This window comes from Methylobacillus sp. MM3, assembly GCF_001645185.1.
In the GTDB taxonomy this organism is placed as follows: domain Bacteria; phylum Pseudomonadota; class Gammaproteobacteria; order Burkholderiales; family Methylophilaceae; genus MM2.
In genome coordinates, this window is record NZ_LXTQ01000020.1 from 170,080 (window position 1) to 281,317 (window position 111,238).

Annotated in this window: 123 protein-coding genes and 1 tRNA gene (2 of these 124 running past the window's edge); 71 read left to right on the top strand and 53 right to left on the bottom strand. The window is 57.3% G+C overall.

The window, feature by feature from the left end; translation table 11 throughout:
- On the bottom strand, positions 1-491 hold the 5' portion of the coding sequence (pyrE, locus tag A7976_RS07635) for an orotate phosphoribosyltransferase (RefSeq protein ID WP_067109643.1). 151 nt of this gene lie to the left of the window's left edge; only the first 491 of its 642 coding nucleotides appear in the window; it begins with the start codon at positions 489-491; its stop codon lies off the left edge, out of view.
- 27 nt (positions 492-518) lie between these two features.
- Here pyrE and A7976_RS07640 point away from each other — a divergent pair, with 27 nt between their 5' ends.
- Together A7976_RS07640 and A7976_RS07645 are read left to right on the top strand one after the other, a co-directional pair.
- Positions 519-1,292, top strand: coding sequence for an exodeoxyribonuclease III (locus tag A7976_RS07640; RefSeq protein WP_067110228.1), 774 nt, complete (start codon positions 519-521; stop codon positions 1,290-1,292).
- Between the two features lie 78 nt (positions 1,293-1,370).
- Positions 1,371-1,643: a hypothetical protein gene (locus A7976_RS07645; protein ID WP_067109646.1), complete on the top strand. Its 273-nt coding sequence runs from the start codon at positions 1,371-1,373 to the stop codon at positions 1,641-1,643.
- Here A7976_RS07645 and A7976_RS07650 read toward each other — a convergent pair.
- Entirely contained in the window at positions 1,636-2,385 is a 750-nt protein-coding gene (locus A7976_RS07650; protein ID WP_165601729.1) for a thioredoxin family protein, read from the bottom strand. The two genes, A7976_RS07645 and A7976_RS07650, sit on opposite strands and share 8 nt — an antisense overlap.
- Positions 2,386-2,505: 120 nt before the next feature.
- Here A7976_RS07650 and A7976_RS07655 point away from each other — a divergent pair, with 120 nt between their 5' ends.
- Positions 2,506-3,768 carry an MFS transporter gene (locus A7976_RS07655; RefSeq protein WP_067109652.1) on the top strand — a complete coding sequence of 421 codons (1,263 nt, stop codon included), beginning with the start codon at positions 2,506-2,508 and terminating at the stop codon, positions 3,766-3,768.
- Positions 3,761-4,426 carry a sulfite exporter TauE/SafE family protein gene (locus A7976_RS07660; protein ID WP_067109655.1) on the top strand — a complete coding sequence of 222 codons (666 nt, stop codon included), beginning with the start codon at positions 3,761-3,763 and terminating at the stop codon, positions 4,424-4,426. Before A7976_RS07655 ends, A7976_RS07660 begins: the two co-directional genes overlap by 8 nt.
- 115 nt (positions 4,427-4,541) lie before the next feature.
- On the opposite strand, the gene metW is transcribed toward A7976_RS07660, so the two are convergent.
- Together metW and A7976_RS07670 are read right to left on the bottom strand one after the other, a co-directional pair.
- Entirely contained in the window at positions 4,542-5,177 is a 636-nt protein-coding gene (metW, locus tag A7976_RS07665) for a methionine biosynthesis protein MetW (RefSeq protein ID WP_067109658.1), read from the bottom strand.
- Positions 5,177-6,316 carry a homoserine O-acetyltransferase gene (locus A7976_RS07670; RefSeq protein WP_067109661.1) on the bottom strand — a complete coding sequence of 380 codons (1,140 nt, stop codon included), beginning with the start codon at positions 6,314-6,316 and terminating at the stop codon, positions 5,177-5,179. Before A7976_RS07670 ends, metW begins: the two co-directional genes overlap by 1 nt.
- Here A7976_RS07670 and A7976_RS07675 point away from each other — a divergent pair.
- Together A7976_RS07675 and A7976_RS07680 are read left to right on the top strand one after the other, a co-directional pair.
- The gene (locus A7976_RS07675) at positions 6,315-6,887 is read left to right on the top strand and encodes a gamma carbonic anhydrase family protein (protein WP_240483827.1); all 573 of its coding nucleotides are present in this window, start codon (positions 6,315-6,317) and stop codon (positions 6,885-6,887) included. The genes A7976_RS07670 and A7976_RS07675 overlap by 2 nt on opposite strands.
- Positions 6,888-6,955: 68 nt before the next feature.
- Positions 6,956-7,522 (top strand): DUF6806 family protein, encoded by a 567-nt coding sequence (locus A7976_RS07680; RefSeq protein WP_067109667.1) that lies wholly within the window; start codon positions 6,956-6,958, stop codon positions 7,520-7,522.
- A gap of 82 nt (positions 7,523-7,604) precedes the next feature.
- Here A7976_RS07680 and prmC read toward each other — a convergent pair whose 3' ends face one another.
- From prmC to hemA, 3 genes are read right to left on the bottom strand one after another with little or no spacing between them, the layout of a single operon-like run.
- Entirely contained in the window at positions 7,605-8,474 is an 870-nt protein-coding gene (gene prmC / locus A7976_RS07685) for a peptide chain release factor N(5)-glutamine methyltransferase (protein ID WP_067110231.1), read from the bottom strand.
- Positions 8,474-9,559, bottom strand: coding sequence for a peptide chain release factor 1 (gene prfA, locus A7976_RS07690; RefSeq protein WP_067109670.1), 1,086 nt, complete (start codon positions 9,557-9,559; stop codon positions 8,474-8,476). The genes prmC and prfA overlap by 1 nt, the downstream gene beginning before the upstream one ends.
- The gene (gene hemA, locus A7976_RS07695; protein WP_067109673.1) at positions 9,556-10,800 is read right to left on the bottom strand and encodes a glutamyl-tRNA reductase; all 1,245 of its coding nucleotides are present in this window, start codon (positions 10,798-10,800) and stop codon (positions 9,556-9,558) included. Before hemA ends, prfA begins: the two co-directional genes overlap by 4 nt.
- A 220-nt stretch (positions 10,801-11,020) precedes the next feature.
- On the opposite strand from hemA, the gene rpe reads away from it, so the two are divergent.
- The 10 genes from rpe to hemB all read left to right on the top strand — a co-directional run bounded on the left by rpe (position 11,021) and on the right by hemB (position 19,665).
- On the top strand, positions 11,021-11,719 hold the full coding sequence (gene rpe / locus A7976_RS07700) for a ribulose-phosphate 3-epimerase (protein WP_067109676.1): 699 nt from the start codon (positions 11,021-11,023) through the stop codon (positions 11,717-11,719).
- 2 nt (positions 11,720-11,721) lie between these two features.
- A complete protein-coding gene (locus A7976_RS07705; RefSeq protein WP_067109678.1) occupies positions 11,722-12,111 on the top strand; it encodes a hypothetical protein in 390 nt (129 codons plus the stop codon).
- Position 12,112: 1 nt separating this feature from the next.
- Entirely contained in the window at positions 12,113-12,808 is a 696-nt protein-coding gene (locus tag A7976_RS07710) for a phosphoglycolate phosphatase (RefSeq protein ID WP_067109681.1), read from the top strand.
- A gap of 112 nt (positions 12,809-12,920) precedes the next feature.
- Positions 12,921-14,408 carry an anthranilate synthase component I gene (gene trpE / locus A7976_RS07715; protein WP_067109684.1) on the top strand — a complete coding sequence of 496 codons (1,488 nt, stop codon included), beginning with the start codon at positions 12,921-12,923 and terminating at the stop codon, positions 14,406-14,408.
- An 88-nt stretch (positions 14,409-14,496) separates the two neighbouring features.
- Complete coding sequence (gene fabA / locus A7976_RS07720) at positions 14,497-15,012, top strand: 3-hydroxyacyl-[acyl-carrier-protein] dehydratase FabA (protein WP_067109688.1); 516 nt, start codon at positions 14,497-14,499, stop codon at positions 15,010-15,012.
- Between the two features lie 11 nt (positions 15,013-15,023).
- Positions 15,024-16,241, top strand: a complete 1,218-nt coding sequence (fabB, locus tag A7976_RS07725; RefSeq protein ID WP_067109690.1) for a beta-ketoacyl-ACP synthase I — start codon at positions 15,024-15,026, stop codon at positions 16,239-16,241.
- A gap of 9 nt (positions 16,242-16,250) precedes the next feature.
- On the top strand, positions 16,251-16,823 hold the full coding sequence (locus tag A7976_RS07730) for an aminodeoxychorismate/anthranilate synthase component II (protein ID WP_067109693.1): 573 nt from the start codon (positions 16,251-16,253) through the stop codon (positions 16,821-16,823).
- Complete coding sequence (gene trpD / locus A7976_RS07735) at positions 16,823-17,866, top strand: anthranilate phosphoribosyltransferase (RefSeq protein WP_067109696.1); 1,044 nt, start codon at positions 16,823-16,825, stop codon at positions 17,864-17,866. The genes A7976_RS07730 and trpD overlap by 1 nt, the downstream gene beginning before the upstream one ends.
- Positions 17,863-18,651, top strand: coding sequence for an indole-3-glycerol phosphate synthase TrpC (trpC, locus tag A7976_RS07740; protein ID WP_067109699.1), 789 nt, complete (start codon positions 17,863-17,865; stop codon positions 18,649-18,651). The genes trpD and trpC overlap by 4 nt, the downstream gene beginning before the upstream one ends.
- 9 nt (positions 18,652-18,660) lie before the next feature.
- A complete protein-coding gene (gene hemB / locus A7976_RS07745) occupies positions 18,661-19,665 on the top strand; it encodes a porphobilinogen synthase (protein WP_067109702.1) in 1,005 nt (334 codons plus the stop codon).
- On the opposite strand, the gene A7976_RS07750 is transcribed toward hemB, so the two are convergent.
- The 3 genes from A7976_RS07750 to A7976_RS07760 are packed head-to-tail and all read right to left on the bottom strand — an operon-like array spanning position 19,662 to position 23,379.
- Positions 19,662-20,429, bottom strand: coding sequence for a flagellar brake protein (locus tag A7976_RS07750; RefSeq protein WP_067109705.1), 768 nt, complete (start codon positions 20,427-20,429; stop codon positions 19,662-19,664). The two genes, hemB and A7976_RS07750, sit on opposite strands and share 4 nt — an antisense overlap.
- A 4-nt stretch (positions 20,430-20,433) precedes the next feature.
- The gene (locus A7976_RS07755; RefSeq protein WP_067109712.1) at positions 20,434-21,036 is read right to left on the bottom strand and encodes a hypothetical protein; all 603 of its coding nucleotides are present in this window, start codon (positions 21,034-21,036) and stop codon (positions 20,434-20,436) included.
- A gap of 3 nt (positions 21,037-21,039) precedes the next feature.
- Positions 21,040-23,379, bottom strand: a complete 2,340-nt coding sequence (locus A7976_RS07760) for a penicillin-binding protein 1A (RefSeq protein WP_067109715.1) — start codon at positions 23,377-23,379, stop codon at positions 21,040-21,042.
- Positions 23,380-23,541: 162 nt separating this feature from the next.
- On the opposite strand from A7976_RS07760, the gene A7976_RS07765 reads away from it, so the two are divergent.
- The 8 genes from A7976_RS07765 (at position 23,542) to A7976_RS07800 (ending at position 31,267) form a co-directional block, all read left to right on the top strand.
- Entirely contained in the window at positions 23,542-24,612 is a 1,071-nt protein-coding gene (locus A7976_RS07765; protein WP_067109718.1) for a pilus assembly protein PilM, read from the top strand.
- A complete protein-coding gene (locus tag A7976_RS07770; protein WP_067109721.1) occupies positions 24,612-25,181 on the top strand; it encodes a PilN domain-containing protein in 570 nt (189 codons plus the stop codon). Before A7976_RS07765 ends, A7976_RS07770 begins: the two co-directional genes overlap by 1 nt.
- 11 nt (positions 25,182-25,192) lie before the next feature.
- Complete coding sequence (locus A7976_RS07775; protein WP_067109723.1) at positions 25,193-25,801, top strand: type 4a pilus biogenesis protein PilO; 609 nt, start codon at positions 25,193-25,195, stop codon at positions 25,799-25,801.
- Positions 25,802-25,886: 85 nt separating this feature from the next.
- Positions 25,887-26,378 (top strand): pilus assembly protein PilP, encoded by a 492-nt coding sequence (locus A7976_RS07780; RefSeq protein WP_067109726.1) that lies wholly within the window; start codon positions 25,887-25,889, stop codon positions 26,376-26,378.
- 56 nt (positions 26,379-26,434) lie between these two features.
- Entirely contained in the window at positions 26,435-28,516 is a 2,082-nt protein-coding gene (gene pilQ / locus A7976_RS07785) for a type IV pilus secretin PilQ (protein WP_240483828.1), read from the top strand.
- A 36-nt stretch (positions 28,517-28,552) separates the two neighbouring features.
- Positions 28,553-29,086, top strand: coding sequence for a shikimate kinase AroK (gene aroK, locus A7976_RS07790; RefSeq protein ID WP_067110237.1), 534 nt, complete (start codon positions 28,553-28,555; stop codon positions 29,084-29,086).
- Entirely contained in the window at positions 29,067-30,143 is a 1,077-nt protein-coding gene (aroB, locus tag A7976_RS07795) for a 3-dehydroquinate synthase (protein WP_067109729.1), read from the top strand. The genes aroK and aroB overlap by 20 nt, the downstream gene beginning before the upstream one ends.
- Complete coding sequence (locus A7976_RS07800; protein ID WP_067109732.1) at positions 30,140-31,267, top strand: deoxyguanosinetriphosphate triphosphohydrolase; 1,128 nt, start codon at positions 30,140-30,142, stop codon at positions 31,265-31,267. Before aroB ends, A7976_RS07800 begins: the two co-directional genes overlap by 4 nt.
- Before the next feature lie 39 nt (positions 31,268-31,306).
- On the opposite strand, the gene A7976_RS07805 is transcribed toward A7976_RS07800, so the two are convergent.
- The 16 genes from A7976_RS07805 to A7976_RS07880 all read right to left on the bottom strand — a co-directional run bounded on the left by A7976_RS07805 (position 31,307) and on the right by A7976_RS07880 (position 41,943).
- Positions 31,307-31,382: transfer RNA gene (locus A7976_RS07805), tRNA-Thr, on the bottom strand.
- Positions 31,383-31,431: 49 nt separating this feature from the next.
- The gene (gene clsB / locus A7976_RS07810) at positions 31,432-32,583 is read right to left on the bottom strand and encodes a cardiolipin synthase ClsB (RefSeq protein WP_067109735.1); all 1,152 of its coding nucleotides are present in this window, start codon (positions 32,581-32,583) and stop codon (positions 31,432-31,434) included.
- Complete coding sequence (locus tag A7976_RS07815; protein WP_067109739.1) at positions 32,580-33,332, bottom strand: endonuclease/exonuclease/phosphatase family protein; 753 nt, start codon at positions 33,330-33,332, stop codon at positions 32,580-32,582. Before A7976_RS07815 ends, clsB begins: the two co-directional genes overlap by 4 nt.
- A gap of 9 nt (positions 33,333-33,341) precedes the next feature.
- Entirely contained in the window at positions 33,342-34,439 is a 1,098-nt protein-coding gene (gene nadA, locus A7976_RS07820; RefSeq protein WP_067109742.1) for a quinolinate synthase NadA, read from the bottom strand.
- A 29-nt stretch (positions 34,440-34,468) separates the two neighbouring features.
- The gene (nudB, locus tag A7976_RS07825) at positions 34,469-34,918 is read right to left on the bottom strand and encodes a dihydroneopterin triphosphate diphosphatase (protein WP_240483829.1); all 450 of its coding nucleotides are present in this window, start codon (positions 34,916-34,918) and stop codon (positions 34,469-34,471) included.
- Entirely contained in the window at positions 34,918-35,445 is a 528-nt protein-coding gene (locus A7976_RS07830) for an adenine phosphoribosyltransferase (protein ID WP_067110240.1), read from the bottom strand. Before A7976_RS07830 ends, nudB begins: the two co-directional genes overlap by 1 nt.
- Positions 35,446-35,455: 10 nt before the next feature.
- Positions 35,456-37,240 carry an aspartate--tRNA ligase gene (aspS, locus tag A7976_RS07835; protein ID WP_067109745.1) on the bottom strand — a complete coding sequence of 595 codons (1,785 nt, stop codon included), beginning with the start codon at positions 37,238-37,240 and terminating at the stop codon, positions 35,456-35,458.
- Between the two features lie 37 nt (positions 37,241-37,277).
- On the bottom strand, positions 37,278-37,901 hold the full coding sequence (locus A7976_RS07840; RefSeq protein WP_067109748.1) for a DUF502 domain-containing protein: 624 nt from the start codon (positions 37,899-37,901) through the stop codon (positions 37,278-37,280).
- A gap of 14 nt (positions 37,902-37,915) precedes the next feature.
- Positions 37,916-38,173, bottom strand: coding sequence for an FmdB family zinc ribbon protein (locus A7976_RS07845; protein ID WP_067109751.1), 258 nt, complete (start codon positions 38,171-38,173; stop codon positions 37,916-37,918).
- Positions 38,174-38,374: 201 nt separating this feature from the next.
- Positions 38,375-38,953: a hypothetical protein gene (locus A7976_RS07850; protein ID WP_082878043.1), complete on the bottom strand. Its 579-nt coding sequence runs from the start codon at positions 38,951-38,953 to the stop codon at positions 38,375-38,377.
- Positions 38,954-38,977: 24 nt separating this feature from the next.
- On the bottom strand, positions 38,978-39,193 hold the full coding sequence (locus A7976_RS07855) for a CsbD family protein (protein WP_067109754.1): 216 nt from the start codon (positions 39,191-39,193) through the stop codon (positions 38,978-38,980).
- A gap of 167 nt (positions 39,194-39,360) precedes the next feature.
- Positions 39,361-39,789 carry a response regulator gene (locus A7976_RS07860; protein WP_240483830.1) on the bottom strand — a complete coding sequence of 143 codons (429 nt, stop codon included), beginning with the start codon at positions 39,787-39,789 and terminating at the stop codon, positions 39,361-39,363.
- 139 nt (positions 39,790-39,928) lie between these two features.
- Positions 39,929-40,561, bottom strand: a complete 633-nt coding sequence (locus A7976_RS14960) for a response regulator transcription factor (protein WP_067109757.1) — start codon at positions 40,559-40,561, stop codon at positions 39,929-39,931.
- Positions 40,562-40,612: 51 nt separating this feature from the next.
- A complete protein-coding gene (locus A7976_RS14965) occupies positions 40,613-41,188 on the bottom strand; it encodes a bacterioferritin (RefSeq protein ID WP_067109760.1) in 576 nt (191 codons plus the stop codon).
- Positions 41,189-41,264: 76 nt separating this feature from the next.
- The gene (locus A7976_RS07875) at positions 41,265-41,717 is read right to left on the bottom strand and encodes a hypothetical protein (protein WP_067109763.1); all 453 of its coding nucleotides are present in this window, start codon (positions 41,715-41,717) and stop codon (positions 41,265-41,267) included.
- Between the two features lie 67 nt (positions 41,718-41,784).
- Positions 41,785-41,943, bottom strand: coding sequence for a DUF1328 domain-containing protein (locus A7976_RS07880; protein ID WP_067109765.1), 159 nt, complete (start codon positions 41,941-41,943; stop codon positions 41,785-41,787).
- A gap of 149 nt (positions 41,944-42,092) precedes the next feature.
- On the opposite strand from A7976_RS07880, the gene A7976_RS07885 reads away from it, so the two are divergent.
- On the top strand, positions 42,093-43,523 hold the full coding sequence (locus tag A7976_RS07885) for a histidine kinase (protein WP_067109768.1): 1,431 nt from the start codon (positions 42,093-42,095) through the stop codon (positions 43,521-43,523).
- A gap of 15 nt (positions 43,524-43,538) precedes the next feature.
- Here the strand turns inward: A7976_RS07885 and A7976_RS14820 are convergent, their stop codons facing one another.
- From A7976_RS14820 to A7976_RS07900, 4 genes are all read right to left on the bottom strand, one after another.
- Complete coding sequence (locus A7976_RS14820) at positions 43,539-43,682, bottom strand: entericidin A/B family lipoprotein (protein WP_240483831.1); 144 nt, start codon at positions 43,680-43,682, stop codon at positions 43,539-43,541.
- Positions 43,683-43,815: 133 nt separating this feature from the next.
- The gene (locus A7976_RS07890) at positions 43,816-44,463 is read right to left on the bottom strand and encodes an adenylate/guanylate cyclase domain-containing protein (RefSeq protein WP_067109771.1); all 648 of its coding nucleotides are present in this window, start codon (positions 44,461-44,463) and stop codon (positions 43,816-43,818) included.
- Between the two features lie 174 nt (positions 44,464-44,637).
- Positions 44,638-45,126 (bottom strand): single-stranded DNA-binding protein, encoded by a 489-nt coding sequence (locus A7976_RS07895; RefSeq protein WP_067109774.1) that lies wholly within the window; start codon positions 45,124-45,126, stop codon positions 44,638-44,640.
- Position 45,127: 1 nt separating this feature from the next.
- A complete protein-coding gene (locus A7976_RS07900) occupies positions 45,128-46,489 on the bottom strand; it encodes an MFS transporter (protein WP_240483832.1) in 1,362 nt (453 codons plus the stop codon).
- Positions 46,490-46,575: 86 nt separating this feature from the next.
- On the opposite strand from A7976_RS07900, the gene uvrA reads away from it, so the two are divergent.
- Positions 46,576-49,401 carry an excinuclease ABC subunit UvrA gene (gene uvrA / locus A7976_RS07905; protein WP_067109780.1) on the top strand — a complete coding sequence of 942 codons (2,826 nt, stop codon included), beginning with the start codon at positions 46,576-46,578 and terminating at the stop codon, positions 49,399-49,401.
- On the opposite strand, the gene mtgA is transcribed toward uvrA, so the two are convergent.
- The 3 genes from mtgA to A7976_RS07920 are packed head-to-tail and all read right to left on the bottom strand — an operon-like array spanning position 49,402 to position 51,375.
- Positions 49,402-50,094 (bottom strand): monofunctional biosynthetic peptidoglycan transglycosylase, encoded by a 693-nt coding sequence (mtgA, locus tag A7976_RS07910; RefSeq protein WP_067109783.1) that lies wholly within the window; start codon positions 50,092-50,094, stop codon positions 49,402-49,404.
- A gap of 7 nt (positions 50,095-50,101) precedes the next feature.
- On the bottom strand, positions 50,102-50,917 hold the full coding sequence (gene aroE / locus A7976_RS07915) for a shikimate dehydrogenase (protein ID WP_067109785.1): 816 nt from the start codon (positions 50,915-50,917) through the stop codon (positions 50,102-50,104).
- A 5-nt stretch (positions 50,918-50,922) separates the two neighbouring features.
- A complete protein-coding gene (locus tag A7976_RS07920; RefSeq protein ID WP_067109788.1) occupies positions 50,923-51,375 on the bottom strand; it encodes a rhodanese-like domain-containing protein in 453 nt (150 codons plus the stop codon).
- Between the two features lie 238 nt (positions 51,376-51,613).
- On the opposite strand from A7976_RS07920, the gene glnA reads away from it, so the two are divergent.
- The 4 genes from glnA to ntrC all read left to right on the top strand — a co-directional run bounded on the left by glnA (position 51,614) and on the right by ntrC (position 56,176).
- The gene (glnA, locus tag A7976_RS07925) at positions 51,614-53,023 is read left to right on the top strand and encodes a type I glutamate--ammonia ligase (protein ID WP_067109791.1); all 1,410 of its coding nucleotides are present in this window, start codon (positions 51,614-51,616) and stop codon (positions 53,021-53,023) included.
- 121 nt (positions 53,024-53,144) lie between these two features.
- A complete protein-coding gene (locus A7976_RS07930; protein WP_067109794.1) occupies positions 53,145-53,633 on the top strand; it encodes a DUF4124 domain-containing protein in 489 nt (162 codons plus the stop codon).
- A gap of 47 nt (positions 53,634-53,680) precedes the next feature.
- A complete protein-coding gene (gene glnL, locus A7976_RS07935; protein ID WP_067109797.1) occupies positions 53,681-54,760 on the top strand; it encodes a nitrogen regulation protein NR(II) in 1,080 nt (359 codons plus the stop codon).
- A 27-nt stretch (positions 54,761-54,787) separates the two neighbouring features.
- A complete protein-coding gene (gene ntrC, locus A7976_RS07940; protein WP_067109800.1) occupies positions 54,788-56,176 on the top strand; it encodes a nitrogen regulation protein NR(I) in 1,389 nt (462 codons plus the stop codon).
- A gap of 46 nt (positions 56,177-56,222) precedes the next feature.
- On the opposite strand, the gene A7976_RS07945 is transcribed toward ntrC, so the two are convergent.
- Together A7976_RS07945 and moaC are read right to left on the bottom strand one after the other, a co-directional pair.
- Positions 56,223-57,617: a 3'-5' exonuclease family protein gene (locus A7976_RS07945; protein WP_067109803.1), complete on the bottom strand. Its 1,395-nt coding sequence runs from the start codon at positions 57,615-57,617 to the stop codon at positions 56,223-56,225.
- Between the two features lie 35 nt (positions 57,618-57,652).
- Positions 57,653-58,129 (bottom strand): cyclic pyranopterin monophosphate synthase MoaC, encoded by a 477-nt coding sequence (gene moaC, locus A7976_RS07950; protein WP_067109807.1) that lies wholly within the window; start codon positions 58,127-58,129, stop codon positions 57,653-57,655.
- Positions 58,130-58,170: 41 nt separating this feature from the next.
- Between moaC and A7976_RS07955 the strand changes: the two genes are divergently transcribed.
- The 3 genes from A7976_RS07955 to soxZ are packed head-to-tail and all read left to right on the top strand — an operon-like array spanning position 58,171 to position 60,358.
- On the top strand, positions 58,171-59,589 hold the full coding sequence (locus A7976_RS07955; RefSeq protein ID WP_067109810.1) for a M48 family metalloprotease: 1,419 nt from the start codon (positions 58,171-58,173) through the stop codon (positions 59,587-59,589).
- A gap of 8 nt (positions 59,590-59,597) precedes the next feature.
- On the top strand, positions 59,598-60,041 hold the full coding sequence (soxY, locus tag A7976_RS07960) for a thiosulfate oxidation carrier protein SoxY (protein ID WP_067110251.1): 444 nt from the start codon (positions 59,598-59,600) through the stop codon (positions 60,039-60,041).
- Entirely contained in the window at positions 60,041-60,358 is a 318-nt protein-coding gene (gene soxZ, locus A7976_RS07965) for a thiosulfate oxidation carrier complex protein SoxZ (protein ID WP_067109813.1), read from the top strand. Before soxY ends, soxZ begins: the two co-directional genes overlap by 1 nt.
- A 12-nt stretch (positions 60,359-60,370) precedes the next feature.
- On the opposite strand, the gene A7976_RS07970 is transcribed toward soxZ, so the two are convergent.
- From A7976_RS07970 to A7976_RS07980, 3 genes are read right to left on the bottom strand one after another with little or no spacing between them, the layout of a single operon-like run.
- Positions 60,371-60,634, bottom strand: coding sequence for a hypothetical protein (locus tag A7976_RS07970; RefSeq protein ID WP_067109816.1), 264 nt, complete (start codon positions 60,632-60,634; stop codon positions 60,371-60,373).
- 43 nt (positions 60,635-60,677) lie between these two features.
- Entirely contained in the window at positions 60,678-61,304 is a 627-nt protein-coding gene (locus A7976_RS07975) for a DnaA ATPase domain-containing protein (protein ID WP_067109819.1), read from the bottom strand.
- Positions 61,301-62,392, bottom strand: a complete 1,092-nt coding sequence (locus A7976_RS07980) for an AI-2E family transporter (protein WP_240483833.1) — start codon at positions 62,390-62,392, stop codon at positions 61,301-61,303. Before A7976_RS07980 ends, A7976_RS07975 begins: the two co-directional genes overlap by 4 nt.
- Before the next feature lie 46 nt (positions 62,393-62,438).
- Between A7976_RS07980 and purM the strand changes: the two genes are divergently transcribed.
- The 7 genes from purM to A7976_RS08015 all read left to right on the top strand — a co-directional run bounded on the left by purM (position 62,439) and on the right by A7976_RS08015 (position 69,193).
- Positions 62,439-63,488: a phosphoribosylformylglycinamidine cyclo-ligase gene (gene purM / locus A7976_RS07985; protein ID WP_067109823.1), complete on the top strand. Its 1,050-nt coding sequence runs from the start codon at positions 62,439-62,441 to the stop codon at positions 63,486-63,488.
- Positions 63,489-63,543: 55 nt separating this feature from the next.
- Complete coding sequence (locus A7976_RS07990) at positions 63,544-64,227, top strand: DUF3108 domain-containing protein (RefSeq protein ID WP_067109826.1); 684 nt, start codon at positions 63,544-63,546, stop codon at positions 64,225-64,227.
- Complete coding sequence (locus A7976_RS07995) at positions 64,217-65,299, top strand: DUF3108 domain-containing protein (protein ID WP_067109829.1); 1,083 nt, start codon at positions 64,217-64,219, stop codon at positions 65,297-65,299. The genes A7976_RS07990 and A7976_RS07995 overlap by 11 nt, the downstream gene beginning before the upstream one ends.
- 2 nt (positions 65,300-65,301) lie before the next feature.
- Positions 65,302-66,567 (top strand): RsmB/NOP family class I SAM-dependent RNA methyltransferase, encoded by a 1,266-nt coding sequence (locus tag A7976_RS08000; protein ID WP_067109832.1) that lies wholly within the window; start codon positions 65,302-65,304, stop codon positions 66,565-66,567.
- Between the two features lie 168 nt (positions 66,568-66,735).
- The gene (locus A7976_RS08005) at positions 66,736-67,413 is read left to right on the top strand and encodes a hypothetical protein (RefSeq protein ID WP_067109835.1); all 678 of its coding nucleotides are present in this window, start codon (positions 66,736-66,738) and stop codon (positions 67,411-67,413) included.
- A 6-nt stretch (positions 67,414-67,419) separates the two neighbouring features.
- Complete coding sequence (locus A7976_RS08010) at positions 67,420-67,935, top strand: MarR family winged helix-turn-helix transcriptional regulator (RefSeq protein ID WP_205633479.1); 516 nt, start codon at positions 67,420-67,422, stop codon at positions 67,933-67,935.
- Positions 67,936-67,951: 16 nt separating this feature from the next.
- Entirely contained in the window at positions 67,952-69,193 is a 1,242-nt protein-coding gene (locus tag A7976_RS08015) for a dicarboxylate/amino acid:cation symporter (protein ID WP_067109838.1), read from the top strand.
- Here the strand turns inward: A7976_RS08015 and A7976_RS08020 are convergent.
- Genes A7976_RS08020 through A7976_RS08030 form a run of 3 tightly spaced genes read right to left on the bottom strand, consistent with a single transcriptional unit; the run spans position 69,190 to position 71,544 of the window.
- Positions 69,190-69,621 (bottom strand): hypothetical protein, encoded by a 432-nt coding sequence (locus A7976_RS08020; protein ID WP_067109841.1) that lies wholly within the window; start codon positions 69,619-69,621, stop codon positions 69,190-69,192. The two genes, A7976_RS08015 and A7976_RS08020, sit on opposite strands and share 4 nt — an antisense overlap.
- Positions 69,621-70,043, bottom strand: a complete 423-nt coding sequence (locus tag A7976_RS08025; protein ID WP_067109843.1) for a DNA polymerase III subunit chi — start codon at positions 70,041-70,043, stop codon at positions 69,621-69,623. Before A7976_RS08025 ends, A7976_RS08020 begins: the two co-directional genes overlap by 1 nt.
- A gap of 7 nt (positions 70,044-70,050) precedes the next feature.
- Positions 70,051-71,544 carry a leucyl aminopeptidase gene (locus A7976_RS08030; RefSeq protein ID WP_067109846.1) on the bottom strand — a complete coding sequence of 498 codons (1,494 nt, stop codon included), beginning with the start codon at positions 71,542-71,544 and terminating at the stop codon, positions 70,051-70,053.
- 65 nt (positions 71,545-71,609) lie between these two features.
- Between A7976_RS08030 and lptF the strand changes: the two genes are divergently transcribed.
- Together lptF and lptG are read left to right on the top strand one after the other, a co-directional pair.
- Positions 71,610-72,695, top strand: a complete 1,086-nt coding sequence (gene lptF, locus A7976_RS08035; protein ID WP_067109849.1) for an LPS export ABC transporter permease LptF — start codon at positions 71,610-71,612, stop codon at positions 72,693-72,695.
- Entirely contained in the window at positions 72,692-73,762 is a 1,071-nt protein-coding gene (gene lptG, locus A7976_RS08040) for an LPS export ABC transporter permease LptG (RefSeq protein ID WP_067109852.1), read from the top strand. Before lptF ends, lptG begins: the two co-directional genes overlap by 4 nt.
- A 4-nt stretch (positions 73,763-73,766) precedes the next feature.
- On the opposite strand, the gene A7976_RS08045 is transcribed toward lptG, so the two are convergent.
- The 4 genes from A7976_RS08045 to A7976_RS08060 are packed head-to-tail and all read right to left on the bottom strand — an operon-like array spanning position 73,767 to position 75,534.
- Positions 73,767-74,174, bottom strand: coding sequence for an RDD family protein (locus A7976_RS08045; protein ID WP_067109854.1), 408 nt, complete (start codon positions 74,172-74,174; stop codon positions 73,767-73,769).
- 3 nt (positions 74,175-74,177) lie between these two features.
- A complete protein-coding gene (locus A7976_RS08050) occupies positions 74,178-74,618 on the bottom strand; it encodes a DUF3106 domain-containing protein (RefSeq protein WP_082878044.1) in 441 nt (146 codons plus the stop codon).
- Positions 74,591-74,974: a DUF3619 family protein gene (locus tag A7976_RS08055; protein ID WP_067109856.1), complete on the bottom strand. Its 384-nt coding sequence runs from the start codon at positions 74,972-74,974 to the stop codon at positions 74,591-74,593. The genes A7976_RS08050 and A7976_RS08055 overlap by 28 nt, the downstream gene beginning before the upstream one ends.
- Positions 74,971-75,534 (bottom strand): RNA polymerase sigma factor, encoded by a 564-nt coding sequence (locus A7976_RS08060; RefSeq protein WP_067109859.1) that lies wholly within the window; start codon positions 75,532-75,534, stop codon positions 74,971-74,973. Before A7976_RS08060 ends, A7976_RS08055 begins: the two co-directional genes overlap by 4 nt.
- 117 nt (positions 75,535-75,651) lie before the next feature.
- Between A7976_RS08060 and A7976_RS08065 the strand changes: the two genes are divergently transcribed.
- The 3 genes from A7976_RS08065 to A7976_RS08075 are packed head-to-tail and all read left to right on the top strand — an operon-like array spanning position 75,652 to position 78,822.
- Complete coding sequence (locus A7976_RS08065) at positions 75,652-75,879, top strand: PP0621 family protein (protein ID WP_082878045.1); 228 nt, start codon at positions 75,652-75,654, stop codon at positions 75,877-75,879.
- Complete coding sequence (locus A7976_RS08070) at positions 75,876-77,477, top strand: PAS domain-containing sensor histidine kinase (protein WP_067109862.1); 1,602 nt, start codon at positions 75,876-75,878, stop codon at positions 77,475-77,477. Before A7976_RS08065 ends, A7976_RS08070 begins: the two co-directional genes overlap by 4 nt.
- Positions 77,470-78,822, top strand: coding sequence for a sigma-54 dependent transcriptional regulator (locus A7976_RS08075; RefSeq protein ID WP_067109865.1), 1,353 nt, complete (start codon positions 77,470-77,472; stop codon positions 78,820-78,822). The genes A7976_RS08070 and A7976_RS08075 overlap by 8 nt, the downstream gene beginning before the upstream one ends.
- A 2-nt stretch (positions 78,823-78,824) precedes the next feature.
- Here A7976_RS08075 and A7976_RS08080 read toward each other — a convergent pair whose 3' ends face one another.
- A complete protein-coding gene (locus tag A7976_RS08080; protein ID WP_067109867.1) occupies positions 78,825-79,826 on the bottom strand; it encodes a sodium:calcium antiporter in 1,002 nt (333 codons plus the stop codon).
- Between the two features lie 57 nt (positions 79,827-79,883).
- On the opposite strand from A7976_RS08080, the gene ampD reads away from it, so the two are divergent.
- On the top strand, positions 79,884-80,420 hold the full coding sequence (ampD, locus tag A7976_RS08085; RefSeq protein ID WP_067109869.1) for a 1,6-anhydro-N-acetylmuramyl-L-alanine amidase AmpD: 537 nt from the start codon (positions 79,884-79,886) through the stop codon (positions 80,418-80,420).
- On the opposite strand, the gene A7976_RS08090 is transcribed toward ampD, so the two are convergent.
- Positions 80,410-81,639: a cation:proton antiporter gene (locus A7976_RS08090; RefSeq protein ID WP_067110262.1), complete on the bottom strand. Its 1,230-nt coding sequence runs from the start codon at positions 81,637-81,639 to the stop codon at positions 80,410-80,412. The genes ampD and A7976_RS08090 overlap by 11 nt on opposite strands.
- Before the next feature lie 89 nt (positions 81,640-81,728).
- Between A7976_RS08090 and A7976_RS08095 the strand changes: the two genes are divergently transcribed.
- Positions 81,729-82,052, top strand: a complete 324-nt coding sequence (locus tag A7976_RS08095) for an MGMT family protein (RefSeq protein WP_067109872.1) — start codon at positions 81,729-81,731, stop codon at positions 82,050-82,052.
- A 6-nt stretch (positions 82,053-82,058) separates the two neighbouring features.
- A complete protein-coding gene (locus A7976_RS08100; protein WP_082878046.1) occupies positions 82,059-82,292 on the top strand; it encodes a hypothetical protein in 234 nt (77 codons plus the stop codon).
- A gap of 12 nt (positions 82,293-82,304) precedes the next feature.
- Here A7976_RS08100 and A7976_RS15165 read toward each other — a convergent pair whose 3' ends face one another.
- Complete coding sequence (locus A7976_RS15165; RefSeq protein WP_165601730.1) at positions 82,305-82,481, bottom strand: hypothetical protein; 177 nt, start codon at positions 82,479-82,481, stop codon at positions 82,305-82,307.
- Between the two features lie 134 nt (positions 82,482-82,615).
- On the opposite strand from A7976_RS15165, the gene A7976_RS08105 reads away from it, so the two are divergent.
- Together A7976_RS08105 and A7976_RS08110 are read left to right on the top strand one after the other, a co-directional pair.
- Complete coding sequence (locus A7976_RS08105) at positions 82,616-83,722, top strand: efflux RND transporter periplasmic adaptor subunit (RefSeq protein ID WP_240483834.1); 1,107 nt, start codon at positions 82,616-82,618, stop codon at positions 83,720-83,722.
- Positions 83,719-86,775, top strand: coding sequence for an efflux RND transporter permease subunit (locus A7976_RS08110; protein WP_067109877.1), 3,057 nt, complete (start codon positions 83,719-83,721; stop codon positions 86,773-86,775). The genes A7976_RS08105 and A7976_RS08110 overlap by 4 nt, the downstream gene beginning before the upstream one ends.
- Before the next feature lie 35 nt (positions 86,776-86,810).
- Here the strand turns inward: A7976_RS08110 and tpx are convergent, their stop codons facing one another.
- Positions 86,811-87,326, bottom strand: coding sequence for a thiol peroxidase (tpx, locus tag A7976_RS08115; RefSeq protein ID WP_205633483.1), 516 nt, complete (start codon positions 87,324-87,326; stop codon positions 86,811-86,813).
- A 337-nt stretch (positions 87,327-87,663) separates the two neighbouring features.
- On the opposite strand from tpx, the gene pbpG reads away from it, so the two are divergent.
- Positions 87,664-88,686, top strand: a complete 1,023-nt coding sequence (gene pbpG / locus A7976_RS08120; RefSeq protein ID WP_240483835.1) for a D-alanyl-D-alanine endopeptidase — start codon at positions 87,664-87,666, stop codon at positions 88,684-88,686.
- A gap of 48 nt (positions 88,687-88,734) precedes the next feature.
- On the opposite strand, the gene topA is transcribed toward pbpG, so the two are convergent.
- Positions 88,735-91,278 (bottom strand): type I DNA topoisomerase, encoded by a 2,544-nt coding sequence (gene topA / locus A7976_RS08125; protein ID WP_067109885.1) that lies wholly within the window; start codon positions 91,276-91,278, stop codon positions 88,735-88,737.
- A gap of 201 nt (positions 91,279-91,479) precedes the next feature.
- On the opposite strand from topA, the gene A7976_RS08130 reads away from it, so the two are divergent.
- From A7976_RS08130 to A7976_RS08140, 3 genes are read left to right on the top strand one after another with little or no spacing between them, the layout of a single operon-like run.
- Entirely contained in the window at positions 91,480-93,276 is a 1,797-nt protein-coding gene (locus A7976_RS08130; RefSeq protein ID WP_240483836.1) for a CHASE2 domain-containing protein, read from the top strand.
- Positions 93,273-93,797, top strand: coding sequence for an SH3 domain-containing protein (locus A7976_RS08135; RefSeq protein WP_067109890.1), 525 nt, complete (start codon positions 93,273-93,275; stop codon positions 93,795-93,797). The genes A7976_RS08130 and A7976_RS08135 overlap by 4 nt, the downstream gene beginning before the upstream one ends.
- Positions 93,794-94,648, top strand: a complete 855-nt coding sequence (locus tag A7976_RS08140; RefSeq protein WP_067109893.1) for a M48 family metalloprotease — start codon at positions 93,794-93,796, stop codon at positions 94,646-94,648. The genes A7976_RS08135 and A7976_RS08140 overlap by 4 nt, the downstream gene beginning before the upstream one ends.
- A gap of 75 nt (positions 94,649-94,723) precedes the next feature.
- On the opposite strand, the gene ttcA is transcribed toward A7976_RS08140, so the two are convergent.
- Both ttcA and A7976_RS08150 read right to left on the bottom strand, forming a co-directional pair.
- A complete protein-coding gene (gene ttcA / locus A7976_RS08145) occupies positions 94,724-95,620 on the bottom strand; it encodes a tRNA 2-thiocytidine(32) synthetase TtcA (protein WP_067109896.1) in 897 nt (298 codons plus the stop codon).
- Positions 95,621-95,631: 11 nt separating this feature from the next.
- The gene (locus A7976_RS08150; RefSeq protein ID WP_371440610.1) at positions 95,632-96,381 is read right to left on the bottom strand and encodes a pteridine reductase; all 750 of its coding nucleotides are present in this window, start codon (positions 96,379-96,381) and stop codon (positions 95,632-95,634) included.
- Between the two features lie 55 nt (positions 96,382-96,436).
- Between A7976_RS08150 and A7976_RS08155 the strand changes: the two genes are divergently transcribed.
- The gene (locus tag A7976_RS08155; protein ID WP_067109901.1) at positions 96,437-97,588 is read left to right on the top strand and encodes a class I SAM-dependent methyltransferase; all 1,152 of its coding nucleotides are present in this window, start codon (positions 96,437-96,439) and stop codon (positions 97,586-97,588) included.
- 55 nt (positions 97,589-97,643) lie between these two features.
- Positions 97,644-98,315 (top strand): tRNA (guanosine(46)-N7)-methyltransferase TrmB, encoded by a 672-nt coding sequence (trmB, locus tag A7976_RS08160; RefSeq protein WP_067109903.1) that lies wholly within the window; start codon positions 97,644-97,646, stop codon positions 98,313-98,315.
- Positions 98,316-98,367: 52 nt separating this feature from the next.
- Here trmB and yihA read toward each other — a convergent pair whose 3' ends face one another.
- Complete coding sequence (gene yihA / locus A7976_RS08165) at positions 98,368-98,985, bottom strand: ribosome biogenesis GTP-binding protein YihA/YsxC (RefSeq protein ID WP_067110268.1); 618 nt, start codon at positions 98,983-98,985, stop codon at positions 98,368-98,370.
- Positions 98,986-99,097: 112 nt separating this feature from the next.
- On the opposite strand from yihA, the gene A7976_RS08170 reads away from it, so the two are divergent.
- From A7976_RS08170 to hisD, 15 genes are all read left to right on the top strand, one after another.
- Positions 99,098-99,706: a cytochrome c gene (locus tag A7976_RS08170; protein ID WP_067109906.1), complete on the top strand. Its 609-nt coding sequence runs from the start codon at positions 99,098-99,100 to the stop codon at positions 99,704-99,706.
- 118 nt (positions 99,707-99,824) lie between these two features.
- Positions 99,825-101,744 carry a cytochrome c biogenesis protein ResB gene (locus A7976_RS08175; RefSeq protein ID WP_067109909.1) on the top strand — a complete coding sequence of 640 codons (1,920 nt, stop codon included), beginning with the start codon at positions 99,825-99,827 and terminating at the stop codon, positions 101,742-101,744.
- Between the two features lie 2 nt (positions 101,745-101,746).
- Complete coding sequence (gene ccsB, locus A7976_RS08180) at positions 101,747-102,892, top strand: c-type cytochrome biogenesis protein CcsB (protein WP_067109912.1); 1,146 nt, start codon at positions 101,747-101,749, stop codon at positions 102,890-102,892.
- A gap of 81 nt (positions 102,893-102,973) precedes the next feature.
- Complete coding sequence (locus A7976_RS08185; RefSeq protein ID WP_067109915.1) at positions 102,974-103,780, top strand: ABC transporter ATP-binding protein; 807 nt, start codon at positions 102,974-102,976, stop codon at positions 103,778-103,780.
- On the top strand, positions 103,773-104,564 hold the full coding sequence (mlaE, locus tag A7976_RS08190; protein ID WP_067109918.1) for a lipid asymmetry maintenance ABC transporter permease subunit MlaE: 792 nt from the start codon (positions 103,773-103,775) through the stop codon (positions 104,562-104,564). The genes A7976_RS08185 and mlaE overlap by 8 nt, the downstream gene beginning before the upstream one ends.
- 13 nt (positions 104,565-104,577) lie before the next feature.
- The gene (gene mlaD, locus A7976_RS08195) at positions 104,578-105,066 is read left to right on the top strand and encodes an outer membrane lipid asymmetry maintenance protein MlaD (protein WP_067109921.1); all 489 of its coding nucleotides are present in this window, start codon (positions 104,578-104,580) and stop codon (positions 105,064-105,066) included.
- Positions 105,063-105,701 carry a phospholipid-binding protein MlaC gene (locus tag A7976_RS08200; protein ID WP_067109924.1) on the top strand — a complete coding sequence of 213 codons (639 nt, stop codon included), beginning with the start codon at positions 105,063-105,065 and terminating at the stop codon, positions 105,699-105,701. The genes mlaD and A7976_RS08200 overlap by 4 nt, the downstream gene beginning before the upstream one ends.
- Before the next feature lies 1 nt (position 105,702).
- Positions 105,703-105,996 carry a lipid asymmetry maintenance protein MlaB gene (locus A7976_RS08205; protein WP_240483837.1) on the top strand — a complete coding sequence of 98 codons (294 nt, stop codon included), beginning with the start codon at positions 105,703-105,705 and terminating at the stop codon, positions 105,994-105,996.
- Positions 105,997-106,028: 32 nt separating this feature from the next.
- Positions 106,029-106,928 (top strand): ABC transporter ATP-binding protein, encoded by a 900-nt coding sequence (locus tag A7976_RS08210; RefSeq protein ID WP_082878048.1) that lies wholly within the window; start codon positions 106,029-106,031, stop codon positions 106,926-106,928.
- Complete coding sequence (locus A7976_RS08215; protein ID WP_067109930.1) at positions 106,925-107,680, top strand: ABC transporter permease; 756 nt, start codon at positions 106,925-106,927, stop codon at positions 107,678-107,680. Before A7976_RS08210 ends, A7976_RS08215 begins: the two co-directional genes overlap by 4 nt.
- Before the next feature lie 2 nt (positions 107,681-107,682).
- Positions 107,683-107,928, top strand: a complete 246-nt coding sequence (locus A7976_RS08220) for a BolA family protein (RefSeq protein WP_067110273.1) — start codon at positions 107,683-107,685, stop codon at positions 107,926-107,928.
- 11 nt (positions 107,929-107,939) lie between these two features.
- Positions 107,940-108,254, top strand: a complete 315-nt coding sequence (gene grxD, locus A7976_RS08225) for a Grx4 family monothiol glutaredoxin (RefSeq protein WP_067109933.1) — start codon at positions 107,940-107,942, stop codon at positions 108,252-108,254.
- Positions 108,255-108,311: 57 nt separating this feature from the next.
- Complete coding sequence (gene murA, locus A7976_RS08230; RefSeq protein ID WP_067109936.1) at positions 108,312-109,577, top strand: UDP-N-acetylglucosamine 1-carboxyvinyltransferase; 1,266 nt, start codon at positions 108,312-108,314, stop codon at positions 109,575-109,577.
- Between the two features lie 265 nt (positions 109,578-109,842).
- The gene (gene hisG / locus A7976_RS08235; RefSeq protein WP_067109939.1) at positions 109,843-110,493 is read left to right on the top strand and encodes an ATP phosphoribosyltransferase; all 651 of its coding nucleotides are present in this window, start codon (positions 109,843-109,845) and stop codon (positions 110,491-110,493) included.
- Between the two features lie 4 nt (positions 110,494-110,497).
- A protein-coding gene (gene hisD, locus A7976_RS08240; protein WP_067110277.1) for a histidinol dehydrogenase crosses the window boundary here: on the top strand, positions 110,498-111,238 show its 5' portion. The gene runs 555 nt beyond the window's last position; only the first 741 of its 1,296 coding nucleotides appear in the window; it begins with the start codon at positions 110,498-110,500; its stop codon lies beyond the right edge, outside the window.

A 111,238-nucleotide genomic window follows, 5' to 3' on the forward strand; every position in this document is an offset into this window, starting at 1 on the left:
GAAAGCTCGCCCAGGCCGCGCTCCTGCCGGTCAATGGCGATGGCGACGCCGCATGGCGTGGCGCCTTGGCTGCGGATGATGTCCACGGATTCGCGCACGGATGTGCCGGCGGAAATCACGTCGTCCACAATCAATACATTGCCGGCCAATGGCGCGCCGACGATGGTGCCACCTTCGCCGTGATCCTTGGCTTCCTTGCGGTTGTAGGCGTAAGGAACGTTATGGCCTTGGCGCGCCAGCGCAATCGCAATACTTGCGGCGAGCGTGATGCCCTTGTAGGCGGGGCCGAACAGCATGTCGAAGCGGATGCCGGATTTCAGGATCGCGGCTGCGTAGAATTCGCCCAGCTTCATCAGGCTCTCGCCGTCGTTGAACAGGCCGGCGTTGAAAAAATACGGGCTCAGGCGGCCGGCCTTGGTCTTGAATTCGCCGAAACGCAAGACCTGCTTTTGGATCGCGAATTGGATAAACTGCTGGGTGAAATCTGACATTGGATTGATACCGAGAAAAACAAATTGCTGCGAATTATATCGTTAAACCTCAATGGCATCCGATCCGCCACTACCAAGGGTCTCTTTCCCTGGCTGGAAAAGCAGGATGCCGACATCATCTGCATGCAGGAACTGAAAGCGCAGGCGCCGGACATGACGCGCGAAATGCTGCAGCCGGACGGCCTCTATGGCTATTTCCACTATGCCGAGAAAAAAGGCTACAGCGGCGTGGGCATTTATTCGAAACGCCAACCAGATGCCATTATCGAGGGCCTCGGCATGCCGGACATCGACGCCGAGGGACGCTACATTGAAGCGCAGTACGGCAATCTGTCCGTGGTATCGCTGTATCTGCCTTCCGGTTCCAGCGGCGAAGAGCGGCAGACGGTGAAGTTCAGTGTGATGGAGCGCTTCCTGCCGCGCCTCATGGAACTCAAGGCGAGTGGGCGCGAGGTGGTCATCTGCGGTGACTGGAACATCGCACACTGCGAAATTGACCTCAAGAACTGGCGCGGCAACCGCAAAAACTCCGGTTTTCTGCCCGAAGAGCGGGCCTGGATGACGAGAATTTTCAGCGAACTGGGTTGGATCGACGTCTATCGCCGTCTCCACCCCGACACCACCGACGAGTGCTATACCTGGTGGAGCAACCGCGGGCAGGCGTGGGCGAAAAACGTAGGCTGGCGCATCGATTACCAGGTCGCCACGCCGACTATCGCGGGCAAGGCGGTTTCAACCAGCATCTACAAAACCGAGCGTTTCAGCGATCACGCGCCGCTTATCGTCGATTACGACCTGTAATCGGAGATAACTGCCCGGAAACATTCACTATTTGATATGCTGTGAGCAGGCAATCATGGCGACGTTAAGGAGGCAGTGATGGAAACCGACAAGACGCGGGTAATCATTTTGACCGGCCATTACCGTATCGTTGGGCATATCTCGGTTCTACCCGAGTCGCGGGTGACCGATTATATCTGCGAATCCAAGGAATTCATCGCCGTTACCGATGCCGAAATCTGGGATCACGACCAACGCAAGGTTGCGGTGACCAGTTTCATGAATATCAACCGTGAGCATATCGAAATCATCATGCCGGAAGATTGCCTGACGCAAGGCATCGGTTTGCCGTTGCCGCACATGATCAGGTAGTGCAAAGCGGGCGCGATACCGCTTGCAATACCTCTCCCGTTGCGGTGTTTTGCACAAAGGCAGCAAGCCCCAGCGATTCCGGATTCCATTCCTTATCCAGCTTGATTTCATGCCGCCATGAGGTGGGGGATTTTCCGTTCAACGCAAACGGTCCTAGCCATTTGCGTACGACAAAGTCGTGATGCAGTATGGAACCGGCATTTTCGCCTCGCTTGACGACGCTGGTCAGGTTGTTTTCATACAGCGCAAAAAAGAGTGCATGATTCCCTTCCTGCGTATTCTGCGCGGCGATGGAAACATCGAGAGTGCCGAGCCTCGGCTGTTTGAGCGTCAGACGAATGGTGGCTTGAGCGGCAGAGTTGTTGGTTGCAGCCAATTCGCGTTCGAAGTGCCCAGAATTTCTCCAATTGCGGAAATCGCGCCCGTTAAGCATGACTTGCGGCGTATAAACCACAGTGGAATTGCCCAGCCGTGCCATTTGACGTTGGCGCTCTGAAAACTCCGGCTGGGCAAAGCGGTCGCGCCAGCCGATGTAATCCCAGTAGTCCACATGCAAGGCCAGCGGGACGACGCGTTCGCTGTTGACACCTTTTGCTGCAAGACCGCTCAACCAGCGATCGGCAGGCGGGCAACTGCTGCATCCTTCGGAAGTATAAAGTTCCAGCAGCGCAACAGGGCTCGTTCCGCTGCTGACGCTGCATTCTGCAGGTGCTCCTGCGGCCGCGATTGGCAACAGTGACATCAGGCAAGCGCAAAGGATATGGCGTATAGGCATGGCACGCTCCAGTCTTTGTCTTTAGTCGTGCCGGGACGTCCGTCCTTACATTTACGCCGATACCGGCTGCGGCCGGCATTCGGTATCATGCGGGATCAACATACAAGCACCTCACCGATGAAGCCCTATCTCGATATTTTCCGCAATCGCCGCATCGCCGTGATCTTTCTGCTGGGCTTTTCTTCCGGCCTGCCACTGGCGCTGACCAGTGGCACCTTGCAGGCCTGGATGACGGTGTCGGGCGTCGATCTCGCCACCATCGGCATTTTCACGCTGGTGGGCCTGCCCTACACCTGGAAGTTCCTGTGGGCGCCGCTGATGGATCGCTTCGTGCCGCCCTGGCTGGGACGCCGCCGCGGCTGGATCGCGAGCATGCAGTTGGCGCTGATGGTGTCGATTGCCTTCATGGGCTCGCTGAATCCCGCCAACGCTCCGTGGGCGCTGGCGGCGCTGGCGTTGATCGTCGCTTTCACTTCCGCATCGCAGGATGTGGTGTTCGACGCCTATCGCACCGATGTGCTGCAGCCCGCAGAGCGCGGTGCCGGCGCTGCGGTTTCGGTGCTCGGCTACCGACTGGCGATGCTGGTGTCGGGCGCGCTGGCATTGATCATCGCTGACCAGATCGGCTGGCAGCATACCTACTGGCTGATGGCGGGATTGATGGGGCTGGCGGTGCTTGCGACATTGTGGGGGCCGGAGCCGGATGGCCATATCCAGCCGCCGCGAACCCTGACGGAAGCCGTGGTCGAACCATTACGCGAGTTCTTTTCCCGCAACGGCGCCTGGGGCCTGTTGCTGCTGATCGTGCTATACAAACTGGGCGACGCCTTCGCCGGTTCGCTGACCACGGCCTTTCTGATTCGTGGCGTCGAATTTACTCCGACCGAAGTCGGCGCCATCAACAAAGGCATGGGGTTGATCGCTACGCTCTTCGGGGTCGTCGCCGGCGGCGCGTTGATGGCAAAGTTGGGCCTGTTCCGCTCGTTGCTGCTATTCGGCGTGCTGCAGGCTATTTCCAATCTTACCTTCATGTGGCTGGCCGCTGCCGGCAAGGATTACGGTTTGATGGTGCTCGCGGTCGGTTTCGAAAATCTCGCCGGCGGAATGGGTACCGCCGCCTTCGTGGCGCTCTTGATGAGCATGTGCGATCACCGTTTCACCGCCAGTCAATATGCCCTGCTTTCCGCACTCGCGGCGGTCGGGCGCGTCTATGTCGGGCCTTCTTCCGGCTACCTGGTCGAGGCCGTCGGCTGGACGACATTCTTCGGTTTTACTTTTATCGCCGCGCTGCCGGGCTTGGGTTTGCTCTGGCTGATGCGCGGCCGCCTAGAGGCCTTGGGCCGTGCCTGAGCTTAGCCTGATTTCCGCGGTGCTGGTCGGCCTGCTCGGCGGCGGCCATTGTGCCGGCATGTGCGGCGGGATCGTCAGTGCGGTTAGCCTTTCTTTGCCGGGCCAGAAACCCAAGGTCGGATATCACTTCAGTTACAACGCCGGGCGGATCGCGAGCTATGCCCTGGCTGGCGTTCTGGCCGGGTTGCTGGGCTCTTCCAGTTTGTTCCTCAATCATCTGATGCCGGTTGAAAAGCCGCTGTACCTGCTATCGAACCTGATGCTGATCGCACTGGGCCTCTATCTGGCGGGTTGGTGGCGGGGCGTGCTGGTGCTGGAGCGAGCCGGCGGTGCATTCTGGAAGAGGATTCAGCCGTTATCGAAGCATTTCCTGCCGGTGCTGACCTGGCGTCAGGCGTTTGTGCTTGGGTTGCTCTGGGGCTGGCTGCCGTGCGGTCTTGTCTATAGCGTGCTCGTCGCGGCGTTGGCGACGGGCAGTGCCTTGGAGGGTGGAGCCTTGATGCTGGCATTCGGGTTGGGAACCTTGCCTGCGTTGCTGGCAATGGGGATGGCCGCGGTCAGGCTGAAGGGGTTTCTGCAACATCTCTGGGTACGGCGAGGTAGCGGTCTTCTGGTGCTGACCTTCGGTGTGGTCGGATTGGTGCGGCTGTTCGTATGAAGTCGACTTGCAAGCAGGTCAATCCGGAACAACGCAGCGTTTATCCGGGAGTCAGCAGTCAATCAACTGCCGCCGGATTCCGGATTTTTCCTGCGGCAGCCCCGGAAATGACGACTCAGGTGTTATTACCTAAACGATACATCGCCAGGCTACCCAGGATATTGGGCAGCAGGCTGACCGGCTTGCCATCTGTCAGCACCAGTCGCTCGGTGACCCGGATATTGTGGTCGCGGCAGAAATTATCGAAATCGCTGATGGTGCACAGATGCACATTGGGCGTGTCATACCACTGGTAAGGCAGATTGCGCGACACCGGCATGTTGCCGGTTATCAGCTGGATGCGATGTCTCCAGTAGCCGAAGTTGGGGAAAGTCACGACGACTTCCTTGCCGACGCGCAGCATGTCCATCACGATACCTTCGGTGTTGTGCATCGCCTGCAAGGTCTGCGACAGGATCACCACATCGAACGATTGCGCCTCGAATCCCGACAGGCCGGCTTCCAGATCCATCTGGATGACATTGACGCCATTTTTCACGCAAGCCAGAACATTCGCGTCGGCGCGTTCGACGCCATAACCGCGCACATTCAGCGTATCGCGCAAATAGCCCAGCAACGCGCCGTCGCCGCAACCGAGGTCGAGCACCTTGGCGCCGGGGGCTACCCAGCGGGCAATAGCGGCGAAATCGCGGCGTTCGGAAGCGGCCTCGGCGAAATGAGTATGCGCTTGTGCGGGTGTGTGCGTGCTCATCACTTGGCACCTCCGAACTCGATGTTTTCCAGATAGGCGCGCACTACCGCGTGATAGTGCGGATCGGGCATCAGAAAGGCGTCGTGGCCATGGGCGGCGGTGAGTTCCGCGTAGCTCACGGTCAGCTCGTTATCCAGCAGTGCCTTGACGATCTCGCGTGAGCGGCCGGTAGAGAAGCGCCAGTCGCTGGTGAACGAAACCACCAGGAAATCTGCCTTGGCCTTGGCCAGCGCCGCACTCAGGTCGCCGTTGAACTCGACAGCCGGATCGAAATAATCCAGTGCGCGCGTCATGCGCAGATAGGTGTTGGCGTCGAAGGTTTCGGCGAATTTGTCGCCCTGGTAGCGCAAATACGATTCCATTTCGAATTCGACGTCGAAGCTGTACTTGATCTCGTCATGCTTCATCTTGCGGCCGAATTTGGCACCCATCGCATCGTCCGACAGATAGGTGATATGGCCTAGCATGCGTGCGATACGCAGGCCGCGGCGCGGTACGACGCCGTGCTCGTAGTAATCGCCGCCGTAAAACTCGGGGTCGGTGATGATGGCCTGGCGTGCGACCTCATTGAATGCCATGTTCTGCGCCGTGAGGTTGGGCGCCGCGGCGATGACCAGCGCGTTCTTTACGCGGTCGGGGTAAGTCAGCGCCCACTGCAAGGCCTGCATGCCGCCCAGGCTACCGCCGACGATGGCCGCAAAGCTTTCGATGCCGAGGTAGTCGGCCAGTCGGGCCTGCGAAGCTACCCAGTCGTCGACGGTGACAACTGGAAACGCCGAGCCCCACGGTTTTCCGGTCGCCGGGTTGATCGTCTTCGGCCCGGTGGAGCCGCTGCATCCGCCAAGATTGTTGACGCCGATCACGAAAAAGCGATTCGTATCCAGCGGCTTGCCGGGGCCTATCATGTTGTCCCACCAGCCGGGATATTTGTCGTCTTCTCTGTATTTGCCGGCCACGTGGTGCGTGCCGGAAAGCGCGTGGCAGATCAGGACGGCGTTGGATTTGTCGGCGTTGAGCGTGCCGTAAGTTTCAAAGACGAGGTCATAGGCAGGCAGCACCGCGCCACTCTTGAGCGTGAGCGGTTCGGAGAAATGCGCGGTTTGCGGAGCGACGATCCCGACAGATGATAATTCAGACATGGCGCGATTATACTATGGCCTTATGCACGCCGCGCTCCCTCCCAATATTGCTTCCTATCAAGGCATCGCGCCGCAAATCGGCGCGGGCGTTTACATTCATCCCGGCGCCTGCGTCATCGGCGACGTGGTGCTGGGCGAGGATGTGTCCGTCTGGCCGGGCGCGGTGATACGCGGCGACGTCAACCATATCCGCATCGGCGCCGGCTCCAACATTCAGGACGCCAGCGTGCTCCACGTCAGCCACAAATCTAGCTGGGATCCGAACGGTTCGCCACTTATCATCGGCAACAACGTTACCATCGGGCACAAGGTGATCCTGCACGGATGCACCATTGCCGATGAATGTCTTATAGGCATGGGCGCCATCGTGATGGACAAGGTGATCATCGAGCCGCGCGTGTTGCTCGGCGCGGGCAGTCTGGTGCCGGAAGGACGCGTGCTGGAAAGCGGTCATCTTTATCTTGGCAGTCCGGCACGCAAGGTGCGGCCGCTGTCGGAGCGCGAACTGGCGCATTTCATGTATTCCGCCCAGCATTACATTCGCTTGAAAAACAACTACATGGCGGTATGAATCGGGCGCGTGGCGCGTCTAATTCGGAGTATAATCCCCGATTGATTTCAAACTCCAAGGAATTCCCCATGCGCATGGAAGTTCACGTGCACGGCTACATCGAACTCGTCGAAGGCGTTAGCAAGCGCCAGGTAGAAGGCGCGCTGCGCCCGCTGCTGCAATACCTCGATGCGGAACATCTGAACGAGGTGCAGAGCCTGGAGCCGGATCAGCCCGGTTTTGCGTTCAATGACCGCAATTACGGCCTGGAAATGTGCTGCACGCTGGAAGTCGGCCGCAATTTCTTCTCGTCGCTGGAATCCTCGATGCATGCGCTCGGCCGCCTGGTGGAAACCGCGACAGCCATCGAAGTCATCCTCTATCACGAGGACGGCCGAGACGAAACGCAGCTCATGTTCGTCGGCCCGACGCCTGCCGCGATTCTCGATGCGCAGCGCCGCCGCATGGTGGAGGATGTCTCCAATCTGCTGTCGCGCCATTTCAAGCAGGATGATGTTGACGAAGTCGCCAAGCTGATCGGCGATCTGTTCCGCCGCGAACAAGGCAAGGCGACCCCGGCGGCGCCGGCGCAGGAGCCGGAAGACCCTACCACAGTGCAGATTCCCGGCGAACCGGGACGACATCGCCTGCATTGATTTTGCTGCGGCGGATGCGTGCAGTTATCCGCTGAATGTCAGGCAAATACAGCGGATACACCGGCCTTCGGATTTATCCGTCTTACAAAAACCTGCCCAGCGTTACCCGTTGTATTCCAGCTAGATCGGTCGCGTGACCGATCTCGGTAAATCCCGCTTCCTTCAGCAAGCCCGCCACCCGCTCCGCCTGATCGTAACCATGTTCCAGCAGCAGGTAGCCGCCTCGTTCCAGATGGGCCGGAGCCGTTGCGGCTATTTGCCGGATGTCGTTCAGGCCATCCGGGCCGGAAGCAAGGGCCGACGCAGGCTCGAAGCGCAAATCGCCTTGTGACAAATGTGGGTCTGCGTCGGCAATGTAGGGCGGATTGCTGACGATGATATTGAAGTGTTCATTTCCCAAGGCTGAAAACCAGTCGCTTTGCAGCAGGCGCAGATTCGTCGTACCCAGTTTTTCGGCATTTTGCCGTGCAATCGTCACGGCGACCTCGGATTGGTCCACCGCAGTCACCGCCGCTTCCGGCCGATTGACGGCGATGGCTATCGCGATGGCGCCGCTGCCGGTGCCAAGGTCGAGTATTCGCAATGGATCTTTTTGCTCGCCGGTGGAAGTTTCGGGAATAAGCCGTAACGCCGCCTCGACCAGTGTTTCGGTGTCAGGGCGGGGAATCAGCACGCCGGGTGCGACAGAGAAATCCAATCCATAGAATTCACGATTTCCAAGAATGTAGGCCACGGGCTCGCCTTGCAAATGGCGTTGCAGCAGGTGATTGAAGTGCGTAAGCAGCTCGCTGCCGAGCGGTTCATCGGCATGCGCGATCAGCCAGGCGCGCGAGACGCCAAGCACATGCCGCAGCAATGTCTGTGCATCGACGCGCGCCTCGTCGGCCGGCAGTCCCAGGATTTGAACAAGCTGCTGCCGTGCTGCGGTGAGCAAGGCTTGCGGCGTCACGATCAGAGCGACTCTTCCGACAACGCAGCCAACTGTTCGGCCTGATGTTCTGCAAGCAAGGCATTGATCAACTCGTCCATGTCGCCCTGCATGATGGCGTCGATCTTGTAGAGCGTCAGGTTGATGCGGTGGTCGGTAATGCGTCCTTGCGGGAAGTTGTAGGTGCGAATGCGCTCGGAGCGGTCGCCGCTGCCGACCAGGCTCTTGCGCGTTGCGGCTTCCTTGGCTTGCTGTTCGCGCACCTGGATATCCTTGATGCGCGCCGCCAGCACGCGCATTGCCGAGGCCTTGTTGGAATGCTGCGAGCGTCCGTCCTGGCATTCGGCGACGATGCCGGTGGGCAGGTGCGTGATGCGCACGGCCGAGTCGGTTTTGTTGATGTGCTGACCGCCTGCGCCGCTTGCACGGTAGGTGTCGATGCGCAGGTCGGCGGGATTGAGTTCCACGTCCGCGACTTCATCGGCTTCCGGCATGATGGCGACGGTACAGGCCGAGGTGTGGATGCGTCCCTGCGTTTCGGTCTCGGGGACGCGCTGCACGCGGTGACCGCCGGATTCGAATTTCAGTTTCGAATAAGCGCCATAGCCTTCGATGCGGGCGATGATTTCCTTGTAGCCGCCCAGCTCGGATTCGTTGGCGGAGACCACTTCCACCTTCCAGCGCTGACGTTCGGCATAACGCGAGTACATGCGGAACAGGTCACCAGCGAACAGCGCCGATTCATCGCCGCCGGTGCCGGCGCGAATTTCGAGGAAGATGTTGCGTTCATCATTGGGGTCCTTGGGCAGCAACAGCTTTTGGAGTTCCACCGCGTTGGCTTCCAGCTTCTCCTTGCCCGCCTCGATTTCTTCCTGCGCAAATTCGCGCATGTCGGGATCGGCGGTCATTTCCTGCGCAGCGGCGATGTCGGCTTCGATCTGCTTGTAGGCATGATATTGCTCGACGATGGGGCCGAGTTCGGCATGCTCGCGCGACAGCTTGCGGTAGTTTTCCATGTCTGCCGTCGCGCGCTCGCTCGATAGCAGCAGGTTGAGTTCTTCCAGGCGCTCGCTTAAGAGAGCGAGCTTTTTTTGTATGGTGGGTTTCATAAGGTCTGGTAAAGCTGGCGGATCAGCGCTTCGAGCGCTTCGCGATCCGTGCCGGTAGCGGTGTTGAGTGCATGGCTGGGAGCATGCAGGAATTTGTTGGTGAGCGTGTTGCTGAGCACTTCCAGCACGCGTTGCGGATCTTCGCCGCGCGCGATTTGCTTGAGTGCCTTTTCGACTTCATGCCGGCGTACCCGGTCGGCGTGGTCACGCAGGGCGCGGATGGTAGGCACGGCTTCGCGGGTTTCCAGCCAGTGCATGAAGTTGTCGACGCGAACGTCGATGATGGTTTCGGCTTCCGCCGCGGCTAGCTGTCGATTGCCCAGCCCCTCCTGCACGATTTGCGCGAGATCGTCCACGCTGTACAGGAATACATCGTCCAGATCGCCGACTTCGGGCTCCACGTCGCGCGGCACGGCGAGATCGACGATGAATATCGGGCGATGCTTGCGCAACTTGACGGCGCGCTCGACCATGCCGAGACCGACGATAGGCAGCTGGCTGGCAGTGCTGGTAATGACGATATCGTAATCCGCCAGGTGCTCCGGCAGATCGGCGAGCAGGATGGCCTGGCCGTCGAAGCGTTGGGCCAGTTGCAGGCCGCGATCCAGCGTGCGGTTGGCGACGGCAATCGCGGCCGGTTGCTGTGCGGCGAAGTGTTCGGCGCATAGCTCGATCATTTCGCCGGCACCGATGAACAGCACCTTGAGCGGCTTCAGGTCGCCGAAAATGCGTTGTGCCAGTTTGACCGACGCGGCCGCCATGGAAACCGAACTGGCGCCGATATCGGTGGTGGTGCGCACTTCCTTGGCAACGGCGAAGGTCTTCTGGAAAAGTTTGTGTAGCAGCGTACCCAGCGTGCCGGCGTTTTCGGCGATTTTTACCGCCTGCTTCATCTGGCCGAGGATCTGCGGCTCGCCCAGCACCATGGAGTCCAGCCCGGCCGCGACGCGGAAGGCGTGCTTCACGGCGTCGTGACTATTGAGCGTATAGGTATACGGCTGGATCGAAGATGGCTGCAGGCGATGGTATTCCGCCAGCCATTCCAGCGCGGCTTGCGGATCGTCCGTGTTGCAGTAAAGCTCGGTACGGTTGCAGGTCGAAAGAATGGCGGCCTCTTTCACCGGCCGGTGCGCGGTGAGATCGCGCAGCGCGAGGCTCAAGCTTTCGCTGTGGAAAGCGACGTGCTCGCGGATGGAAACGGGGGCGGTGGTGTGATTGACGCCTAGGGCAAACAGATGCATGGCGCAATTTTCCGTTATCGGATGGGCTTAAGCAACAATTTCAGACGTTAATCTCTTTATAAATCAAAAACTGACTGTGTTTTCGCTTTTTCGGCATGGGTTGAATGCGTCGTCAGGCGCTCAAATCGTGCCATTTCACCTTTTCCTTTGGAATTAGGGGGTTTCTTGCCTCCCGATTGCGGTTAAAATGGCGCTTTTGCCTGTATATCATGGAGGGATCATGAGCAAACAATTCCGTATCGCCCCCAGCATTCTGTCCGCGGACTTCGCGAAGCTTGGCCAGGAAATCACCGACGTTATCGCCTCCGGTGCCGACATCATTCACTTTGACGTGATGGACAACCATTACGTGCCCAACCTGACCATCGGTCCGCTGGTGTGCCAGGCGATCCGTCCGCTGACCGACGCCATCATCGACGTGCACCTGATGGTGAAGCCGGTCGACCGCATCATCCCCGATTTCGCCAAGGCCGGCGCCAACATCATCACTTTCCATCCAGAAGGTTCCGAGCATATCGACCGCTCGCTGGCGCTGATCAAGGACAACGGCTGCAAGGCCGGCCTGGTGTTCAATCCGGCCACGCCGCTGGATTACCTGGATCATGTGATGGACAAGATCGATATGGTGCTGCTGATGTCGGTCAACCCCGGTTTCGGCGGCCAGAAGTTCATCCCGCAGGCACTGGAAAAGCTGAAGCTGGCCCGCGCCAAGATCGACGCCTACACCGCCAAGACCGGTCGTGAAATCTGGTTGGAAATCGACGGGGGCGTAAACACCCAGAATATCGCCGAAATTGCCCGTGCCGGTGCCGACACCTTCGTGGCCGGTTCCGCGCTGTTCGGCGCACCCAAGGACACCGACCCGCACCGCTACGACACCATCGTCGCCGCGCTGCGCGCCGAGCTGGCCAAGGCGTAATCGTGAAACGCGCTTCGGTGCTGTTCCTGCTGTTGGCGCTGGCCGGTTGCGACAAGCTGACCGGCGCGGCGGATCAGAAAATCGCCGATGCTGAAGCTATCGGCTTCGCTTGCCGCGTGTCGCAGAAAACGCCGGAAGCCTGCATGAAGGAAAACGAAGCGCAAAGCCCCTCCTCCATTCTCGACGGCTGGAAATCGGCCGACGAGGATATCAAGGCGGGCAAGCTGGACCCGACGATGAGCGGCATGTCATCCAAATCTTCTGCCGAGGACGAAGCTGCTCCGGCTGAAGGGGCGGATGCCGCCGCTGCCACGCCTCCTGCTGAAGAAAAGAAAGAAGACGCAGCCAAGCCTGAGGCAGCCCCCAAGGAAGAAGACAAAGGTAAACACTAGCGTGAGCAAACCAGAACTTGTTTTTCCCTTGCCGATCAAGGCGGTCGTGATCGACCTCGACGGCACTCTGCTGCATACGGCCCCCGATCTGGCTGAAGCCTCCAACCGGATGCTGGCCGAACTCGACCGGCCGCCGGTCGCGGAGGAAACCGTCAAGAGCTACATTGGCAACGGCGTTGCCCAACTGATCAAACGCGTATTGACCGGTACCATGCATGGCGAGCCCGAACCCGAACTGTTTGAGCGTGCCCGCAAGATTTATGACCGGCATTACAGCGAGGTCTTCAGCCTGTACAGCCACCCGTTCCCGGATGTGGTCGAAGGCCTGGAAGCCTTCAAGAAGGCCGGATACCGCATGGGCTGCATTACCAACAAGATTGCCAAATACACCGAGCCGCTGCTGAAAGATACCGGCCTGTACGATTATTTCGAGCTGATCCTGAGCGGCGATACGCTGCCCAGGATGAAGCCGGACCCGATGCAGTTGCTGCATGCATGCGAAGAATGGGGTATTACGCCGGATCAAATGCTGCTGATCGGCGACTCGGGCAACGATACCCAGGCCGCCCGCGCGGCCGGTTGTCATGTGTTCTGCGTGCCCTACGGCTATAATCACGGCCAGCACGTGCATGAGATGGATCTGGATGCGGTGGTGAGCGGACTGCTCGAAGCCAGCACGCTGATACGCAAGGCCTAACGATGGACTCCCGAATTTTGAGCACAAGCTGGCGATGGTGGCGCTGAAGTCCCCTTCGCCAGGCGGTGCCGTCAACCGCCGCTGACTACAAGCTCAAGATTTGGAGAACCGCATGCTGCACACATTATCCGAACAGGAATTCAACGAACTCGCCCGTCAGGGATACAACCGGATTCCGCTGGTCGCAGAAACCTACGCCGACCTCGATACCCCGCTGTCGCTTTACCTCAAGCTCGCCAACCGACAGTACTCTTACTTGCTGGAATCGGTGCAGGGCGGTGAGCGGTTCGGCCGTTATTCTTTCATCGGGTTGCCCGCAAAAACGCGCATTGTTGCCCACGAGCGCAATGTGCGCGTCGAATGCGACGAAGAAATCATCGAAACTGCCGAGGACGTGAATCCGCTGGACTTCGTCAAGGAGTTCCAGGCACGCTTCAACCCGGCACCGCTCGGCGGGCTGCCGCGTTTTACGGGCGGTCTGGCGGGTTATTTTGGCTACGACACGGTGCGCTACATCGAGCGCCGGCTGGCGGCTACCAAAAAGAAGGATGTGCTTGGTACGCCTGACGTTCTGCTACTGCTGACCGAAGAACTGGTGGTGATCGATAACCTCAGCGCCAAGCTGAGTTTTATTGTCTATGCCGATCCGGCGCAGCCGCACGCTTACGTCAAGGCGCGTGAACGCCTGAACGAGCTGGTGCGCAGCCTGCGCCAGCCCGCGCAAATTCCCAAGGCGCCTGCAATGCCGGCGGCGGTCGCGTCATCCGAGTTCGGCGAAGCCGGGTTCAAGGCGGCCGTGGAAAAAGCCAAGCGCTATATTTTTGACGGCGACATCATGCAGGTCGTGCTGTCGCAACGCATGTCGCAGGATTTCCCCGCACCGCCGCTGTCGCTCTATCGCGCGCTGCGCAGCCTGAATCCCTCGCCCTACATGTTCTATTACGACATGGGCGATCACCATGTAGTGGGTTCCTCGCCGGAAATCCTGGTGCGACTGGAAGACGGCACCGTGACTGCGCGACCCATTGCCGGCACGCGACCACGAGGCAAAACGCGCGAAGAGGATCTCGCGCTGGCGGAAGAACTGCTGGCCGATCCGAAGGAGCGCGCTGAGCATGTTCAATTGATGGACCTCGGCCGTAATGACGTCGGCCGTGTTGCCGCGACCGGCTCGGTGCGCGTGACGGACAACATGATGATCGAACGTTATTCACACGTGATGCATATCGTGTCGAATGTCGAAGGGGAACTCAAGCCGGGCATGGATGCCATAGACGTCCTCAAGGCCACATTCCCTGCCGGCACCGTCTCCGGCGCGCCCAAGGTGCGCGCGATGGAGATCATCGACGAGCTGGAGCCTTCGAAGCGCGGCATCTACGCGGGTGCGGTCGGCTACCTGGGATTCAATGGCGACATGGATCTGGCGATTGCAATTCGTACCGGCGTCATCAAGAACAATACGCTGCACGTGCAGGCTGGAGCCGGCATCGTCGCCGACTCCGTGCCGCAAAGCGAATGGATGGAAACCCAGAACAAGGCCCGCGCGGTATTGCGTGCGGCAGAACTGGTGCTGGCCGGTCTGGACAACGGCAGCGACTGAATAGTCTACCCATTTGGCATGCAGGGCTTTCGCCGGTTACCATTTCCGGCGAAAATAGCGTTTAAATTTCAATCATTAAAGTCATACGATGCAAAACAAAAATAGCTATACCTTCGAGGAGCTGCTGGCCTGCGGGCGAGGCGAGATGTTCGGGCCGGGCAATGCGCAATTGCCGCTGCCGCCGATGCTGATGTTTGATCGTATCGCCTCCATCACCGAGGATGGCGGCACTTATGGCAACGGCCAGATTGTCGCCGAACTCGACGTGAAGCCCGACCTCTGGTTTTTCGGCTGCCATTTCGAGGGCGACCCGGTGATGCCGGGATGCCTGGGTCTGGATGCGATGTGGCAACTGGTCGGGTTTTACCTCGGCTGGAAGGGCGGCCTCGGTCGCGGCCGTGCGCTCGGCTCCGGCGAAGTCAAATTCAGCGGCCAGGTGCTGCCGACCGGCAAGCTGGTAACCTATCGCATCGATATCAAGCGCGTCATCATGCGCAAACTGGTGATGGGCATTGCCGATGCCCGCATGGAAGTCGACGGCCGTGAAATCTACGTTGCCAACGACTTGCGGGTCGGCCTGTTCACCCGTACGGACAATTTTTAGGAGGCACGATCATGCGTCGCGTCGTCGTGACCGGGATGGGTATCGTTTCCAGCCTGGGCAACAACAAATCAGAAGTGCTGGACAGCCTGCGCGAAGGTCGCTCGGGCATTACTTACCAGCCGGAATATGCCGAGCAGGGCCTGCGTTCGCAGGTGGCAGGGTCGGTCAAACTCAATGTGCAGGAGCTCATCGACCGCAAGCTGATGCGCTTCATGGCGAACGGCCACGCCTATGCCTGGATCGCGATGCAGGAAGCCATCGCCGATGCCGGTCTGCCGGAAGAGCTCGTGTCCAACCTGCGCACCGGCCTTATTGTCGGCCAGGGCGGCGCCTCGCACGAGAGCATTGTGGAAGGCGTGGACACGCTGCGCGAGAAAGGCGTGCGCCGCGTCGGCCCGTATATGGTGACCAAGTCCATGGCCAGCGGCATTTCCGCCTGCCTCGCCACCGGCGCCAAGATCAAGGGCATCAACTACGCCATCAGCTCCGCTTGCGCCACCAGCGCGCATTGCATCGGTGCCGGCGTGGAGCAGATTCAGCTGGGCAAGCAGGACATCGTGTTCGCCGGTGGCGGCGAGGAAGAGCACTGGTCGCTGTCCTTTATGTTCGACGCGATGGGCGCGCTATCCAGCAAATACAACGACACACCGGACAAGGCCTCGCGCACCTACGACGCCAATCGTGACGGCTTCGTCATCTCGGGCGGCGGCGGTATCGTCGTGCTGGAAGAGTACGAGCATGCCAAGGCGCGCGGTGCCAAAATCTACGCGGAAGTGATCGGCTACGGCGCGACCTCTGACGGCTATGACATGGTTGCGCCTTCCGGCGAAGGTGCCGTGCGCTGCATGCGGCTGGCGCTGGAAGGCGTTGAAGGCCCGGTGGACTACATCAACACCCACGGTACCAGCACGCCGGTCGGTGATGTGAAAGAACTGGAGGCGATCCGCGAGGTGTTTGGCGAGGCAGGCCCCGCCATTGCTTCTACCAAATCACTCTCCGGTCATGCGCTGGGCGCGGCTGGGGTCAATGAAGCGATTTATACGCTGCTGATGATGGAGAACAGTTTCATCGCGGCTTCGGCCAACATCGAAACGCTGGATCCCGCTGCTGATGGCCTGAATATCGTGCGCAACCGCATCGATAACGCCAGCATTCAGACCGCCGTATCGAACAGTTTCGGCTTCGGCGGCACGAATGCGACGCTGACGTTCTCGCGCCGGGGATTGTAAGGAGCACTTATGCTGCTGATGCTGGACAATTACGACTCCTTCACCTACAACCTGGTGCAATATCTGGGGGAGCTGGGGCAGGATGTGCGCGTCTTCCGCAACGATGAAATCAGCGTGGAAGAGGTAGCGAAGCTGAAACCCCGTCACATCGTGATTTCACCCGGCCCTTGCACGCCGAACGAGGCAGGAATCTCGGTGCCATTGATTCATGAATTCGCCGGCAAGATTCCGATTCTGGGCGTATGCCTCGGGCATCAAAGCATCGGCCAGGCTTTCGGCGGCAAGATCGTCCACGCCAAGCAGCTGATGCACGGCAAGACTTCTCCGGTGACGCATAGTGATACGGGCTTGTTCAAGGGTTTGCCGAACCCGTTCACGGCGACACGTTACCATTCGCTGGTGATCGAACGCGAGACCTGCCCGGATTGCCTGGAAATCACCGCTTGGACCGACGACGGGGAAATCATGGGCGTGCGCCACAAGACACTGCCGGTCGAAGGCGTGCAGTTTCATCCGGAATCCATCCTGACCGAGCACGGCCACGAACTGCTGAATAATTTCCTCAAGGAATTCAGCGCCTGATGACTGCTATTGCCCATTTTTCGCCGCAGGCGGCGTTGCAGCGCGTCATTGAGCATCGCGAAATTTTCCACGATGAAATGGTGTCGCTGATGCAGCAAATCATGAGCGGCGAAGTAACGCCAGTCATGATCGCGGCCATCATCACCGGCTTGCGCGTCAAAAAGGAAACCATCGGTGAAATTGCCGCGGCTGCGACCGTGATGCGGTCATTGTCGACTAAAGTGCAAGTCGCGGATCTGAACCGGTTGGTGGATACCTGCGGTACCGGCGGTGACGGCGCGCACACGTTCAATATTTCCACCGCGGCCATGTTCGTGGCTGCTGCTGCCGGCGCACGCATTGCCAAGCACGGCGGGCGTTCCGTGTCCTCGTCTTCCGGCAGTGCCGATGTGCTGGAGGCGCTGGGGGTGAATCTGATGCTGACGCCGGAGCAGGTGGCGGAATGCATTCAAGCCACCGGCATCGGTTTCATGTTCGCGCCCAGCCACCATAGCGCGATGAAATATGCAGCGCCGGTGCGGCGCGAACTGGGTGTGCGCACCATTTTCAATATTCTGGGCCCGCTCACCAACCCGGCTGGCGCCCCGAATCAGGTGATGGGGGTATTCCACCCCGATCTGGTGGGAATCCAGGTGCGCGTGTTGCAACGCCTGGGCAGTGAGCGCGCGCTGACAGTGTTCGGCCGCGAAGGGCTGGACGAGATTTCCATTGCGGGCACAACGCTCGTGGGCGAACTCAACAACGGTAAAGTCACCGAATACGAAATTCATCCGGATAACTTCAATCTGAGTGTGCAGGATTCCAAGGTCTTGCAGGTACAAACTGTCGAAGAGTCCAAACAAATGCTGCTTGCTGCGCTCGACAACCAGCCGGGCGCCCCCCGCGATATCGTGGCACTCAATGCCGGCGCCAGTATTTACGTGGCCGGTCTTGCCGACACCCTGGAAGCGGGCGTCGGCCGTGCCTTTGATGTCATCGCCAGCGGCGCGGCGCGCGCCAAGGTGGCCGAGTTCGCAGCCTGCACTCAAAGACTTGCATCATGAGCGATATTCTTCAGCGCATTCTCAATACCAAGCAAGGCGAGGTCGCAGCGGCCACGGCTGCAAAACCGTTGACCCTGATGCGTGCGGAGGCGCAGGCTGCACTGCCACCGCGCGATTTCGTCGGCGCCATCCGTGCCAAAATCGCGGCCGATCAGCCGGCGGTGATTGCCGAGATCAAAAAAGCCAGCCCGTCCAAGGGCGTGATTCGCGAGGATTTTCGCCCGGCCGAGATCGCTGCAACTTATGCCGCACATGGTGCGGCCTGTCTTTCGGTGCTGACGGACGAGCTTTATTTCCAGGGAAGCCCAGAATATCTGAAGCAGGCACGCGCGGCGTGCAGCATTCCGGTGCTGCGCAAGGACTTCATGATCGAGCCTTATCAGGTGTTCGAGGCACGCGCGATGGGTGCCGACTGCATTCTGCTGATCGTCGCTGCGCTCGAGCTGCCGCAGATGCAAGAGCTGGAAGCGATTGCGCATGACCTTGGTATGGCGGTGCTGGTGGAAGTGCACGACGGCGCGGAGCTCGATCTGGCGCTGCAACTGAAAACGCCGCTGGTCGGGATCAATAACCGCAACCTGCGTACGTTCGACGTGACGCTCGATACGACGCTGGGGCTGTTGTTGCGCATTCCGGAAGATCGGATCGTCGTCACCGAAAGCGGCATTTTTACTTCCGAGGACGTTGCGCTGATGCGTCGCCATCATGTCGATACTTTTCTCGTAGGCGAGGCGTTCATGCGCCAGCCGGACCCCGGTGTCGAACTGGCAAGAGTTTTCGGATAAAGGAAGAGCATGACTTACGCGTTCGGCAAGTTCCCCTCCACTCGCCCCCGCCGCATGCGGCGAGATGATTTTTCGCGGCGTTTGATGCGCGAAAATGTCCTGACCGCGAATGACTTCATTTATCCCGTGTTCGTGCTGGACGGGGAAAACCGTACCGAAGCGGTCGGCTCCATGCCGGGCGTGCAGCGTCAGAGCATCGACCTGCTGCTGAAAACGGCGGAAGAATGCGTTAAATACGGGATTCCGGCACTGGCCTTGTTCCCGGTGGTGGACCAGTCTTTGAAGACGCTGGATGCAAAAGAAGCCTACAACCCGGAAGGTCTCGTTCCACGCACGATCAAGGCGCTCAAGCAGGCATTTCCCGAACTTGGCGTCATTACCGACATTGCGCTCGATCCTTATACCAGCCATGGACAGGACGGTCTGATCGACGACGCAGGCTACGTAATGAACGATGAAACAGTCTCGGTGCTGGTGCGGCAAGCGCTCTGCCATGCAGAAGCAGGGGCCGACGTCGTGGCGCCGTCCGACATGATGGATGGGCGCATCGGCGCGATCCGCCAGGCGCTGGAATTTGACGGGCACATCCATACGCGGATTCTTGCGTACTCGGCCAAATATGCCTCCAGTTTCTATGGACCGTTCCGTGATGCGGTCGGTTCTGCGGCGAATCTGGGCAAGGGCAACAAATACACCTATCAGATGGACCCTGCCAACTCGGATGAGGCACTGAAGGAAGTTGCGCTCGATCTGGAAGAAGGCGCCGATATGGTGATGGTGAAGCCGGGCATGCCGTATCTGGATATCGTTCGTCGCGTGAAGCAAGAGTTCGGCGTGCCGACTTTTGCCTATCATGTCAGCGGCGAATACGCGATGTTCAAGGCCGCCGCGCAAAACGGCTGGCTAGATGAACGCGCTTGCGTTCTGGAGGCGTTGCTGTGTTTCAAGCGCGCCGGCGCGGATGGGGTGCTGACTTATTACGCGCTCGAAGCCGCGAAATGGCTCAAGGATTAACGCGGCAGATTATTGATGCGATCACGCTCCAGCTTGAGGATGTAGCGCTGGATCAAGGACTCCATCGATGGGTGGAGATTGATGAACTGGCAGCCCGAGCGGAATGACTTGCTGCCGTTCTTGAGCGTAACTTCGAACAGGCTCTGGATGCTCAACGTTAGTTCGAGTACGCCGACGCCAGGCAACTCAATGCGGCAACCGGGATAGGCCGCGCCGACTTTTAGCAGCATGTCCGGTGAGTTTCCGATGATCATTCCTATGCCGCCGGCACTGATATCCACGATGGGAAATTCTTCAATCCTGTTTTGCCCCAGCGGAGCGGTGCATATTAAAGGATTGATGATAGGGGTCGTCAATCGATAGTATTCGCGTCGCTGCAATTGCAGAACTTGGCTGGGAAACGGCATCACAAATGCAGGCCGGTTTTCGAAGCTTGCCTCTTTTATGCCGTGGCTCGTGAATTGAACCTTGACACGATCGAGAGAAGTTACAAAGACGATCTTGTCGGCGCGCAGGATACGCTCGTTGATTGCGGTGTTCGATCCGCAGTCCAGCATGACGGTGTCGCTGTCGGGATTCACATGCAGTACGGAAGTCAGAAGCAATCCTTTTCCGCCATCGAAAAAAGCGCTGACCATTTCGTTGCGTTGCGCGAGCCCGCGCAGGATGCGCGTGATTTCCAGGCGGTTGGTCACCAGGTATCGCGTATCGTCCGTGCTGGCAGTCAACTCCACGCTGAGTGTCGTTTCGGTCATTTCGGCCATGGGTTTAGACACCTTGCTGTAGTAATGCCGCGACGGACGCGGTTCCCGCACGCATCGAACCATTGCCGTGCGAAGCGCTTTTCGGCAGCGTGCGTAAATCATCCGTAGCAAAAATGATAAGGCGAATCGAGCCGTGCCTGCCTTCAAGCGCGAATACCGGCAGGCGCTGTTTTTCGCCTGCAATATGATAGGGTTTCTCGTCCATCTGATATGGAATGCCTTTATTGAGCAGGAAAAGCTCGACATCCTTGAGGCTATCCACAAACAGATGGATTTCGGTGTCGGCATAGCGTCCAGCGGTTCCATCCAGCACTGCGCCCGAGAGATGCGGATTGAATTGGTCCAGCATGCGCATCACTTCCAGTGCTTCGCTGCGAAGTTGATGAAGCAGTTGAGGCTGCGCCGTGCCATGGAAGAGCTCGTGGTGCAGCCGCAGCTCCTGTTCTATCTCCGAGTTACTGGGGAGGCCGTGGTCTTCATCACAACCCAATTGCCGCGCGGCTTTTCGTTTCGCCTTGGCGTAATCGGCCAAGCCCTCTTCTGCCATCAGGCGTGCGGCCTGCTGGGCGATCAGTCTGCGCAGATTTTTTGAGCTGGATTCCTTCATTCGTCAATAGAGCTGATCAATCTGCAATTGTTTTTGAATCTGATCCCAGAAGCCATCCGTGGACTCGGTAACTTGTGCGATCGGGGGCGGGAATTCGCGGTAAAAGTATTCATATACACCGCTTTCATCTTCTCCTGCCTGTTCGCCGGTAGCCGGGGTGATCTTGATTGAAACGACGCCGTCCGGAATCTTGTATGGCAAGTCGGGCGAGCCGCGCAAGACTTTCGCCATGTAGCTGATCCACATCGGCAGGGCTGCCCGTCCGCCGGTTTCCTGCCCTCCTAAGGATCGAGGCTGATCGAACCCTATCCAGGCAATCGTGACTTGCTTCGGATTGTAGCCCGCGAACCAGCCATCGACATGATTGTTGGTAGTGCCAGTCTTGCCTGCCAAATCGAAGCGTCCGAGTTCCCTCGCCTTGGCCGCGGTGCCGATGCGCGCCACGTCCTGCATCATCGAGGTCATGATGAACGCATTGCGGGGGTCAATGACGCGCGGAGCATTGGCGCCGGCAACGACCGGCTTTGCCTGTTCGATCACATTGCCGTTGGCATCGACAATTTTACTGATCAGATGCGGCGCTACACGATAACCGCCATTTGCAAATACCGAATAGGCATTCGCCATTTGCCAGGGTGTGACTGCACCGGCACCCAAAGCCATTGCGAGGTAAGGGGGATGGTCCTTGGCGGCAAAACCGAAGCGTGTAATGTAGTCGCGGGCGTAGCCGACACTTATCGTTTGCAAAATGCGGATGGAGACCATGTTTTTCGACTTGGTCAGCGCTGTGCGCATGCGCATGGGGCCTTCGTATTCATTATCGAAGTTATGCGGCTCCCAAGCCTGCCCACTGCCGGTTTCCGCAGCACTCAGCATGACCGGTTCGTCTTCGATCATACTGGCGGGGGTAAAGCCTTTTTCAAGCGCAGCGGAGTATATGAAGGGCTTGAAGCTGGAGCCAGGTTGGCGCCAGGCTTGTGTTACATGATTGAATTTGTTGCGGTTGAAGTCGAAACCGCCGACCAGTGCGTGCACCGCACCTGTTCCCGGATCCATGCCGATCAGGGCGGCTTCGACTTGCGGGAGCTGGGCGATTTGCCATTTATCCTTGATCTGCCGCACACGAATGATGGAGCCGCGACGCAGCTTCAGTTTGGGTGCGGCTTTTTCGCTGAGCGATTTTTGAACAAACAGCAGATCCTTGCCCGTGATTTCGATGATGCCACCGTTCTTGCGATATGCCTTGAGTACTTTCGGCGTGGCTTCCAGCACCACGGCCGGTACCAGCGTATGGAATTCGTCGATGTCGCTCATCGCATCATCCAGGAACATTTCCATCGACTGCGACCCTGCGCTGTCCAGTTCTATCAAACCTTCCGGGCCGCGATAAGTATGGCGCCTGTCGTAATCAAGTATACCTTCCAGAACGGCATCGTTCGCGGCTTCCTGCGAAGTCTTGCGGATGGTGGTGTAAACCTTGAGGCCGCTGTTGTAGATGTCATCCTTGTAACGTGCATACATCATCTGCCGCACGATCTCCGCGACATAGTCGGCTGACAAATCATGCATTTTCCTCGATTGGCGCAACCGCAGTGGTTGCGCCAGCGCAGCCTGGTATTGCGCGTCATTGATGAAGTGAATTTCATGCATGCGACGCAGCACATAATGCTGGCGCTGCGTGGCGCGCTTGGGGTTGACGTGCGGGTTGTAGCGGGAAGGCGCCTTGGGCAATCCGGCCAGCATTGCAAATTCGGCGGTATTGAGTTTGTTCAGGGGTTTGCCATAGTAAACCTGGGCTGCAGCGGCAAAACCATAAGCGCGCTGACCAAGGTAAATCTGGTTGATATAGAGTTCGAGAATCTGGTCTTTGCTGAGACTGTGTTCGATCTTGATCGCCAGCAGTGCTTCGCTCAGTTTTCGTTTGAGGGTTTTTTCGCTGGACAGAAAAAAGTTGCGGGCAACCTGCATTGTGATGGTGCTGGCCCCCTCTTTCGCGCCGCGGGCGGTTGCGTTGGCGATGGCTGCGCGCAGAACACCCAAGGTATCGATACCGCCATGCTGGTAAAAGCGCTCATCCTCTGCGGCCAGAATGGCCTGCTTGAGTTCGGTAGGGACGTCCTGGATCTTGACGAAAGCCCTGCGCTCTTCACCAAATTCTGCGATCAGCTGGCCTTCCTGCGAATAAACTCGCAAAGGAATTTTAGGACGGTAATCGGTAAGCGCTTCCAAGGATGGAAGCTCGGGATAGATCAATACGCCTGCAAGGGCTACTAAGGCGGTCAATGCAAACCCTATTGCAAACAGGGAAAGCATTGCCAGCTGCCACCATTTCTTCGGGAACATTCAGCGAGTAAATTCTGTGGAAGATTGACCCGTTATTATATGTCGATGAATCAAATATGTGGAATCAAAAAAAAGCTTTACATACCCTATGCTTGTTGCTAGCATCTAACGTAAATTATTAGCATTGCGTCTAACTATAAAGCACAGAAAGGGAATTTCAGTTTGAAATTCGACTTTTTCAAGGAGCACACGCCTCCATTAATCGGGGTTGATATCAGTTCGGCATCGGTCAAGATGGTTGAACTGAGCGGCGACGGCGCCGGCGTATATCGTCTGGAAAATTACGCTATCGTTCCTCTCGCGAAAGACTCTGTGGTAGACGGCAATATTGCCGGTCTGGAGCAGGTCGGCAGCGCTGTCGAACGTGCCTGGAAGTTGCTCGGTACACGCGAAAAGCGTGCCGCGCTCGCCCTGCCTGCCGCAGCTGTCATCAGCAAGAAAGTGTTCATGCAATCCGGGCTGCGCGAAGAGGATATGGAATTGCAGGTTGAGGCGGAAGCCAACCAGTACATTCCTTTTGCTCTCGACGAAGTCAACATCGATTTCCAGATTCTTGGCCCTTCTCTCAACAACGCTGAAGATGTCGAGGTGCTGATTGCAGCTTCGCGCAAGGACAAAATCGAAGACCGCGTAGTCGTTGCCGAAGAGGCTGGTCTGAAGGTGGTTGTGATGGACGTGGAAACCTATGCCACGGAAGCGGCGTACGGTTTGGCCTGTAATCAGTTGCCCAATAGCGGCCACGAGCAGACTGTCATGATCATCGACATCGGTGCGGTCATGATGCATATCAATGTGCTGCACGATAACCAGTCCGTTTACATTCGCGAGCAAAGCTTTGGCGGCGACCAGCTGACGCAGGAAATCCAAAGGCGTTTTGGCCTTTCTGCGGAAGATGCCGAGATTGCGAAGCGTAAAGGTGGGCTTCCGGATAGCTATGCCGCCGAGGTGTTGCAGCCGTTCACGCAATCCCTTGCACTGGAAGTCGCGCGTGCGCTCCAGTTCTTTACCAGCTCCACCCAATACAATCGGGTCGATCACATCATGTTGGCCGGCGGATGCGCGGCCATCGCCGGAGTCGATCAAGCCGTGTCCGAGCGGACGCAGGTCAATACGGTCATCGCCAACCCTTTCACTAATATGTCCATGTCGAGCAGAGTCAAGCAGCAGAACCTTGCTGTGGATGCGCCATCGCTCATGATTGCCTGCGGACTCGCATTGCGGAGGTTTGACTGATGGCTGTCCGTATCAATCTTCTCCCTTATCGTAAAATTCGCCGGGCGGAGCGTCAGCGTCAATTCAATATGATGCTGGTAGGCACGCTGATTGCTGGCGTGGCGGTTGTATTCCTGGGAAATAATTACATCAGCGGCCAAATCGAAACGCAGATGGAACGCAACACGCGCCTGGAAAACGCGATTGTGCAGCTCGATAAGGAAATTGCGGAAATCAAGGACCTGAAGACAAAAATCAGCGCAGTTCTTGAGCGGAAGCGTGTGGTTGAAAACCTTCAGAGCGGCAGAAGCCAAGCCGTTATCCTTCTCGATGAAATCGCACGGTTATTGCCGGAAGGGATTTATTTAAAAGGGATCCGGCAACAGGGTAATGTCGTTACGCTTGACGGCGTAGCCGATACCAACGCGCGCGTTGCTACTCTGGTTCGCAACTTCGGGGGATCCAGCCATCTTGAGTCGCCAGAATTGATCGAAATCCATACGATTTCAGTCAACAACCTGAAGCAGAGTGCCTTCACCGTCAGCGTCAAACAAAAGCTGCAGCAAGCTGACGAAGGCAATAAACAATAAGGCGAGCGACGATGAAACTCGAAGATTTCAATAATATAGACCCGAAAAACATGGGGAGTTTGCCGCTGCCGGTCAAGGCGGTGCTGCTCGGCGGGATTTTCATATTCCTGGTTGCAGCGGGTTATTGGTTCATGTGGAAGCCCTCCATGGAGGAGCTGGATCAGGTTGTCAACAAGGAAACCGAGCTGCGCGGCGTATTCATGACAAAGAAAAAAGAAGCCGTCAATCTTCCTGCCTATAAGCAGCAAATGGTTGATATTGAAAGAACTTTCGGTGCATTGCTGCGACAACTGCCTGATAAATCCCAGATGGATGGGTTGCTTACGGATATTAACCAGGCAGGGTTGGAAGTAGGGCTGGAGTTCGATTTGTTCAGACCTGGCGCGGAAAGTCCTGCCGACTTCTATGCTGCAAGGCCGATTTCCATTCGTGTTGTGGGTGGATATCATCAGCTTGGAGCCTTCGCGCAAAACATAGCCAAGCTGTCGCGAATCGTGACATTGGAAGAATTGACAATTGCCCCGATCGGTACAGGCGATCAATTAGGCGTCAATGCCATTGCTAAAACTTTCCGTTATCTTGACTCGGGAGAAACGCCGAGTGGGCCGGCGCGACATTGATGCGATAAGACTGAACGAAAGGGCGGCACATGACTGGGGATAATGTGAGGGAAGAAGAGTGAAGGCTTTTGCCACAGCAATCGTAATGGCAGCATTGCTGTCGGGATGCGGCGCTGATGAGGGGGATGACCTCGATCGGTTTATTCGAGACTCCGGAAATGGTTTGAAGGGAAATGTCGAACCACTGCCTGAGGTAAAGCCGTATGTGCCCATGGCCTACAATGCGGATTCCAGCCTTCATGATCCATTCAAACCGCGTAAGGCGCTGGTCAAATCCAATGGCTTCCAGCCGAACCTGAGCCGCCCGAGAGAAGCGCTTGAAGCTTTCCCTCTGGAAAGTTTGCAACTGGTCGGTATCATTACCAAGGGCAAATTGAAAATCGCGCTGCTTAAAACTCCGGACAATACCGTTCAGCAGGCCAAGATCGGGAATTATCTTGGCCAGAACATGGGCATCATCGTCGATATCGTCAATGAGGCGCCGGCTGAGGTCAAAGTTAAAGAAATCGTACAGGATGAGCTTACCGGCGAATGGACCGAGCGTCCGGCAAGTATTGTTCAGCAGGAACAAGGATAGGGGTGGAAGTTATGAAAACAGGGAATTTCGTACGGCAAGGAATGTACGTATTGAGCATGGCATTTTTGAGTCTCCCACTGTGGGCAGCCTCAATAAATGCTGCAGAGAACAGTACCTCGCAAAACGCTATCGAAAAGGTGGATTTTGCAACTTTGCCGGGCGATAAGGTGAATATCAAAATCACCTTGAGCCAACCTCTTAAAAATCCGCCTGCTGGCTTCAGCCTGACTGACCCAGCTCGTATAGCCTTGGATTTTCCTGATACTGTCAATGCGCTGCAAAAAAATTCCTTGAGCGTGGGGCAAGGCGTTCTTCGCAGCGTTAGTTTTGCGCAGGCGAAGGGGCGCACACGGATGGTACTCAACCTGACTAAACCATCCTCGTATACCTCAAATGTTAGCGGCAACGAAGTTAATGTTGAGTTGCAGACTTCTGGCGTAGCCGCTGCCGGTGGTAATGCCTCGAGCACGGTAACTCGTTTTGCCGAAGCAAAAATTGGCGAACAACGTCACTCGATAAGCAATGTCGATTTCATGCGTGGAAAGAATGGCGAAGGCAGGGTCGTCGTCGACTTGTCCGATAACGCGACGGGCATTGATATCAGACAACAGGGCCAGAAAATTCTGATCGATTTTATCAATGCCGATATAACAGAAAACCTGCAGCGTCGCCTCAATGTAACAGACTTTGCTACGCCGGTTCTGAATGTGGATACGGTGCAGTATGGCAAAAATGTCCGAATGACCATTGAGCCCAAGGGTTTGTGGGAGCACTCGGCCTATCAGGCGGATCGCAAATTTATCGTGGATGTCAGGCCATTGGTTGAAGATCCCAATAAGCTTATCCAAGGCAGTAAGCAAGGATATAAGGGAGAGAAACTCTCGCTTAATTTCCAGAATATTGAAGTGAGATCGGTATTGCAGGTCATTGCTGACTTTACCGGCTTCAATATCATTACCGGTGACAACGTAAGCGGAAACATTACCTTACGCCTTAAGGATGTGCCTTGGGACCAAGCCCTCGACATCATTATGCAAACCCGTGGATTGGGTATGCGGAAAAACGGCAACGTAATCTGGATTGCCCCCAATGAAGAATTGGCAGCTAAGGAGAAGTCGCGTCTGGATGCAGAGTTGGAAATTGCCGACAGAGAGCCCCTTGTCACGCAATCCTTTGCTGCCAAATATCAAAAAGCTGCCGACTTGAAGACGTTGATCAGTGATTCCAAGCAATCAATGCTCTCCAAACGAGGAAGTGCAGTTGTAGATGTACGCAGCAATACCTTGTTCGTGCAAGATACAGAGAAAAATCTCGCAAAGATCGAGAAAATCATTAATCAAATTGATATTCCTGTCAGGCAAGTGCTGATTGAAGGTCGTATCGTTTTGGCTGACGATGGTTTTTCTAAAGAGCTCGGAGCTAAGTTTGGTTTTGTAGGTAATAGAGATTTGGGTGTTGGAACAAGCCCTTCTAATTCTGGGATTTCTACCGGTAATACGGTATCAAATATATACAATAATCATATTAATCAAGTTTCTGTGCCTACCGATTTGAATGTAAATCTTCCAGCTACTTCTGGCAATGCGAGCTCGATCGGTTTTCAAATTTATAATATTGCGCGAGGTTTTATTCTCAATTTGGAATTGTCAGCCGCTGAAGCAGATAACAAAACAAAGACAATTTCATCGCCTAAGGTGATTACAGGTAACCAGCAGAAAGCTGTGATTGAATCTGGTGTTGAGATTCCATATCAGGAGGCATCAAGCAGTGGTGCTACAAGTGTTTCCTTTAAAAAGGCGACGCTTGGGTTAGAGGTAACGCCTCAAATTACGCCAGATAACAAGGTCAATATGGATCTGCTGGTTAAAAAGGACTCAAGAGGCGATGTTACTAATGGCGTGCCAGCCATCAACACCAACCGCGTGGAAACCAAGGTCCTTGTTGACAATGGGGAAACTGCAGTTCTAGGTGGTATCTTTGAAGAAACTACAACTAAGTCTGTCGATAAAGTTCCTTTCTTTGGCGATTTGCCGGTTTTGGGGTATTTATTCAAGCGAACATTGAACGCAACTGACAAGAATGAGCTGCTGATTTTCATTACACCCAGGTTGCTGGACGATACCCTCAAAGCAGACTGATATACCGTTCTTCGGCCATCGGTTAAAATGCCCGTCATGCAAATGGCGGGCAATATTTTTTTTGTGGGTTTGATGGGTGCGGGCAAAACCACGGTTGGCAAGTTGCTGGCCAAGCGGTTGGGCAAGACATTCTACGATTCCGATCATGAAATCGAAAACCGTACAGGCGTCAACATCCCGGTGATTTTCGAACTGGAAGGTGAAGCCGGGTTTCGCAAGCGTGAAGTCATGGCGATTGAAGAACTTACTGCCATGCACGACATTGTCCTTGCCACGGGCGGAGGTGCAGTGCTGTGCAAGCAGAATCGTGAAAACCTGAGTCAGCATGGGACGGTTGTCTATCTTCGCGCCAGCGTCAATGAGCTTTGGCATCGCACAAAAAACGACAAGAATCGGCCTTTGCTGCAAACGGACGATCCGCGAGCAAAACTCGAAAAACTCTACACCGAACGCGATCCCTTGTATCGCGAAATTGCCGACATCATCATCGACACTGGTGATCAATCCGTAGGCTCTATCGTGCAACACCTCGAAGAAATCTTGAACAAACATGCAAACGCTTACCGTTGAATTAGGCGACCGGTCTTACCCCATTCATATCGGGCAGGATCTGCTGAGCCGTACCGATCTGATTCTTCCTCATCTCAAGCGCAAACAGGTGGCGGTGGTGACCAACACTACTGTTGCGCCGCTGTATCTGGAACAACTGGCAGAGCCGTTGCGTGCGCAAGGTGTTTCGGTGCTTCCTATCGTCCTGCCGGATGGTGAGCAATACAAGAATAGCGACACGCTGAATACAATCTACGACGCGTTACTCAGCAACCGCAGCGAACGCAGTACGACGTTGATTGCACTCGGCGGCGGGGTGGTTGGCGATATGACAGGCTATGCCGCGGCTACTTATCTGCGGGGCGTTCCATTCATACAGATTCCTACAACGCTGTTATCCCAAGTGGATTCATCGGTAGGTGGCAAGACCGGCATCAATCATCCACTGGGCAAGAACATGATCGGTGCTTTCTATCAGCCGCAGCTGGTCCTGGCAGATACCGATACGCTCAATACGCTGCCTGACCGCGAGTTGTCGGCGGGTATTGCAGAAGTGATCAAATACGGTTTGATCCGTGACCCGGATTTCTTCTCATGGCTTGAAACAAACATGCTGCTATTGCGTGAACGCAATCCGCAAGCGTTGGGATATGCGATTTATCGCTCATGTGAGAACAAGGCCACTGTTGTGGCGGCAGATGAAAAGGAAATCGGGGAGCGTGCCTTGCTCAATCTCGGGCATACCTTCGGCCATGCCATCGAGAATGGCATGGGCTACGGTGTATGGCTGCATGGCGAAGGCGTAGCCGCGGGCACCATGCTGGCCGCAGATCTTTCGCGGCGCATGGGCTGGTTGAGTCAGGCGGATGTGGAACGCATCGAGCGTAGTTTCAAGGCCGGCGGCTTGCCAACGGAAGCGCCGGCGCTTGGCGCAGATAAATATCTCGACCTGATGGGGCTGGACAAGAAAGTCGCGGATGGAAAAATCCGCCTTATTCTGCTGAAAGCCATCGGTCAAGCCGTCATGACGGGCGATTATCCTCAGGATTTACTCAAGGAAACGCTGGCGCTGGCATGAAAACGCTCGCCCCATACGCTGCCAATCCGGAGCGCTCGAAGGGCAGGCAATCGCATGAGGCTCCGCCTGAAGGACGCAACGAATTTCAGCGGGATCGCGATCGCATCATTCATTCCACCGCGTTCCGGCGGCTGGAATACAAAACCCAGGTATTCGTTAATCACGAAGGCGATCTGTTTCGCACCCGCTTGACACACAGTCTAGAAGTCGCGCAAATCGGTCGGGGTATCGCGCGCAATCTTGGGCTGCATGAGGATCTGGTCGAAGCTATCGCACTTGCGCACGATCTCGGCCATACCCCTTTCGGGCATGCGGGGCAGGATGCGCTTAACGAATGCATGCGCGATTACGGCGGATTTGAGCACAATTTACAGTCGCTGAGAGTCGTGGATTTACTCGAGCAACGTTATGCGGATTTCGACGGACTTAATCTGACTTTCGAGGTGCGCGAAGGCATACTCAAGCACTGTTCGATACAGAATGCACGGCAATTGGGAGATGTAGGTGAGCGTTTCCTCCTGAAGCAGCAGCCATCGCTGGAGGCCCAGGTCGCCAATCTTGCCGACGAAATCGCATACAACAATCACGATGTAGACGACGGTTTGCGTTCGGGACTGATCACGCTGGAACAGCTTTCCGAAGTGTCTGTTTTCGCCCGGCATCTGGCCGAGGTCAGGAATCGTTATCCGCAACTCGAAGGGCGACGTTTGATTCATGAAACCGTACGTCGTATGATCAATTCGCAAGTCCAGGATCTTTGCCGGCAAAGCAGCAAAAAAATCAGCGAAGCCAATCCAGCCAGTATCGACGACGTGCGCAAGGCAGAGCCGCTCATCGCATTCAGCCCGGAAATGCAGCAACAGCAACTGGAGCTCAAGCAATTCCTGCGCAACAGGCTCTACCGGCATTACCGCGTCAATCGCATGAGCAGTAAGGCACAGCGCATCATTCGCGATCTTTTCGCTGCATTTCATGGCGATCCAAAACTAATGCCGGACGAGTTCCAATTGCGTGCAAGTGAAATAAAGCCGCGCGCCGTGGCGGATTATATTGCCGGGATGACGGATCGATATGCGATACGCGAGTACAGGCGTTTATTCACGGTAGAGGAATTGCCGCTGTAGATATAAAAAGGGCAGCCAATAAGCTGCCCTTTTTATGGATGGTGCCGGAGATAGGAGTCGAACCTACGACCTTCGCATTACGAATGCGCTGCTCTACCAACTGAGCTACACCGGCGAGGGATGAATTATAAGGTTTTGCCTTAAGCAGGGCAAACGGGGCGTGGCTAATGGACCTTCGAATACCCGATAATGCCCAGCATGAAACGCACAAATCCATAGGCTAGCCAGGCGAACAAGCGCCGTGTCAGTGGAGCTTTCTTCCAGTCGCCCTGAAGAACGCGTTGCGCCCCGGTGTCGATGCTACGTTGCAGGTCTTGCCGCAGTTCATTGGCGAAATCCTTGTCGTTGACGACGACATTGGCTTCGTGCGAAAGCAGCAGGCTGAACGGATCGATGTTGGATGAGCCAATCGTAGCCCAATGACCGTCGATCACCGCGACTTTTGAATGCATGAAGCTCGCATGGTATTCGTGAATTTCAATGCCGCCACTGAGCAATTGCCCATAGAGCGCCCGTGTTGCATAGTCCACCAGCATATATTCCACACGGGCCTGTAATAACAACACAACACGCACCCCACGGCGGGATGCAGCGAGCAGCGCCTGGCGGAAGCGCCGGCCGGGCAGGAAATAGGCGTTGGCGATGACGATTTCGTCGCGGGCGAGACGGATGGCGGAGAGATAGGCGCGTTCGATGGCGCGGCGGTACAAGGCGTTGTCGCGTTTTACGAATGCGGCGCGCATTCCGCCTACGGCGGTCGTGTCCGTGTGCATATTGCTGAGCGTCGCCTGGCGCAGGGCGGCCCAGGCGACGCGGCGCCACATGCGGCGCATGGTGGCATGCATGGCCAGTACCGCCGGGCCTTCGACGCTGGCGGCATAGTCGATGCGAGGAGGAATGTGGTCGGGCGTATTCATATCATCAATGATGTTGATACCACCCACGAAGCCGATCCGGCCATCGATCATTGCCAGCTTGCGATGCAAGCGACGCAGGCGGTTTCGCTTGAGCGTCCACGGCGAAATCCTCGGGCGAAAATACAGCACCTCGACTCCGCCAGCTTGCAAATCGCGAACGAAATCTCTGGAAAGATCCTTGCAGCCGAATCCATCAAGCAAAAGACAAGTGTTGACCCCGCGCGCAGCAGCGCGGCACAGAGCGTCGGCGATTCGGGTGCCGATGACATCGGGCTCGTAAATATACGTTTCCAGCAGGATTTCATACCGGGCCTGATCGATGGCATGCTCCAGCGCCGGGAAGAATTCCGTGCCGTTGCGCAGCAGTGTCACCCGGTTTCCGGGCAGCAGCCTGGTCATATGGGAAGCAGCGTTGCGGATAGAGCAGCATGGTCGGACACGCGCGCAAATGCGGTGCCGCCATGCACCATGGCGTTATGCACATGAAAGCCGCGTACGTAGATGCGATCCAGCCGCAGCAGCGGGAATACGCTGGGAAAACTGCGTGCCGGCTTGCCATAACCGTGCTCGAACACTTCGCGCAGATTGAGACTGTTGGCCAGCGTCTGTCCGGCTTTCATGCGCCAGTCGTTGAAGTCGCCGGCAATGATAAGCGGCGCGTTTGGCGGTACCATGGATTCGATGCGTTCGCGCAGCCAGAATAATTGCTTTCTGCGCCAGCGCGCGAATAAGCCGAGATGCACGCAGATGCAGTGCAAATCCTGGTCCCAGCCGGGGACGTGCACTTCACAATGCAGCATGCCGCGTTGCTCTGAAGTGTGTGCCGAGATGTCGATGTTCTCCCATCTGGCAATGGGAAATTTGGAAAGTAGCGCGTTTCCGTGATGGCCGGCGGGGTAGATGGCATTCTTGCCATACGCGTAGTCGTTCCAGATGGAGTCGGCGAGGAATTCGTGCTGGCTTTCCGTGGGCCATAGCTTGAAACGTCGCTGGTGGTGGGCATGCGCACCAAGGACTTCCTGCAGAAAAACGATGTCCGCCTGCAGGTGGCGAATCAGTTCGCGCTGCTCATGCAGCACCAGACGTGCATTGAAGCTGGTAACGCCCTTGTGGATATTGAATGTGGCGATGCGTAGCTGGCGATGCATGATCCTCGATCAGGAAGCTTCCAGCATCCGGTCCAGCGCAAGTTTCGCCAGCGCGGTTTCTTGCGGCGAAACATGGATGCGGTTGACGACATTGCCTTCGGCCAGGTTCTCCAGCGTCCAGGCCAGATGCTGCGGGTCTATGCGTGCCATCGTGGAGCATTCGCAGACGATGGAGGACATGAAGCGCACGATCTTGCCTTCAGGCTTCATGCGTTCGGCCAGGCGATTGACCAGGTTGAGCTCGGTGCCGACCAGCCAGCGCGTGCCGGGCGCTGATTCCGCGACGGTGCGCAGGATGTATTCGGTAGAGCCGACGTAATCGGACAGGTTGCACACTTCAAAGCTGCATTCGGGGTGAGCGATGACCTTGCCTTCCGGGTGCTCATTGCGGAAACGCAGGATATCCTGCGGGCGGAACATCTGGTGGACCGAGCAGTGGCCTTTCCACAGCAGGATTTTTGCATCGTCGATCTGTTCCTTGGTGAGTCCGCCCAACGGCAGGTCAGGATCCCAGACGATCATCTTTTCCAGCGGAATGCCCATCTTGTAGCCGGTCCAGCGGCCCAAATGCTGATCGGGGAAGAACAGCACTTTCTCGCGGCGCGCGAATGCCCATTCGGCGATCTTGCCGGCGTTGCTGGAAGTGCACACGATGCCGCCATGCTCGCCGCAGAAGGCCTTCAGGTCGGCGGCGGAGTTGATGTAGGTGACCGGGGTGAATGTAGTATCGAAATCGTAGTGTTCCGACAGCTCGCGGCGGCAGCGCTCGACCTTGGATAGATTGGCCATGTCCGCCATCGAGCAGCCGGCGGCCATGTCTGGCAGTATTGCGATCTGGTCCGGACGCGACAGGATGTCGGCGACTTCGGCCATGAAATGCACGCCCAGGAACACGATAAATTCCGCATTCGATTCGGCGGCGTAGCGCGACAGCTTCAGCGAATCACCGGTGAAGTCGGCGTGCTTGTACACGCCTTCCTGCTGGTAGTGATGACCAAGGATGACCAGGCGGTCACCAAGCTTTTGCCTGGCCGCAATGATGCGCTGCTGCAGGTCGTCTTCCTGCACAGCCTGGAATTTTTCGAATTTGATGGGCGCTGTTTGCATGATAGCCAAAATATAAAAGTTATCTAATCTTACAACGTTAAACCGTAACGCTCACCCAATGCGCGCAGGGCAAGCACATTGGTCCATGAAAAAACCCGCGTCGCCGCCAGACGCCAATCTACCCACTCGTAGTTAATGTGTTCGTTTGGCGCGAGTGTGACCGGCATCACCGTGGGGAGTTCCAGCCCGAACACATGCTCGATATTGTGCGTCACTCCCGGCGCATAGCGATGACGCCAATGCGTGAAAATCTCATATTCATTGGACAATTGCCAATCGGCAAGATTGTAGTGTTCCGCATCCAGTCCGGTTTCTTCCTGCACTTCGCGAATCGCGGTTTCGCGCAGGCTTTCTTCGCCTTCGCGGCTGCCGGTAACCGATTGCCAATAACCCGGCTTGTCTGCGCGCTCCAGCAGTAGCACCTCAAGGGCCGGCGTGTGTATCAAAACCAGCACTGAAACCGGCTGTTTGTAAGCCACTAGTCGCCCTCGAATGCGCAAAGGGCATAAACCGCGTGGCCAGCCTGTTCCAGGCGTTTTCGGCCGCCGACATCCGGTAGGTCGATGACAAAACAGCATTCGACAACCGTCCCGCCGGCTTTTTCGATCAGCGTGGCGGCAGCCAATGCCGTGCCGCCGGTGGCAACCAGGTCATCCACCAGCAGAATCTTCTCGCCTGGCTGAATCGCGTCACGATGCAATTCGACGCGGTCGCTGCCGTATTCCAGTTCGTAATCGTGGCCGATTTTGTCACCTGGCAACTTGCCCGCTTTGCGAACCGGCACGAAGCCGACACCCAGTGCGAACGCCAGCGGCGCGCCGATGATGAAGCCGCGCGATTCGATGGCCGCTACCTTGTCGATTTTCATGTCCGCATAACGACTCACCAGTTCGGTAATCGTGATCCGAAAACCGACCGGGTCTTTCAGCAGTGTGGTGATATCACGGAACTGAATGCCCGGTTTCGGGAAGTGCGGGATGGTGCGTATGCGCGACTTGACCGGCATGCGCAGCCTGTTATCCGGCGGCATTCTGCTGACGCACGCGGATATGCAGCTCGCGCAACTGCTTTTCGTCGACTTCGTTCGGTGCCTTGGTCATCAGGCATTGCGCACGCTGGGTCTTGGGGAAGGCAATCACGTCGCGGATCGATTCCGCACCGGCCATCAGCGTCACCAGGCGATCCAGGCCGAAAGCCAGGCCACCGTGCGGAGGCGCGCCATATTGCAGCGCGTCGAGCAAGAAGCCGAATTTTTCCTGCGCTTCTTCCTTGCTGATCTTGAGCGCGTCGAACACCTTGGACTGCACTTCCTGCTTGTGAATACGGACGGAGCCGCCGCCAACTTCCCAGCCATTCAGCACCATGTCATAGGCCTTGGACAGGCAATCGCCCGGGTTGGTCGCCAACATGTCCTCGTGGCCGTCCTTGGGGCTGGTGAACGGATGGTGCAGCGCGACCCAACGGTCGTTTTCTTCGTCGTGTTCGAACATCGGGAAGTCCACCACCCACAGCGGCGCCCAGGCGCGGCCATCGACATGACCCTTCTCGTGGCCGACCTTGAGTCGCAATGCGCCCAGCGCTTCGTTGACCACCTTGGCCTTGTCGGCACCGAAGAAAATGATGTCGCCGGACTGCGCGCCGGTCAACTCTACGATGGCCTTGAGCGAATCGATGTGCAGGTTCTTGACGATGGGCGATTGCAAGCCGGTTTCGTTCAGTTGCGTCATATCGTTGACCTTGATGTAGGCCAAGCCCTTGGCGCCGTAGATCTTGACGAATTCGGTGTAGGCGTCGATCTCGCTGCGCGAAATCGACGCGCCGTTGGGTACGCGCAACGCGGCAACGCGGCCGCCGGCCATGTTGGCGGCGCCGGAAAACACCTTGAAATCGACTGTCTTCATCACATCGGTGAGCTCGGTGATTTCCAGCGTCACGCGCATGTCAGGCTTGTCGGAGCCGTAGCGGTTCATTGCTTCGGAGAAAGACATGCGCGGGAACGGGTCGGGCAGATCGATATTCTGCACGTCCTTGAACATCTTGCGGATCATGTCCTCGACGATGGTCATGATCTTTTCCTCGCCGAGGAAGGAAGTTTCGATATCGACCTGGGTGAATTCCGGCTGGCGGTCTGCGCGCAAGTCTTCGTCGCGGAAGCACTTGGTGATCTGGAAATAGCGATCGAAGCCCGACACCATCAAGAGCTGCTTGAACAGTTGCGGCGACTGCGGCAGCGCGAAGAACATCCCGTGGTGCACGCGCGACGGCACCAAGTAGTCGCGCGCGCCTTCCGGCGTGGAGCGGGTCAGCATCGGGGTTTCGACTTCGATGAAGCCGTGGCTGTCGAGGTGATTGCGCAGCGTCTTGGCGACCTGGTAGCGCAGCATCATGTTCTTCTGCATCGCCGGGCGGCGCAGGTCGAGGTAACGGTGCTCCAGGCGGACGGTCTCGGAGAGATTGTCGTCATCCAGCATGAACGGCGGTGTCAGCGACGGATTGAGAATTTCGATCTCGCTCGCCAGCATTTCGACTTCGCCGGTCGGGATGTTGGGGTTGACCGTGCCTTCCGGGCGCGGACGCACCTTGCAGGTGATTTTAAGCACGAATTCATTGCGCACGGTTTCGGCATTGGCGAAGGCGGCAGGCGTATCCGGATCGATCACGATCTGCGACATGCCGGTACGGTCGCGCAGGTCGATGAAGATCACGCCGCCGTGGTCGCGACGGCGATGCGCCCAGCCGCACAGGGTTACGGTCTGGCCGATGTGTTGGCTGTTGAGTTCGCCACAATAATGAGTACGCATAGGAATTCGAATCTGTTTTTAGAATAAAGGGGTTGGGTTAATCACCGGCGTAGGTGCTGGCGGGAGATTTCTCGGCCGGCACGACCACGCCCATGGAAATGATGTATTTCAGTGCTTCGTCCACGCTCATGTCGAGTTCGATGACTTCGCTGACCGGCATCATCAGAAAAAAGCCGGAAGTCGGATTGGGCGTGGTGGGAACATAAACGCTGACATGTTCACCCGGCAGAAGCCGCGCAACGGAGCCGCCAGGATGGCCGGTTTGAAAGGCTATCGTCCAGCTGCCGGCTCGCGGATACTGCACCAGCAGCGCCTTGCGAAATGCCTGCCCGGAATCGGAAAACAGCGTGTCCGACACCTGTTTGACGCTGTAGTAGATCGATTTGACCACTGGAACGCGCGCCAGCAGGCCTTCCCAAAATAGCAGGATGCGCTTGCCGAAGAAGTTGGTGGCGATCACGCCTGTCACAAGGACGATCATCACCGTCAGCAAGGCGCCCAATCCGGGAATGGTATAACCCAGGCGCGCTTCCGGCCGCCAGGATGACGGAAGCAGCAGCAGGCTGCTGTCCATGATGCCGATCAGCGTGGTGAGCACCCAGATGGTGATTGCCAGCGGCACCAGCACCAGCAGGCCGGTAATCAGGTAACGTTTGAACATTTAAGCGTATGGTTTTAGTGGCAGGCGCAACTGCCGCCGCACGGTGTAGACGCAGGGGCGCTTTCTTCCTTGGGCTTGGCGGCAGTATTCCCGCCTTTGAAGTCGCTGGCATACCAGCCGTTGCCCTTGAGCTGGAAGCCGGGGGCGGTCAGTTGCTTGGAAAAAGTCGCGGCATGGCATTGCGGACACTCGGTGAGTGGATCCGCACTCATTTTTTGCATGACGTCTTCCGCATGCCCGCATGCGGAGCAGCGATATGCATAAATCGGCATGATGATAACTCCCTAAAAAAACAAAATTATACCTTAATCGGCAGCCGCTATTTAAATGTGGGTCAGTTGAAGGGTTTCAAGGGGAATGCTCGCTTATTCGCGATCTCTGCGGATAAAAAAAAGGAGCAAATGCTCCTTCGGTTGAGTGCTGGCGGATAACCGGAAATTGGTTGTCGGAGTTATGCAAAGCCCGCTTCTTAATTATTTGTTGAAGCGTTGTTTGACCTTTGCTTCGCAGCTATCCTTGACATCGCCGGCGAAGCTGTCGCATTTCTTCATTTCTGCCTCGAAGGTTGCGTCGATCTTTTCTTCGCGGGCATCTTTCTTGGCTTCGTTGATATCCTTCTGAGCTTTATACATCTCCTTCTTTGCCTCGACGTCTGCCAGCGCGCGGTCACGTTTTGCTTCGGCCTGGGTTACACAAAGCGATTTGGCGTCGCCCTTCTGATCGTCGCATCGTTCCTTGTCAACGTCGAATTCGGCTTTGGCGCGCACCTTGGCGGCGGCGATCCTTTCCTTGCCGGTATTCTTGTAAGCGGCTTCGAGTTCGGCCTGGGCGATATCTTCCTTGGCATTGGCCTCGGCAATGCATACATCGCGTTTGTTGCCCATGAGGTTTTTGCATTTCGCCTTGTCGGCATCATGCGTTTTCTCGATATTGTCCTTCTGAAGCTTGTAATCTTCCTTGGTCATGGCTTGGCTAATGGCTTGCGCATAGACTGGAGCAGCCATCAGCATGCTTATCAGGCCTGGTATCAACATCTTTTGGATGGTATTCATACAATCATTCCTTTCGCATATCGGTCAGATCCAGTTTTCGTTGCTGCAGCGATCATTGAACTGCTTCACCTGCTTTTCGGCTTCTTCCTTGGTTATTCCGTAAAGTTCCTGAATCTTGCCGATAAGCATTTCCCGGTTTCCCTGGATCTGGTCCATCTGATCGTCGGTGAGCTTGCCCCATTGCTGGTGCACTTTGCCCTTGACCTGTTTCCAGTTACCTTCGATTCGATCCCAGTTCATGACTTCTTCTCCTTTTGAAAATAACGGCACACCTTCTTATTGATATGGTGTGACACCATGAATTCATGCTAAGGATTTGTCCGTGAGGGAGCAGTCGGACCGGGGCGAGATTTTTTATAAGAGGAGGTGAGGTGGTTTTGTAAGATTATTCTGGCAACAAACAATAATTATCGGTTATTGCCATCGAGCAAGGTATTGGCTTCTTTTTCAATGGCCTCAATCGCTTCGTCGAAATGCATCGATTTATCGAAAAAGTATTTAACGCCAAGCGCTTGCGCACGATGGCGGTAGATCACGTAAGCATGATTGGTCAGCACCATGGTGATGGGGGGCGGATAGGGGAAATCCGGTTTGTTGATATCCTGCAAAACATCGAAACCGGTGCCGTGGGCAAGCTCGATGTCGACGACTACCATGTCGAATCGGCGCGACCGCAGGAGTGCAATAGCCTCGGCGGAGCCCGCGGCAAAGCCGTCGAAGCTGGCCACGCTTGAGCCGTCGAGCGCTTCCCTCAATGCCTCTCGAATGAGCGCCGAATCTTCAACCAGCATGACATGGATGCGTTCCCGCTCCATGATATCCGGCATGTTTTGCATTTCAGCGACCACTTTTTGGGGGCACACCTCGCGATGTGAGAATCCAATAGCTAACATGATCGATTAATGATAAATGGTTGTTCAGGGTTGTACTATCCGAAGCAGGACTACAAATTCCTGCAAACTGCTTCACTTTATCCTAATTGATCAACTCGTTCTTGATGGCGTAATAAGTCAGATCGGCGTTGGTTTTCATATTCATTTTTTCCAGTATCCTGGCGCGGTAAGTGCTCACCGTCTTGACGCTGATGAAAAGCTCTTCGCCAATTTCCGTGACGGATTTGCCGGTTGCCAGCTTGAAAAAAACCTGGAATTCCCGATCGGACAACGTTTCGTGCAGTAATTTGTCCGAAGGCTGCATCAATTCGCTGGCCATCAGCTCCGCCAGCGCGGACGAAATATAAAGGCGGCCGGCGCAAATGGTGCGGATCGCCTTGATGATTTCATCCGGATCGGCATCCTTTGAAAGATAGCCCTTGCAACCGCTACGGATCAGATTGAGTGCATATTGCTGCTCGGCGTACCCGCTCAGGATCAACACTGGAAGGTCCGGTGCGACGCGCTTCAAATCATGCAAGGTATCCACACCGTTCTTGTTGGGCATGGAAATGTCCAGCACGACAATGTCGAACTTCTGCTTGCGTACTTTCTGGATCGCCTCGTTGCCGCTTGCCGCCTCGTCCTCGACGCGCATGTCGTTTTCCAGGTCGATCAGGTTGCGCAAACCCGACCTGACGATGCTGTGGTCATCCACCAACAGGATCTTTTTCATGATGAATCCTATCGAGTCTATGAACTGCGGTGCGGGATTCCGCTGCTAAAGTTATTGACGCTTGCTCCAGTCCGCAAGTTCGTCGGCATGCTCCTCCTCCTTGGCCAGGATGTCCTCCAGCATGCGTCGCGTGGTCGGATCCTTGTCGCCGATATAGCGAATCATTTCGCGGTAGGTATCGATGGCAATGCGCTCCGCAATCAGGTTCTCGCGTATCATTTCTTCAAGGCTTGCGCATGCGACGTAATCCGAATGACTGCGCTCCGCCAATCCTTGCGGCGAGAAATCCGGCTTGCCGCCAAGCTGAACGATACGCGCGGCAATCCGGTCTGCATGCTCTTGCTCGTCTTGCGCATGAATGGCGAATTCCGAGGCAATGGACTCGGAGTTCAGCCCTACCGCAGTGAAATAATGCATCTTGTATCGCAAGACACATACTAGCTCAGTGGCGAGCGCATGATTCAGCAATTCGATTACCTCTTCGACATCTCCTTGATAACTCGAAGTATGTGCGCCTTCCAGGACATCCTTGCGAGCATTTTCGCGGATGGCCGAAATATCGATATTAAAATGTTCCGCCGGCGCGGTTGGCGCCGGAGTGGTTGTCGTTGTGAGTTCGGTTTCCATCTCATCGCTCCATCTGGTATGCATGGCAAAGCGCAACACTATGAAAGTGTTGCGCTTTCTGTTGCTGGTTGCAGGCCTATCGTGGCTGGTCCGAATCAGGCGACCGATGCATCAACCAATAGGTCACCAGTGCTCCGGCCCCGGCGGCTACAAGCAGGCTGGACATCGGATGTTCGTAGACGGTCTTTCGCGTGTGAAGCCTGGTCGTGTCGAGCCTGGCAGTCAGTTCGCCTTCGCGGCCTTCCGCCCAGTCAGCAACTTTCCTGGTTACGTTATCCAGGCTTTGGCGTACTTGCTGGCGGACTTCATATGTGGTTTCCGGCCTGAGTAGGTCATAAACCTTGCCTAGCAATAATTCGATTTCAGACTTGATTTCCGTTCCTTCCTTGCCGACGCGGTCGCTCAAGTTATCCAGGGTTTCCCTGGTTTCAGTTGAAATGTCGGCAGCGGTTGCCTTGGTGCGAGCTGCGATGTCGTCCGCAACTTCCTGTGTACCTTCTTTAATTTCCTGTACTTTTGAACTTAGCATGATGAAATTTCCTCTTAAAACTTGAATGTCATTGAAACTTTCGATGATCTTGGGGGACTCGCGAGCGCTATTTGAATACGCCTACAAGTATTGAAATGATCGTGATGACTAAAAAGACAAAGAACAGAATCTTGGCAATTTCTGCTGCGCCCGCAGCAATGCCGCTAAAGCCGAAAAAGGCGGCAATCAGGGCGATCACAAAGAAAACGACGGTGTAATAAAGCATGATTTTCACCTTTCTGTATGGAGGTGCTTGATAACACCTATGGAATCACTATAAACATCGAAGGCGACTGCATTTAGCAGTTGTTAGATGAATAACAAGTAAGAAAAAACTGACAGGGGTAGTACTGCACGGTCGCAGAAGGGGCCAGCATGAAGCTTTACTATTGGTGCCGGGAAGCGGTACGAAGCATTGGGTTACGTTTGATACTGGTATTGGCGGGTTATGTCCTGCTTTCGATGTTGGCGATAGCGCTCACCGATGCATGGATGGGGGCGCTGGCAAGGCAGAATGACTACCTTACCAATTCGGGTGAAACGAACACGCTGATCAATGAGTTGCGTACTCGCATGCAGGAAGCGGAAAGTGTGCAGCGCGGATATCTCATCAGCCTCCAGAACAAGTATGTCCCCGTGGACGAAAAAGCCATCGAGCCACAGGTTAATAATGTGCAGCAAACCATGCGCGCACTGGAAAAACATGTGACTTCAGGCGGAGAGCCAGAGCAGCGCTATGCGGAACTGCTCAAGAGCATCTCCGCCGATGTCGAGGGCAAGTCTACCGAGTTGCAGATGTCCGTAACACTGGCGCACAAGGGCAATATGGAGGCTTCCATGCAAATGGTGAACTCCGAAGAAAGCCGAAAGCGGATGGATCAATTCATGGAGAAAACGCAGGCCTTTGCGGACAGCATGAGCAAGGACATCGCGCGCATGATCGAGAAGCGCGCCAATACAATGGCTGCCGGACGTTTCTCCGTAGCGGCGAGCATATTACTGGTGCTGGTGCTGCTCGTGTTGTCGGTAAAGAAGCTGGTCGAGGAAATTGTGGATCGCGACCGGCTCAGTAAAAAGCTGGAAACCGATGTCGTTAATTTCGAGCAGAAACTCGAAGAACGCACCAGCATGCTCAAAACCCTGGCCGTGGACTATCAGTACGATGTCGAGCGGGAGCGTAGAAAACTGGCGCGCGAGTTGCACGACGAAATGGGCTCCATCCTCACCGCGACCAAAATGGATATTTCATGGGTGCTGCGCAAAATCAAGGATGTGTCGCCGGAAGCGAGCGAAAAGCTGAACCGGACCTTGCGCTATCTGGACCAGGGAATCGAACTCAAGCGCCGGGTAGTGCAGGATCTCCATCCATCCTTACTGACGACTTTTGGCCTGATCCCTGCCCTGAAGGCTCTGATCGAGTCGGCTGCGGATCGCAATCAGTGGGAACTCGACATGGAGTTGCCGGACGAAAACATGCATATCAGTGAAGCCTTGGGGCTAATCGCCTACCGGGTCGTTCAGGAAAGCCTGACTAATGCTACCAAATACGCAGAGGCGACCAAGGTCTCGGTACATCTTCAAGTGGATGACCGTTATCTCAAGCTCGAAATTGCGGATAACGGAAAGGGCATGGATTTAACCCAAGGCTACGAAGTGACGCATGGGCTAAAGGGCATGCAGCATCGCGTAACAGCGATCGGGGGAAAATTGCAGATCGACAGCGAACCCGGCAAGGGTATGTTTACCCTTGCCCTGATTCCGCTGAATGCCGCTGCCGAGTCTCGACCGGTGAGTGCGGCCGATTAGGCGGAGCACAAAGGATTACTTTTGCTGGACTTCTTCAGCCTTGTTTTCCAGTTTTTCACCACCCGATTGAATGTCCTGGCCGGCGCCTTTCATCGTATTGCAAGCCGTCAGAAAAATTACAGACAACAGACCCAGCATGAGAACGCAGCGTTTTATCATTTTCGATTCTCCATTCACTTTTTGAAAGGACGTCCGGTAGCGAATTGTGTGCTTTCGGACACGTCGATTCAGTGTATGAATAAATGCGCTCAAACGCTGCTGGTTGATAACCGAAAAGTACGTAGGTGAAATCTTACAAAATGGCTGTTTTCTGGCCCGAAACCGCTACACGATAAGCCGAATCGGTGCCGGCTGGCGGATGGGGAAGCGCTTCGAAAGTAATTCCCGGCACTCCATTGCATTCTGTGCGAAATGCGCCCGTCACCAGGGTCTCGCCTGATTGCGCAAGATCTTCGCCGAGGCGGCTCGCGGCATTCACTTCTGCGCCGAATACGTCGGTGTCACCGATGCGCAGCATGCGTCCATAACCCAGGCCGATGCAAAGCAGCACCTTTTCTTCTTGCAGCCGGCTGAAGTTGTAGTCGCGTACCGTCTGCTGCATGGCAAGCGCACATTGCAGGCATTTATGCGCATTCCGGAAAACCGCCAGAAAGGAATCCCCTTCTACTTTCAGCACGAATCCATCGTGATTATCGATGACGGGAATCAGGAGGCGTTCGGATTCGTAGATAGTCTGGAGAAAATGGATGATGCCGAACTCGGCCACACGTCGCGAAAACCCGGAAAGATCGGTAAACATCACACACCAGTCCTCGCCGAACAAATCCCAGATACGCTCGTCAATCCGCTGCTTGTCGGCCCCCGGTTGCAGGCGCTCCTGTATCAGGCGCGTCAAGCGTTCTTCGGAGCGGCGGGTATTGAGCGGGTCGTGGCGGGCCATGAAGCGTTCTCGTCTGGTTGGATAAGGGCAATAAGTAAATATTTACTACAGATTTTAGCGTAAAACTTTTCAGGATTGACTCACGCGAGAACTCGCCTTTGTCTAACGCTGAGTAAAAGAAAATGGCCGCAAAAGCGGCCGTTTTCTTAATGATTCGATTCTGGCAATGACTGGTCAGAACGGAATATCGTCCTCGAAGTCGTCGAAGCCGGATCCGCCGCCCGCTGGGCGGGGCGTGCCGCCGGAAGGCTGTTCGCGGGATGCCTGCTGGCGTGGCGGCGGAGACATATCGTCGCCGTCGTCCATCACTTCAAAGGCATTGCCGCCGCCTGTACGTCCGCCCAGCATTTGCATGCGGTCGGCGACCACTTCGGTAGTGTTGCGCTCGTGGCCTTCCTTGTCCGTCCATTTGCGGGTTTGCAGGCGGCCTTCGATGTAAACCGACGATCCCTTTTTCAGATATTGCCCTGCGATTTCCGCCTGCTTGCCGAACATCGAAATGCGATGCCATTCGGTACGTTCCTGGCGTTGGCCGCTCTTGTCCTTCCAGGTATCCGTGGTGGCGATGCTGAACGATGCCAGCGCATCGCCCGAAGGCATATAGCGCATTTCAGGATCGCGGCCCAGATTTCCGACCAGAATTACCTTGTTTACCGATGCCATCTCAATTTTCCTTTCCAATTAATTGCAGCGCTGCTTCTTCATCCCACGCATGCATGTCCACCTTGAGCAGAGCCACGCCTTCATCCGCCAGCACCACGGCTTCGCGTACGCCTTGCAGCCGCAGCAACTGGTCGGCGAGTTCCAGTCCTTCTTCGGCGGTCATTTCCGAAAGGTGGAACATGCGGCTTTTTACGGCGGGCGGCGCTTTCATGCTAACTGCGAAGGCCAGCCACAATGCGATCAGCACGCTGCAGAATATGAAAACCGCAGCATAGCCGTAGATGTGCGATAGCCAGCCGCCAACGGCTCCGCCGAGGAATATGCCCAGCGATTGCGAAGTATTATACACACCCATTGCCGTGCCTTTGGAAGCGGCGGGAGCCACCTTGGAGATTATCGAAGGCAGGCTGGCTTCGAGAACGTTGAAGGCAATGAAGTAGGCTGTCAGCGAGGCGACTATGCCCCAGAACTGATTGATCGAGGATGCGAACAGCAACTGCGCTCCGAACATCAATGCGATGGCAGCGACAAATATGTTTTTAAGCTTGGCTTTCTTTTCGCCATAGATGATCGCCGGCACCATGCATACGAAGGAAATGCCCATGATCGGCAGATAAACCTGCCAATGATGGTTGGCGTCGAGGCCGCCGCTTTTCATCAAGGCGAAAGGCACGACGACGAACATCGCCATCTGCGCCGCGTGCAGCGCGAAAATGCCGAAGTTGAGACGAAGTAGCTGGGTATTCCTGAGGACTTCCGACAGTTTTGACGCGGAGGCTTCCGCATCGGAATGGAAGCGGCTGATCTGCGGGTCGGGCACGACAAAGCGGACAACGAGCATGGCCAGCAAGGTCAGGATGCCGGTCAGCGCGAAAATTCCGGGGATGCCTATCCATTGATTGAGGGCGGGGCCGGCCACCAGCGAGAAAGCGAAGGTGATACCGATGGTTCCGCCTATCATCGCCATTGCTTTGGTGCGATGCTCTTCCCGCGTCAGATCGGCAACCAGGGCCGTGACGGCGGCCGAAACCGCTCCCGCCCCCTGAATTGCGCGACCGACAATCGTCATCTCGATGGTTTGCGCCAGCGCCGCGATGAGGCTGCCCAGGGCAAAGATTGCCAGTCCGAAATAAATCACGCGCTTGCGCCCGTAACGGTCGGACGCCATGCCGAACGGCAGCTGGAAAACGGCCTGCGTCAAGCCGTAAGCGCCAAGCGCGAGGCCGATCATCAGGTGACTGGGATTACCGGGCAGACCTTCGGCATAAATCGCGAAAATCGGCAGGATCAGGAACATTCCCAGCATGCGAAGGCCGTAAATGGAGGCCAGGCTCAGGCTTGCTCGCAGTTCGAGGGAGGTCATGCGTTCCGGGTTGGGCATTGGAAAAATGATTGAGGTGACAGGTGAAAATTGCGTATATTAACAGGTTGACCCACTCTCGAGACAGCATGGATACCATACGCATCCGCGGCGCGCGTACGCATAACCTTAAAAACGTTTCGCTGGATCTGCCGCGCAACAAGATGATCGTGATCACCGGCCTTTCCGGCTCGGGTAAGTCCTCACTCGCCTTCGACACCTTATATGCCGAGGGACAGCGTCGTTACGTGGAATCGCTTTCCGCCTATGCGCGACAATTCCTCGCGCGCATGGACAAGCCCGACGTCGACTTGATCGAAGGCCTCAGTCCCGCGATTTCCATCGAACAGAAATCGACCTCGCACAATCCGCGCTCCACCGTCGGCACGGTCACCGAGATTCACGATTACCTGCGGCTGCTGTACGCCCGGGCCGGCGATCCGGAGTGCCCGGAGCACGGCATCAAGCTGGAGGCGCAGACCGTGTCGCAAATGGTCGATCACGTGCTGGCTCTGCCGGAAGACACCAAGCTGATGATCCTCGCGCCTGTGGTTTCCAACCGCAAGGGCGAGCAGGTCGAACTGTTCGACGAAATGCGTGCGCAAGGTTTTGTTCGGGTGCGCGTCGACGGCGAGATTTATGAGCTGGATGCCGTCCCCAAACTCGCCAAAACCACCAAGCACAACGTGGATGTGGTGGTGGACCGTCTCAAAGTGCGAGCGGATGTGAAACAGCGTCTGGCGGAATCATTCGAGACGGCATTGCGTCTTGCGGAGGGCCGCGCGCTGGCGCTGGAGATGGATACCGGGAAAGAACATCTCTTTTCGGCCAAATTCGCCTGTCCGCTGTGCAACTATTCGCTGGCCGAACTGGAGCCGCGTCTTTTCTCGTTCAACAACCCTATGGGCGCTTGCCCCAAGTGCGACGGTCTCGGGCAAATCAGTTTCTTCGACCCCAAGCGCGTAGTCGCTTTTCCGCATCTTTCGCTGGCGGCCGGTGCGATCAAGGGCTGGGACAGGCGCAATCAGTTTTATTTCCAGATGCTGCAAAGCCTGGCAGAGCATTACGGCTTCGATCTCGATACCACTTTCGAAAACCTGCCGCCGGAAATCCAGGAAATCGCATTGCACGGCAGCGGCAAGGAAAACATCTCTTTCCGCTACATGAACGAACGCGGCGGTTTTTATCTGAAGAGCCATCCATTCGAAGGCATCCTGCACAACCTCGAACGCCGCTACCGCGAAACCGATTCGGTGATGGTGCGCGAGGAACTTGCCAAGTATCTGAACGGCTGCCCTTGCCCCGAGTGCGGCGGCACGCGCTTGCGCAAGGAAGCGCGCCACGTGCGCGTCGGCGGCAGCAATATCCACCAGATTTGCGAAATGCCGTTGCGGCAAACGTTAAGTTTCTTTGAGGCGCTCAGGCTGAGCGGGCAGAAACTGGCCATCGCCGACAAGATCGTGCACGAAATCAGCAGCCGTTTGCGCTTCCTGACCAACGTGGGGCTGGATTACCTGTCATTGTCGCGCTCGGCGGAAACGCTGTCGGGCGGCGAGGCGCAGCGCATCCGTCTTGCCAGCCAGATCGGCTCCGGCCTGACCGGTGTGATGTATGTGCTGGACGAGCCCTCTATCGGCCTGCATCAACGCGACAATGATCGTCTATTGGAAACCCTGTTCCGTCTGCGTGATATCGGCAACAGCGTGATCGTTGTCGAACACGACCAGGATGCAATCCTGTCTGCCGATTATGTGGTGGATATCGGCCCCGGCGCGGGCGAGCATGGCGGCAGGATCATCGCCGAAGGCACGCCCGAAGAAATCAAGAGCAATCCTGATTCGCTGACGGGACAATACCTGAGCGGACGCAAATCCATCGAGGTGCCGAAAAAGCGTCACGGGCCCGACCCCAAGCGCATGCTCAGGCTCTCGCAGGCCGAAGGCAATAACCTCAAAAAAGTGACGCTTGATCTGCCGGTCGGCCTGCTGACCTGCGTCACTGGCGTTTCCGGCTCAGGCAAATCCACGCTGGTTAACGATACGCTGTACCGCGTTGTCGCGCGTCATCTGTACGGCAGTTCCACTGAGCCCGCCCAGTACGAAGCCATCGAGGGACTGGAATTCTTCGACAAGGTAGTCGATGTGGACCAGAGTCCCATCGGCCGTACGCCGCGATCCAATCCGGCAACCTATACCGGGCTTTTCACGCCCATCCGCGAGCTGTTCGCCGGCGTGCCGGAATCGCGCGCGCGCGGCTACGGGCCGGGCCGATATTCCTTCAACGTCAAGGGCGGCCGGTGCGAAGCGTGCCAGGGAGATGGCGTGATCCGGGTGGAAATGCACTTCCTGCCGGATATCTACGTGCCATGCGACGTATGCAAGGGCCACCGCTACAACCGCGAAACGCTGGAAATTCACTACAAGGGCAAGAATATCCACGAAGTGCTGGAAATGACCGTGGAGCAGGCCAACGAATTTTTCCATGCGGTGCCGGTGGTACAACGGAAGCTGCAAACGCTGCTCGATGTCGGCCTGGGATACATCACGCTCGGGCAATCCGCGACCACGCTGTCCGGCGGCGAGGCGCAGCGCGTCAAGCTGGCGCTGGAGCTTTCCAAGCGCGATACCGGCCGCACGTTGTACATTCTCGACGAGCCGACCACCGGTCTGCATTTCGCCGACATCCAGCTGCTGCTTAACGTGCTGCATCGCCTGCGCGATCACGGTAATACCGTCGTGGTCATCGAGCACAACCTGGACGTCATCAAGACAGCCGACTGGCTGGTGGATATGGGGCCCGAAGGCGGAGATGGCGGCGGCACCATTGTGGCCGAAGGTTCGCCGGAAGCTGTGGCGGCGTCACCGCGTAGCCATACCGGAAAATACCTCAAGCCGATGCTGTGCTCGCCTAACTAATCAGGGAAGCGCCGCCAGACGCATTCTGGCGGCAATGGTGGCGGTTCTGCGGGCAAGCCCGCGCGCATTGCGATGGTCATCGTAATAGCGCGGATTGGGGATCATGGCCGCCAGCCTGGCGGATTGCCACGCACTCAGACTGGCAGCGCCCGCGCCGTAGTAATGACGTGCAGCGGCTTCGGCGCCGAATACGCCGTTTCCCCACTCGATCACATTGAGATAGATTTCCAGAATGCGGCGCTTGCTCATCATTTTTTCGAGCATCAGCGTAATCACGGCTTCCTGCAATTTGCGCCAGGGCGTACGCTGGGTGGAAAGAAACAGGTTTTTTGCGAGCTGCTGGCTGATGGTGGAGCCGCCGGCGACGACGCGGCCTTTCTTCAGGTTTTTCTCATACGCTTTCTGGATGCCATCCCAATCGAAGCCCTCGTGCACCACGAACTTTGAATCCTCGGCCACGACAACCGCGCGCTTGAGGTTGTTGGAAATCCGCTTGTACGGTACCCATTTATGGCGCAGCTTCGCTTCAGGATTTTTTTCCTGCATGAGTCCCAGGCGGTCATTCATGAAAGCACTGGAACCGGGATTGTGATTGACCCACCAGCAGATGTGCAAAAAGATCCATAGCTGATAGACCAGCACAAGAACAACGAGCGCAAGCAGCCCGCGCCAAAGGAATCCGCGCCAACGCATATCGGGTTTACTGACGCAATTTTTCGATGACGGGACGCGTATCGGGACGAACGTCGCGCCAGAGGTAGAACGATTCCGCCGCCTGCTCCACCAACATGCCAAGACCGTCGGCGACCTGGGCACCCTCCCGCCGCGCGAATTGCATGAAAGGCGTTTCGCGGCCGTACATCATGTCATAAGCCAGCGCGTCGGCCGCAAAAATGCCGGGAGGTATAGGCAGGGCGCTATCGGTCAGCCCGGCCGAGGTGGCGTTGATGATGATGTCGAAGGATAGTCCGGCCAGGGATTCGTAAGTCTGGGCCGAGACCGTGCGGCTGAGTACGTCGCGCTGCTCGACCTTGCGTTGCATTTCCAGCGCGCGATCCACTGTGCGGTTGGCGATGACGAGCAGAGCCGGATCCTGATCCAGTAAAGGATAAAGAACACCCTGGGCCGCACCACCGGCCCCCAGTAACAGAATGCGTTTTCTTTCAATGGCGATGCCGAGGTTGTTCTGGATGTCGCGCACCAGTCCGGCTCCGTCGGTATTGTCGCCTATGATGCGGTCTTGCTCGAATTTGAGAGTATTGACCGCTTCGGCGTACCTGGCACGCGAAGTCAGTGTGGTCGTCAGCTGAAAAGCCTCCAGCTTGAAAGGCACTGTGACATTGAGGCCCTTGCCGCCTTCATCGCGGAAACGCAGTACCGTTTCACGAAAGGCATCCAGCGGGGAGAGAATTCGCCCGTACTCGATTCCCTGTCCGGTCTGCCGTGCGAATTCACCGTGGATCACAGGCGATTTGCTGTGCTCCACGGGGTTGCCGATAACAGCGTAACGGTCCATCGCCGTCAGTTGCTCCAGGGTAGCCCGGCCATTTTCCAGCCGTTGATTTTCCCGCGCTGTCCGCTTGCTGCGTCGGTAGCGCCTTCGAAACCTTCCAGCACGTTGTAGCAGTTGGTGTATCCCATTTGCGTGGCTGCGGCGGCGGCATTGTGTGAACGGCCGCCAGTACGGCAGATGAACATCACGATTGCTTCACGATCGACTTGCTGGCTGAGTTGGGCGAGAAAGTCGGGATTGGGACGCATATCGGGGTAAAACGCCCATTCGATATGCGCTGCCCCCGGAATGCGGCCAACCAGTTCGAGTTCAGGGCGGGTGCGAACATCGACCAGTCGTGCTGTCTGCACTTCATCGCGGACTTGTTGCGCTTCGGATGGCGTCAGGCAACCGGCGTAAGACAAATGGTTTTCGCGTGCGCGTTGTTGAGCAGTGTTTAAAATGTCATTGAGCGTTCCCATGAGAAACCCTCCGTAGAAATATTCTAATTATAAAGCCTTTTGGAAAAGGATGTGATTGCACCGATTTGGTGCATTTGAATATTCGGGCGCACATTCGTGGTGCGCTGAATTTTGATTCTCTTTTCTAACCTTATGTGTGAAAATAAGAATTTACTTTTGATTAATGGCACGCTTAATGCTTAACAAGCGTGTCTAATTTTTTGTTTAATTGTAGAGCTTTATATTTAGGGAGATTGAGATGGCGGTCGCCGATGTAATGAAAATGGTGAAAGAAAACGAAATCAAGTTCGTTGATTTCCGTTTCACCGACACCCGTGGCAAGGAACAGCACGTTTCCGTGCCGGTATCTGCATTCAATGAAGAGAAGTTCACCGAAGGCCACGCTTTCGACGGCTCTTCCATTGCTGGCTGGAAGGGCATTCAAGCTTCCGACATGCTGCTGATGCCGGATCCGGATACCGCGAATATCGATCCGTTCATGGACGAACCGACCCTGCTTCTGAGCTGCGACGTGATCGAACCGTCCGAAGGCAAGGGCTACGACCGTTGTCCCCGCTCCATCGCCAAGCGCGCTGAAGCTTACCTGAAGTCTTCCGGAATCGGCGATACCGCTTACTTCGGTCCGGAACCCGAATTCTTCATTTTCGACTCCGTGAACTGGCAAGTCGATATGTCCGGCAGCATGTGCAAGATCCACTCCGAAGAAGCCGCATGGGTTTCCGGCGAGAAGTTCGAAGGCGGCAACATCGGCCACCGTCCGACCGTCAAGGGCGGCTATTTCCCTGTTCCACCGGTCGACTCCTTCCAGGACGTGCGCTCCGCAATGTGCCTGGCTCTGGAAGAAATGGGCGTGCCCGTTGAAGTCCACCACCACGAAGTCGCCACTGCGGGCCAGAACGAAATCGGTACCATGTTCTCCTCGCTGACCAAGCGCGCAGACTGGACGCAAATCCTGAAGTATGTGGTACACAACGTTGCGCACCAGTACGGCAAGACTGCCACCTTCATGCCCAAGCCCATCGTCGGCGACAACGGTTCCGGCATGCACGTGCACCAGTCCATCTGGAAGGATGGCAAAAACCTGTTCGCAGGCAACGGCTACGCAGGTCTGTCCGAATTCGCGCTGTACTACATCGGCGGCATCATCAAGCACGCTCGCGCGCTGAACGCGATCACCAATCCGTTGACCAACTCCTACAAGCGCTTGGTCCCGGGCTTCGAAGCTCCGGTGAAGCTGGCTTATTCCGCCCGCAACCGCTCTGCTTCCATCCGCGTTCCGTACGTGCAATCCGACAAGGCTCGTCGTATCGAAGTGCGCTTCCCGGATCCGGGTGCTAACCCGTACCTGGCCTTCACCGCACTGATGATGGCTGGTCTCGATGGCGTTCAGAACAAGATTCATCCTGGCGATCCTGCAGACAAGAACCTGTACGACCTGCCGCCGGAAGAAGATGCCAAGATCCCAACCGTGTGCTCCAGCCTGGAACAGGCTCTGGAATACCTGGATAATGATCGCGAGTTCCTGACCCGCGGTGGCGTGTTCTCCAATGACATGATCGATGCCTACATTGACCTGAAGATGGAAGAAGTCACCAAGTTCCGCATGACGACTCACCCGATCGAATTCGAGATGTACTACTCGATCTAAGACGTTCAGAGGCTTGACGAAAAAGGCGGGGAAACTCGCCTTTTTTGTTGCCCGCAACCCGTCAACTAAACCGGGATTCCATGCGTTGCCTAGGGATTGCAACTGAACTACACTGCAAGCCATGAAAAAGTTAATCTGCTTACTCTTGGGTCTGGGCGTGCACTTCTCCGCCGGCGCCGAAATCTACAAACATATCGATGCCGACGGAAAAGTCACTTATTCCAATATTCCGATGAAAGGCGCGAGCAAGCTCGATATCGAGCCTCCGGCGACGAGCGGCAGCGCACCGGCCAAGAGCACCAAAACGCCTACCCCTGCCAATTTTCCGCGGGTGGAAAAATCCGAGCAGAAACAGCGGGACGAAAAACGTCGGCAGATTCTGCAAGAAGAGCTGGCGAACGAGCGCCTGGCGCTGGAGGAGGCCAAAAAAGCTCAGGCGGAAGGCGAGGCCGACCCCGAAGTGTTCAAGGTCAAGGGCAAGGACGGCAAGACCGTGACGCGTCGCAATGTGGCCAAGTTCCAGGAGAAAATGGAAAGACTGCAGGAAAATGTTTCCTTGCACGAAAAAAACATCGAACTGCTTGAAAAAGAACTCTCGTCACTCAAGTAACATGACCTCATCGCTTTCTGGCCTGGCTTTTGCTTAACCGGAAAGCGATGCCTAATAAAATTCCAAATTCCTTCGTCGGACTCGAACATCTCGCCACAGCAGTTTTGTTGCTCGATGGCGAAAGCCACGTACTCTATGCCAACCCGGCCGCGGAGGTTCTGTTCGCGATCAGCATGAACCAGATGAATGGGTTTCAGCTCGGGCAGATTTTCCCCGGATGCGACACATTGTTATCGGCAGTGGAAAGCGCATTGGCGACCAATAGCCCCTTCCGCGAACATGAGTTGCCGATTACCACACTGAGGCAAGGCAACCTGTCGGTGACGTGTACGGCCACGCCAGTGGATGCTTCGCCGATTCGGCTGGTGCTTGAGTTCCAGCAGATGGACCAGCAATTGCGCATCGCCCGTGAAGAGCGCATGCTGGTGCAACAGCAGGCCAATACGGAATTGCTGCGCAATCTGGCGCATGAAATCCGTAATCCGTTGGGTGGCTTGCGAGGAGCGGCTCAATTGCTGGAGCACGAACTGCCGCAGCAAAATCTGCGTGAGTACACACAAGTGATCATCAAGGAAGCGGATCGCTTGCAATCCTTGATGGATCGGCTGCTGGTCCCGCATCGTGTCCCGAAATACGAACTGACGAATATCCATGAAGTGCTCGAGCGCGTGCGCAGCCTGCTGATGGCGGAATCGCCACGCGGCATTACGATACGCCGGGATTACGATACCAGCTTGCCGGAACTCGTTGGCGATCGGGAAAAACTCATACAGGTTGTCCTCAATATCGCGCGTAATGCCGTCCAGGCGATGCAGGGTCAGGGCGAGATCATCTTTCGCACGCGTGCAGAGCGCCAGGTGACGCTGGTGCGCAAGCGCTATCGCGTCGCTATCAAGCTGCAAATTATCGACAACGGCCCCGGCATCCCGCCGGAAATTCGCGACCGTATTTTTTATCCTTTGGTGTCGGGTCGTGCGGACGGCTCGGGGCTGGGACTCACGCTCGCCCAGACGTTCGTCACGCAGCACCACGGGATGATCGAATGCGAAAGCGAGCCCGGAAATACCTGTTTCACCATTCGCCTGCCCATTGAAAGCACGGCAATGAAGAGCAGCATCAGACAGTGACACTGGCCAAATTAAAAGAGAATACGTATGAAACCGATCTGGATTATTGACGACGACCGCTCCATTCGCTGGGTGTTCGAAAAAGCCTTGGCCCGCAGCGACATGGAGTTCAAGACATTTTCCTCCGCTCCGGAAGCGCTGGCCGCGCTGGCTGAAGAGGAACCGCAGGTCGTGGTAAGCGATATCCGCATGCCCAACGGATCGGGACTGGATTTCCTGCAGGAGATCAAGCAGCGTCTGCCCGACGTGCCCGTCATCATCATGACGGCTTATTCCGATCTGGAAAGCGCCGTGGCGGCTTTTCAGGGCGGTGCGTTCGAGTATCTGGCAAAACCCTTCGATGTCGACCAGGCCATCGACATCATCCGCCGTGCCGTTGAAGAAAGTGCGCGTCAGACAAGCGACGACGAATACCCGCAGGAAACCCCGGAAATCATTGGGCAGGCGCCTGCGATGCAGGAAGTGTTCCGGGCGATCGGGCGCTTGTCTCGCTCCCATGCGACCGTATTGATCAATGGCGAATCCGGGACTGGCAAGGAACTGGTCGCCATGGCATTGCATCGCCATAGCCCGCGTGCCGACAAACCCTTCATTGCGATCAACACGGCGGCCATACCCAAGGACTTGCTGGAATCCGAACTGTTCGGCCATGAACGCGGATCTTTCACCGGCGCGCAGGCCGCACGGCGTGGGCGATTCGAGCAGGCGGACGGTGGGACACTTTTCCTGGACGAAATCGGCGACATGCCTTCCGACCTGCAAACGCGCTTGTTGCGCGTGCTGTGCGACGGTCAGTTCTATCGCGTGGGCGGTCATCAGCCGGTCAAGGTCAATGTGCGCATCATCGCGGCGACGCACCAGGATCTGGAAGAAAGAGTAAAGCAGGGCTTGTTCCGCGAGGACTTGTTCCACCGTCTGAATGTGATACGTCTCCGTCTGCCGCCTTTGCGCGAGCGGCGCGAAGACATCCCGCTGCTGGCACGGTATTTTCTGCAGCAAAGCGCCGTGGAGCTCGGTGTCGAACCCAAGCAACTGTCGGCGTCCGCCCTGCGCTATCTGGCGACGCTCGGCTGGAGCGGCAACGTGCGCCAACTGGAAAACGTCTGCCACTGGCTGACGGTCATGGCGCCGGGGCAGAACATCGATGTTGCCGATCTCCCGCAGGAATTGCGCGAGGATGTCAGCCGGCCGATCAATGTGGCTTCATGGCAGGAGGCGCTGGCGCAAGAGGTTGCGGATGCATTGGCGCGCGGCGAGCAGAATGTGCTTGAAAGCCGCACACATGCTTTCGAACGCATCATGATCATCAAGGCGCTGGAGCATACCGGCGGCCGCCGCATCGAGGCCGCCAATCAGCTTGGCATGGGCCGCAATACGTTGACACGCAAGATTCAGGAGCTGGGAATAGGCGAATAGTTCCGCGTCAGGGCGCGGATGTCAAAGAAAGCCCGCGCGTTTGCAATCACGCAAGGGGTAATACTTTGCGCCCCTTGATGTGTTTGACCAGTATCTTGTAGGTGTCCAGATCGAATATTGCAACGGCGCCGCCTGCGAGTATTTCCACGATCTCGCTTTCATCGCGCGCAGTGCCCAGATACGACCAGCGGTCCACGATATGCATTTCTTCGCGACCATCATGCTTTTCGGGGATACCTATTGGGCTGGCGTACGGCCAGGCGTTGAGCTTCAGTCGGGCAAGGGCTTCTGCCAGACGCAAATCATGACGTAGCGGGTCTTCCTTGCCAACGCAAACGCCATGACATTTTTTGAGCTGATGGGCGAAGCAGGGAGTTGCCTTGGCGCGCGAGGGTTTCTCAATCCCCAGCTGGATCAGGCACAAGCGGTGCGCGTCGGCCAGATCGCGCAAAGTCTGCACCGCTTTGCGCTGTGAAGTAAACATTCCGTAAAGATTGTCAGCGCGGCCGAAATCGATGTCGGCCGCATATTTCAGCGTAACCATGTGGCCGCCCTGCGGCGCTGGCAGCATTTGCCAAGCACATAAATCATTTTCGCGGCGCAGGCGCTGGTTATGGATAGGCTGGAGCTGTTTGATCAGTTTTGCCTCAAGCAGCAGTGCGCCGAGTTCGCCGGCGGTTTCGCGCCATTCGACCCGTTTCAGTTGTTGCGAAATACGCAGCTCTTTAGTACTGCGGTGATCGCCCGAGAAATGCGAAAGCACGCGACTGCGCAGACCTGTGCTTTTGCCGATATACAGCGGCATGTCGTTGTCGCCGTAGAACAGATACACGCCCGGCCCATCGGGAATGTCGTCGATCAATCCTTCCGGGATGTGCGTGGGCAAGGACGGTTTTGCCATCACATGGCGGATCGCGTCGTTGATCGCAGTGGCGTCATGCTCGTGCGGCAGCTGTTTCAGAAATTTTGCCAGCACGCGCGCATCCGCCAAGGCGCGATGACGGTCTTCGACCTGAATGCCCAGGCGCTGGATCAGGCTGTCGAGGTTGTGTTTGTAGAATTGCGGATAAAGCCTCCGCGACAGGCGCACGGTGCAAAGCGTATCGGCCCGAAAGGCGGTTTCCAGTCGCTTGAATTCGTTCTTGATGAAGGCGTAGTCAAAGCGCACGTTATGGGCGACAAAGAGGCGGCCGGCAAGCCGCTGTTGAAGTTCCTCCGCGACTTGCGAAAAAGTCGGTGCGGCTTCGACCATGGCATTGCTGATGCCTGTGAGCTGCTCGATGAATGGCGGAATACGGGCTTCGGGATTGACCAGCGTGCTCCACTCGCGCACCGAGCCGTCGGGATCCATTTCCACCACGCCGATTTCGGTGATGCGGTCATACTGCGGGCTGGTACCCGTCGTTTCAACGTCGACACAGGCAATGGGTTGATCAAGCATCAAATAGATTCAATCGGTTGGGAGTTGGCGTGCGCTTACTTTTCAGCGAGCCAGTGGCCGGATTTTCCGCCCTGTTTTTCCAGCAGCCGGACATCGGTGATTGTCATGCCGCGATCCACGGCCTTGCACATGTCATAAATGGTCAGGAGCGCCACGCTGGTGGCGGTCAGTGCTTCCATTTCGACGCCGGTGCGCCCCACGGTTTCGGCCGTGACGGTGCAATGTATGGTATCGGGTCCGGCAATTTCAAACTCCACGCCCACCTTGGTCAGCGCGATGGGATGACAAAGGGGAATCAGTTCGGAGGTGCGCTTCGATCCTTGAATCGCTGCAATGCGCGCAATGCCGAGCACATCCCCCTTCTTGGCATCGCCTTGCAGGATCAGCGCCAGCGTTTGCGGCTGCATGCGGATGCTGCCGGCGGCACGGGCGATGCGGCGTGTTTCGGATTTGTCGCCCACGTCCACCATGTGCGCCTGGCCTGCTGCGTTAAAGTGTGTAAATTGACCCATCGCGCTATGAACTCTCAAGATGAAGCATATATCATAGCAGGGTGAAATTCGTTTATCTTTTCCTGCTGCTGTTGTGTGTTCCCAACGCCCTTGCCGACGGCCTGCCGGACCTGGGCGATTCTTCCCAGTTGGCGCTGACTGCCCAGGACGAACGCCGCATCGGCGAGGAAATCATGCGCGACGTGAATGCCAGCGGCGATGTCATCAAGGATATCGAAGTCGTCGATTACTTGCAGAATCTGGGCTATCGTCTCGCCGCCAACAGCGGCGATGCTCCTCAGAAATTCACCTTTTTCGTGGTGCAAGACCCCAGCATCAACGCATTCGCGCTTCCTGCCAGCATCATCGGCGTGCACAGCGGCCTTATCATGGCCTCCAGCAGCGAATCCGAACTCGCCAGTGTCATCAGCCACGAAATCGGCCACGTTACGCAACACCATATTGCCCGGATGATCGCCCAGCAGAAACAGGATGCATGGCAATCCTTTGCCGCAATGGCGTTTGCGTTGCTCGCCGCGCGCTCCAATCCGCAACTTGCAGGCGCATCGATGCAGGCAGCACAGGCCGGCGCGATTCAGAAGCAGTTGGACTATACCCGCGAGCATGAACGTGAAGCCGACCGCGTCGGTTTGCAGATTCTCAGCCAGGCGGGGTTCGATACGCGGGCGATGCCGGCTTTCTTCGACAAGCTGATGAAAGGCACGCGCTTTTACGAAGGCAGTGCGCCCGCTTTCCTGCGCACCCACCCGCTGACCACCGAGCGGATTGCCGATGTGCGCAACCGCGTCGAGCAGCTGCCCTATCGGCAGGTCACCGATAGCCCGGAATTCAACTACACCCGGGCCAAACTGCGCGCGATGGTGGGTAATCCCAACCAAGCGGTGCAGTGGTTCCAGTCCATTCTGAATGACAAGAAATACGTCGACGAAGCCGCGCAGCGCTACGGACTGGCCGTGGCATATTTGCGTGCGAACAAGCTGGAGTCGGCGCGAGAAGAAGTGGCCTGGCTACGGAACAAGGCACCGCGCAATCCGATGATCGAAACCCTGGCCGGCAATCTGCTGGTGGCCATGGGCAACGAGCGCCAGGCCGAAGCGCAGTTCAAGCAAGGGCTGGCGGCTTACCCCAACCATCGCGGACTCATTTATGGCTATGGCGAATTGCTGCTGGCAACCGGGCAGCTGGATGCGGCGGTCAAGCTCATTACCGATAAACAGCAAGCCTATCCCGACGATCCCTATTTTTACGAGCTGAAGTCGCAGGCATACACGCGGCTGGGAAAGAATCTGTTACGCCATCAGGCACAAGGTGAGGCGTATTATTTGCGCTACAACCTGCCTGCCGCGATCGAACAGATGGAAATCGCCCTTAGAAGCGGTGATGGCAACTTTTATGAAATGTCGGGTGTTGAGGCGCGGTTGAAGCAAATGCGCTCCATGCTCGCGGAGCCTAAACGATAGGGGTGCAAGTGAATCGCAGATCGATATTGAAGTCGTGCGCGGCCGTGATTTCCCTGCTTGCGCTAGTGCCATTGCATGCGCTGGCTGCTGCCTGGAATCGTCAGGCATTCGAGTCCGACAAAGTTGAAGGTGCCTTGCAAGGCTTGGGGGTGACGGGCGATGAATCCAGCCCGGAGATCGAGATCATCGCGCCGCAAATGGCGGAGAACGGCGCCATTATCCAGATCGAAGTCATCAGTCGCATTCCCGGCACCGAGGCGATCTCCATCCTGGCGGAAAAGAATCCGACGCCGCTGATTGCCAATTTCATGTTTTCGAATGGGGCCGAGCCCTACCTCATCACCCGCATCAAGATGGCGGAAACGGCCGACCTGAAAGTCATCGTCAAAGCCAATGACAAATATTACTCGGCTTCGCGTCGGATTGAGGTTGCTGTCGGAGGGTGCGGTTAATGGCTGACATGATGAAGATTCGCGCGCGCCTCAAGGATGGCGTGACGGAGGTGAAAGTACTGATGATCCATCCGATGGAAACCGGCCGCCGCATCAACGATGTTGGCGAAACGGTACCGGCGCATTTTATCCAGATGGTGACCGCGACGCTGAACGGCAAGACGGTGCTTGAGGCGCAGTGGGGCACCGGCATTTCCAAGAATCCCTACCTGACATTCCGCCTGCGCGGCGCGAGTCTGGGCGACAAGCTCGCCGTGAGCTGGGTAGACAACAAGGGAGCAACGAATGCCATCGAGGGTGTCGTTGAAGGCTCTTAGAGTTAGAGCCTCTTAGAGCATTTCGCGAATTTCGCGCTCGTACTCGGGAAAATAGCGTCCGATCACGGGCAAATTGAACGTTCGCAAGATGCTGGTGTTGGATTCCCGTTCCAGCAGAAAATCGAACGAACGGCTGAGCAGGCGTTCGACGGCAACTTTTCCCTCGGTCAGCTTTTCGGCGTAATCAGGATCAACCGTGACGGTATGCGTGGTGGTTGCTCCGTCCTCAACCGTCACTTCATACGTTGTATCGTTGAGCTTTCTGACTTGTATCATACGGCCTCCAATCGTAAAAGCCTGCTGAAACAGGCTCTTGGAATCAATCCGGTTTCACGGTGGGCTGCAGCATCTGGCGAAGCAGTGGCAGCGTAACCGGCCGCTTGGCAGTGAGCGACCACTTATCCAGTGCATCCAGCGTTGCCATCAGCGTGCGCAAATCGCGTCGCAGATGACGCAAGCAATAATCCAGTACTTCATCGGGCAATTTCATTCCGCGTTCATCGGCATGCGCTTTCAATGCCTGCGCTTTCTCTTCGTCAGAAAGCGGCTGCAACTGATATACCAATCCCCAGGAAAGCCGCGTCGCCAGGTCGTCACGCAATCCCATCTGCATCGGAGCAGCTTCGCCAGCGACAATCAGCGCGCCGCCGCTTTCGCGCAAGCGGTTGTACATATTGAAAAGTGAAATCTGTGCGTTTTCGTCGAGACGCTGGACATCATCCGCAATGCCCAGTGCGACGCCATGCTGCCTGGCAAGTTCACTGCATGCATGCAACAAATGGCTTTTGCCGCTTCCACCGGTACCCCACAGGTAGATGAAACGCACGTCGGCTTTGCCGGTCGCGGCGAGGTAAAGACTGTGCAGGGCCTCGGCATTGCGGCCGGGAACAAAATTTTCCAGCGTCGGCGCTGGGGCCGGCTGGATATCGAGCAGGAGTTGCTTCACTTCAGATAGGTTTCGCTGGAGATATAGGATTGGTTGAGATGGCGCAGGCCGACTGCGATAGCGGCACCGACGGGCAATGCCAGCAATACTCCGGCAAAGCCGAAAAGCTGGCCGCCGGCGAGCAGTACGAAAATGACCGCGACGGGATGAAGGCCGATACGGTCGCCGACCAGCCAGGGAGTCAGCACCATGCCTTCCAGCACCTGGCCGACGGTGAATACAACGGCGATGGGGATCAGCGGCGCAAAACTGGAAAATTGCAGCAATGCTGCCAGGACGGCGAGCACGATGCCAATGGTGATGCCAAGATAAGGCACGAAGCCGAGCAGGCCGGCAATAATGCCGATGGGCAGGGCCAGTTCCAGGCCGGTCATCCATAGCGCGATGGCATAGAACGCGCTCATCATCAGCATCACGGAAAGTTGCCCGCGCAGGAACTCGGCCAGCACCAGATCGATTTCATGAGCGATCAATGCAATTTTGTCATACCAGCGGCGCGGTACGAGTTGGCCAATACGCGCGATCAGTTCGCGCCAGTCCCGCAGCAGGTAAAACAGCACCAGCGGTATCAGCAGCAGGCTCATCAGAAAGCCGAAAAATGCCGCGCCATGCGTGCCGACGATGAGCAGCGCCTGCCCCGCGAAATTGCCGGCGGTTTTCCAGTGTTCGGTCAGCATGGACTGGATCTGGGCCAGGTCAATGGCCAGCGTGATGCCGAAGTACTTGAGAAGCAACGGTTCCAACCAGCTACGCAGGGCTTCAAAATACGCAGGTAGCCGTTGCGTCAGCAGCAGGATTTCTTTTTGCAGCAACGGCACGACGATCAGCAGCAACAGCACGAATAATCCCGTCAAAAGCAGCAGAATCAGCACCGTGGCCGGCGCGCGTCCCAGCTGCCAGCGACCGAAATGGATGCGCATCAGGCGGTCGACGAGCGGGCTGCAGATGTAGGCGAGGATGGCGGCGGTGAGAAACGGCGCAAGAATGTCGCGCAGCAGGTAGAGCAGCACGCAGAAGAGCGCGAGCGCAGCCAACCATTGATAGGGCAGTCCGGTGTCTCGTTTTGCGGCCATTTCGGGTAAAATCACGGTTCTTGAAGCCTGTAATGTATCCTCTGGAAAGCGAGAACTCAACTTGAACCCTTCCGATTCCGCCAAAACCTCGATCAGCTACCGCGATGCGGGGGTCGATATCGAAGCCGGCGACGCGCTGGTCGAAGACATCAAGCCATTTGCCAAGCGCACCATGCGCCCCGAAGTGCTGGCCGGCATCGGCGGCTTCGGCTCGCTGTTTGAAGTCCCCAAAAAATTCAAGAATCCGGTGCTGGTGTCTGGTACTGACGGTGTCGGCACCAAGCTGAAGCTGGCTTTTCAGCTGAACAAGCACGACACGGTCGGCATCGATCTCGTCGCCATGTGCGTCAATGACATCCTGGTGCAGGGCGCCGAACCATTGTTTTTCCTCGATTACTTCGCCTGTGGCAAGCTGGAAGTCGGCGCCGCGGCACAGGTGATCAAAGGCATTGCCGCCGGTTGCGAACAAGCCGGTTGCGCACTGGTAGGCGGCGAAACCGCCGAAATGCCGGGCATGTACCCGCCGGGCGAATACGATCTGGCCGGTTTCTCGGTAGGTGCGGTGGACAAGGACAAAATTATCGACGGCACCACCATCGCTCCGGGCGACGTGGTGCTGGGCCTCGCTTCCAGCGGCGCGCACTCCAACGGCTACTCGCTGGTGCGCAAACTGATCGAGGTTTCCGGCATAGCCATGGACAGCGATTTCCACGGCCGCCCGTTTCGCGATGTGGTGATGGAACCGACCCGCATTTACGTGAAGCCGCTGCTCAAGCTGATCGAGACACTTCCGGTCAAGGGCATGGCGCACATTACCGGTGGCGGCCTGACGGAAAACATTCCGCGTGTTTTGCCAGAGGGCGTCACGGCCGAACTGAAGCGCGGCAGCTGGACCATCCCTCCGCTATTCGGCTGGATGCAGGAACAAGGCAATATCGCCGAAGACGAGATGCTGCGTACCTTCAATTGCGGCATCGGCATGGCAATCATCGTGGCCGCTGAAGACGCCGAGCGCGCAACTGCGCTCCTGGCCGCCGAAGGCGAACAAGTCTTCCGCATCGGGGTCATACGTACCCGCGCCGCAGGCGAGCATCAGACCGTCGTCGCCTGATCTCTGCCAACCGCCTGAGTTCCGGTGCGTTACTGGATTAGGAGGATTTAACCCCATGCTACGCTTGCTCGCCCTTGTCATGCTTTTCGTTGCCAACAGCGCCATTGCTGCGCCGCAGCAATTGACCGCGGTTTATCAGGCCACGCGCAACGGTCAACCGTTCGCCAACGTTACCGAAACCTTTACCCGCGATGGCGAGCGTTACAAGCTTGAAAGCATCACGCAAGGCATCGGCGTTTATGCGCTTTTCGGCAAGCGTCGCTTGTACAGCGAAGGCGAGGTGACAGCCGCAGGTCTTCGTCCGACACATTTCGAACAGCAACAGGGCGATCAGCCTAAAAAAGCCGTATCGGCAGATTTCGATTGGGCTGCCGCGACCCTGACGATGAAATACAAGGGCAAGACCAATAGCGCCCCGCTGGAAGCAGGCGCGCAGGATATCCTGAGCTTTGCCTATCAGTTCATGTTCAAGCCGCCGCAAGGCGATGAGGTCGTTATGCCGGTGACGACAGGTCGGAAAATGCGCGTTTACAGGTATCGTGTCGCGGAGCGTGATGTGGCGGTCGATAGCGAGGCGGGAAAGTACAAGGCGATCCACCTCGTCAATGCTGAACAGGACGATGACCAGAAGGAGCTTTGGCTGGGAGCCGAAGCGCACCATATCCCGGTGCGGATTAGCATGAAGGACGAAAACGGCGCCAAAATCGAGCAGACGCTGACCAGCCTGCATGTGGAGTAAACGCATTTATCGCCCGTTATTCTGGGCGTTGCTGGTTTCGCTGCTGGTACATCTGGCGCTTATTGCTCGCGTATCCTGGTTCGAATGGGACAAGCCTGTAGACGTTCCTCTCATGGTCGCATTGGCTCCGCCGCTGCCGACCAAGACCCCGCTCCAGAAAACTGCGCTGCCGGCCGCCAGCAAGCCCGTCCCTGCTAAACCGGCGCCTACCGTTAAACCTAGGCCGCCGGAGCCACCGCCTCCATCCGAGCCGCTTTTTCCGATTGAACCGTCGGTTCCCGCTATGCAGCCGGTCGCCGAACTCCCTTCCCCAGTGCAGGAAGCGCCGGTTGCCGTCGTCCCCATGCCTGAGCGAGAAGAGCCGGCGCCCATCGCCATGAGCCCGGTCGAAGAAGAAAGCACCGGCCTGCTGCCACCTCCGGAAGAAGCGCAGCCTGCACTGCCGAGCCATGTCGAAATCGAATACCGGATTTTGCGCAAAGGGGATGTGGCCGGCGTGGAGCGGCATCGCTACTTATCCGGGGAAGATGGCCGGTATAGCCTCACCAGCATTGCCGAACCGAAAGGTCTTTTGGCGCTGGCGCTTTCGGACCTGACTCAGAAGAGTGAAGGCATTGTGACTTCGCAAGGGCTCAAGCCAGCGACTTTTGTCTATCGCTACGGCAAGAATCCCAATAAGGAGCAAAGGGCTACCTTCAATTGGGAAATGGGCAAGCTTTTGATGGAAACCGGTTCGCGCCGGCAGGAAGTGCCATTGACGGATGGTGCGCAGGATCTGATGAGTTTCATGTATCAGTTCATGTTCGTGCCGCCGCTACAGGAAATGCAGTTGGCCATTACCAATGGCAAGCGGCTGAAAACATACGCCTATGGATTCGATGGTGAAGAAATATTGCAAACCCCGTTCGGCGAGGTGCGCTGCCTGCATATCGGTAGAAGCAGCGGCGACGGCGAAGAAAAAACGGACCTGTGGCTCGCCGCAGATTATCATTACCTCCCGGTAAAAATCAGCAAAACAGAAAAGGACGGCACGGTGCTGGAGCGCATTGCGACACGCCTGCAAGTGGAATAGCCATGACACAACAACTCCCCAACGAAGCCTTGATGCGCCAGGCAGGCATGGCGCTGGCGACGGTACTCGGACCGCATGGCCCGGCCGACGCCAAACTGAGCGCTTATTTCCGCGAAAACCCCAAGCTGGGCGTCAAGGATCGTGCATTCATTGCCGAATCGGTATATCAGGTATTGCGCCGCAAACGGCTGCTCGAATATCTGGCAGACGGCGTCGATGCGCGTCGCTTGCTGCTGGCAGCCCAGTTGCGTTTGCAGGGCATCAGCCTGCGCGACCTCGGCCCCTTGCTCAACAAGCAGCAAACCGAATGGGCGCATGCGATCAAGGCCAAATCCACGGAGAACCTGCCGCTGGCGATCCAGGCCGACCTTCCCGACTGGCTGTGGGAGCGGCTCGTCGCACAATACGGTGAGCAGGAAGCACTCACTCTCGCGCGCAGCCTGCATCTGGCAGCGCCGCTCGATCTGCGCGTCAACGCTGTCAAGGCGACGCGCGAGGAAGTGCTGGAGCAATTTGCCAAGGACAGGATAGAAGCCATGCCTACCTCCTTGTCGCCCTACGGTATCCGTCTGCAATCCAAGATCACCCTCAATCGCCAGCCGATGTTCATGGACGGCAAGATCGAGGTGCAGGACGAAGGCAGCCAGTTGCTGGCGCAATTGGTCGCGCCGCGCCGCGGTGAAATGGTGGCGGATTTCTGCGCGGGGGCAGGCGGCAAGAGCTTGGCGCTGGGCGCATTGATGCGCAATACCGGTCGCCTTTATGCCTTCGACGTATCGGAAAAACGTTTGCACAATCTCGGACAGCGTCTCAAGCGTTCCGGCCTCTCCAATCTTCACAGTCAGGTGATCGCAAATGAACGCGACGCCAAGCTGAAGCGTTTGGCCGGCAAGTTCGACCGCGTTCTGGTCGATGCCCCATGCAGCGGTCTCGGCACGCTGCGCCGCAACCCCGATCTCAAATGGCGTCAGACGCCGCAGGATATCGAGGAGCTGACTGCCAAGCAGGCGTCCATTCTGCAAAGCGCTGCCAAGCTGGTGAAACCGGGCGGCCGTCTGGTGTACGCCACGTGCAGTTTGCTGCGTGAGGAAAACGAGGCTATCGCGGAGGCTTTCCTGGCGAATCACCCCGACTTCGAACTCGCCAATGCCGCCGAAATTCTGGCCCAGCAGCAAGTCCCGCTGGACACCGGCGGCTACCTCAAACTGATGCCGCAGCAGCACGGTACGGACGGTTTTTTCGCGGTGGCAATGACGCGCAAGAGCTGATCGGAGGCGTCGAGCGGGCTATCTGCCCGGCTTGACGCTTAAAAACATTTGTATGAATATACAGCTCCCCGGCGTGTTCATGCACGCCGGAGAAAAACCTGAGCTTGTTGTTTTATTTGAAAAATCAGGATTCCTGTTTTATTTCTTAACGCTGAAAGATATTGCCTCATGCAGAACCAACTGGATATCTTCGTCGCTTCCCTGAACGAATTCTGGGTTCAGATTGCGACATTTGTTCCCAAGCTCCTCGCCGTCATCATCATTCTCTTCATTGGCTGGGGAATCGCGCGGCTCGCGCGTGCCGGGGTACATCGGTTGCTGAGTTTTGCGCATTTCGACTCGATTGCGCAGAAATCCGGTCTGGAGTCCTTCCTGCAACAAGGCAATGTGCAACTGACGTTGTCCGGCATCATCAGTGAAATCGTCTATTGGCTGGTTATTCTGATGTTCGTGATCACCGGCGCCAACATGCTGGGATTGGCCGAAGTCTCAGGCATACTCGTTGGCCTCGCCGGATACCTGCCGCACATCATCATCGCGATCCTGGTGCTGATCTTCGGCACCTTGCTTGCGCGCTTCATCAATCGCCTGGTGTTTGCCTGGCTGCACAGCATCAAGTTCGAAGGTGCGCTGGCCGTCAGTACTTCAAGCGAGTATCTGGTCCAGGTCTTCGTGCTTTTCGTTGCGCTTGAGCAATTGAATATCGGTACCCAGTTGCTGACAGCCTTGTTCGTGATCGTCGTTGGCGCGGTATTCCTTGCGCTGGCTATTGCCTTTGGTCTCGGCGGCAAGGAATGGGCCGCCAAGGTCATTGAGAGCATTCAGGAAAACGCGAAAAAGAAATGAGCTCAGGTGCGTATCGTCCGGACTTCTTCACATAATCCCCCGCCTGCCGACCCCGGCGGGGTCTCCGATCCTGTCGCGGTACTCAAACTGTTTCGCGTCATCTTTCAGTCGGTCAATCGCCATTCGCACGAAGTCGAGCGCAAAGCCGGCATAGGCGGTGCGCAATTGTGGGCGCTTGCAGAAATTTCCGGGCGGCCCCGCATCACCGTTACCGAGCTGGCCAAGGCGATGTCCATTCATCAATCCACCGCCAGCAATCTGCTGGAAAAGCTGGAAAGCCAGAATTACATCGCCCGCAATCGCAGCGATGAAGACAGGCGCGTGGTCTTGTTGACCCTGACGCCGCAGGGCGAGGAAGTGCTGAACAAGGCGCCGTTGCCGTATCGCGGCGTATTGAGCGATGCGCTGCTGAAACTGGATGCAGCCGGTCTGGCGATGTTGCAGGGAAGCCTCGAACAACTGGTTGCTCAGCTCGAATACAAGCAGCTCAAGGGCGCTTTCGAGCCTTTGGGAAAAATGTGAGCGATTCCATCTCCTGATGAGGTTTCCTTCCCTCAATACACAAATCCTGCTGGGCGCCATGGGCGGCGTGGCCGCAGGGCTTGCGCTGTCGGCCGCGGGCAAGAATGCGCCCGTCACGCAGCACAGCCTGTATGCGGCCGGCCTGGTCGGCAACCTGTTCATCGATTTGCTGAAAATGGTGCTAATCCCACTGGTGTTCACTTCCATCGCGGTCGGCGTCGCCAATCTGCGCGCGCATAGCCAGATGCATCGGGTATGGGTCGCGACGTTGGGGTTTTTCGCACTGTCGATGTCGATCGCCATCGTGCTCGGTCTCGGAGCCGCCAACCTGTTCGAGCCCGGCCGCGGAATGCATCTCGAAATGTTCCGCGAGGCGATACAGGGATATGAGGCGAAGCAATTGCCGCTGCCGGAGTTCTTCGCCCAATTCCTGCACGGGTTGTTCATGAATCCGGTCACCGCGCTAGCCGAGGGTCATGTGCTGGCGGTGGTGGTATTCGGATTGATCCTCGGCATTGCGCTGGTGGTTGGCGGCGAGCGCTACCGCAATGTGCTGCAGTTTCTGCAGGAGCTGCTGGACCTGTCGCTGATGCTGGTGGGCTGGATCATGCGCCTGGCGCCGTTCGGCATCATGGCCCTGCTGATACGGCTGGTGGCAACCCAGGATGTAACACTGCTAGCCACGCTGGGAAAATTCATCATGGTAGTGCTCGGCACCACGCTGCTGCATGGCGTGGTGGTCTTGCCGCTATTGCTGTATCTGGTGGCCGGAGTGACGCCGCTGCGTTTTTTCCGCGGCTCGCGCGAAGCGCTGGTGACTGCGTTTGCCACCAGTTCCAGTTCGGCGACATTGCCGGTTTCGTTGCGCTGCGCGGAGCAGAACCTGCACGTGAAGCGCGATATCGCTTCTTTCGTCATTCCGCTGGGCGCGACCGTCAATATGGACGGCACGGCACTGTACGAGGCTGCTGCCGCGTTGTTTATCGCCAATCTGGCGGGAATCGAGTTGAGCGGCGTACAGCAATTGGTCGTTTTTTTCACGGCAATGATTGCCGCGATGGGCGCACCGGGTATTCCCAGTGCGGGAATGGTGACGATGGTGATGGTGTTGCAATCGGTCGGGCTGCCGGTCGAAGCCATCGCGATCCTGCTGCCGATCGACCGTCTGTTGGATGCCTTCCGCACTGCCGTCAATGTCGAGGACGACATGATCGGAAGTATGATCGTGCAGAAGCTGGTGCGCGAACCGGCCGGCTAGTCCTGCTGGCGCAATCGTGCGCGCAACGCCTCGGCGATTTCTATGCGCAGGCGTTCGGCAATGTTCTGCTGCATGCGGGCTGCTTCCTCGGCGACAATGATGTCCAGGTTTTCCAGCATCAGCGGCATCAGGGCATCGATGACGGCGTCCGCCAGTTCCTCCCCAGTACCGGGTTGCGCGGGCGGGACGGTGCCTTCGTAGATTTCCGTCAATACCGGGATTTCCGTGGGTTCATCAAGGATCACGAAGGGTGTGCCGCTGTCCGCGGGAGCGGAAAATGAATCAGGTGCCGCCTCGTCTCTTGCCGTCTCGGGCAAAGGTTCGGGCGCGGCTCCTGCCGTATCTCCCGCCTGGCCGCGTTTCATGAGGGCATCCAGGCGGCTCAGCACCTGCTCGAATTGCTGGTTAGGACCCGATTCGTCAGCCACTATTGACCTGCCACGTCGTAAGATTCGATTTCGTAGCCGCGCTCACGGTAAAAGCGGAAGCGCGTGCGCGCCGTGCTTCGATCGTCCTCTTCCAGTCCGACCACCTCAATCAATTCCCGGAAACGGCTGAAGAACGGAGGATGTTCCGGGGTCAGGTTGATCAGGATATCGTCATGTAGCAGATTCTGGCCCTGCCAATCGATGACGATGGGCGTTTCGGCGCCGAGAGGATGATTGCTGCGGCAATGCGGCAGAAAGCCGGTGGGTGGATGCGACCACAGGGCGGATTCGAGCATCGATGCCGCATCGGCGTCCGTCGTAAAGATGAATAGTCGCCGCCGTTCTTTCAATGCATCGGTCGCGAGTTCCGTCACCTGCCGGAACTTGTCCGTGACATTGAAGTAGAAATCGATGCGCGTCATCGGCTGTTTAGCGCTCGCCGCTACGCTGCATCAGGAAATGTGTCAGCAGCGGAACGGGGCGGCCTGTCGCGCCCCTGTCCTTGCCCGACTTCCAGGCGGTGCCGGCGATATCCAGATGTGCCCAGTCGAATTTCTTGGCGAAGCGGGAAAGGAAGCATGCGGCGGTGATGCTTCCGCCCGCGCGGCCGCCGATATTGCCCATGTCGGCGAAATTGCTCTTCAGCTGATCCTGGTAGTCGTCCCAGGTCGGCATCGGCCAGACGCGATCAAAAGCGTCTTCGCCGGCATTGTGCAGTTCCTTGATGAGATTGTCGGAGTTGCCGAACAGACCGCTTGCATGATGGCCGAGGGCAATCACGCAGGCGCCGGTCAGAGTGGCGATGTCCACAACGGCTTCGGGTTCGAAGCGCTCGGTATAGGTGAGTGCGTCGCACAGGATCAGGCGGCCTTCGGCATCGGTGTTCAGGATTTCAATGGTCTGGCCGGACATGCTGGTGACGATGTCGCCCGGCTTGTTGGCATTGCCGTCCGGCAGGTTTTCGCATGTCGGGATGACGCCGACCGCGTTGATCGGCAGGTTCATCTCGGCGATGGCCTTGAACGTGCCGAGCACGCTGGCCGCGCCGCACATGTCGTATTTCATTTCGTCCATGTCGCCCGCCGGTTTCAGCGAAATGCCGCCGGCGTCGAAGGTGATGCCCTTGCCGACCAGCGCCACGGGCTTCTGGTCAGTCTCACCCTTGTTGTAATGCAGGACAATGAGCTTGGGAGGCTGGCGGCTGCCCTTGGCAACGCTGAGGAAAGAACCCATGCCAAGTTTTTCCATATCTGCTTTTTCAAGGACTTCGACCTTGAAGCCGTAATGATTGCCCAATTCGGCGGCTTGTTCGGCCAGGTAGGACGGAGTGCAGATATTGCCGGGCAGATTGCCCAGATCCTTGGCGAGACGGATGCCGGAGGCGATGGCGAGACCGCGCTGGAGAGCCACATCGCCTTTTTTCAGGTCGTTGCGTTGCGGAACATTGATGATCAGCTTGTAGACGCCGCGACGTTCTTCGTCTTTTTTGCATTGCGGATGGGCGAACCGATAAATCGAATCCATGGTCAGTTCGATCATCTGTTCGATCTTCCAGCCGATATCGCGTTTCTTGATCGGCAATTCGGCGAGGAAACTGGCGGCATCGTTGGCGCCGTGATTGTCGAGGGCCTTGACGGAAGCAGCAACGGCACGGCGGTATTCACGCTCGCGGAATTCGCGCTCCTTGCCGAGACCGATCAGCAATACACGGTCGCATAGCGTGCCGGGGACATTGTGCAGCAACAGGCTGCTGCCCAGCTTGCCCTCCATGTCGCCGCGGCGCAGGATGCTGCCCAGATAGCCGTCGGAAGCACGGTCGATGGCGGCGGCGGCGGCGGATAGCTTGCGCGATTCGTACACGCCGACGATGACGCAGGCGTTACGCTGTTTCTCCGGGTTGCCGTTTTTTATGCTAAATTCCATTGCTGAAGCCCTTTCCGTAAAATTTATCCGATTATCCAACGTTTCCACGCGAATTCAAACCCGGGATGATATTTAGACGATCCTTGACGCAGGAGCTCTACTCCACCGCGCTCGCCACGTTCATGACGCTGGTGGGGATCGTGCTTGCCCAGCGCGTCGCCCATTATTTGGGCATTGCAGCGCGCGGAAACCTTGCCAGTGACGCCATCAACGCGCTTCTGGGCTTCAGTCTGCTCAAGTATCTTCCATTATTGCTGACATTGACGCTTTTTCTTAGCGTGCTGCTGACTCTGACACGCTGGCATCGAGACAGTGAAATGGTGGTGTGGTTCACTTCGGGCCTCGGGCTTGCTGCATGGGTGCGCCCGGCGTTGTGGTTTGCCTTGCCGCTGATTATCGTGATCGGCATCCTCAGTTTGTTTGTCTCGCCATGGGCGACAGGCCAGGGGCAGGCGTTCGCCGACCAACTCAAGGCGCGCGACGAACTGGCCGCAATTTCGCCCGGCGTATTCAAGGAGTCGCGAAATGCCGACCGCGTGTATTTCGTCGAAAGCTTTGACGAGTTGGGCAATACGGTGAAAAACGTGTTCGTGCAATCGATACAGCACCAGAAGCTGGGCATCATTGTCGCGCAGAAAGGTTTTCGCGAAACGGCTGAAAACGGCGATAACTTCCTGGTGATGCAGAATGGCCGACGTTATGAGGGCAAGCCGAATACGCCGGAATTTTCGATAACCGAGTTCGAACGCTACGCGATCCGTATCGAGTCGGCCGAGGTGCAGGAACGGCCGCCCAGCACCCAGACGCGTTCCAGCGAGGACTTGCTGCGCGAACGTTCCAAAGAAAGCAGCGCAGAATTCCAGTGGCGCCTGGCGACGCCGATTTCCGCATTCCTGCTCGTTTTACTGGCGATTCCGATGAGCTTCGTCGATCCGCGCGCAGGACGTTCGGCCAACATGATCATGGCGCTGCTGGTGTACGTGATATATAACAATCTGCTCAGCATCAGCCAGGCATGGGTACAGCAGGACAAGATTCACCCTGCCATCGGACTGTGGCCGGTGCACGGAATCGTGCTTGCGTTGATCGTTTATCTATTTTATCGACGGCTGTTCCTGCTGCCGCTGATTCCCAATCTGTTCCGTAAATGAAGCTTTTCAGCCGTTATCTTTTTCAGGAAATCGTCTACAGCGTTGTGCTGATGATGGTGGCGCTGCTCGCGCTGTTCGCATTCTTCGACCTGATCCAGGAGTTGGAAAGTCTGGGCAAGGGCACGTACGGGCTCGGGCAGATTCTGCTGTTCGTGCTGCTGAGCATTCCCGGTCATGTGTATGAAGTGGTTCCGGTGGCCGTGCTGATCGGCACCATGTATGCGCTAGCGCAATTCGGGCGCAATTCGGAACTGGTGGTGCTGCGCACGAGCGGCATCTCGATGCTGCAACTCGCGCGCCCGCTGGTCGCCGTGGGGTTGCTGTTCGCGGGGGTGACGTTTCTCGGCGGGGAGTTGATCGCGCCTTTGAGTGAAAAGTCCGCCCAGCGCATGCGCATCATGGCGACCGACTCTGTCGTGGCGCAGGATTTTCGTTCCGGCATGTGGGTCAAGGACGGCAATAGCTTTATCAATATTCAGGATGTCCTGCCGGATGCCGGGCTGCTGAATGTGCATATTTACGAATTCGATCAGGATTTTCATCTGCGCACGATCAGCAATGCCAAGACCGCCAATTATGTGGGCGGCCACTGGAATCTGCACGAAGTTACGCAAACCGGCTTTGCCGACAAGAGCATACGCTCCCAATATTATGACAAAGCCAAATGGCAATCGGTGATCCAGCCTGAGTTGCTGAGCGTGTTGTTGGTGGTGCCGGAGAAGATGTCCGCCTGGAACCTGTATTTCTACATCCAGCATCTAAGCCAGAATCACCAGAAGACGACCCGTCATCAGATCGCCTTGTGGTCGAAGATGGTGTATCCGGTGGCATGCATTGTGATGGTGGTGCTGGCGCTTCCGTTCGGTTTCCTGCAGCAACGCGCGGGGGGCATTAGCGCCAAAATCTCCATGGGCATCATGCTGGGCATCAGCTATCAGGTGCTTAACCGGCTATTTGTGCATCTCGGCTTGCTGAACGATTGGCCGCCGTCTGTCAGTGCCACGGTGCCAACCCTGCTTTTCCTGGTCGCAGGAGTGGGGATGCTGTTATGGAATGAGCGGCGTTAAGAGCCTATTTCAGTAATACCAGCCGTGTTCCGGCTATCCGGTCGTGCAGGAACTGGCCATCCTTATCCAGCAGTGCCCACCAGAAGCCTATCCCGCCCGCCAACAGGCCGGCAATAGCCAGAAACAGGCGCTGCAAGGCTTGAAAGAAAGTGAGCGGCGCACCGCTTTTTGTCAGCACCCGAATGCGCCAGGTTTTCATGGCCAGTGTTTGCCCGCCATGTGTCCAGCACCAGAGAAAATACCCGGAAATCGTCAGCAGGGAAGCGCCTTGAAGGAGCCAGCGGACAAAGCCGTGCGTTGCGTTGTCGAAAGCCGAGGTTACGAGGGCCGATGCCAGCATCCACAAGGCGATGACGGTCAGCGATTCATATAGCACGCCGCCGAGCCGGCGCAGGAATCCGGGCGTTTCCAAACGCTAATTGCCGAAATCGTCTTCGGGAGCGGGTTCCGGGCGGTTATTGCGGAGTTTCTGACGCTCGGTTTCAGGCAGGCGCTGGTATTCGCGCCACTTTTTCCGCAACTCATCCTGCTTTTCCTGGGGCAGGGATTCAAACTGCTGATATTTCTTGCGGGCGTTTTCACGTTCGTACGGCGTCATGCGGCTCCAGTTGTCGAGCCGCTGCTGGACGCGCTGCTGTTGCTGCGGATTCATTTTTGGGTAGTCGCGTGCGATATCGAGCATGCGCTCGCGCTGCCAGGGGCGCAAGGCGTCCCATTCTTCGGCCAGAGGCGACAATACCTGTTTCTGATCTTCGCTCAGTTGCGCCCAGTTCGGATCGCCTCCCTGTGCGGCATGCGCTTGTACCGCCCACAAGGCGGCAATCGCTATTAGCGCCGCGAGGTATTTTCTAACCATGCATCAAACCCCTTGTCCACATAAGCTTCGGGCGGCAGGTCGGAAGCGAGCAGCAATGCGTCCGCTTCAACCGGCTCCGAATAATTTTGTTGCAAGACGACCAGCACCAGGAGTGCCGCCGAAATCACGAGCGCCGTGGGCATCCAGGCATGATGCCCATGCAAATGTTCGCTGATATAGCGGCCCACGCCGGCGAGATTGGTTTCCGCGTGGGCGACATAGGCAGGCTGAGCCATCGCGGCGACCGCTTTGCGTCGAGCCGCAAGCAATCTTTCGGAGGTCTGCTGATCCAGCTCCGATACGCCATAATTCAATACGTCGACAATTTTCTTTGCTGTGTCCTGTTCGCGCGTCATAGCCGTATTCCTTTCTTCCCGAGCACCGCCGCCAATGCATGCACTGCCCGTGAGCAATGCGTCTTGACGCTACCCTCGGAACATCCCATTATTTTTGCCGTTTCCGCTACATCCATATCTTCCCAGTAACGCAACACAAAGGCTTCGCGTTGACGGCCTGGCAGTTTTTGTAAGGCGCTTTCGATTATAGCAAGCGTTTGGGCGCGCTCCACCTGCTTCTGCGGGTCGTCGGCACCCTCGTCTTCGATCGAGCTCAGGGTTTCTAGCGGATCGCGGTCATCTTCGTCATCGCCGGATGAAAATGAAGAAAACAAGGTAGTCCAGAGATTGCGGACCTTCTGGCGGCGGAAATGATCGCGAATGGTATTTTGCAAAATCCGCTGAAACAGCATCGGAAACTCATCCGCAGGCCGTTGCGCATACTTTTCCGCCAGCTTGAGCATGGAATCCTGCACGATATCGAGCGCCATGTGGTCGTTGCGGACTGCATATACGGCCTGTTTGTAGGCGCGCCGCTCGACCTCTGAAAGAAAATCGGATAATTCCTGAGAGTTGGCCATTCTTTTGAGAAACTGGAAGGACAGTCTTGGTCCCTGTTCCGCCGAGTATAACAGGTTGATTTTTGTTGCGTGACTGGCTTTTCGTTACAATCGGCCTTTCACCTCGGGAGCCTCACCATGTTGGGTAAATTACTGTTACTGGCTCTGGCCATCTGGATGGTTCTGCTGCTGCTCAAGCAATACCGTCGCGGCATCGGCACAAGGCCGCGGCAGTCGGGAAAGTTCGAGTCGCAAGACATGGTTTCCTGCAAGGAGTGTGGCGTACATCTCCCCAAGAACGAAAGCATCCTGAAAAAAGGCGCCTATTTTTGCTGCAAGGAACACAGCGATAAAGCGGAGCAATGAAGCTACCCGTCCTCGTTGCCGAGCCGCCTTTGCCGCATTCCGACGCCTACTGGCGAACGATGCGCTACTTCGGCTTTTACCGGCTGATCATTGCCGTTCTGCTTTTTGGCACCTATTTTCTGCTTGGTGAGCGCGATTGGTGGCGTGACTACGACAGCCCTTTCTACCTGAATTCGGCGTTCAGCTATGCCGGCTTTGCCGTGCTGATGAGTGTATTGGCAGCCGTCCGCTGGCCGCGTTTCAATCGGCAACTGACTTTGCAGGCCATGGGCGATATTCTGTTCATCGTCTTGCTGATGCATGTCAGCGGAGGGGTGAAGAGCGGCCTCGGATTGCTGCTGGTGGTGGCGATTGCCGGTGCGAGCCTGATCAGCCAGGGACGGCTTGCGTTGTTCTATGCGGCCGTGGCCAGTATTGCCCTGTTGCTGGAGCAAAGCTGGCGGATGCTGACCGGGAGCGAGAGCTTCGGCGATTACAGTCACGCGGTGATGCTGGGGCTAAGCTGTTTTGCAACGGCATGGCTGGCGCACACCTTTGCCAAGCGCACCCAGCAGAGCGAGGAGCTTGCTTCGCAGCGCGGCATCGACCTGGAAAACCTGGCGCAAATCAACCAGTTGGTCATTCGCGACATGCAGGATGGGGTGATGGTGGTCGATCAGGATTTGCGTCTCCGTCATCACAATTTGCGCGTTGAGAGCCTGCTGGGCGTCAGCGCCGGCAACTGGAAGGAGTCATCGCTGGATACCTTTGCGCCGGGTATCGCGCAGCTATACTCGGAATGGGCGCGCGGCAACGCGGCCGGCGACCAGAAATTCTCGGCCAATGGCAAGGAGCTGTCGTTGCGTTTTTTGCCGGTCGGCGCCGACCGCAAGCGCGGCGCCGTGATATTCATTGAGGACTGGAGCCGCGTGCAGGAGCAGGCGCGCCAGCTTAAACTCGCGGCGCTCGGCCGTTTGACGGCCAATATCGCACATGAAATCCGCAATCCGCTGAGCGCAATCAGCCACGCAAACCAGCTGTTGCAGGAGGAGGAAAACGCCGACCCCACCTACCTTCGCCTGCTGCAGATCATCGACGACAATGTGCATCGGCTGGATCACATGGTGAAGGACGTGCTGCAGTTGAGCAGGCGCGACCGTAGCCGCCAGGAAACCATCAGCCTGGGAGATTTTCTGGATGAGTTCCATGAGCATTTTTGCCGAATCGAAAAGATCCCGCCGGAATGTTTTGCAATCGAATCCGAAAGCGGCGAATTGGCCACGCTGTTCGATCGCCACCATTTGCACCAAATATTATGGAATCTTTGCCGCAACGGCTGGCGTCATGGACAAAAGCAGGCCGGCAGCCTGAAAGTGCGCTTGCGCGAAGGGGTGCGCCCATCGCGGCTGGAACTTGAAGTGTCGGACGACGGCGACGGCTTGTCGCCGGAAGCTCGGGCGCACCTGTTCGAGCCGTTTTTTACCACCGAAGCCAGCGGTACCGGCCTCGGCCTCTATGTGGCGCGAGAACTATGCGAGGCCAACGGTGCGATGCTGGATTATGTAGAATCTCGGGTCGGAGCGCGATTTATTATCTATTTGAAGAGACAACATGCCTGATTTCCCCGCAACGGCCTCTTGCCTGGTCGTAGACGACGAAGCCGATATCCGCGAGCTGCTGGTGCTGACGCTCGAACGGATGGGGCTGTCCGTCGAATGCGCGTCGGATGTTGCCGAAGCGCAGCGGAAGCTGGAGCAGCGGGAGTTCGCGCTCTGTCTCACCGACATGCGCCTGCCGGATGGCGACGGTCTGGAGTTGATGCGTCACATTTTCCAGCACCGGCCGGGCATGCCGGTCGCCGTCATCACCGCTTACGGCAGCGCGGAAAACGCGGTCGCCGCGCTCAAGGCAGGCGCGTTCGATTATCTTTCCAAGCCCATTTCGCTCAAGCAGTTGCGGCCGTTGGTGCAGTCGGCGCTCAAGCTGTCGGAGCGTGCCGAACCCAGAACGGCCGGGCTTGCCCTGATCGGCGACTCCGCGCCTATCCGGCAGGCGCGCCAAATGATAGACAAGCTGGCGCGCAGCCAGGCACCCGTTTACATCAGCGGTGAATCCGGCAGCGGCAAGGAACTCGCGGCGCGGCTGATTCACGCCAATAGCGTGCGGTGCGAAGGGCCTTTCGTGCCGGTGAATTGCGGCGCAATTCCCGAGAATCTCATGGAAAGCGAGTTCTTCGGGTACAAGAAAGGTGCCTTCACCGGCGCCTTGCAGGACAGGGAAGGTTTCTTTCAGGCCGCCAGCGGCGGGACGTTATTCCTGGACGAAGTCGCCGACCTGCCGTTGCCGATGCAGGTGAAGCTGCTGCGCGCGATTCAGGAAAAGAAAGTGCGCATGGTCGGCAGTACGCAGGAGGAAAACGTGGATGTGCGCATCATCAGCGCAACGCATCGCAATTTGTCGCAGATGATGGAAAACGGCTTGTTCCGGCAGGACTTGTATTACCGGCTCAATGTCATCGAGCTCAGGATGCCGCCGTTGCGGGAGATGGCCGAAGATATCCCGCAGCTCGCCGCGAACATACTGGAGAAGCATTGTCGGGAACTCGGCACAGCGATCCCCAGGCTTTCCGAACCCGCGGCGATGGCTCTGATCCGGCATGGCTTTCCCGGCAACGTGCGCGAACTGGAAAATGTGCTCGAGCGGGCCTTGGCCTTGTGCGACGGCAGCGCTATCGAGAGCGGGGATTTGCTATTGGAGGCATCGGCGTCTCCGGTTGAAGACGTCGAGTTCGCGCACGATGGAGAAATTCCGCTACCGGAGTATCTCGAGAGCATAGAACGGAAAATCATCCTCGATGCCCTCGAAAAAACCGGCAACAACAAAACGGCCGCAGCCAAATTACTGGGCGTCAGCTTTCGAACCCTGCGTTACCGGCTCGAAAGACTGAATCTCGGCAAGGATTAACGCTACGAAAGCGCGATAGCCAGGTAAGTCAGGTATAGCCCGCCGTTCACCCATACATGCCACACTTTCAGGTAGCCCTTGCCCGCCATCCAGCGTAACCAGAGCGCTGCCAGCAAGGTGATGATGACGCCCGCCAGCACTTCGCTGCGCGGCTCCCACGGCGTCAGCATGATGCCGATGGCCGGCAGCAGCGTGCCCTGAAATACCATCGCGCCGGTGATGTTGCCGAACGCCAGCGTATCCTTGTGCTTGCGGATCCAGAGGATGCTGTTGACCTTTTCCGGCAGCTCGGTCGCAATCGGGATGATCAGCAGCGACAGCAGCAGCGCGGAAATGCCGAGGATCGCAGCGGCCTCTTCGACGCCATTGATGAAACCGTGCGCACCGAAAATCAGCAGCGCGAGGCCGCCCGCCAGTTGCAGCAGAATGATGATCATGTTGTTGGGCAGGCCGATGCGGCACAGAAACATCGGGTCGTCGGCTTCGGTGGCATGGCCTTCATGCACCAGCGCCTTGGAGGCGCGCAGCGTGAGCATGATGTAGATGAAATAGATCAGCACCATGCTGAAGCCCAGCGCGGCGCGGACAGCCGTCAGGTGATGCGGGATGAACAGGGCCAGCGTGGCGAAGGCAAAAGCGGCCAGGAAAAAATTGAGGTCGCGGATCAGGCCGGTCTTTTCCGGGCGGAATTCGCCATGTACACCGCGCTTTTTCAGCACCGCAAATGCCAGCAGCGACAACGACAGGGTAGACAGCATCAGTGGTGCGCCAAGAATTGCGCCGACGCCGATTTCCTCGTTGACCTGGGTATTGGCCGTGCCCGCCAGCAGCGCCAGCAGAGGCACCATGGTTTCCGGCAGTGCCGTGCCGACCGCGGCGAACAACGAACCGGTGACGCCTTCGGAAATTTTGAGTTTTTCGCCCAGGTGCTCGAGAGCGTTGGTAAAGATTTCGGCAGCGACTAGAATCACCACCAGCATGACGAATAATTCGAGGAATATCATGGAAGGCCCTGACAGTTTGATTAGCATGCGATTGTATCGGAATCGGACTTGCCTCGCATGAGCGCGCTGCATGTCGAGGCCGGTGGCGTTGCCCCTGAGGCGCACCAGATTGCTTCGCCCAACTACGATGAGCGCCCGGACGGGTGCGCGATCGACCTGATCGTTATCCACAATATCAGCCTGCCTCCCGGCGAATTCGGTGGCGACGGCGTCATCAATCTTTTTACCAACCGGCTGAATCCCGAAGCGCATCCGTATTACCGCGAAATCCATCACTTGAAAGTGTCGGCGCATTTTTTCATACGGCGAAACGGCGAGCTGATCCAGTTTGTCCCATGCGACAAGCGCGCCTGGCATGCCGGCGTGTCGCAATGGCAGGGCCGCGAGCGTTGCAACGATTTTTCGATCGGCATCGAGTTGGAAGGCGACGATGAAACGCCTTTCGAAGAGGCGCAGTACGCGACGCTGAATGCCTTGTTGACGGCATTAAGAGAGATTTATCCCGGCGCGGCGGTGACGGGGCATTCGGATATTGCCCCGGGCCGGAAAACCGATCCGGGTCCGTGTTTCGACTGGGGCAGGGTTAGCCGCTAGCGGGTTTTTCCGTCGCGTAGAACCATTTCAGCATGAACGGCGGCGCCATCGTGGTGAGGGCGATGACGATCAGCAATGCGGCGTAGAGCTCGCCGGGCAGAATGTTCTGGCTGAACCCCAGCTGGGCGAAGATCAACCCCACTTCTCCGCGCGGAATCATCGACATGCCGATGGCCGTTTGCATGCGGCGCGACGCGCGGATACAGAATCCGGCCGCGAATTTTCCAATGAAGGCCGCGACCAGCAAGGCGCCGGCCAAGGCCCAGATGAAACTCGACCCCCAGTCCACCACATTCAGATTGAGCGACACGCCGACCATCACGAAAAACAGCGGGGAGAACGTATGGATCAGCGGCCGCATCTGGTCTTCGACTTTTTGTGCCAGTTTGGGGCTGGGCGTGAAGGCGATGGCGTAGGAGGGCGTTAAGCGTATGCGCATCTTCAGGCCGAAATGCTGGCCGAACGCCAGACCGGCCGCGAAACCGCCCATGATTTCCGGCGCGCCGACCAGATGCGCCAGCCAGGAAAACAGCAGTATCAGTGCCAGCGCCATCGTCAGCAGCAGGCCGGGAGAGGCTGCTCGGCGGTCGAAGTGATCGATGATTTCGGCGGCGAACTTGGCGACAAAGGGCGCCAGCGCCATGAACAGCACGATATACAAGCCGACTTCGCCCAGCGCTTGTACGGAAACCTGCTGCTCCACGGCGAACTGATACAGGAAAGCCAGCGCCAGCACGCCCAGGATGTCGTCCAGCACCGCCGCGCCGATGACGATCTGCGCTTCGTCCGAGTGGCGTTTCTTGAGGTCGTCCAATACGCGCACCGTAATGCCGATGCTGGTGGCGGTCAGCGTGCCGCCGATAAACAATGCAGTGAGCAGCGACAAATCGAACAGCCACGCACTGACAGCGTAGCCAAGAAAAAACGGCAGCAGAAAACCGACGAAAGCCACGATGACCGGCTTGGTGCCCGAGCTTGCCAGCCGACGCAGATCGGTATCCATGCCCACTTCGAACAACAGCAGGATGATGCCGATTTCCGCCAGCAGTTTCATGGTGGCGTCCGGCGATACCCAGCCGAGCAACGAAGGGCCGACCATCAGCCCGGCCAGCAGCTCGCCGATAACGGCAGGGATGCCGAAGCGCGCGACGGTTTCGGAAAATACGCGGGCGGCGATCAGGACGATAGCGAAAAGAAGGAAAAATTGATGCAATTCCATGAGCGCACTTTCGGTCGAAGAATGCATGCATTCTAATGGCTATTCGTTTGCCTGATCGAATGTAGTGCCTCATTGAAAGGATACATTGCATGCCTGCTGCCACGTTTTCATATGCGCAAATCTACCGCTGCGTGTCGCGCATTCCACCCGGGCGCGTGGCTACCTACGGCCAAGTCGCGAAGCTGGCTGGCATCCCGAATGGCGCCCGTTCGGTCGGCTATGCGCTGAGTGCACTGGATGACGGCAGCCTCGTTCCCTGGCATCGCGTCGTCAATGCCGCCGGTGAAATCAGCCCGCGTTCAAGCAGTGACGCCATGGAGAACACTCAGCGGATTCGCCTTGAGCGAGAAGGCGTAGTATTCGATGCGCATGGCCGTATTCCCTTGGCGATGTTCCGGTGGAATGGCGAGTAACCAGCCATGCTGACGCGCTATGAAAACCGGGCGGGCAATTCGGGTGTGGTGGCGTATGAAATCCGGCCCGACGGCATCCGGGTCAAGTTTATCGACGGCAGGATTTACACCTATACCTACCGCAGCGCGGGGCGCGGGAATGTGGAACGCATGAAGTTGCTGGCGCGTTCCGGCCGGGGGCTTAGCGGATTCATCAGCACCCATGTCAAGAACCGCTATGCCGCGCGGTCCTCAAATTGACCAACCGATCGGTCAGTGGCAGACTTTCTCGTAGAATGAGCCGCGCCACACCACCGTACGCTGGCGGAGCAGGTTTTTCGGCAAGAATTTCTCCAAGCTGGTCGAGATCATCCGGCACGGCCAGGCGCGCGAGGAGTTGCGCACGGATATCGATCCGGCCGCCGTGGCGGTGATGTTGATTGCAGCCAATATCTACTTTTCCAGGCGCGCGAGACGCTGCGCCATTTGCCCGGTGTCGGCTTTGCGGACGATCCGGTGAGCTACAACCGGAAAATGATGCAGGTAATGCTGAACGGCTTGTTGCCGGCCAAAGAATAACAATCGTGAAAGACCGTAGCATGAAATCCATTCCGAACGCATTGATCGTCGCGCTGGTATTTGCTCTCGCCGCCTGCGCCCAGAAGGACGGGCAGGACGCGAAGCCGGCCGGGCCGCCCGCGACACTGGTCTCCACCGCAACGGCGCAAACCCGCGATCTTGAGATCCGCGAGGAATCCATCGGCACGCTGGAAGGCCTGGTCGACCCCACTCTTGCCGCGGAAGTGCCGGCACGGGTGATCAAGGTGCTGGCCCATGCCGGCGATACAGTGAAACAGGGGCAGTTGATCGCGCTGCTGGATGCGGAAGATATCCGGCTGCAACGGCGCGAGGCGCAGGCGGAAATCGCGCGCATCGAGGCTTTGCTGGCGAATCAGGGCAAGGTGGTGGAGCGCAACCAGCGCCTGGTCGAGAAGAATTTCATTTCGCAGAATGCGCTGGATGACGTGACGACGCAGCGGGATGCGCTGCGTCAGCAACTGGAGGGTGCGCGTGCGCGGCTGGCCGCCATCGAGCACAACAATACCAAGACCCGGGTGCATGCGCCGCTGGACGGGCGGGTCGAGACGCAGGTCGTGTCCGTCGGCGATTACGTCAAGGTCGGCGATCCGCTATTCCAGATCATCGGTACCCAGCGCCTGCGTGCACATTTGCCGTTTCCCGAAACCGTGGCGGCCGAACTGAAGCCGGGCCAGACGGTGCGCCTTTCTACGCCTACGGCACCGGACGTGATCGTGACCACTACCATCAAGGAAATCAAGCCGCTGATAGGCAGCACTAACCGCGCCGCGGACGTGATTGCCGATGTCGTAGGCAAGGCGGGATGGCATCCCGGCGCCAGCGTCAATGGCGCAGTGGTGCTCGGCATGCGGGGGCGAGCGGTGGTCGTGCCGGAGCAAAGCGTGGTGCTGCGGCCGGCCGGCGAAGTGGTGTATGTCATTCTGAACAATCAGGCGCAGCAGCGCATCGTCAAGTCGGGGCTGCGTGAACAAGGTATGGTGGAAATTCTGGAAGGACTTTCCGGTGGCGAGATCGTCGCCGTGGACGGCGCGGCATATTTGACCGACAAGACGGCGGTGAGTGTTCAAAACGCCAAGCGCGCGGCCAAATGACCCTGCCCGAGCTATCGATCAAGCGCCACGTTCTCGCCTGGATGCTATCCGGCGTGCTGGTGCTGCTGGGCGTCATCAGCTATCAGCGCATCGGCGTGGATCGCTTCCCCTATATCGAGTTCCCGGTCATTTCCGTCACTACGCGTCTGCAGGGTGCCAACCCGGACATCGTCGATTCCAGCATCACCAACATCATCGAAACCTCGGTCAATAGCGTGCCGGGAATCGAACATATCCAGTCGTCGTCAAGCCCCGGCGTATCAGTGGTGACGATCACTTTCGATCTGGACAAGAAGATCGATGTCGCATTCAACGAAGTGCAAGCCAAGGTCAACCAGGTGTTGCGCCGATTGCCGGATGACGTTGATCCGCCCATCGTGGCCAAGGTGGAAACCGGCGCGACGCCGATCATGTGGCTGGCGCTCCGGGGCGACCGTACGCAGCAGCAATTGAACCAGTATGCATCGAACGTGCTGAAGAAGCGCCTCGAAACCGTGGACGGCGTGGGCGAAGTGCGGCTGGGCGGCCGCCGCGACCGCACGATACGCGTCAATCTGCTGCCGGACCGCATGGCGGCGATGGGCGTCACGCCGCAGGATATGCTCGCCGCGTTTCAGAAAGAGCACGTGCAGTTGCCCGGCGGATTTCTTGTTGGGCAAAAGAGCGAGTACTTGCTCAAGCTGGACATGGAGTTTCACAAGCTGAGCGATCTCGGGACGATGATCATCGGTTATCGCGACGGTGCGCCGATCAAGCTGAGGGACGTGGCCGAGCTGGAGGACGGGTTGGAGGATTACCGCCAGTTGGCGCATTTCAATGGGGAGCCGACGATCGGTCTGGGCATGGTCAAGATCGCCAATTCGAATACGGTCGCGATCATCGACGAGGTGAAGCGCCGGCTGGATGAGGAAATCCGCCCGCAGTTGCCGCCCGGCATGACCATCGAAATCGCGTCCAACGATGCGCTCTACATCCAGGAAATCATCAACGCGCTGAAAGAGCACCTGATCGAAGGCACGCTGCTGGCGGCCTTCATCGTGCTGCTTTTCCTGCGCTCGGTTCGCTCCACGCTGATCATCGCCACGGCGATTCCCGTGTCGCTGATGGGGGCGGTGGCGGTGATGTATTTCTCTGGCTTCACGTTCAATACGATGACGCTGCTGGCCCTGCTGCTGCTGATCGGCGTGGTGGTGGACGACGCCATCGTGGTGCTGGAAAACATTTTCCGGCATCGGGAAAAAATTGACTCCGATCCAATCACCTCGGCGCTGAATGGCAGCAAGGAAGTGGTTTTCGCGGTGATGGCAGCGACGCTGTCGCTGGTGTCGATCTTTGCGCCGGTGATTTTCATGAGCGGCATCATCGGACAGTTCTTCAAGTCGTTCGCGGTGGTGGTCACCTTTGGCGTGCTCGTGTCGCTATTCGTGTCGCTAACGCTGACGCCGATGTTGTGCTCGCGCTATCTCAAGGTTGCGCCGCAACATGGCCGCGTGTATTACGCGCTGGACCGGTTTTTTGCAGGCATGGATAATCTCTATCGCCGCTTGCTCGGGCTGGCGCTCAACTATCGCTGGCTGGTGGTGGCAATCACGCTGCTGAGCGTTGCTTCCAGCGTCTGGTTTTTTCAGCAGGTGAAGAAGGAATTCGTGCCTGAGGAGGACGAAGGGCGTTTCATGGTGTACATGAAGACCCCGCTGGGCTCCAGCGTCGACTACACCAATACGCGCCTGATCGAGGTCGAGAAAGTGCTTGGCAGCCATCGCGCCATAGCGACCTACTTTACCGCCATTGGCATCGGACAGGCGGGGCAGGTCAATCAGGGATTCGCTTTCGTGCGGCTCAGGGATCGCGCCGACCGCGATATCAGCCAGCAGAATCTGCTCAAACAGTTGCGCGTCGAGCTGGCACAGATTCCCGGCGTACGCGCGTTTCCGGCGCCCGTTTCCATCGTCGGCGGGCAGCGCGGCGATCCGCTGCAATTCAATTTGTCCGGTCCCAGTCTCACGCAAGTCAGCGAGCTTGCGCAGGTGTTGCAGAATCGTCTGAACAATACGCCGGGCATGGGCAAGATCGATCTCGACATGCAACTCGACCTGCCGGAGCTGGTGATGACCGTGGATCGCACACGTGCCGCGAGTTTCGGGCTTTCTGCGAACGACGTCGCGTATTCCCTCAACATGCTGACCGGCGGCATCGATGTCGCCAAATACAACGACGAGCCGGGTGACGGCGAGCGCTATAACATCCGCCTCAAGGCCAAGGAAGGATCACTGGCCCAGCCGGCCGACCTGACCAGAATTTTCTTGCGCAGCCAGGATGGCGAGCTGGTACGTCTGGACACGGTCGCTCGCTTCGAACAGAAGCTGGGCGCCGCGGTGATCGGCCGCTTCGATTTGCACTATGCCGCCAGCTTTTACGCGACCCCGACCATTCCCTTGGGCGACTCGGTTACTCAAGTGCGCGAGACCGCGGCGCAAATTCTGCCGCCGGGCTATGGCATCAAATTCGTGGGCCAGGCAGAAGAGTTCGGGAAAACCGTGCAGAACATGGTCTTCGTGTTCGCGCTGGCGATGGCGCTGCTCTATATGGTGCTGGCGAGCCAGTTCAATTCCTTTCTGCAGCCGCTGATCATCATGCTGGCGCAACCGCTGGCGATTATCGGCGGAGTGATGGCCTTGTGGCTGATGGGGCACTCATTGAATATTTACTCGATGATCGGCCTGGTGCTGCTGATCGGCCTGGTGGCTAAAAACTCCATTTTGCTGGTCGATCTGACCAACCAGCGACGCGGGGAAGGCATGGCCATCGATAGCGCATTGCAGGATGCCTGTCCGATACGCTTGCGGCCGGTGCTGATGACATCCTTGACGGTGATACTCGCATTGCTGCCGGCTGCATTGGGCTTTGGCGCCGGAGCCGAAACTAACGGCCCTCTGGCAGTGGCGGTGATCGGGGGGATGATTACGTCGACGCTATTGACGCTGGTGGTGGTGCCGGCGGTTTATTCGCTGACCATGCACGGCGTGGCGCGATGGGACAATAAAAAAGCCTGACGCCGCAACGTCAGGCTTTTGAGAATCCGTTCGTCTTAAACCGTGATGTAGCGTGCAGCGGTCAGCGCTGCATCGTAATCCGGCTCCCTGCCGATTTCCTGCACCAGTTCGGCGTGCAGCACCTTGTCGTTTTCGTCCAGTACGATCACGGCGCGGGCGGTAAGGCCTGCGAGCGGATAATCCGTGATCATCACGCCATACTCCTTGTGGAAATCGCGGCCGCGCATGGTGGAAAGGGTAAATACGTTCTGCAGGTTTTCCACAGCGCAGAAACGGCTTTGCGCGAAAGGCAGGTCGGCGGAAATTACCAGCACGACAGTATTGGGAATCATGCTCGCCAGCTCATTGAATTTGCGGGTCGATTCGGCGCAAACCGGCGTATCCAGGCTGGGCACGATATTGAGGATTTTCCGTCGACCGGCGAACTGGCTGAGCGAAACGTCGTTCAGATCCTTATCTACCAGCATGAAGCTGCGTGCGGAATCCCCGACACGAGGAAATGTTCCGCCGACGTTGATGGGTTCGCCTTTGAAGGTCACGGTTGCCACAATTATTTCTCCCCTTGAGTATTGGTGAAAGTATGCCTCGTCGCTTCCCGTATTGGCAAGCCGGAGTGCGGCTGCAAAACGGCCTGGAGGAGATTCTGCATGCCTGCCGGCAAATTAAGTCAACGCAAGGCATATGATCAGCGTTCAATTCCGATTGCGTTGTAAGAAACATTCCACCAGAATTTCCGGTCTTATCTGAGTACTGTGAGAATCTCTTTACATGAGACACGGTTGTCCATGTCTCATGTGTGTGTTTAAGTTTCTCTCGTATCATGATGACAAATCATGATTATTTAGATACTATAGTCCCCGGCAGACATAGCGTTATCAGGAGGAAGAAGTGAATCTAAGGTTGTTGCTACTCAGTATTGCCCTGACCTTATCTTTCTCTATGCCCGCTGCATCGGCCGCAGAGGGCAGTAGCGCCGGGGAAAAACGAAGTACGATAACCACCGCCAAGGCGAAAGCAAAAGCCAAGGCCAAAGCGAAAGCCCGGCAAAAAGCCCGCGTCAAGGCGCGTATCGCCAAGCGCTCCGCTTATATCCACAAAATCAAACACACTCCTTCCGCGATCCAGCAACTGGATGACGATCTCGGTGGGGAGCTTCGACTGGCTTCCGCCAAGGCACTGATTCTTAATCAGGAAACCGGTGAGGTGCTCTACGCCAAGAGCACCGATCTTCCGACGCCCATTGCCTCCGTCACCAAGTTAATGACGGCCATGGTCGTGCTGGATGCACGCCAGCCTTTGGATGAAATGATCACGGTGACTTCGGCGGATGTCGATATCGTGAAAAGAAGCAGCTCCAGGCTACCTGTAGGCGCCACATTGTCGCGGGCGGAAATGCTTCAGCTTGCGCTGATGTCTTCCGAGAATCGTGCGGCGTCGGCGCTGGGGCATGCCTATCCTGGCGGATATCAAGCGTTTATTAGCGCGATGAATGTAAAAGCGATGATGTTGGGCATGACGCGTTCGCAATTTGTCGATGCGACGGGCCTCAACAGCGGGAACATCTCGACGGCGGAAGATTTGGCCAAGATGGTCAATGCCGCCTATGAATATCCGGAAATTCGCCAGGTCAGTACCGCTGCATCCTACGCTGTCGAAATGGATGGCATGCGGCGCCCCGCCGAATTCCGCAATACCAATGCCCTGGTGCGCAACAGCGATTGGAATATCGGTCTCTCGAAAACGGGCTTCATCAACGAGGCCGGCCGTTGCCTGGTGATGCAGGCATTGATTGCCGGGCAACCGTTGATCATCGTGTTACTCGATTCGGCCGGCAAGTACACCCGGATCGGAGACGCCAACCGTGTGCGGAAATGGATAGAGAGCAACCGGCTGGTTGCAAAGATGGGGTAATCTCGGAACTGAGTTAAGTGATCAAATAAAGCCGGCTAAATGCCGGCTTTATTTTTTCTTGGCTGTCGACGCCTTCTTTGCCGCAGATGCCTTCTTAGGCGCAGCTGCTTTTGCCGCGGCAGGTTTGCGTGTCGCGGGTTTCTTTTTGGCAGGAGCGCCCTTGGCTGCCTTCGCAGCCAGTAACTCCAGCGCCTGCTCCATCGTGATCGATTCGATTTGCTCGTCCTTGGGCAGCGTGGCATTGATCTTGCCGTGCTGCACATAAGGGCCGTAGCGCCCGGAATAGATCGCAATGCTGCCGCCTTCGGTCGGATGTTCGCCCAACTCGCGCAACGGTGCGGCCTTGGCCTTGGCTTGCGCCAGCAGTTCGACGGCACGCGGCATATCGATATCGAAAATACTGTCCGAACGCGGAATCGATTTGAAGGTGCCGTCGTGGTTGAGGTAAGGCCCGAAGCGGCCGATGCCGGCGGTGATCTTCTTGTTGGTGTCCGGATGCAGGCCAATCTCGCGCGGCAGGGCAATCAGCTTGAGCGCGATGTCCTGATTGACGCTCGCCAGCGGAATTTCCTTGGGAATGCTGACGCGCTTGGGTTTCTTCTTGGGATCGTCGGCGCTTTGCCCCAGTTGGAGATAGGGGCCATAAGGGCCGTTCAGCAGCAGGATTTCCTTGCCGCTGGCGGGATCAAGGCCGACATTGACCGGTTCGGTGCTGGCCGGTGCATCGCCGTCGAGGTTGCGCGTGTAGTCGCATTCCGGGTAGCCGGTGCAGCCGATGAAGCTGCCGCGTTTCCCGAGTCGTTTCGACAATGGCTTGCCGCACTTGGGGCAGGCTTCTTCCAGCACTTCGGTGCCGGGGCGCTCAACTTCGCTCTTGTCCGTGATTTGCCGATTGAAGCCCTGCCAGAATTCGTTCAGTACCGGAATCCAGTCGCGTCCGCCCTCGGCGATATCGTCCAGCTCGTTTTCGAGATTGGCGGTGAAATCGTAATCGACGTACTTGGTGAAGTGCTCGGTCAGGAATTTATTGACGATGCGGCCGACATCGGTCGGTTTGAAGCGCTTGTTGTCGAGCAGCACATACTCGCGATCCTGCAGCGTCGAGATGATGCTGGCGTAAGTCGACGGGCGGCCGATGCCATATTCTTCCAGCGCCTTCACCAGACTGGCTTCGGAATAGCGCGGTGGCGGTTCGGTGAAGTGCTGGTCGCCCCACATTTTGATAAGGTCGAGCACTTCGCCCACTTCCAGCGCCGGCAGTTTGCTTTCGCCTTCCTCCTCGGCGTCGTCCTGCCCTTCCATGTACACCGCGATAAAGCCGGGGAAAATCATGGTCTGACCGGTGGCGCGGAACAGATTGGCTTCGCTTCCGACGGCGAGATCGATGCTGACCGCGTCGAATTTCGCCGGTGCCATCTGGCAGGCTAGCGCGCGTTTCCAGATCATGTCGTAGAGGCGGAACTGCTCCGGCGTCAGGTGGCTGCGCAGGCTGTCCGGCGTGCGGCGAATGTCTGTCGGGCGGATGGCCTCGTGCGCTTCCTGCGCATTCTTGGCCTTTGTTTTATACATGATCGGCGATTTCGGCAGGTACCCTGCCTCGAAATTGCCCTTGATATAGTCGCGTATCTGCATCACCGCTTCAGCAGCCATGCTGAAGGAATCGGTACGCATATAGGTGATCAAACCCACCGTGCCTTCCGCGCCGACGTTGATGCCTTCGTATAGTTGCTGGGCAATGCGCATCGCGCGGCTGGTGGTAAAGCCCAGCTTGCGCACCGCTTCCTGTTGCAGCGTGGAGGTCGTGAACGGCGCGGCCGGGCTGCGATTTTTCTGTTTCTTCTCGACGCGGCTGACGGTGGTCTTGCCCGCGCTCGTCGCCAGCAGCTTGCCGACGATCTCGGCTTGCTGATCCTGCGTGGCGACGGTGAACTGCTCGACCTTGTTGCCTTCCAGCTGGATCAGGCGCGCATCGAATGCCTGTTTCTGTTTGCGGCTTTGCAGGTGGATCGTCCAGTATTCCTGGCTCTTGAACGCTTCGATCTCCAGCTCGCGCTCAACGATCAGGCGCAGCGCCGGGCTTTGCACGCGTCCGGCGGACAAGCCGCGCCGGATTTTCTTCCACAGCAGCGGCGACAAATTGAAGCCGACCAGATAATCCAGTGCGCGGCGTGCCTGCTGCGCGTTGACCAGCGGCATGGAAATGTCGCGTGGCTCGTCGATGGCATGCTGCACGGCACTCTTGGTGATTTCGTGGAACACCACGCGCTTCAGGATCTTGTCCTTCAGCAGCTTCTTGGATTTCAGGATTTCGGCGATGTGCCAGGAAATCGCTTCCCCTTCGCGGTCCGGGTCGGTTGCCAGATAGATGGCGTCGCTGGTTTTGACTGCCTTGGCGATGGCATCGACGTGTTTGGAATTGCGATCGATGATCTCGTACTTCATCGCAAAGTCCTGCTCGGTATCGACGGCCCCGCTTTTCGGGATCAGATCGCGCACATGGCCGTAGGACGCCAGCACTTCGAAATCCTTACCCAGGTATTTCTTCAGTGTTTTGGCCTTGGAGGGCGATTCGACGATCAGCAGTTTGGACATGGGGTGCGCAAATTAAGAGCGAGAGCGGCAGATAATACAGACTAAACCATTGCCAAGACAAGAAATGCCGATTGGGTAGAAGGCGTTAGGGTGGATTTTCACCCCGGAATTCAGTGGAAATGCGCTCCGGGCGCACGTATTATTCGTGCCATGCGACACCATGGCAGATATTCGTTCGGTCTACTGGCTCTTATCTTTTCATTGGCATGGCTGATCGAAAGCCAGTGGCTGCATATTTTTGCTCCACTGCAAACGCGTCTGATGGATGTGATGGTGGCGAACCATGCATTGAAGAGCGCTCCCGACCGCGACGTTGTCATCGTCGATATCGACGAACGCAGCCTGGCGGAAATGAGCCCCAGTGTTGGCCGCTGGCCATGGCCGCGTTCCATGCATGCGGAATTGATCGAAGCCATCGAACGTCAGCAGCCGCGCGCCATCGTGTTCGATATCCTATTCAGCGACCTCGACAAGACACGTCCGCAGGACGATGCATATTTCTTTGAGGCTATAAGCGCCACCAACAATACTTATTTTCCCATGCTGGTGCTCGACGATAACCGGCAGGCGGCGCGGATTCCGCTGGCGCAATATGGCAAATCCCTGGGTATTGTGCCGGGGCCGCATGCCGATCCGCATGCCGGCGTCACCCTGTTGTTGCCATTGATTCCCATGGTCGAGACCGGGCGGCTGGGGGCGCATAACGCCATCAACGATTCCGACGGCGTGCTGCGCGGGTATCCGGTTTATCACGAAAAATCGGGCTGGCGCATTCCTTCATTGCCCGCCAGGGTTGCGCAAGGGCTGGGCCATGCTCTTCCGGATGCGGCATGGATTACCCTCAATTGGCACGGCCGTGCCCTGTCGCACGCGCGGGTTTCCTATGCCGACGTTTACGCCGACCTGCAACGCAAGCAGCCGCAACGACCGACAAACGAGTTTACCGGCAAAATCGTGATCATCGGCGCGACCGCCAACGGCTTGCATGATGTGCGCGCGACTCCCATCGATGGGTTTTACCCCGGCGTGGAAATCCTTGCGACTGCGATCGATAACCTGAAAAACGGAGATTCTCTGCGGCCGGTGCCGGATTGGATTCCAGCCGCTATCGGATTCCTGTTGCTATGGTCGATATATGCCGGGTTTCTGCGTTTCCGTTATGTCATACGTATCGGGCTCGCGCTGGCAGTTGTTACCTTGTTGTCGTTGCTTGCGAGTTACATGGCATTGTCCTGGCGCTATGTATTGCCGCTGCTCGCGCCCGTGGCATTTGCCTGGCTGTATTACGTCATTGCCGCATTGATGGAGTACCTGAGTGAACGCAAGGCGCGTGAGCGGGCGGTGCAGACCTTCGGCAGGTTTCTTGACCCGCGCGTGGTGAAATCGCTGGTGGAGCGGGGCGAAACCACACAATCGTTGAGCGGGAAAAGCTGCGATATCAGCGTGCTGTTCTCGGATATCCGCGGCTTTACCACGCTGTCCGAGGCCAGCACGCCGGAAGAGGTCGTCAAGCTTTTGAACGGGTATTTCACCTTGCAGGCGGGTGCGGTTTTCGGGCAGGAAGGCACGCTCGACAAATATATCGGCGATGCTATCATGGCTTTCTGGGGGGCGCCTGAGCATCAGCCCGACCACGCTACGCGTGCCGTGGCCGCCGCGCTGGACATGAGCGAGCGGCTGGAGAAATTCCGCGAGCAGGCGGGCCCGCTCGGCAGCGAGCTTGAAATCGGCATCGGCGTACACAGCGGCCCGGCAGTGGTTGGGTTCATCGGTTCGGAAAATCGTCAGGATTACACCGCCATCGGCGATACCGTGAATCTGGCGAGCCGGATCGAGGGACATACCAAAGGCATTTGCCGAGTCCTGGTGTCGGAAGAAACCAAAAACAGATGCGAACAGCAGGCCGATTCCCCTTATGAGTTTGTCGACCGCGGCAGCTTCCAGGTCAAGGGAAGGGTGCAGCCGGTACGATTGTTCGAACCCAGGGAGAAGTCATGACATTACGCAGGCTATCGTCAGCGGCAGTATTGCTGTCTATCAGTGTTGCCTCCTTAGCCGCAGAAATGGGGCAGACACTCGTTAATACCGATCTCAAAAGCGAGCCTTTTGCCGATGCGAAAACGCTGGCGAGCCTGCCCGGCAATAGCGCCGTGGATGTGCTCAAACGCCAGGGCGGCTGGATGCAGGTGAAGCCGGCCGGCAATAGCGAGGGCTGGGTCAAGATGACGGCAGTCAAGCTCGGCGGCGCAACTGCCAACGCCAAGGGCGACAGCGGCATGACCGCCTTGTGGAACACCGCAATGCAGGGCCGCTCCGGCAACACCGGCGTTACCGTGGCCACCGGCGTGCGCGGCCTCAGCCCGGAAGACATGAAGAATGCCCAGCCTGCGCCGGAACAAGTGAAAAAACTGGACAGCTTCGCCGCGACCAAGAGTCAGGCTGAATCTGCGGCAAAGAGCTCCAAGCTTTCCCGCCGGAACATCGATTACATCGTCGACGCAAGCGGAGCCAGAAAATGAGAGTGCGAGTATCCCTGTTGCTTGGCGCACTCCTGTTGGCTTCGGGGTCGGTGCATGCTTTCAATCTCGATCTGAACAAACTGATCGACATTGGCAAGAAAACAACGGACTTGAAGGAGGTGGACGAGCAAGGCGAAGCCGAGATCGGCAATGTTTCTGCCGCGGCTCTGCTTGGCGCCGCTCCGCTGGTGCAAAACGAGAAGTTGCAGGCTTACGTGAATGAGGTTGGTCTCTGGCTGGCAATGCAGACTGAGCGGCCCGATCTTGCATGGCGCTTTGGCGTGATGGATACCGACAGCGTGAACGCGTTCGCGGCGCCGGGCGGCTATGTTTTCATCACACGCGGCTTGCTGTTGCGCATGCGCAATGAAGCGGAACTGGCCGGCGTGCTGGCGCACGAAATCGGACATGTGCTGAAGCGCCATCATCTGGTGGCCATTCAGAAGAATGCCAAAAGCGGCCTGGCTGCGAACCTGTTGAGCATGGCGGTGGATAACAGCAGCGGCGGGTATGGCGAGTGGAAAAAGAAGGCGATCGGTGCCAGCACCGAACTTTACGCGCGCGGCCTGGACAAGGAGGACGAATTCGAGGCAGATCGCCTCGGCGTGGTGATCGCGGCGCGTGCCGGCTACGATCCATACGGTTTGCCGTCGGTGCTCCAGACGCTGGATGGCATGAATGCACAAGATGGCAATCTGGCGCTGCTGTTCAAGACGCACCCGGCGGCGCGGCAACGGCTCGACCTGCTGGATACGGCGATGGCGGGAAGTCTGGATCGCTACGCGAGCCAACCGGTAATGAAGGATCGTTTCGAAAAAATCGTTGGGGAATACGCGCGCAAGGGAAAATAAAATCCTGGATTAATCGTCGAGGCGCCGAGAAAACTCCTGGTTTCTCGACGCGCCTTGACGATTCGGATATTAAACTTATCCCGCCCGCATGAACTCGATCCGGTTCCCCACGGCGCCTGCCAGATTCAGTGCCAATTCCTGATCGATATCGCCAAACAGCGGGTCTTCCTCGTCGGCCTTGGGCGAAATCGATTTGAAATCGAACAGCTCGGTATCGGCCAGATGCGACGGCGCGACATTGGTCAGCGCACGGAAAATCTTCTCGGTACGCCCCGGATAGGTCAATTCCCATTCCTGCAGCATCTTCTTGATGTTCTGCCGTTGCAGATTCTCTTGCGAGCCGCACAAGTCACATGGAATGATCGGAAATTCCATGCCGCGGGCATAAGCGGCGATATCTTTTTCCGCGCAATACGCCAGCGGCCGGATGACGACGAATTCGCCCTTGTCGGTGGCCAGTTTGGGCGGCATCGCCTTCAGTTTCGCGCCGAAGAACATGTTGAGGAACAACGTCTGCACGATGTCGTCGCGATGATGGCCGAGCGCAATCTTGTTGGCGCCCAGTTCCTGCGCGGTGCGGTAGATGATGCCGCGGCGCAGACGTGAGCATAGCGAGCAGGTGGTCTTGCCTTCGGGAATCTTTTCCTTCACTACGGAATACGTGTCCGCTTCGACGATGCGGTAATCCACACCCAACATTTCCAGATAAGCCGGGAGTATGTGCTCGGGGAACCCCGGCTGCTTCTGGTCGAGATTCATCGCGATCAGCTTGAAATCGACCGGCGCGCGTTCCTGCAATGCGAGCAGCAGCATGAGCATCGCGTGCGAATCCTTGCCGCCACTCATGCAGACGAGGATCGTGTCGCCGTCCGAGATCATGTTGTAATCGCCGATGGCCTTGCCGACCGAACTGATGAGCTTGTTGCGCAGTTTCAGGAAATTGCCTGAGACATTTTCGGGGTAATGTTGCATGGTGAAAGTTTCTATAAATTGAAGGACCGGCCGCCGTCGACGGCGATGACCTGTCCGGTGATAAAAGGCGCATCTTCAACCAGGAAGCGCACCGCCTTGGCGACGTCTTCCGGCTGCCCGACACGCTTCAGCAAGGTTTGCGAAATCACGCGCTGACGGTACACCTCGTCAAACTGCGGGTTATCTTCCGGCCACAACACCGGTCCGGGTGCCACGGCATTGACCCGCACTTCCGGCCCGAGTTCATGTGCCAGCGAGCGCGTCAGGGTGACCAGGCCAGCCTTGGCCGCGCTGTAGACCACATAACCTTTTTTGGGGCGCTCCACGTGCATGTCGGTGATATTGACGATGCAGCCCTGATGCTTGGCAAGCTCCGATGCGGCCGCCTGCGAGAGAAACAGAGGTGCTTTCAGATTGATGCCGATCAGGTCGTCCCACTGGTGCTCGCTGATTTCGCCCAGTTCGGTCGGATAGTAGTTGGACGCATTGTTGATCAGCACATCCAGGCGACCGAAGTGCTTGATCGTTTCCTGTACCAGTCCGGCCAGCTTGTGCAGATTATGCAGATCGCCCTGTATGATTGCGACGGAGTTGGGGCGTTTGAGGTTGAGTTCGGACTGCAATGCTCGCGCTTCGCCCAGCGACTGGCGATAATGGATCATCAGATCCGCTCCGTGCTCATGCAGCAGCCGGCATATTGCTGCTCCGACGCGCTTGGCGCCACCAGTGATGAGGATGACTTTGTTCTGGAGATTGTTCACGATGAGCCGATCCGGACGAAGGTTATAATTTACCATATTGATTGGCCTCCCTCAGATGATATCCCTACCCTTGCCTTCCACAGAGCAGCTTGCGCATAGCGCTGCTGTTGCCGCTGCCATCCGTGCCGAAATTGCCGTGTCCGGCGGCTGGGTCGGTTTTTCCCGCTTCATGGAAATGGCCTTGTACGCGCCCGGATTGGGCTACTACAGCGCCGGCATGCAGAAATTCGGCTCCGGCGGCGACTTCGTCACCGCACCGGAAATCTCCTCGTTATTCGGCCGCACGCTGGCGCGGCAAGTGGCGCAAGTCGTCAGAGCAAGCGATGGCGATATCATGGAACTCGGCGCCGGCACTGGTCGTCTGGCGGTGCAATTGCTTGCGGAATTGCAGCGGATAAACGCACTTCCGGGGCGCTATTTCATTCTCGAAGTCAGCGCCCACTTGCGAGCCGTGCAACAGGAAACCGTCTTGCGCGAGTTGCCTGAGGCATTGGCGTCGCGCGTGGAGTGGCTGGATGCCTTACCTGCCGATTTCACCGGCTGCATGCTCGGCAATGAAGTGCTGGACGCGTTGCCGGTGCACCTTGTGGCGCACCGGGAGGATGGCTTTTACGAACGGGGAGTGGGTATTGAAGACGCGGCTTTCATGTGGAGCGAGCGGCCGGCTACTGGCCCATTGGCCGACGCAGCCCGCGCGCTCGCGTTGCCCCACGGATACATGACCGAAATCTGCCTGGCCGCGCCTGCGCTGATCGCCACTCTTGCCGAGAGGCTGAAGCAGGGCGCACTAGTGCTCATCGATTACGGCTTCCCGCGGCGCGAGTACTACCATCCACAACGCAGCGGCGGCACGCTGATGTGCCACTACCGCCACCATGCGCACGACGACCCATTGCTATATCCCGGCTTGCAGGACATTACCGCGCACGTCGATTTCACCTCCGTCGCCGAAGCGGGTGTGGCGCATGGCATGCAAGTGTCGGGTTACGTTTCGCAGGCGCAATTCCTGATCAATAGTGGAATAACCGATGTGCTTGCGCAAGTTTCGCCGGGCGATGCGGCGGCCTATTTTCCTTTGGCTGCCGAGGCGCAAAAACTGATCTCGCCGGCGGAAATGGGCGAGTTGTTCAAGGTGATTGCGCTGAGCAAAGGGTTGAGCGAACCGCTGCTCGGGTTTGCCCGGGGCGACAAGCGGCACACGTTATAACGCTCAAAGCCGCTCGGGTATAATCCGCCCCTTTCTTCTCCGCTGGAACCCCGACATGGAAAATCACCGCGCCATCCGCAGCTTCGTCTTGCGCCAGGGACGTCTGACGCCCGCGCAGCAGCGCGCGGTGGAGACCCTGCTGCCGGTTTACGGCGTTTCATATGCGGCTGAATCGCTCGATCTCGAGCATGCATTCGGCAGACAGGCGCCGAAAATCCTGGAAATCGGTTTCGGCATGGGCGCCGCCACCGCGCAAATCGCCGCTGCCAATCCCGACAAGGATTATCTGGGTATCGAGGTGCACACGCCGGGCGTGGGGAATCTGCTCAAGCTGATGGAAGAGCAGGAGCTCACCAATCTGCGTGTCATCCAGCACGATGCGGTGGAGGTGTTACGTCACATGATTACCGATGCATCGCTCGACGGCGTGCATATCTTCTTCCCCGACCCGTGGCCGAAAAAGCGGCATCACAAGCGCAGGCTGCTTCAGGCGGAATTTGTCGCGTTATTGTGCAGCAAGCTGAAGCCGGGCGGCTATCTGCATTTCGCGACAGATTGGGAGGAGTATGCGCAATGGACGCTGGAGGTACTGCGCGCGGAGTCGAAGCTTGCCAATACCGTTGCGGATTACGCGCCTCGGCCGGAGTATCGCCCGCTGACCAAGTTCGAACAGCGCGGGCTGAATCTGGGGCATGGCGTTTGGGATTTGATCTTCACCCGGAAGTAGCGCTCCCGGTTCATTATTCGAACGGCGCTGGTTCTGCTACGGATGGACGCAACTATTCTTCCGGCGCCTCTTCCACTGGCGGATTCAGCCATGCGCCGATGATCTTTTCAGCTTCTTCCACGCCTTGTTTCTTCAGGCTCGAAAACAGCTGAACCGTGCAGTTTCCCCAGGCTTCCTGCAACTCCTTGCGCACGGCATTCAGCGTTTTCATTGCTTCGCTGCGCGAGAGCTTGTCCGATTTTGTCAGTAGCACATGGATAGGCTTGCCGGTCGGGCCGAACCAGTCGAGCATTTGGCGGTCTAGCGGAGTCAGCGGATGCCGGGAGTCCATGACCAGCACCAGACCGTGCAGACTGAAGCGTTGCGACAGGTAAGCCGCGAGGACCAGTTGCCAGTGCTTGCGCATGGCCTCCGGTACCTTGGCGTAGCCGTAGCCGGGAAGGTCGACCAGGTAGCGGTCTTGCCCCAGGCTGAAGAAATTGATCAGTTGCGTGCGGCCGGGCTGTTTGCTGACGTAAGCCAGGCGGTTGTGATTCGCGAGCGTGTTGATGGCGCTCGACTTGCCGGCATTCGAGCGGCCGGCGAAAGCGATTTCGATACCCGTAGCCGGGGGGAGGTCGCGCAACTGATGTGCGGAAATGAAGAATTCGGCGTTTTGGAACAGGGGCATATCGAGGCTTTCGGGGAACGGCAAAATGCTATCACGATATCCTGAATTTGGATAAAATGCTGCACATTCCGGCCCGAGGCCGTCACAGTCAGAGTTATTCGAGGAGTATTCAATGAGTTTCCGAGTTTTTGCTGCATTGGCGGTAGGTTTGATCGGCGCAACCAGCGTCCATGCGGCTGGTGATGCCACGAAGGGTTCCACCATTGCCACTACGGTGTGCGTCGCCTGCCATGGTGCGGACGGTAATAGCGTCATCACGATGAATCCCAAACTGGCCGCACAACATCCGGAGTATCTCACCAAGCAGCTCAAGAATTTCAAGTCGGGCGAACGCCAGAATGCGGTGATGTCCGGCATGGTCGCGAATCTGACCGATGAAGACATGGCCAACCTGGGCGCTTATTTCGGTTCGCAGAAGGCTAACGGCGGCGCGGCCAAGACCAACGGCGCCGGCTCGCTGGGCGAAAAAATCTATCGCGGCGGTCTGCCCAATGCTGGCGTTCCTGCCTGCGCCAGCTGCCATGGCCCGACGGGCTCCGGCATTCCTGTGAATTTTCCGCGCCTCGCAGGGCAGCATGCAGAATATACGACGAATCAGTTGAAGATTTTCCGTTCTGGAGAGCGTGCCAACGATGCGGCGCAGATGATGCGCATCATTGCCGGCAAGCTGTCGGATAGTGAAATCGCAGCAGTCGCCGATTACATTCAAGGTCTGAAGTAATCCTTTTCACTTCTCATGCGTTGACTGGGGGTGGCGTCTGCCGCCCCCAAGTTATTTAAAAATAGTGAAAAACCCTAATCTCTCTACTTCCCGTGCGCTCTACGAGCTATTGAGCTCGATGCGTTTTGCGATCAGCCTGCTGACAGTGCTGGGCATCGCTTCCATTATCGGTACCGTGCTCAAGCAGAACGAGCCATATCCGAATTATGTCGTGCAGTTCGGCCAGTTCTGGTTCGGCATGTTCGAGATGCTGGGGTTGTATGACGTTTACCACACGGCCTGGTTTCTGCTGATTCTGGTGTTCCTGGTGCTTTCCACCAGCCTCTGCATCTATCGTAATACCCCCTCGATGCTGCACGAGCTGCGCACCTTCCGTGAGCATGCCACCGAAAAATCGCTGCGCAGTTTCAATCACAAGAACGAATATTTCTTTTCCGCCTCGCCAGAAGATGTCATCAAGCGGCTGGGTGTATTCCTGAGCGCGCGCGGATTCCGGTTCCGCACCGTGCCACAGTCCGACGGCAGCACCTTGCTTGCCGCCAAGGCCGGAAGTTATCAGCGTCTTGGCTATATCCTCACGCATTCCGCGATCGTCGTCATCTGCATCGGCGGGCTGATGGACGGCAATGTGCCGTTGAAAGTGCAGGAGCTGCTCGGCTACAAAGCTGTCGAGTCGCGCGATATTCCCGAAACGGAAGTGCCGGAAAAGAGCCGTCTCTCGACCGCCAATCTTTCTTTCCGAGCCAACATGACGCTTCCGGAAGGCGCGCAAGGCAATGTCGCTTTCATGCGCGTGCGCGACGGTTATCTGGTTCAGGAGCTGCCATTCTCGGTTGTGCTCAAGGATTTTCGCATTGAACATTACGCGACAGGCCAGCCCAAATCCTTTGAGAGCGATGTGGAAATTCAGGACAAGGATCTCAAGGGACCGCTGAAGGCAACCATACGCGTCAACCATCCGCTGATATATAAAGGTGTCGCGATTTACCAGTCGGACTTCCAGGATGGCGGGTCTCGCATGGGTTTCAATGTCTGGCCGCTACGCGGTGCGGGCCATGAGCCTGCAACCATTAAAGGGCGCGTGTTCGACAATCTGACGCAAGGCGAAGGTCAGGATGCGCTGACCATCGAACTGGACGATTTCCGGCTCTTTAACATTCTTAATCTGAGCGCCGACGGCAAGGGCAAGCCGCGCAACGTCGGCCCCAGCGTTACCTTCAAGGTGCGCGACGTGCAAGGTCAGGCGCGCGAATACATCAATTACATGCAGCCGCTGACGATAGGCGGTCGGCCTTACTTCGTATCCGGTGTCCGTGCGTCGCAGAACGAGGATTTCAGCTATTTGCGAATTCCTGCGGATGGCGAGAATTCGCTCGGCGATTTCATGCGTCTGCGCGCAGTCATGTTTGACGCCGGACTTGCGCCGGAAATGGCCAGAAGGCTTTCGTCCAAGGCGTTGCAGGGGCAAGAGGCCAACGCGGAGCTGCGCGGCAAGTTCGAGGGCAGCACGGTGCGGCTGTTGCAGGCGTTCTCCGAGGGCGGCTATACGCAGGTGGCCAAGCTGATCGAAGAATCGGTGCCGGAAAAAGAGCGGGAAAAAGCCGCGATGACCTATCTCAAGATTATCGCCAATGCCGCTTACGAAGGCCTGGTTTTGAGCCGCGAGCGCGCCGGCCTGCCTGTGCCGCAGCCGGATGAATCCACGCAGCAGTTCGTGCACGAAACCCTTAATTCGATGAGCGACGTGTTTTTTTACGGTACGCCGTTCTATCTCGAAATGACTCAGTTCGAACAGCTACAGGCCAGCGGCTTCCAGTTGACGCGTTCGCCTGGCAAGAATCTCGTGTATGGCGGTTCGGTGCTGCTGGTGCTGGGTATTTTCGCGATGATTTACCTGCGCGAACGAAGAATATGGCTTCTGGTCAAACCGGGGTCGCAAAGCGTGCTCTTCGCCATGTCTTCCAACCGGAAGAATCGCGATTTCGAATTTGAATACACGCGTCACAGCGAGCAACTGCAAACGTTGTTTAAAGGATAAAGATGGAATCGATACTCAGCCATGATGCACCGGCCCCTTTCCTGAAGCGCCTGACCTGGGCGGACTGGGCGTTTTTATTGTTGTTGCTGGCCGGCGCTGCCTTTGCGTACAGTCAGTATGCCGAATACATGGATGTTTACGAAAAGGGCTTCCTGTTTGCCGCGGTGCCTGGCTTCGGCTGGCTGGGTTGGTATTTCAAGCCGATGCGCCTGTTGATTGTCGGTATCGCTGCGGTCAGTCTGTTCGGCATCAGCCAATATCACGGCGAGTTGGTGCGGGCAGATCAGGCATTCTTCCTCAAATACCTGGTGTCCAGCCAATCCGCGATCATGTGGATGAATGTACTGTTCGTGATGGCGACCGCAACGTACTGGCTTGCGTTGCTGTCCCGGTCGGACTTTGCCGGCAAGGTGGCGTCGGGTTTGACCTGGACTGCCGTACTGATGGGGTTTGTCGGCCTCATGGTGCGCTGGTACGAATCCTATTTGATCGCGCCAGATGTCGGGCATATCCCGATCAGCAACCTGTACGAAGTATTCGTGCTGTTCTGCCTGATTACCGCGCTGATCTATCTTTATTACGAAAAATTCTACGATACGCGTCAGCTGGGCGCCTTCGTGTTGCTGGTGGTCAGTGCGGCGGTCGGTTTCATTCTCTGGTACACCTTTGATCGCGAGGCGCAGGGCATCCAGCCGCTGGTTCCCGCCCTGCAATCATACTGGATGAAAATTCACGTACCGGCCAACTTCATCGGTTATGGCTCTTTCTCGCTTGCAGCCATGGTTGGCGGAGCCTACATTCTGGCCGCACGCGGCATACTGGCAACGCGCTTGCCCAAGCTCGATGTGCTGGACGACCTGATGTACAAATCCATCGCGGTCGGCTTCGCATTTTTCACCATTGCCACCATCCTGGGTGCGATGTGGGCGGCGGAAGCCTGGGGCGGTTACTGGTCCTGGGATCCCAAGGAAACCTGGGCGCTGATCGTCTGGCTGAATTATGCCGCCTGGCTGCATTTGCGGCTGGTGAAGGGGCTGCGCGGACCGGTTCTGGCCTGGTGGGCGTTGGTCGGATTGCTGGTGACGACATTCGCTTTCCTCGGCGTGAACATGTTCCTGTCAGGGCTACATTCCTACGGCGAGCTATAGTCGAATAACAGTCATTCAGGATGCGTATTACGCTTAACCCGTTAGACGCGGCATTCTGATTTGCATTAGAATGCCCCGCTTATGACTGATAATATCGTCGAAATAAACAATCTTTCCTTCTCGTACAACAACCGGTTGCTGCACAAGGGAATCAACATGCGTTTCCCGCGCGGCAAGGTTGTAGCGATCATGGGCGGCTCCGGCTCGGGTAAAACCACGCTGCTGCGACTGATCGGCGGGCAGTTGAAGCCGAGTGCCGGCGAAGTGCGCGTTGGCGGGAAGGTGGTGCATGAACAGGATCGCGCCGGAATTTACCAATTGCGGCGCAAGATGGGCATGCTTTTCCAGTTCGGCGCATTGTTTACCGACCTTTCGGTATTCGACAATGTGGCCTTCCCGATGCGCGAACATACCAACTTGCCGGAGTCCGTGATCCGCGATCTGGTATTGCTCAAGCTGAACGCAGTCGGATTGCGCGGCGCGCGCGACCTGATGCCTTCCGAGCTTTCCGGCGGCATGGCGCGTCGTGTCGCCCTGGCGCGGGCCGTGGCGCTCGACCCCTCCATCATCATGTACGACGAGCCGTTTGCGGGTCTCGACCCGATTTCGATGGGCGTGATCGTCAACCTGATTCGCAGCCTCAATGACGCGCTCGGCGCTACCTCCATCGTGGTGACGCACGATGTGCACGAAGCGTTCCTGTTTGTCGATTACGTCTATTTCGTTTCGGCAGGCGTCGTCGTTGCGGAAGGTACGCCGGAAGAATTGCGCTGCTCCGAAATGCCTTTCGTGCACCAGTTCGTGCATGGCGAAGCGGACGGTCCGGTGCCATTCCACTATGCTGCACCGGATTACCGCCAGGATATGCTGCGAGGTGCCAATGTTTAACCACTTGGTCAAATCGCTGCGCGGCATCGGCCATCGCGTGATCGATCGCATCTGGCGCCTCGGTTGTGCGGCGCGCTTCTTCCTGCAAACGCTGGTGCTTTCCGGCGAAAGCCTGCGCCGCTTCGGCCTGACGATACGCGAAATATATTTCACCGGCGTGCTGTCGCTGATCATCATTCTGGTGTCTGCGCTATTCGTCGGTATGGTGCTGGGCCTGCAGGGCTACAACACGCTGCAGAAGTACGGTTCTTCCGAGGCGATCGGCGTGCTGGTGGCGTTGTCGCTGGTGCGCGAACTGGGGCCGGTGGTCACCGCGTTGCTGTTCGCAGGCCGTGCCGGTACTGCAATTACTGCTGAAATCGGTTTGATGCGGGCTACCGAGCAACTTTCCGCGATGGAAATGATGGCGGTCAACCCGATTGCGCGCGTGGTTGCACCGCGTTTCTGGGCCGGTGTGATTTCGATGCCTTTGCTGGCGGCGCTGTTTTCGATGATGGGCGTGTTTGGCGGTTATCTGGTAGCGGTGCCGCTGCTTGGCATCGACGAAGGCGCCTTCTGGTCGCAGATGCAAGCCAATGTGGATTTCCGTGAGGATATCGTCAACGGCGTTATCAAGAGCTTCGTTTTTGGCATTGCCTGTACCATCATCGCGCTGTTCGAGGGTTACGATGCTCCGCCGACGGCCGAAGGCGTGAGCCGCGCGACAACCCGTACCGTGGTGAATTCCTCACTGGCGGTACTGGGCCTGGATTTTGTGCTGACGTCGTTCATGATCAGCGTTTGAGGAGATTAAAAGAATGGATAGAACAACTCTGGATTTATGGGTCGGCATCTTCGTCGCGGCGGGGGTCGCGGCGCTGATCGGCCTGGCGATGAAGGTAGGCAACCTGACTTCCAACCCGATCGGCGAGACCTATACCGTGACCGCCGCTTTTGAGAATATCGGCGGGCTGAAGAGCCGCGCTCCGGTAAAGAGCGCAGGTGTCGTGGTCGGGCGCGTGGATAACATCCAGTTCGACAATGAAACCTTTGAGGCGCTGGTTACTCTGAAGATAGACAAGCACTACAATTTCCCGAAAGACACGTTCGCCAATATCTATACGTCCGGACTGCTGGGCGAGCAATATGTCGGCCTCGATGCGGGGGGTGATGAAGTCGTGTTAAAGAATGGTGATAAAATCACGCATACGCAGGACGCCGTGGTGCTCGAAAAAATGATCAGCCAGTTTCTTTATAACAAGGCATCCGAAGGCGGCGAAAAGAAAGAGACGGAGACAGCTCAATGAAATTCATGGTTAATTTAATGGCCGGCATCGCGACCATGCTGCTTGTCAATGTGGCAACGGCGGAAGACGTGGCACCGGATGTACTGGTCAAGAACACGGCCAACGACGTTCTTGAAATCATCCGGAAGGATAAGGACATCCAGAGTGGCGATATGCGCAAGATTTCTGCGCTTGCTGAAGAGAAAATCCTGCCGCATTTCGATTTCGAACGCATGTCGCGCATGGTCCTCGGCAAGCACTGGAATCGTGCCACCAAGGAACAGCAGCAGCAGTTCGTCAACGAGTTCCGCTCGCTGCTGATTCGCACCTATGCTTCGGCGCTGACCAAGTATCGCAATCAGGCTATCGAGTACAAGCCGATGCGCGCCCAGCCGAGTGACACCGATGTAACGGTTCGCACGCAAATCGTGCAGCCGGGCAGCCAGCCGCTACCCATCGATTACAGCCTGGTCAAAAAAGAAGATGGCTGGAAGGTTTATGACGTGGTGATCGAAGGCGTCAGTCTGGTGACCAACTACCGTGGACAGTTCTCCTCCGAGGTTCGTCAGTCCGGCATGGATGGTTTGATCCAGCGTCTTGCAGACAAGAACAAGCAACCATCCTCATCCGCTGCAAGCGACAGAAAGCAGGGCTGAGTTGCCGTTTATCGAATCACAGGGCAGCACGCTGCGCATCAGCGGGGCAATGACGTTGGAAAACGTCAATGCCGTGCTGGACGAAAGTGAGGCAGCCTTTACCTCGGCCAATCTGGAGATGGATCTCTCCGGCGTGACCGAGGTCGACTCGACGGCGGTCAGCCTGATGTTCGAATGGCTACGACAGGCGCACAGCCGCAATATCAGCCTGACTTTCGTCAATCTGCCGCCCAATCTGGTCAACATGGCGACGCTCTACGGCGTCCTTGATCTTATTCCCCAGCATCACCACTGAGGCGCATTGCGCCTTAGTTCTTTTTTATACCCATGACTCCCGCGATCCAGATCGATCAGGTCCATAAATCATTCGGCGCTTTCGAAGCGCTGAGGGGCATCGATTTGACTATCGCCCAGGGCGAGTTTTTTGCGCTGCTGGGGCCGAACGGAGCGGGAAAATCGACATTGATCAATCTGCTCGCCGGATTATTGCGCCCGACCAGCGGCAAGCTCAGCGTCATGGGGCATGACGTGGTCAACGATTATCAGAGTGCACGCCGTTTGCTGGGTGTCGTGCCGCAGGAACTGGTATTCGACCCTTTTTTCAATGTACGGGAAATGCTGCGCTTTCAGGCCGGTTATTTCGGCCTCGGCAAGGAAAACGACGCCTGGGTGGATGAGGTGATCGAGTCGCTTGGGCTGACCGACAAGGCTTATACCAACATGCGCCGGCTTTCCGGCGGCATGAAGCGTCGTGCGCTGATTGCCCAGGCCTTGGCGCACAAGCCGCCCGTCGTGGTGCTGGATGAGCCGACCGCTGGTGTGGACGTCGAGTTGCGACAAATGCTATGGGAATTCATCAAGCGCCTCAATCGTGAAGGCCACACCATCATTCTGACCACGCACTACCTCGAAGAGGCAGAAACCCTGTGCTCGCGCGTGGCGATGCTGAAGCAGGGCAAGGTGGTGGCGCTGGACAGTACGCACAATTTGCTTAACCGCATACCGGGCAAGAATTTGCGCCTGCGTCTCGCGGCCACTTCGCTTCCGGCGTCATTGACGCCCCTGCTGCGGTCGCAGGATGAGGGGCACTACACCTTCGCACTGCCGGAAGTCGCGCAGATCGAATTCGTCCTGTCGGAATTGCGCAACGCCGACATCAAGGTCGAGGACATGGAGCTGATTGAGGTCGATCTGGAGGATGTGTTTATGGAGATCGTCCGCCAATGACCGGCATGTGGACCTTGTTCAAAAAGGAAATCCTGCGTTTCTGGAAGGTGAGTTTTCAGACCGTGGCCGCGCCGGTGATTACCGCGCTGCTGTATCTGCTGATCTTTTCACATGTGCTGGCGTCGCATGTCCAGGTATATGAAGGGGTCACCTACACTGCCTTCCTGATCCCGGGGCTGATGATGATGTCGCTGTTGCAGAATGCGTTCGCCAATAGCTCATCCAGTCTGATCCAGTCCAAGGTGATGGGCAATATCGTGTTTCTATTGCTGACGCCGCTGTCCTATCGGCAGTTTTTTCTGGCTTTCCTGTTGGCGGCGATCATTCGTGGCCTGGTGGTGGGAGCGAGCGTGTGGCTGGTCGCCCTGTTCTTTGTTGACTTGCCGGTGGCGCAGCCGTTGCTGATCCTCACGTTCGCGGTGCTGGGTGGCGGTTTGCTGGGCACGCTCGGCATCATTGCCGGTATCTGGGCCGAGAAATTCGATCAGATGGCAGCGTTCCAGAACTTCATCATCATGCCGCTATCCTTTTTATCGGGCGTGTTTTACTCGATACATTCGTTGCCGCCGTTCTGGCAAAAAGTGTCCCATCTCAATCCGTTCTTTTACATGATAGACGGATTCCGTCACGGCTTTTTCGGCCAGGGCGATATTGCGCCGGAAATCAGCCTGACCGTTGTCGGAGTAAGCTTTTTGGCCTTATCATGGATTACTTTACGCCTGCTCAAGAGCGGCTATAAATTGCGGGGTTGATGATGTTAAGTGCAAGACAGGTCCAGGAATACATACAGCAAGGCCTCGCATGCGACCATGTCGAGGTGCAAGGGGAAGACGGCCAGCACTTCGAGGCTGTCGTCGTCAGCCCTGAATTTGTCGGCAAGAATATGGTCCAGCAGCACCAGTTGGTTTATCGGGCGCTGGGCGACCGGATGAGGCAGGAAATACACGCGCTTTCACTGCGCACGTTTACGCCCGAAACGTGGGCGTCAGTTAACGATTAATGGAGAACATCATGGATGCACAGGAAAAGATTCGAGCACAAGTGACCGCAAACCCGGTCGTGCTTTACATGAAGGGGACGCCGCAGTTTCCCCAGTGCGGTTTTTCGAGCGTGGCAGCGCAGATTCTCAAGGCGTGTGGCGTCAACAATTATGTTTCGGTGGACGTACTGAGCGATCCTGAAATCCGCGAGGGCATCAAGACCTATGCCAACTGGCCAACCATTCCGCAGCTTTACATCAATGGCGAGTTTGTCGGCGGCGCTGACATCATGCGCGAGATGTATCAGAACGGCGAACTGCAAAAGATGCTGCCGAAAGCGGCTTGAGCGCATCGCGCTTCATAATTAAAACTTAAAGATTAGGGACGGAAGCTAGACGGCTTTATGGACAAATTAGTGATCCAGGGCGGCCAGCCGCTCAAAGGGGAAGTGCGTATTTCCGGCGCCAAGAATGCCGCGCTGCCGATTCTGTGTTCAGCGTTGCTGACGAGCGAACCGCTCACGCTGACCAATGTGCCCGATCTCAACGACATCCAGACGATGCTCCGGCTGCTGGAGCAGATGGGCGTCAAGGTCGCGCAGTCGGGCGATACGGTGACGCTGGACGCATCCGGCCTTAATAACCCCACCGCCCCTTACGAAATGGTGAAAACCATGCGTGCCGCGGTGCTGGTGCTGGGTCCTCTGGTGGCTCGCTGTGGCGAGGCGCATGTCAGCCTGCCTGGCGGCTGCGCCATCGGCGCCCGTCCGGTCGATCAGCACATCAAGGGCCTGCAGTCGATGGGCGCCGAGGTCAAGGTCGAGCACGGCTACGTCAATGCCAAGGTCGGCCGACTGAAGGGCGCGCGCCTGTTCACCGACATGGTGACGGTGACCGGCACCGAGAATCTGATGATGGCGGCTTGCCTCGCCGACGGCGAAACCGTGATCGAAAACGCCGCGCGCGAGCCGGAAGTGGTCGATCTGGCGCAATGCCTGTCCGCGATGGGCGCACGTATCAGCGGCGCCGGCACGGATGTCATACGCATCCAGGGGGTCGAACGCCTGCACGGTGCGACGCACCGCATCATGCCTGACCGCATCGAAACCGGGACTTACCTTTGTGCCGCCGCCATTACCGGCGGCGAAATTCGCCTGACCGGTACATCCATGGGCTATCTGGATTCGGTCGTGGACAAACTGATGGACGCTGGCTGCGAAATCAGCGGTGAAAAATCGCCGCAGTTCGAGGCGATCACGCTGCGCGCACCGAAAAAGCTGACCGCGGTGTCGATCCGCACCGCGCCGTATCCGGCCTTTCCCACCGACATGCAAGCACAGTTCATGACCATCAATACGGTGGCCGAAGGCACGGCCGTGATTCGCGAAACCATATTCGAAAATCGCTTCATGCATGCCGTCGAGTTGCAACGCCTGGGTGCTGACATCCAGATCGATGGCAATACCGCGTTTGTGAGAGGGGTTGCCCAACTCGAAGGCGCGACCGTCATGGCGACCGACCTGCGAGCCTCCGCCGGGCTAGTGCTGGCCGGCCTCGTCGCCGAGGGCGAAACAACCATCGAGCGCATTTACCACCTCGACCGCGGCTACGAGCATCTCGAACAAAAGTTGTCGCAGCTGGGCGCCATTGTCAGAAGGGTGAGGGCGTGATCGCATTAATTTCACGTCTGCGTTGTAGCGAGAGGGCGGTGGATGCAAGGCGCGGAGCGCAGCGAATGGTCATTCCATTCGCGAGCTGCGCAACGCCGCAGACGCTGCTTTCTCGCTACAACCCTTCGGGACGGGGGCGGTTTGGGCGCCCTCCTTTGTTGCAAGCCGCTCGTTGTGGGCGGTACAACGTCGCGTCTTGCGTCGCGGAGGGCATCCCAAATCGCCCCCGTGGCAGACGCGAAATTAATGCGAGCACGCCCTCTAAATGAGTCAGATCACTATCGCCTTATCAAAAGGCCGTATCTTCGAAGAAACCGTGCCTTTGCTGCAGGCTGCCGGGATCGTGCCAGCCGAAGATCCGGAATCTTCGCGCAAGCTCATCATCGGCACCAATCGGGATGACGTACGGCTGATTATCGTGCGTGCCAGCGATGTGCCGACCTATGTCGAGAACGGCGGCGCCGATCTCGGCATTGCAGGCAAGGACGTGCTGTATGAACACGGCGGAGTCGGCCTCTATCAACCGCTGGATTTGCAGATTGCCCGTTGCAAGATGATGGTCGCAGTGCGCGAAGGCTACGATTACACTGCGGTGGCGCGCCCCGGCGCACGGCTCAAAGTGGCGACCAAGTACACTAAAATCGCGCGCGAGCATTTCGCTGCCAAGGGCATGCACGTCGATCTGATCAAGCTTTATGGTTCGATGGAACTGGCCCCGCTGGTAGGTCTGGCAGATGCCATTGTCGATCTCGTCAGCACCGGCGGAACCTTGCGCGCCAACCATCTCGTGGCCGTGGAAGAAATCATGCCTATCAGCTCGCGTCTGGTGATCAACCAGGCTTCGCTCAAGCTGAAGCGCAGCCAGATACAACCCATTATTGACGCCTTTGCCGGTGCCGTTACACCAGGAAAGTAATATGTTGAAAATCAGACGCTATACGACGACCGATGCCACTTTCGAAGCTTCTCTGAAGCAACTGCTGGCTTTCGAAGGTGCTCAGGACGACCAGGTCGATGCCGTGGTCGCCGGGATACTTAACGATGTCAAAAAGCGTGGCGACGCTGCGGTGCTGGAGTACACGCAACGCTTCGATCGCCTCAGCGCGGATCGCATGGATGATCTTGAGCTGCCGCAAGCGCGCCTGACCGAAGCGCTGGGCAATTTGCCCACCGAGCAACGGGAAGCGCTCAAGCAGGCTGCAGAACGCGTGCGCATCTATCACGAAAAGCAATTGATGAGCTCCTGGAGCTACACCGAAGCCGACGGCACCATGCTCGGCCAGCAGGTGACGGCGCTGGACCGCGTCGGTCTGTATGTTCCCGGCGGCAAGGCAGCTTATCCCTCTTCGGTGTTGATGAACGCCATCCCAGCCAAGGTTGCGGGGGTGCAGGAACTGATCATGGTTGTCCCGACACCGGGTGGCGAAAGAAATCCGCTGGTGCTGGCCGCTGCAGCCGTTTGCGGCGTGGACCGCGTGTTCTGTATCGGCGGTGCACAAGCCGTCGGCGCGCTGGCTTACGGCACCGAAACCGTGCCGCAAGTGGACAAGATCGTCGGCCCGGGCAATGCCTATGTGGCTGCGGCCAAGCGCCGCGTATTCGGCGTGGTCGGCATCGACATGGTCGCCGGCCCGTCGGAAATCCTGGTTATCTGCGACGGC

Bases quoted from the DNA above. Each gene is read 5' to 3' on its own strand.
- A7976_RS07645 (WP_067109646.1), top strand. From the start codon at position 1,371: ATGGAAACCGACAAGACGCGGGTAATCATTTTGACCGGCCATTACCGT.
- A7976_RS07650 (WP_165601729.1), bottom strand. From the start codon at position 2,385: ATGTCACTGTTGCCAATCGCGGCCGCAGGAGCACCTGCAGAATGCAGC.
- A7976_RS07655 (WP_067109652.1), top strand. From the start codon at position 2,506: ATGCGGGATCAACATACAAGCACCTCACCGATGAAGCCCTATCTCGAT.
- metW (WP_067109658.1), bottom strand. From the start codon at position 5,177: ATGAGCACGCACACACCCGCACAAGCGCATACTCATTTCGCCGAGGCC.
- A7976_RS07675 (WP_240483827.1), top strand. From the start codon at position 6,315: ATGGCGCGATTATACTATGGCCTTATGCACGCCGCGCTCCCTCCCAAT.
- A7976_RS07670 (WP_067109661.1), bottom strand. From the start codon at position 6,316: ATGTCTGAATTATCATCTGTCGGGATCGTCGCTCCGCAAACCGCGCAT.
- A7976_RS07680 (WP_067109667.1), top strand. From the start codon at position 6,956: ATGCGCATGGAAGTTCACGTGCACGGCTACATCGAACTCGTCGAAGGC.
- prfA (WP_067109670.1), bottom strand. From the start codon at position 9,559: ATGAAACCCACCATACAAAAAAAGCTCGCTCTCTTAAGCGAGCGCCTG.
- hemA (WP_067109673.1), bottom strand. From the start codon at position 10,800: ATGCATCTGTTTGCCCTAGGCGTCAATCACACCACCGCCCCCGTTTCC.
- rpe (WP_067109676.1), top strand. From the start codon at position 11,021: ATGAGCAAACAATTCCGTATCGCCCCCAGCATTCTGTCCGCGGACTTC.
- trpE (WP_067109684.1), top strand. From the start codon at position 12,921: ATGCTGCACACATTATCCGAACAGGAATTCAACGAACTCGCCCGTCAG.
- fabA (WP_067109688.1), top strand. From the start codon at position 14,497: ATGCAAAACAAAAATAGCTATACCTTCGAGGAGCTGCTGGCCTGCGGG.
- fabB (WP_067109690.1), top strand. From the start codon at position 15,024: ATGCGTCGCGTCGTCGTGACCGGGATGGGTATCGTTTCCAGCCTGGGC.
- A7976_RS07730 (WP_067109693.1), top strand. From the start codon at position 16,251: ATGCTGCTGATGCTGGACAATTACGACTCCTTCACCTACAACCTGGTG.
- trpD (WP_067109696.1), top strand. From the start codon at position 16,823: ATGACTGCTATTGCCCATTTTTCGCCGCAGGCGGCGTTGCAGCGCGTC.
- trpC (WP_067109699.1), top strand. From the start codon at position 17,863: ATGAGCGATATTCTTCAGCGCATTCTCAATACCAAGCAAGGCGAGGTC.
- hemB (WP_067109702.1), top strand. From the start codon at position 18,661: ATGACTTACGCGTTCGGCAAGTTCCCCTCCACTCGCCCCCGCCGCATG.
- A7976_RS07750 (WP_067109705.1), bottom strand. From the start codon at position 20,429: ATGGCCGAAATGACCGAAACGACACTCAGCGTGGAGTTGACTGCCAGC.
- A7976_RS07755 (WP_067109712.1), bottom strand. From the start codon at position 21,036: ATGAAGGAATCCAGCTCAAAAAATCTGCGCAGACTGATCGCCCAGCAG.
- A7976_RS07760 (WP_067109715.1), bottom strand. From the start codon at position 23,379: ATGTTCCCGAAGAAATGGTGGCAGCTGGCAATGCTTTCCCTGTTTGCA.
- A7976_RS07770 (WP_067109721.1), top strand. From the start codon at position 24,612: ATGGCTGTCCGTATCAATCTTCTCCCTTATCGTAAAATTCGCCGGGCG.
- A7976_RS07775 (WP_067109723.1), top strand. From the start codon at position 25,193: ATGAAACTCGAAGATTTCAATAATATAGACCCGAAAAACATGGGGAGT.
- A7976_RS07780 (WP_067109726.1), top strand. From the start codon at position 25,887: ATGGCAGCATTGCTGTCGGGATGCGGCGCTGATGAGGGGGATGACCTC.
- pilQ (WP_240483828.1), top strand. From the start codon at position 26,435: ATGGCATTTTTGAGTCTCCCACTGTGGGCAGCCTCAATAAATGCTGCA.
- aroK (WP_067110237.1), top strand. From the start codon at position 28,553: ATGCAAATGGCGGGCAATATTTTTTTTGTGGGTTTGATGGGTGCGGGC.
- aroB (WP_067109729.1), top strand. From the start codon at position 29,067: ATGCAAACGCTTACCGTTGAATTAGGCGACCGGTCTTACCCCATTCAT.
- A7976_RS07800 (WP_067109732.1), top strand. From the start codon at position 30,140: ATGAAAACGCTCGCCCCATACGCTGCCAATCCGGAGCGCTCGAAGGGC.
- clsB (WP_067109735.1), bottom strand. From the start codon at position 32,583: ATGACCAGGCTGCTGCCCGGAAACCGGGTGACACTGCTGCGCAACGGC.
- A7976_RS07815 (WP_067109739.1), bottom strand. From the start codon at position 33,332: ATGCATCGCCAGCTACGCATCGCCACATTCAATATCCACAAGGGCGTT.
- nadA (WP_067109742.1), bottom strand. From the start codon at position 34,439: ATGCAAACAGCGCCCATCAAATTCGAAAAATTCCAGGCTGTGCAGGAA.
- A7976_RS07830 (WP_067110240.1), bottom strand. From the start codon at position 35,445: ATGCCGGTCAAGTCGCGCATACGCACCATCCCGCACTTCCCGAAACCG.
- aspS (WP_067109745.1), bottom strand. From the start codon at position 37,240: ATGCGTACTCATTATTGTGGCGAACTCAACAGCCAACACATCGGCCAG.
- A7976_RS07840 (WP_067109748.1), bottom strand. From the start codon at position 37,901: ATGTTCAAACGTTACCTGATTACCGGCCTGCTGGTGCTGGTGCCGCTG.
- A7976_RS07845 (WP_067109751.1), bottom strand. From the start codon at position 38,173: ATGCCGATTTATGCATATCGCTGCTCCGCATGCGGGCATGCGGAAGAC.
- A7976_RS07850 (WP_082878043.1), bottom strand. From the start codon at position 38,953: ATGAATACCATCCAAAAGATGTTGATACCAGGCCTGATAAGCATGCTG.
- A7976_RS07855 (WP_067109754.1), bottom strand. From the start codon at position 39,193: ATGAACTGGGATCGAATCGAAGGTAACTGGAAACAGGTCAAGGGCAAA.
- A7976_RS07860 (WP_240483830.1), bottom strand. From the start codon at position 39,789: ATGCAAAACATGCCGGATATCATGGAGCGGGAACGCATCCATGTCATG.
- A7976_RS14960 (WP_067109757.1), bottom strand. From the start codon at position 40,561: ATGAAAAAGATCCTGTTGGTGGATGACCACAGCATCGTCAGGTCGGGT.
- A7976_RS14965 (WP_067109760.1), bottom strand. From the start codon at position 41,188: ATGGAAACCGAACTCACAACGACAACCACTCCGGCGCCAACCGCGCCG.
- A7976_RS07875 (WP_067109763.1), bottom strand. From the start codon at position 41,717: ATGCTAAGTTCAAAAGTACAGGAAATTAAAGAAGGTACACAGGAAGTT.
- A7976_RS07880 (WP_067109765.1), bottom strand. From the start codon at position 41,943: ATGCTTTATTACACCGTCGTTTTCTTTGTGATCGCCCTGATTGCCGCC.
- A7976_RS07885 (WP_067109768.1), top strand. From the start codon at position 42,093: ATGAAGCTTTACTATTGGTGCCGGGAAGCGGTACGAAGCATTGGGTTA.
- A7976_RS14820 (WP_240483831.1), bottom strand. From the start codon at position 43,682: ATGATAAAACGCTGCGTTCTCATGCTGGGTCTGTTGTCTGTAATTTTT.
- A7976_RS07890 (WP_067109771.1), bottom strand. From the start codon at position 44,463: ATGGCCCGCCACGACCCGCTCAATACCCGCCGCTCCGAAGAACGCTTG.
- A7976_RS07895 (WP_067109774.1), bottom strand. From the start codon at position 45,126: ATGGCATCGGTAAACAAGGTAATTCTGGTCGGAAATCTGGGCCGCGAT.
- A7976_RS07900 (WP_240483832.1), bottom strand. From the start codon at position 46,489: ATGACCTCCCTCGAACTGCGAGCAAGCCTGAGCCTGGCCTCCATTTAC.
- uvrA (WP_067109780.1), top strand. From the start codon at position 46,576: ATGGATACCATACGCATCCGCGGCGCGCGTACGCATAACCTTAAAAAC.
- mtgA (WP_067109783.1), bottom strand. From the start codon at position 50,094: ATGCGTTGGCGCGGATTCCTTTGGCGCGGGCTGCTTGCGCTCGTTGTT.
- aroE (WP_067109785.1), bottom strand. From the start codon at position 50,917: ATGGACCGTTACGCTGTTATCGGCAACCCCGTGGAGCACAGCAAATCG.
- A7976_RS07920 (WP_067109788.1), bottom strand. From the start codon at position 51,375: ATGGGAACGCTCAATGACATTTTAAACACTGCTCAACAACGCGCACGC.
- glnA (WP_067109791.1), top strand. From the start codon at position 51,614: ATGGCGGTCGCCGATGTAATGAAAATGGTGAAAGAAAACGAAATCAAG.
- A7976_RS07930 (WP_067109794.1), top strand. From the start codon at position 53,145: ATGAAAAAGTTAATCTGCTTACTCTTGGGTCTGGGCGTGCACTTCTCC.
- glnL (WP_067109797.1), top strand. From the start codon at position 53,681: ATGCCTAATAAAATTCCAAATTCCTTCGTCGGACTCGAACATCTCGCC.
- ntrC (WP_067109800.1), top strand. From the start codon at position 54,788: ATGAAACCGATCTGGATTATTGACGACGACCGCTCCATTCGCTGGGTG.
- A7976_RS07945 (WP_067109803.1), bottom strand. From the start codon at position 57,617: ATGCTTGATCAACCCATTGCCTGTGTCGACGTTGAAACGACGGGTACC.
- moaC (WP_067109807.1), bottom strand. From the start codon at position 58,129: ATGGGTCAATTTACACACTTTAACGCAGCAGGCCAGGCGCACATGGTG.
- soxZ (WP_067109813.1), top strand. From the start codon at position 60,041: ATGGCTGACATGATGAAGATTCGCGCGCGCCTCAAGGATGGCGTGACG.
- A7976_RS07970 (WP_067109816.1), bottom strand. From the start codon at position 60,634: ATGATACAAGTCAGAAAGCTCAACGATACAACGTATGAAGTGACGGTT.
- A7976_RS07990 (WP_067109826.1), top strand. From the start codon at position 63,544: ATGCTACGCTTGCTCGCCCTTGTCATGCTTTTCGTTGCCAACAGCGCC.
- A7976_RS07995 (WP_067109829.1), top strand. From the start codon at position 64,217: ATGTGGAGTAAACGCATTTATCGCCCGTTATTCTGGGCGTTGCTGGTT.
- A7976_RS08000 (WP_067109832.1), top strand. From the start codon at position 65,302: ATGACACAACAACTCCCCAACGAAGCCTTGATGCGCCAGGCAGGCATG.
- A7976_RS08005 (WP_067109835.1), top strand. From the start codon at position 66,736: ATGCAGAACCAACTGGATATCTTCGTCGCTTCCCTGAACGAATTCTGG.
- A7976_RS08015 (WP_067109838.1), top strand. From the start codon at position 67,952: ATGAGGTTTCCTTCCCTCAATACACAAATCCTGCTGGGCGCCATGGGC.
- A7976_RS08025 (WP_067109843.1), bottom strand. From the start codon at position 70,043: ATGACGCGCATCGATTTCTACTTCAATGTCACGGACAAGTTCCGGCAG.
- A7976_RS08030 (WP_067109846.1), bottom strand. From the start codon at position 71,544: ATGGAATTTAGCATAAAAAACGGCAACCCGGAGAAACAGCGTAACGCC.
- lptF (WP_067109849.1), top strand. From the start codon at position 71,610: ATGATATTTAGACGATCCTTGACGCAGGAGCTCTACTCCACCGCGCTC.
- lptG (WP_067109852.1), top strand. From the start codon at position 72,692: ATGAAGCTTTTCAGCCGTTATCTTTTTCAGGAAATCGTCTACAGCGTT.
- A7976_RS08050 (WP_082878044.1), bottom strand. From the start codon at position 74,618: ATGGTTAGAAAATACCTCGCGGCGCTAATAGCGATTGCCGCCTTGTGG.
- A7976_RS08055 (WP_067109856.1), bottom strand. From the start codon at position 74,974: ATGACGCGCGAACAGGACACAGCAAAGAAAATTGTCGACGTATTGAAT.
- A7976_RS08060 (WP_067109859.1), bottom strand. From the start codon at position 75,534: ATGGCCAACTCTCAGGAATTATCCGATTTTCTTTCAGAGGTCGAGCGG.
- A7976_RS08065 (WP_082878045.1), top strand. From the start codon at position 75,652: ATGTTGGGTAAATTACTGTTACTGGCTCTGGCCATCTGGATGGTTCTG.
- A7976_RS08070 (WP_067109862.1), top strand. From the start codon at position 75,876: ATGAAGCTACCCGTCCTCGTTGCCGAGCCGCCTTTGCCGCATTCCGAC.
- A7976_RS08075 (WP_067109865.1), top strand. From the start codon at position 77,470: ATGCCTGATTTCCCCGCAACGGCCTCTTGCCTGGTCGTAGACGACGAA.
- A7976_RS08080 (WP_067109867.1), bottom strand. From the start codon at position 79,826: ATGATATTCCTCGAATTATTCGTCATGCTGGTGGTGATTCTAGTCGCT.
- ampD (WP_067109869.1), top strand. From the start codon at position 79,884: ATGAGCGCGCTGCATGTCGAGGCCGGTGGCGTTGCCCCTGAGGCGCAC.
- A7976_RS08090 (WP_067110262.1), bottom strand. From the start codon at position 81,639: ATGGAATTGCATCAATTTTTCCTTCTTTTCGCTATCGTCCTGATCGCC.
- A7976_RS08095 (WP_067109872.1), top strand. From the start codon at position 81,729: ATGCCTGCTGCCACGTTTTCATATGCGCAAATCTACCGCTGCGTGTCG.
- A7976_RS08100 (WP_082878046.1), top strand. From the start codon at position 82,059: ATGCTGACGCGCTATGAAAACCGGGCGGGCAATTCGGGTGTGGTGGCG.
- A7976_RS08110 (WP_067109877.1), top strand. From the start codon at position 83,719: ATGACCCTGCCCGAGCTATCGATCAAGCGCCACGTTCTCGCCTGGATG.
- topA (WP_067109885.1), bottom strand. From the start codon at position 91,278: ATGTCCAAACTGCTGATCGTCGAATCGCCCTCCAAGGCCAAAACACTG.
- A7976_RS08135 (WP_067109890.1), top strand. From the start codon at position 93,273: ATGACATTACGCAGGCTATCGTCAGCGGCAGTATTGCTGTCTATCAGT.
- A7976_RS08140 (WP_067109893.1), top strand. From the start codon at position 93,794: ATGAGAGTGCGAGTATCCCTGTTGCTTGGCGCACTCCTGTTGGCTTCG.
- ttcA (WP_067109896.1), bottom strand. From the start codon at position 95,620: ATGCAACATTACCCCGAAAATGTCTCAGGCAATTTCCTGAAACTGCGC.
- A7976_RS08155 (WP_067109901.1), top strand. From the start codon at position 96,437: ATGATATCCCTACCCTTGCCTTCCACAGAGCAGCTTGCGCATAGCGCT.
- trmB (WP_067109903.1), top strand. From the start codon at position 97,644: ATGGAAAATCACCGCGCCATCCGCAGCTTCGTCTTGCGCCAGGGACGT.
- yihA (WP_067110268.1), bottom strand. From the start codon at position 98,985: ATGCCCCTGTTCCAAAACGCCGAATTCTTCATTTCCGCACATCAGTTG.
- A7976_RS08170 (WP_067109906.1), top strand. From the start codon at position 99,098: ATGAGTTTCCGAGTTTTTGCTGCATTGGCGGTAGGTTTGATCGGCGCA.
- A7976_RS08175 (WP_067109909.1), top strand. From the start codon at position 99,825: ATGCGTTTTGCGATCAGCCTGCTGACAGTGCTGGGCATCGCTTCCATT.
- ccsB (WP_067109912.1), top strand. From the start codon at position 101,747: ATGGAATCGATACTCAGCCATGATGCACCGGCCCCTTTCCTGAAGCGC.
- A7976_RS08185 (WP_067109915.1), top strand. From the start codon at position 102,974: ATGACTGATAATATCGTCGAAATAAACAATCTTTCCTTCTCGTACAAC.
- mlaE (WP_067109918.1), top strand. From the start codon at position 103,773: ATGTTTAACCACTTGGTCAAATCGCTGCGCGGCATCGGCCATCGCGTG.
- mlaD (WP_067109921.1), top strand. From the start codon at position 104,578: ATGGATAGAACAACTCTGGATTTATGGGTCGGCATCTTCGTCGCGGCG.
- A7976_RS08200 (WP_067109924.1), top strand. From the start codon at position 105,063: ATGAAATTCATGGTTAATTTAATGGCCGGCATCGCGACCATGCTGCTT.
- A7976_RS08210 (WP_082878048.1), top strand. From the start codon at position 106,029: ATGACTCCCGCGATCCAGATCGATCAGGTCCATAAATCATTCGGCGCT.
- A7976_RS08215 (WP_067109930.1), top strand. From the start codon at position 106,925: ATGACCGGCATGTGGACCTTGTTCAAAAAGGAAATCCTGCGTTTCTGG.
- A7976_RS08220 (WP_067110273.1), top strand. From the start codon at position 107,683: ATGTTAAGTGCAAGACAGGTCCAGGAATACATACAGCAAGGCCTCGCA.
- grxD (WP_067109933.1), top strand. From the start codon at position 107,940: ATGGATGCACAGGAAAAGATTCGAGCACAAGTGACCGCAAACCCGGTC.
- murA (WP_067109936.1), top strand. From the start codon at position 108,312: ATGGACAAATTAGTGATCCAGGGCGGCCAGCCGCTCAAAGGGGAAGTG.
- hisG (WP_067109939.1), top strand. From the start codon at position 109,843: ATGAGTCAGATCACTATCGCCTTATCAAAAGGCCGTATCTTCGAAGAA.